This is a genomic window from Acidimicrobiales bacterium, assembly GCA_035533595.1.
GTDB lineage: Bacteria > Actinomycetota > Acidimicrobiia > Acidimicrobiales > Bog-793 > DATLTN01.
Map to the genome: position 1 here is coordinate 1 of DATLTN010000003.1, position 84850 is coordinate 84850.

Below are 84850 nucleotides of genomic sequence, written 5' to 3' on the forward strand. Positions count from 1 at the left end.
GGTCGAAGACGGCGACGGCGCGAAAGCCGTGCACCCGCTCGACCGGCTCCCCGTCGGGAGACTCGGCGCTGCGACGCCGGATCGGGGCGAGGATCCAGATCGCCTGCTCGCCCCGCCGCACGACGCGGTGCAGTCGGCGCCAGGTGGCGTAGCCGGCGACCTGCGTGGCCTCGGGGAACTGCGCCGCGATGAGCAGCGCGTTCGCGTAGCTGTAGCGGTGGAAGCGGCTCTGGAACTCGAGATAGCGCCGCCACTCGGCTGACGAGGTGAGCTGCTCTACGCCCGTGGCGAGGTCGTGGAGGAGCTCGGGGATGCGCGAGCTCGGATCGGTCGTGGAACGGGGCACCTGCCGGACCTCCCAAGGGGAAGCGGCGCAGGCCGAGAAGTGCGGGCCGCGCCGTCATCTGCACTGACGAGGCCCCGTGGGCGAGGCTCCGGGACGGCAGACCGACGGCGGAACAGCGAGGAAGGTAGTCCGGGGCTGCCTCAGCCCGGGTGGGCAGGCGTCAGCCGCGGGGAGCGCGGCACCAGAGAGAGGAAGAGGGAGGCGGTGAGAAGCGGGGTGCGGCGGCCGGGATCAGGCTGGCAGTTTCCACACCAGGAGCGCGGCGAGCGCCACTCCCGGGCCGCCCGATGTGCTCGATCCGAGCGTGGTGGCGTCGATGAAGAGCTTCGCGCCCGGAACCGGCGGGGTGCTCAGCACGGCCCTCCGGTGGCCGTTGCAGCCGGGCGCGCTCGGCGAGGTGCAGTCGAGGTTCCACGTTGCCGCCGCGGAGCCCTGCCAGCCGTCGTGGAAGACCCACGCCGAGACGATGGGGAGGGATGCAGTCGGGCCCGTCGCCGACGTCGGCAGCAGTCCCCACACGCTCTCCTCACCGACGACGCCGGCGGCGACCGGCGCGAAGGGCGGGTCGTTGTTGTCGCGGACGCCCTGCAGCACCTCGGCGCTGTAGGACTTCGTCAGCTGGCCGAGCGGCAGGCCGAACTTGTGACGAAGGGCGTTGATCCGAGCGACAACGAGCCTCGCGGAGAGCGCTGTCGTCGAAGAGGTCGAGATGGCGGATGCGGGAGCGCTGGCAATCCCCAGCGCGACCACCGCCGCAGCCGCCGCGAGGGCGGTCCGAAGTCGGCTTGGCACGCCAAAATTTTTGCCACTGGGGCGTGCCAAAGCAAGGACATCAGCCCTCAGGAGCCTCTATACCCGCCCCTCCAGTTCCTAAACTTCGAGAACCAACTTCTTTTTTTCCCAGGTCAGCGGGGGTTCCAGCCGCCGGCAGCGGGACCCGCCATCAGTTCTGTGACAATTCTGTGACGCGATCTGGAACCGCGCGAGATCACCGGGAAATCACCACGGGAGTGCCGAGCGGCAGTATCCGGGCGAGCTCGGTGATCATCGAATTGGAGAGGCGCAGACAGCCGTGGCTGAGCGAGCCGCCCACCGAGCTCGGCACGTCCGTGCCGTGCAGTCCGATCTCGCCGGGGCCTCCTCCGAAGCTCTGGAGCACGTCGGAGTAGGCGGAGAGGCCGAAGGCGTACGGGCCGTACTCGCCGTGAGGATCGGGCTGCTTCAAGAGCCCGACCAGGTAGTAGACGCCGGTCGGGGTCGGAAGCACGGAACGACCGACGCCGACCGGCGCGGAGACGATCGGCCGGCTCCCCGAGAAGACGTAGAGCCGGTGCCGGGTGAGGTTCGCCTCCACGAGGTAGTTGTCCGAGGCGAGCTGCACCGCGCTGCCATGGATCCACGCCTGGCTCCCGTTGGGGCGCAGCGGCAGGTAGACCCGGACCCACGACGGCGCCAGGGAGAGCTCCGACACCAGGAAGACGAGCGGCTGACCGCCCGCCGGGGCCGAGAGGACCCGGTACGGCGTGCGGGAGGTCGGGGAGGCGTAAAGCGAGACGATCGTCCCCCTGGCGCTGGCGACGGCCTGCGGAGAGGCGAGCGTGCGGACGGGGGCCTGGGCAACGGCGCCGCGCTCTGGAATCGCCGCGCCCGCTGCGAGTGGTGCACTGAGGGCCAGGACGCACGAGACCAGCAGCACCTGGCGGACCCTCCGGACGGGCGACCGGCAGGTGGTGGCGGGCCGGCCGCGCCGTCCGAAGGGCAGGAGGTTCCGCATCAGCCGGTGAAGCTCGCTGCCTTGAGCACGGGCTTCGCCGGCTTGGCCGGGGTGAGGGCCTTCGCCCGCAGCTGGGGCACCCGCACGTCGGCCCTGACCTCGCTCCTCACGGGGCCGGCGGTGAGACCCTGGGGGCTCGTGCCGGTCGCCGTGGCGAGGTTGCGGAACATCTTTCCGGTCGGCACCGAGAGCAGCACGTGCGAGCAGGTGAAGCTCGCCGACTGGCCGGCCGCGACAACCACCGGGTCCGAAGGCGAGAGGGTCCCGGCGTCACAGCGGCGGTCGCTCAGGGTCACGGTGAGCGAGGTGTTCCCCGTGTTCGTGACCACCATCTGGTACATGAGGTCGTCACCGACCCTCGCCCGCACCGGGCCGCGCACGAAGGCGCCCGAGTTGTTCACCCGCTCGGTCTTCACGAGCGTGAGGCCGACGGTAGGGGCCACCGTGGGCGGGGTGGGGCTCGGGGTCACTGCGGGGGCAGTGCTCGGAGCGGGCGTCGACGAGTTGCTCGACGGGGTGCTCGGGGTGCTCGGGGCGGGCGCCGAGCTCGGGGCGGGGGGCGTGCCCGACCCGGTCGGGCCGGTGGGCGCCACGCAGTTGCTCGGCAGCATCACCGAGCCGGAGACCGAGTTCGTGGTGCCGTCGCTCCATTTGCCGTTCACCGTAAGGGAATCGGTACCGCTGCTGCCGGCCGGGAGGGTCTGGTTCAGTGTGGCGGTCTCGTAGGGCACCTGCGCGGCTTGATTTGACCCATTTCCCTGCTGAGCGATGGTGAAAGAGGTCGGGCTGACACTCGACACACCCCCTGTTGCGGCGGTGACGGTGGCGTTTTCGCTCTCGCTCCAGTCATTTGACACGGTCCATGCGGTCTTGTACCCGGAGCCGAGAGGGCTGGCGCACGATACGACGCCCTGCACGTAGTTCCCGTGCGCGCTGGCGACGGTTTCGGCGACCGTCACCATGCCAACGGCACAGCTCAGAGCCACAAAACCTTGTACACATCTGCGGGCCATTTGGCCGCGCTGAACTAGAATTTTCACTTCGCGGTTCTCCCTCACGCCTTGACAGCGAGCGCCATCTACCCCCTTTTGCGGGCTTCTAACGAGTCCCATGTTTTTGCAAAGCGAGAGACCATCATCTCAGATGCAGTTCGTGCGCCGATCAAACAATCAGCAAGATGGGATTGCATGGCACGTAGCCAGCAATTTGTCGGCATTTCCCTCGCGAGGCGACCCCAGGCCGTCGTTCTGAGCGGAAATGCACAATGTGGGATGGCGTATCCGGCACCCGCGCCGGCTGTCGACATTCCGACGCCGAGGGCGGCGGTGCCGTAATTCCGGGCACATATCCGCAACGCCGGATGGCGCGTCCCGTAACCACGCCGTTTGTCGGAATTCCATCTCGGGTAGGCAGCGAGCCATCGGCCCACGGGCGTGCTGACGACGGGAGGCGGAAGGCGATGAGCGCATTGGACGTCGCTCCGAGGCACGGCGCCGACGAGGGCGGGGAGATCCGGACGCGCATCCCCGCTCGCCTCGACCGCCTCCCCTGGTCGAAGTGGCACTGGATGGTGGTGATCGGCCTCGGCACGGTCTGGATCCTCGACGGCCTCGAGGTGACGATCGTCGGCGCCGTCGGCAGCACGATCACCAGGGCGGGCAGCCACATCGCGATCACCACCGCGCAGGTCGGTGACGCGGCGGGCTTCTACGTCGGAGGGGCGTGCCTCGGGGCGCTGCTCTTCGGCCACCTCACCGACAAGCTCGGCCGCAAGCGCCTCTTCCTCGTCACCCTCGCCCTCTACCTCATCGCCACGCTGCTCACCGCGACCTCGGTGAACGCCTGGATGTTCTTCGCCTTCCGGTTCTTCACGGGAATGGGGATCGGCGGCGAATACGCCGCGATCAACTCGGCGATCGACGAGCTCATCCCGGCGCGCGTCCGCGGCACCGTCGACCTCGTCATCAACGGCTCGTACTGGGTCGGCACGGCGGCGGGGGCGGCAGCGACGCTCATCCTCCTCGACCCCAACTTCCTCGCCACCGACATCGGCTGGCGCACCTGCTTCGGCCTCGGAGCAGTGCTCGGGATCGCGATCCTGATCGTCCGCCGCCAGCTCCCGGAGAGCCCCCGCTGGCTCCTCACCCACGGCAAGCAGGACGAGGCCGAAAAGACCGTCAGCGACATCGAAGCCCAGGTCACCGCGTCGACCGGCGTCCGCCTCGACGAGCCGGACGAGGAGATGACGCTGAAGCCCCGTGAGGACGTCGGCGTGCTCGAAGTCGGCAAGACGCTCTTCCTGCGCTACCCCCGGCGCTCGGTCCTCGGCGTCTCGCTCTTCGTCGGACAGGCCTTCCTCTACAACGCCGTCTTCTTCACCTACGCGCTCGTCCTCACCACCTTCTTCAAGGTCTCGAACGACAGCGTCGGCTACTACCTGATCTCGTTCGCGGTGGGGAACTTCCTCGGCCCGCTGCTCCTCGGGCGCCTCTTCGACACCGTCGGCAGGCGAGCGATGATCGCCTCCACCTACATGCTCTCGGGGGCGATGCTCGGCGTGACCGCCTGGCTCTTCGCCGCCGGAGACCTCACCGCCCTCACCCAGACCATCGCCTGGGTCGTGATCTTCTTCTTCGCCTCGGCGGGGGCGAGCGCCGCCTACCTGACGGTGAGCGAGATCTTCCCGATGGAGACGCGGGCGCTCGCGATCGCCTTCTTCTACGCGGTCGGCACGGGGATCGGCGGCATCATCGGCCCGGTGCTGTTCGGGGCGCTCATCGCCTCGAACAAGGCCAGCGAGGTGGCGATCGGCTACGTGGTCGGCGGAGTCCTGATGTTCGCCGCCGGCCTCGTCGAGATCATCCTCGGCGTCGACGCCGAACAGAAGAGCCTCGAGGACATCGCCTCACCGCTCAGCGCGGTCGGCGCCGACGGCGGGGGGACCGGGGCCCCGTCGCGCGCACCGGCGACACGGGGGACCGTCTCGCCGACGGCGTGGGCACCGCGGCCGCAACGCTCGCTGTACCCGCGGGACAACCCCTACCGCCCGGCGGAGGTCGACAAGGTGCTCGCAGCGCTGCGCGACGCCGGCGGCGCGCTCTCCTTCAACGAGCTCGCGGCGGTGAGCGGCGGCCGCTACTGGGGGCCGGGGCGCCTGCGAGCGGCGCTGCGGGCGACGATCGCCGACGGTCGCGTGCGCGCCCTTGGACGCGACCGCTACGGCCTCACCGAAGCGGGGCGCTGAGAGCTGAGCACACTGAGGGGCCGCTAACGTCGGCGGGGTGAGCGCTGGCTGCAGCGAGAGCGGGTCGCCCTTCTGGACCGCCCCCGACGGCGAGCTCCCGAGCGACGTCGAGCTCGAGGCGCTCGCGCTCGGGCGCCCCCTCGACGAGCTCGAGTTCGCCCCCGCCGTCACCCTCTACGAGGGCCGCTCCTCCGGCGAGGGGCTCCTCCCCGGTTGGTACATGCCGCCACCGATCGCCCGCTACCGCGGCGGCTGGCGGAGGAGGGTCATCGCCGGCCTCGTCCTCGCGCTATTGCTCATCGAGGCCGCAGGCCTTTGCGTCACCTACGGCCCGATCGGCTGAGGGTCGCGGCCGCGGAGCGGCCCGCGACGTGCGCTGCCGCGAGGCCGACGGTGCAGGGCGTCGCCGGACGGGTGGGGCGCGTCGCCGCCGGCGCTGCCAGTCCCGAGGCGAAGGCGCCCCCGGCGAAGGCCAGCGGCAGGAACGCCGCCGCCCAGCGACCGAGCTGACGCGGGCGGTCGCGCCGGCCGGGCGCGGCCACGACGGGCTCCTCGAGGCCGTGCAACGGGCGCACCGCCGGAGCGACCAGGGCGTCGAGGACGTCGAGGCGGGCGACGAACGCTCGACACCCCTCGCAACGGACGAGGTGCTCCTCGGCCAGCTCAGCGGGGATCGGCGGTGCCTCCCGGTCACGCAGCGCCGACAGCGCCTCGCGCACAAGGGCACAGGCAGGCTCGCGGCGCGACGAACGGCTCATGGCGAGGGGGACGTCTCGAGCGGCACCCGCAGCCGCTGCACGACCTGCCAGGATCCGCCGGCGGACAGCCGTTCGATCGTGAGCTCACCGCCGCGGGCGACGAAGGCCTCGACGGCGCCCGACGGCTCCACGGCGAGCACCGAGGTCCCGGGGGGTGGCGTGAGCGGGCGCAGCGCGCGCGGGCCGTACACGAAAGCGCCACCTGCGCCCTGCACGACCGCGAACAGGCCCCCCGGGGAGAGGAGGCCGGTCGAGAGGAGGTGGGCACCGCTCGGGACCGCCACGGCCGCGGCGGGACGCCCCGCCGCGGCCCCGGTGCCGCTCTCAAAGAGCAGGCGGTGGGTAACGCTCGTGGCGAGGAGGAGGGCCGCGGCGGAGTTCCCGATGGTCGCGAGGCGCAGTACGCGCAGGCGGTCGCCGCGCACTCCCGCCGGGAGCTCGAGCGGGTAGGCCCGCCAGCCGCCGCCGGAGAAGCGGAAGAGGCCGACGCCGCCGGGCCGGCCGCACGCCGCGCCGACGAGTGCGGAGCCGTCCGGCAGGGCCGCGACCGCCGTCAGCGCCTCGGGCGCGCAACCCCTCGCGACCGGGCTCGCTGCGAGCCCGGGGAGGCTCGCCACCTGGTGCCAGCTGGCGAGCGCTCCCGAGGCGCTCACCAGCACCGCGGGCGAGCGCACGAGCGCGAACGCCGTCCCGCTCGCAGCGATGGTGAGGGCGTCGGGAAGCGGCGAGACGAGCCTCGGGAGGATCGTCCCCGACCAGCCGCTCGCCCCCCCGCTCGTGCGGGCGAGCGGGGTGAAGCGCAGCTGCTGGCTCGGCAAAAAGGCGCTCAACAGCCCGGTGCCGGCGGCGCTCGTGATCACGAGCCCACCGGTGCTCGCCACCCCCGGCGGCGTCGCCAGCTTCCACCCTCCGCTCCCGTCGTTGCGAAGGAGCTGCCAGAAGGCCTGCCCGGTCTCGCCCGCTCTCGCCGCGAGTGACACCCAGCTCCGCCCTCCGGCGGAGAGCGAGACGGCGAGCGGCACCGCGAGGGGCGCCGGCGGGTCGGCGGCCGCGCCCGCCCCCCAGGGCAGTGCCGTGGAGAGGCCGGCCGCCAGCGTGACGAGCGCCACGAGGCGCATCGCGCGGCCCCTCACGGGAGCACCTTCTCGAGGCTCGAGACGACGACTCCGGAGAACGAGGACTCCGACGCCGCGCTGCTTGGCCCGGGGTCGCTGTTCAGGATCTCCCGGACCCGGCCGTGCGGATCGATGAGATAGGCGATGTCGGCGTGCTGCACCATCGCCCCGCCCGGCGCCACCGCCACCGCCACCGCCACGTCGTAGTTCGCCCACAGCCGCTGCAGCACGGGCACGGGGCCGGTGAGGTAGAGCCAGTTGGGGAGCGAGGAGAGGCCCTCGGTGGCATCGAAGGCCCGAATCGCGGCGAGCGAGTGGTAGAGCGGGTTGGCGACCACGGCGACGATCTCGACGCGCCCGGCGAGCGCGCCGAGCATCGCGTCGGCACGTTTCAGTTCCTGGGCGATCACGGGGCAGTCGGTGGTGCAGACGGGGTCGAGGAAGGTGAGCAGGACCGCCTTGCGGCGCAGGCTCGCCGCCGTCACCGTCGTGCCGCGCTGGTCCTGTAGGGAGAACGACAGCAGCGGGAAGTCGGCAGGGCTCGGCGCCCCGTCGATCGCCTCGGTGAGGATCGGGTCGGCCACCGGGTTGAGTGAGGCGACCGCCATCGGTACGGCGCCGAGGGCGAGGAGCACGACCGCGCCGAGCGCGGCGAGGCTGCGCAGCAGGAAGGCCGGACGATCGAGGAGCCCTGCGAGGCGCGCCCGCCACGGAACGCCCGGCGGAGGAGCCGCCGGCGCCGGGGCGGCCGCCGCGACGGCCGCCCCACGGGACGCGAGCAGGCCCGCCGTGGCCAAGAGGATGAACGGGAGCATCGTGTTGGGGTCGGTGCCGACACCCCCGAGAAAGCCGAGGTCCTCGACGAGGACCCAGTCCGCGACGCACAGGACGGCGTTCGCGACCGTCGCCCACCGCAGCGCGCGGCGGCGGCCCGAGCAGAAGGCAAGGCCGACCGCCGCGAGGAGCACTACCGCGACGAGGTTCACGGCGAAGCCGTGCGCGCCGATGAGGTCGGAGAAGTCCCGGACGAGGCGCGCCAGCCACCCGGGCTGCGGGGTCGCAGCCATGTCGCGGATCATCCCGGTGAGCGTCCCCGGCGCGCCGCCGGGAAAGCTCCCCTGCCAGAAGCCGCGCCCCGGCCAGGCCTGCAGGAGCGCCATCGCGAGATAGAAGAGGCCCATCCCAAAGAGCAGCCGCCGGCCGAGTCGCGCCGTCCACGCCCCTTCCCGCAGGCAGACCAGCCCGCCCGCGACGGCGTAGACGAACGCCGCCCCCGGCGCCCCGAAGAGCCACGTCACCCCGCCGCCGAGGAGGCCGCCGAAGGACTCCCCGAAGGCCCACACCACGAGCCCCCAGGACATCGCCGCGAGGCCGGCGAAGCGCGACCACGCGCCGCGGGGCGCGACGAGGAGCAGCAGGCCGATCCCGACCTGGATCCACACCCCCGCCGCGGCGGCCGTCACGGGGTGGTCGTTCCAGGTCGTCACCGACACCCCGGCGAGATGGCGCACCCAGGACGGTGAGCTCGCGCCCGCGGGGGCGATCACGCCGGAGGCGAAGCCGAGGGGCATCGAGGCCTGACCCTGCAGGACCCCGTCGAAGAGCCACAGGCAGCCGAAGCCGATCCGCAGGAGCCGCCGCGCCGCGGGCTCGGGAGCGACCACCGCCTGCTGCCCGGCGACGTGCGGCGCGGCGGCGCGGCGGTAGGCCGCGGCGCGCAGCACGTTCCAGGCGATCGCGAGGAGCGCGAGGAACGCGATCGCGACGAGGCCCTGGCGCAGCAGGGCCGACTGGAAGGCGGCGACGATCGTCGGGTTGTGGGTGTTGAGGCTGGTGCCCATTCCGGGCATCGGCGACGCTCCTCTCGCGGCCCGCCGAAGGGCAGTCGCGGTGGGATAGAGACGGCGGCGGCGGCGAGAGTTCCCGCCCGTCTGGAAGGGCGCGCGCCCGCCCGTTACGGTCGGTGGCGATGGACGAGATGAGCGCGCTGCTCGGCGCGGCGCGCGCCGGGAAGGCGGGCGCCTTCGAGGAGCTCATCGCCGCCAGTCGGCCCGAGCTCGGCCGCTTCTGCCGCTTCCTCGTCGGCCCCGACGAGGCCGAGGACGTGCTGCAGGAGGCCTACCTCGCGCTCTGGCGGGCGCTCCCGAGCTTCCGCGGCGAGTGCAGCGCCCGCAGCTGGCTCTTCCTCATCGTCCGCCGCAGCGCGCAGCGCCTCTCCGAACGGCGCGGCCGCGCCGCGCCGCGCCGCGCCGCGGTGATGCAGCCGCCCCCCGCCCCCGGCGCGCGCCTCGAGCTCGTCGAGCTGCTCGCGACCCTCGACGCCGATCGGCGGAGCGCCTTCGCCCTCACCCAGCTCCTCGGCTTCTCCTACGCCGAGGCGGCCGCGATCGCCGAGTGCCCGGTGGGCACGATCCGCTCGCGTGTCGCGCGCGCCCGGGAGGAGCTCAGCGCGCGGCTGCTCGGCGAGGGCGTAGCGCCTGCGCTCGGCGCCTGAGGCGCCGGAGTCGCCCGCCACGGGGGCCAGTAACCTTGCCTCGGAGGTCGCGTTGGGAGGCGGGATGGCGCAGATGCAGGGGATGAGCCCGGTCCGCTTCACGCTCGGCAACACCTTCACCCACTGGGTGTGGAGCCCGTTCCCGCTCGCCGTCCTCGTCGTCCTCGTCCTCATCGGCACCTGGTACCTGCGCGCCGACTGGCTCCTCGCCACCCGCGGGCGGCGCTGGCCGGCGGGGCGGCGGGCGTCCTTCTTCGGAGGACTGCTGGCGATCGAGCTCGCGATCGGCTCCCCGGTCGCCGCCTACACGATGCGCTACTTCCAGGCGCACGTGATCCAGCACCTGCTCCTCATGGTGGTGGCGCCGCCCCTCCTCGCGCTCGGCGCCCCCTCGACGCTGCTGCTGCAGACCGCCTCCCGACGCACCAAGGAGCGCTGGCTCGGCGTCCTCCGCTCGTCGTGGTTCGCGCTACTGAGCCACCCGTTCACCAGCTGGTTCCTCTACTTCGGGGTGATGATCCTCTTCTTCTTGACCTCGCTCATCAACACGGCGATGAACCACATGGCCCTGATGGACGTGATCAACGTGGTCTTCCTCGTCGGCGCCACCTTGTACTGGTGGCCGATGGTCGGCGTCGACCCGATCATCCACTGGAAGATGGGCTACGGCGCCCGGATGCTGAACATCCTTCTCGGCTCGGCGATCGAGGCCTTCCTCGGGGTCGCGATCCTCGCGATGACCCACCCCATGGCTTCGATGTACAGCCTCTCGAGCACCCACTCGGGCGGGGCGCTGCTCTGGGTCTCGACCGAGGTGGTGACGCTCGCCGCCTTCATCCCGATCTACTTCCAGTGGATGCGCTCCGAGGACCGCGCCGCGGCGCGCGCCGACGCGCGCGCCGAGCGGGTGGCGGCCGAACCCGCTAATGCGGTCCCGGCGAACCCCTCCGCGCCGCGCTCGGCCTGGGAGGCTGCCTTCTTCGCGAAGGCGGGCGACCTCCCCGCCGTGACACGCGCCTCCGCGCCCGGCGAGGCCCCCACCGCCTGACCCGGCGGCGCCCGCGAGGTGCGGCCTAACCTCGGGACATGGACTACCGAACCTTTGGCCGGACCGGCCTACGCGTCAGCGTCGCCGGCATCGGAGCAGGGGGTGCGAGCCGCCTCGGGCTGTCGTACGGCGGCAGCGAGGAGCAGGCGATCGCCGTCATGCACCGCGCCATCGACCTCGGCATCAACTACTTCGACACCGCCGAGTCGTACCAGACCGAGGAGGTCGTCGGACGGGCGCTCGCCGGTCACCGTGACGAGGTGGTGATCTCCTCCAAGATCGCCCCCTTCCACCCCGACGGCGTGATGCTCACCCGTGCCGAGCTGCGCGAGGCGGTGGAGGCGGCGCTCACCAAGCTCCAGACCGAGGTCGTCGACGTCTACCACCTGCACCGGCCGTCCCTCGAGCACTACGACTACTGCCGGAACGAGCTCGTCCCCGAGCTCGAGGCGATGCGCGACGAGGGCAAGCTGCGCTTCCTCGCCCTCTCGGAGAGCACGAGCCTCGACAACCGTCACTCGATGCTGCACCGCGCCGTCGAGGACGACTGCTGGGACGTGATCATGACCGGCTTCAACCTCTTCAACCAGAGCGCGCGCGACGAGGTCTTCCCCGGCACGATCGAGAAGGGCGTCGCCGTCGAGATCATGGGAGCGGCACGCGGCCCGTTCAGCCGCCCGGAGGTCCTCGGCGGCGAGGTCGCCCGCCTCGTCAGCGCCGGAGAGCTCGACCCCTCCAAGGTCGACCCCGAGCAGCCCCTCTCGTTCCTCGACGCCGCGCCCGGCGTGGACTCGATGGCCGACGCCTCCTACCGCTTCGCGGCGCACGAGCCGGGCGTCAACGTGGTGCTCATCGGGACCGGCAAGATCGAGCACCTCGAGGAGAACGTCGCCGCCCTCTCCGGCGGCCCGCTGCCGGACGCGGTGCGCGAGGTGATGGTCGAGGGCTACGGCCACCTCGCCCTCGGGCGGGGCTGAGCGCGGCCCCCGAGGGCCCTACAGCTCGAGCGTCGGTGGGTAGAAGATCTCGTCGAGCTGCATCCGCCGCGCCGTGAGGCCCTGCTCGAAGGAGTAGTCGGCGAGGGTCTCGAGCGTCTGCCGGTTGGCGATCACCCCGTACGGGAAGAGGTCGGCCTCGAGCTCGGCGGCGGTCGCCGCGTCGATCGTCCCCGAGGCGAGCGCCGGCTCGAGCGAGGCCCGCCACTCGGCCGTGCCGAGGTCCTTCGCCGCGAGGAAGGCCGAGTAGAGGTTGAGCGCCACCCACGGGTGCGCTTCGAGGACGTCACGGCGCACCACCGCGCCGTGGTTGATCGGGTAGATCCCCGTCTTCTTGAAGTAGCGGATCCCCTCGGCCTCGGGGTCGGGGAAGAGCGGGCGCACCGTCGATCCGGGATTGAACTGCGTGGTGCTCCGGTCGACGAGGTTGGTGTTGCTCCCGAGGTAGTGCAGGGCTCCGTCGAGCTCGCCGGACTGCAGCATCTTCCCCATGTCGGTGTCGCGGGGGATGTACTCCAGGCGCACGCCCTCGGGGGGCTGGAAGCCGGTCATCCCACCGTGGCTCTTCTCCGGTGGGCGCTCCATGAACCAGTGCACGTCGCGGGGGTCGAGGCCGAACTCGTGCTGCAGGATCCCCCGCGCCCAGAGCGCGGCCGTCTGCTGGTACTCCGGGACGCCGATGCGCTTGCCGGCGAAGTCGGCCGGGGAGTTGATCCCCGCGTCCTCGCGGGCGAGCGCGCCGACGTGGAAGAAGCGCCGCGAGGTGAAGATCGGGAGGCCGACCCACGTGCGGTCGCCCTTGGAGAGCGCGATCAAAAGGCTCGACATCGAGAGCTCGGAGACCTGGAACTCCTTGAAGCCGAGCTGGCGCCAGGCGAGCTCGGACATGCCGACGGCGGTGGTCTGCAGCTCGAGGCCCTGCGGCTTGATCCGTCCGTCGAGGACCGGGCGCGAGCGGGGGTTGCTCGCGAAACCGAGGCTGAGGGTGAGGGGCACGGAATCTCTCCTGTCTCGCGGCCGCGCTTACGCGGGCTTCCAGTAGCCGAAGGCGTTCCCGACCGGCGAGGCGTAGATCGGGATGTAGTCGAGGACGACCGAGGGCTCGCCCTCGATCACGCCCGCCGCGGCGATCCAGCAGAGCGTCTCGCGGCTTCCTCCCTGCGGGCCGGTCGGCGAGGGGAGACCGGTGACGCCGCGGCGGACGACCGTGGTGTCCTGGCTCGGATCGTCGGAGGAGACGCGGTAGCCGTCGAAGAGCTCCACCCAGGACGCGACGTCCCCGGCCGTGAGGTACTCGAGGCCGAGCTGGTCGAACTCCTCGTTCAACCAGGAGCGCTCCTGGCGGGGCGTGTGCCACAGCCCCCCCGAGCCGATGACCACGACGCGCAGCTCCTCGGGGTACTCCTCGATGAGGCGCCGCACGGCGCGCCCCACCTCCGCACAGCGCTTCGCGCTGATCTGCGGCGCGTAGTAGGCGTTCAACAGCACCGGCACCGTCGGGATCTCGTAGTCGGTGAAGAAGCCGAGCGGGAGCATCACCGCGTGCGACATCCCCCGTTCGGGGCGCGGGTTGTCGAGCATGAACGCGGGGTCGAAGCCCGCGCCGAGCAGCCCGGTCAGCAGGTGGGTGGCGAAAGCGGGGTGGCCGGGGGCGTCGGGGTGCAGCTTGTCGGGGTGGACGTCGTGGTCGGCGGGGCGTGGCCCCGGGCGGGCGGCCATGCGCTCGCCGAGGTAGACGGCGAGGGCCGGATGATTGTCGAAGGCGAAGCACTCCTCCTGGTCGTCGCCCATGACGACGAGGAGGTCGGGGCGGAGCTCGGCGAGCTTGGCCCGCAGCGCCCGCTTGCCGGCGACGGTACGCGCCCACTTCGCGTCCATCTCCTCCTGGCTCTCGAAGGGGACGTCCTCGCGGAAGGTGCGGCCCTCGCGCAGCGCCGGCCAGCCGCTCGAGGGGATCGAGGTGCAACCCCCGTGCGACGTGAACAGCACCCCCACCAGTTCGGCCATCGGTCTCCCCTCCCCGCATCGCGAGACGCGAGCGAGCGTACTCAGCGCGCGCCGCGACCTCCCTGGCCGGTGGCTACTCGGCGAAGGTGATCACCGCGAGGACCGCGCCGACGGGATCCTGGATCACCGAGAAGCGCCCCGCCGGGCTGGCGAAGGGGGGGACGAGCACCTCGGCACCGAGCGCCTCGGCGCGCCGCACCGCGTCGTCGCAGTCCACGACCGAGAAGTAGACGAGCCAGAAGGCGGACGTCTCGGACGGCACCGAGGGGGGCATCGCCATCATCCCCGCGACCGACTGCCCCTCGCGGAGCCACTCGGTGTAGGCGATCCCCCCGAAGTCGCTCGTCCGCTCCTCCCAGCCGAACAGCGACTGGTAGAAGGGCTTGGCCACCTCGGTGGCGGTGGTCTGCAGCTCGTTCCAGCAGAAGGCGCCCGGCTCGTTGACGAGCTCGGCACCCTCCGCCACGCCCGCCTGCCAGACCGAGACCGGCGCCCCCGAGGGGTCGACGAGGCCGGCCATCCGCCCCCGCTCGCCGACGTCCATCGGCGGGAAGCGGACGCTGCCGCCGGCCGCGAGCGCAGCGGCCGCGGCCACCTCGACGTCGGCGACCGTGACGTAGGTGTTCCACAGGCTCGGCTCGTCGGCCGAGGGGGCCGGTGACGCTCCGGCGACGAGGCGCCCGTCCTTCAAGAAGAACGAGTAGCCATCGCCGCCCTCGACCTCCCGCACGTCCCAGTCGAACAGGTCGAGGTAGAAGGCGCGCGTCCGGGGAAGGTCCGTCGACACGACGTCCACCCAGGAGGGCGTGCCGACCGGGAACTGCTCCGCCATCTCGCTCCTTCGCGCTCTCTTCCGCCCGCTCAGTGACGCCGAGTGTACGAGGCGACCCGCGCGTGGCGCGGCGTCGGAGTCAGGCGAGTCGGCGGTAGAGGGTGACGAGGGCGTGGTAGCCGATCGCCACCGGTCCCTCGTCGGGGAGGAAGGCGCGCACCTCGGCGGTCACCTCCTCGCGCACCGCGGCGGTCGGGGCGATGTAGCTCATCGAGAGCGCGAGGGCGAGGACCTCCTCGGGCAAGAGCTGGTGGACGTGCGGCACGTCGGCCCGGCGGGCGAGCGTGAACAGGGCGGAGCGGGCAAAGAGATGGTCGGCCGAGGACTGGCGACTGAGGTCGACCGGCCGCCTCTTGGTGAGCACGTCCTCGAGGGCGGCGCCGAGCGGGTCGTCGGTGTCGCGGCGGTTGGAGACGAGGGCGAAGAGGCCGCCGGGCTTGAGGACGCGGGCGAACTCGGCGATCGCCTCGTCGTCGGCAAACCAGTGAAAGGCGGTGGCCGCCGAGATGAGGTCGACCGAGGAAGCGGTGAAGGGGAGGCCGTGCGCCTCGCCGTTGATCGCGTGCACCCTCGGGTGCGCGGCGGCCAGCTCGCGGATCATCGAGGCGACCGGCTCGACGGCGAGCACCTCCGCGCCGGTCTCGGCGAGGAGGGCGGAGAACTTGCCCGTCCCCGCCCCCACGTCGACGAGGCGGGAGCTCGGGCCGAGCGGCCGCTCCGCGGAGATCTCCGCGAGCAACGCCTCGGGATAGGTGGGACGCCCCTGCTGGTAGGCGGTGGCGGCCGCGGCGAAGCCGGTCGCTGCCTGGTCGGGGACCCGCACGCCGGCGATTCTTGCCGAAACGCCGCCCCTCTACCTCCTACCCTCGCGTCGTGCGCGTCATCGTGATCGCCGACACCCACCTCCGCGACGGGGTCGCCGGACGGCTCCCGCCCCCGCTGCTGCGGGCGCTCGAGGGCGCCGACCTCGCCCTCCACGCCGGTGACGTCGTCACCGCCACCGCCCTCGAGGAGCTCCGCGCGTTGGCGCCGACGCGGGCCGTCCTCGGCAACAACGACCACGAGCTGCACGGCCTTGTCCCCGAGCGGCTGCAGCTCGAGCTCTCCGGCCTGCCGGTGGCGATGATCCACGACTCCGGGCAGCGGGCCGGCCGCGAGGCGCGCCTGCACCGCCTCTTCCCCGCCGCCGCGCTGGTCGTCTTCGGCCACAGCCACGTGCCGCTCGACGCGGCCGGCCTCGGCGGCCAGCGGCTGTTCAACCCGGGCTCACCGACGCAGCGCAGGAGCCAGCCGCGCTGCAGCTACGGGTGGCTGGAGATCGCCGACGGGGCGCTGCGCGCGCACGGGATCGTCGAGGTCTGAGGCGGTCAGTCGTCCCGGCCGTAGTCGTCCTGGAGGCGGATGATGTCGTCCTCCCCGAAGTAGTCCCCGTGCTGCACCTCGATGAAGACGAGGTCGTCCTCGCCGGTGTTGCCGATGCGGTGCGCGACGCCGACCGGGACGTCGATCACCGACGCCGGGCCGATCGCGGTCGTCACCTCGTCGAGGATCACGAAGCCGCTCCCCGACACGACGAACCAGTGCTCCGAGCGACGCTCATGGCGCTGGTAGCTGAGCCGCTTCCCCGGCTCGACGGTGATGCTCTTCACCTTGTGGTCGGGCGCGTCGACGAGGACGGTGTAGCTGCCCCACGGGCGGGTGTCGATGAAGGAGTGCTCCACGGGACCATCATCGCAAATCGCACGGGCTGCCGGCCGCGTGCCGCCGCGACCCGGGCGGCCGGCTCGGTTTAGCGTCGCGCCGATGGAGGACTTCGACGCCGCCGCGGTCTTCAACGAGGACTTCAACTACTTCTACGCCGAGCGTGTCGGCGGGGCGCGCAGCGACGAGGAGTTCTCCCTGCTCGAGGGGGTCGCGGGGCCCTTCCCCGGCCGCCTCGTGCTCGACTGCTGCTGCGGCGAGGGGCGCATCGCGAGCCGCCTCCACGCGGCGGGCGCACGCGTCGTCGGCCTCGACCGCTCTCCGGCCTACCTCGCGGCCACCCGCGCCGCCGGCTGCGCCGCGGTCGTGGCCGGGGATGCCCGTGCGCTCCCCTTCCGCGGCGCCTTCGACCTCGTCGTCTGCTGGTACACCTCTTTCGGCTACTTCGACGACGAGACGAACCGCGCTGCGCTCTCGGAGATGCGGCGGGCGCTGCGCCCCGGCGGCCGGCTGGTGATCGACCTCGACGCGCGCGCGCACCTGCTGCGCAGCGGCCTGCCCACCCAGGTGCGCGAACGGGGGGACGACCTCATGGTCGAGCAGTTCCGCTACGACGCCCCGGCCTCACGGGTGCGGGCGATGCGCACCGTCGTGCGTAGCGGCGAGGTGCGTCGCAGCGACTACTTCGTCCGCCTCTTCGGCGAGGAGGAGCTCGCGGCGTGGCTCGCCGACGGCGGCTTCGAGGCGATCGAGCTCTGCGACGAGCGGGGCGGCGCATTCACCGAGGGCGCCCGGCGGATGGTCGTGTCGGCGCGCCGGCCGCTGCGCGCCCGTTGAGTCACTCGCCGGCGGCCGCCGCCCCGGCGGGGCGCCCCCGGTCGCGGCGGTAGAGGCCGCAGGCGACCACCACGGCCACGAGGTAGAGCGCCGCGAAGGCGAGGAAGCCGGCGTCGGTCGCGCGCGCGAGCGCCCGTGTCTGGCCGGCGCCGATGACCCGTTCGGTCCCGAGGTAGATGCGCAACGCGACCGCCCTCGGCAGGCTCGCCTCGGCGACGACGAGGGCGAGGGTGAACGACAGCGCCGTGCCGAGGCTGCGGAGGGTGAAGAACATCCCCGAGGCGACACCGGAACGCTCGGGGGAGACCGTCTGCAGCACCGCCTTCACGAGGCCGGGCCAGGCGAGGCCGTTCGCCGCCGACATCAGCAGCAGAGGCGCGATCACGTCGAGGGGGCTCCCCATCGAGGAGAGCCGGGAGCACCAGACAGCGGCGACGCCGAGCAGCACGAGGCCGGCGACCATCGGGCGGAGCGGGCCGAGGCGGTCGGCGAGGTGGCCGCCCGCGGGCGCGAGGAGGATCTGCGGCGCCGAGAGCGGGATCAGCAGCAGCCCGGCGTGCAGGGGCGTGAGGCCGAGTGAGCCCTGCAGGTAGAAGGTGAGCAGGAAGGTCGTGGCGAAGAACGCGGTCGCGTAGCAGACGACCACGACGAGGCCCCGGCGGTAGGTGCGCGAGGCGAGGAGCGCGAGATCGAACAGCGGCGCGCCCGCCCGCCGCTCGACGGCCGCGAAGGCGCCGAGCGCGCCCAGTGCGACGACGAGCAGCCCGACCACCCGCGGTGACCCCCAGCCCCACGCGAAGCCCTCGGTGAGCGCGAGCAGGAGCGCCGTGAGCGCCAGCGCGAAGGCCGCCATCCCGGTCCAGTCGAGGCGCGGCAGCGGGCGGCGGCGGTCGGGGCGGAGGACGACCACGCCGAGCACCGCGCCGGCGACGGCGAAGGGGGCGGTGGCGAAGAAGATCCAGCGCCACCCGAGGCTGTCGACGATCGCGCCGCCGGCGATCGGGCCGATGATCGAGCCCAGCACCCAGGCCATCGAGTAGAGGCCGATCGCCCTGCCGAGCTCGCGCCGCGGGAAGGTCTCGGCGAGGATCGGGGTCCCCGTCGCGACCCCGAGGGCACCGCCCGCTCCCTGCACGAAGCGGAGGACGACGAGCTCTCCCCCCGAGGTGGCGACGCCGCAGGCGACCGTGCCGGCCGCGAAGAGCACGAGGCCGGCGACGAAGGTGCCGCGCCGGCCGGCGCCGTCGGAGAAGCGCCCGGCGGGGAGGAGGAAGACGGTCGTCGAGAGCACGTAGGCGGTGACCGTCCACAGCCCCGTGGTCACGGTCGTGTGCAGCGACGCGACGAGGCGCGGCAGGGCGACCACGACGATCGTCGCGTCGAGGTTGGTGACGAACGCGACGAGCGTCACCACCGCGAGGACGAGGTAACGACGAGGGTCAGCCGCCTCTTCGTGCGGGGCGGGCATGGTCGGCGAGCGTACCGAGCGCGGGCGTGCCGACGGCGGTGCCGTTGATTAGCGTGCGCCCCGGAGTCGGACCGACGAGCACTGGGGAGCGACATGGCGGACATCGATCTGAGCTTCGCGATCGCGTCGAACCCCCGGTCGCGGCCGATCATCTCCGGGCGGGTGAAGCCGCAGGGGATCGACCTCCACTGCTCGACGATCCACGCCTCGGAGCTCTTCTGGCGGCAGCTCAGTTACCAGGAGTTCGAGCTCTCCGAGATGTCGATGTCGAGCCTGTTGATCGCCATCTCCCGCGGCATCGACACTTTCGTCGGCATCCCGATCTTCACGACGAGGAACTTCTTCCACACCGGCGTGCTCGTCCGCGAGGACCGCGGCATCGAACAGCCGAGCGACCTCGCCGGCAAGCGCGTCGGGGTCCCCGAGTACCAGCAGACGGCCGCCCTCTGGGCGCGCGGCATCCTCCAGCACGAGTACGGCGTCGATCCCCGTGACCTGCACTGGTTCATGGAACGACCGCCCGAGAAGAGTCACGGCGGCGCCACCGGCTTCCAGCCGCCGCCGGGGGTGACGCTCGAGTACATCCCGGGCGACACCGACATGGGCGAGATGCTCGCCACCGGCGAGCTCGACGCGGCGCTCCACTACCTCGCCGGGACGAACAACCTCGTCGATCGGAGCAGCCGGGTCTTCGGCCCCGGCTCGGGCGTCCGTCCGCTCTTCGACGCCCGCGCCGAGTCGGCCCGCTACTTCGCGAAGACCGGGGTCTACCCCGTCAACCACTGCGTCGCGATCCGCCGTGACGTGCTCGAAGCCCACCCGTGGATCCCACTCAACCTCTACTCGGCCTTCCTCGAGGCGAAGAAGGTCGCCGCCGCGGAGTCCTTCGGCGGCGGGGTGTCGAGCTCGGTCTCGGCGGCCGGCCTCGACCCCTTCCTCGACACCGGCACCGTCGGCCCGGAGGTGCAGCAGGCGCTCGCGGTCGACCTCTTCCCCTACGGGGTGCAGGACAACCGCGAGCTCCTCGAGACGATCCTCCTCTACTCCTACGAGCAGGGGCTGAGCCAGCGGAAGCTCGCGCTCGAGGACGTCTTCTACGCGCCCACGCTCGAGCTGTAGCACCTCGCGCCGGGCACCGCACCACCGACGGGCGCGGCGCGCGCGGTGAGCGTCCCGCGCCTCGAGCGCCTCCCCGCTGCTGCACGGTCGGCCGCCGTCCTCGCCGGCTACCTCCTCCTCGCCCTCCTCGTCTTCCTCCCCGTCGGACCGCTCGACGCGAGCCGACTGCCCGACGGCGGGCTCGGCGACCCTGCGCAGATGACGTGGTTCCTCGCCTACACCGCCCACGCGCTCAGCCACGGCCACGACCTCTTCCAGACGACGGCGCTCGGCTACCCCGGCGGGGTGAACCTCGCGAGCAACACCACGGTCCCCCTCCTCGGCGTGCTGTCGACGCCGGTCGTGCTCGCCCTCGGCCCCGTTGCCGCGTTCAACCTGCTCCTCCACCTCGCCCTCGCGCTCTCGGCCTTCTCCCTCTACGCCGTCCTCGGGCGCCTCGGCACCGCCCGTCCCGCCCGCGCCCTCGGCGGCCTGCTCTACGGCTTCGGCCCCTACCTCGTGGGCCAGGCGCGCGGCGACGCCCACCTCGACCTCGCCTTCGGGGTACTCCCCCCGGTGCTCTTCCTCCTCGCCTACGAGGTCGCCACCGGCCCACCCGCCGACGCCCGCCGACGCTGGTGGCCGGAGGTCGGCCTCGGCCTCGGCGTGACGGTCGCCGCACAGTTCCTCATCGACCCCGAGGTGCTCGCGCAGTGCCTCCTCCTCGCCGGTGGCGCGCTGCTCGTCGGCGCGCTGGCCCATCGCCGCGCCCTTCGCGAGCGGCTCGGCGGCTACCTCACCGCCGCAGGCACGGCGCTCTCGGTCACCGCGGCCCTCGTCGGCTACCCCCTCTACCAGCTGCTCGCCGGCGCAGGGCACCTGCGCGGCCCGGTGCAGCCCGTCGCCAAGCTGCAGTTCTTCTCCGAGGACCTCCTCGAACCCCTCCTCCCCACCCTCCGCCAGGCGGTCGACCCCGCAGCCGGGCTCGCGCACTTCGCGACCCGCGACCTCTCCGAGCTCGGCGGCTACCTCGGCCTCCCCCTCCTGCTGCTCGTGCTCGTGTGCCTGCTCCGCCGCTTCGGTGACCCCCTCGTCCGCTGCGGCGCGCTGCTCGGCGGCGCGGCCTTCGTGCTCGCCCTCGGGCCGCGCCTCGTCGTGCACGGCCACCGCAGCGCGCTCGCGCTCCCCGAGGTGCTCCTCTCCCACCTCCCGCTGCTCGACAACCTCGTCCCCGCGCGCTTCGGCGGGGAGGTCGCGCTCTTCTCCGCCGCGGTCGTCGCCCTCGGCCTCGGCCGCGGACCGCTCCCCGCCCGGCGCGGTGCCCGCCTCGGCCTCCTCGGCCTCGGGGCGCTCACCCTCGCCACCCTCGTGCCCGCCCTCCCGCTCGCCGAGAGCGCCCTCGCCTGGCCGGCGGGTCTCCCGGCGCCCCTCACCGCGGCGCTCGCAAGAGACGCCGTCGTCCTCGCCTACCCCTACCCGACCCCGCCCGACATCGAGGCGATGGGGTGGCAGGCCGAGGACGCCTTCTCCTTCCGCCTCCTCGGCGGCTACGCGACCGTGCGCGGGCCCGGCGGCAAAGGGCAGTACTGGCCGCTGCTTCTCGAGCCCGCGGGGGTCCAGCGCTTCCTCGCCGCCACCACCGCCGGCGCAGCGAGCCACTACCCGCGGGCCGCCCCGAGGCCCTCGACCGCGGCCTTCTGCCGCTACCTGCGCGGGGCGCGGGTCACCGACGTCCTCGACTGGCCGCACGGCGTGGACCCCGCACCGGTGCGCGCGCTGTTCCGCGCCGCGCTCGGCCCGCCTCGGCTCACCGCCGGTGGCGTCGCCCTCTACTCCGCCCGGCGCTGCCGCGCGCGCTGAGCGGGACGCTCAGCCGAAGAAGTCCTGCGGCAGCCCGACGTAGTTCTCCGCCAGCGCGCCCATCGCGGCACGCGAGCGAACCGTGTAGGCGAGCTGGGACTCCTGCAGGCGGTCCTCGAGCGCCACCCCCTCCCCGCCGGCCGCGGGCTCGGAGAAACGGTGCAGCATCGAGGTCATCCACCAGGAGAAGTGCTGCACCCGCCAGACGCGCTCGAGACAGGTCGAGGAATACCCGGCGAGCAGCTCCTCGCTGCCGTGCTGCTCCGCGGCGACGAGCGCCGCGGCGAGCACCCGCACGTCGAAGATCGCGAGGTTGAGCCCCTTGGCGCCGGTCGGCGGGACGATGTGCGCGGCGTCGCCAGCGAGATAGAGACGACCGAACTGCATCGGCTCGCAGACGAAACTGCGCATCGGCGTCACCGACTTCTCGATGATCGGCCCGTCGTGGAGGACGAAGCCGTCGTCGGTCTCGAAGCGCTGCGTCAGCTCCTCCCAGATCCGCTCGTCGGGCCACTCCTCGATCCGCTCCTCCGGCGCGCACTGCAGGTAGAGGCGGGAGAGCTCGGGAGAGCGGAGGCTGTGCAGCGCGAAGCCGCGGTCGTGGCGGGCGTAGATCAGCTCCTCGGTGGAGGGGGCGACCGTGGCGAGGATCCCGAGCCAGGCGAAGGGGTAGTGCCAGTCGTAGAAGGTGGTCGCACCGTCAGGGATCGACGGGCGCGAGACGCCGTGGAAGCCGTCGCAGCCGGCGATGTAGTCGCACTCCAGTCGCTCGGCGCGCCCCTCGTGGAGGAAGGTCACGCTCGGCCGCTCGCTCGTGAGGTCGTGCAGGGCGACCTCCTCCGCCTCGTACAGGAGCGTCCCGCCCGCGGCGCGCCGGGCGGCGGCGAGGTCCTTCACCACCTCCTGCTGGCCGTAGACGACGATCGTCCTGCCGCCGGTGAGCTCCGAGAGGGGGACGCGGTGGCGGGTGCGGTCGAAGCGGAGCTCGAGGCCGTGGTGGACGAGCCCCTCACGGGCGACCCGCTCCCCGACGCCGGTCGCCTTCATCAGCTCGACGGTGTCGTGCTCGAGCACCCCGGCGCGCACCCGCTGCTCCACGTAGCTCTGACTGCGGCTCTCGAGGACGACCGAGTCGACGCCGGCGAGCGCGAGCAGGTGGGAGAGCATCAGCCCGGCCGGCCCCGCTCCGATGATCCCGACCTGGGTCCTCATGCCTTGGCTCCTCGCTCGATCCGACGGGTCGCGTGACGGTATCCCGCGTCGGAGGGCCCTTTGCAAAGCCCCTCATTAGGCTCGGCCCGTGGAGGTGGGATGAGCGACGCGGCGACAGGGACGGTGCAGCAGCCCGGCGAGCCGCGGCCGATGGCGATGTTCCCCCTCGGGACCGTCCTCTACCCGCACGCCGCGATCCCGTTGCACGTCTTCGAGCCCCGTTACCGGCAGATGATCCAGGACTGCCTGGAGGGCGAGGGCGAGTTCGGCGTGGTGCTCATCTCCCGCGGCGGCGAGGTGGGAGGTGGCGACGAGCGCTGCGGCGTCGGCACCGTCGCCCACATCGAGGCGGCCTCCCCCTTCCCCGACGGACGCTTCGCGCTGCTCTGTGAGGGGCGTCGGCGGATCGCGATCGAGGAGTGGCTCCCCGAGCAGCCCTACCCGAACGCCCGAGTGCGCGAGCTCGCCGCCTCCACCGCGGCCGTGGACCCCGAGCTCGTCGCGGCGACCGAGCGGACGGTGCGACGGGCGCGGGCGCTGCTCTCCGAGCTCGGCGAGGCGCCGGCGCTCGCCGGTGACCTCGGCCTCGGAGACGATGCCGACGCCGCCTCCTGGCGCCTGTGCGCCGTCGCTCCGCTCAACCCCTACGACGCACAGCGCCTCCTCGAGACCGACGACACCGCGGCGCGCCTCGAGCGACTGCGGATGCTGTGCGTGGAGGTCGCCGACGACCTGGGCCGCCTGCTCGCGGAGGGGAGCTCCGAGAGCTGAGGCGACCCCGCTCGTCCCGGGCGGCGCCGTCGGGGGGTGGCGCGGGCCGCCCAGGACGAGAGACCAGGCTTCAGGGGGTGGGGTCTCCCCCCTCAACCGAGCCGGGACGGCCCCTCGCACTTCGCAGGTGCCGTCCCTCCCCCGAGTGTGCCCGGCCAACCTGTGGGTCGCCTGGACCGACCCGCAGCGCCCGCTGTGGTTACGCGGCGCGTAGGCGGCCGAGCTCGTCGTCGGTGAGCTCGAGGAAGAGCGCGCCGAAGTTCTCCTCGAGGTGCGCGACCGAGCCGGTGCCGGCGATCGGCAGCATCGCCGGTGAGCGCGCGAGGAGATAGGCGATCGCGACGTGGATCGGCGGGACGCCGTGCGCGGCGGCGACCTCGCGCGCGACCGGGTGCTCGTCGGCGCCGCGGATCGGCGCCCACGGGATGAAGGCGACGCCCTGCTCGGCGCAGGCGTCGATCAGTCCCTCGGACTCGCGGTCAGTGAGGTTGTAACGGTTCTGCACCGAGGCGACCTCGACGATGCCCTGCGCCTCGCGGAGCTGCTCGGCCGAGACGTTCGAGAGGCCGACGTGGCCGACCTTGCCCTCGGCCTTCAGCTCGGCGAAGGTGCCGACGGAGTCGGCGAAGGGGACCGCCGGGTCCGGGCGGTGGAGCTGGTAGAGGGGGATCTGCTCGAGGCCGAGGCGGCGGAGGCTGCCGTCGCACGCCTCTCGCAGGTGCTCGGGGTGGCCGTCGGGGAACCAGTTGTTCGGGCCGCCGCGCAACAGCCCGCCCTTGGTGGCGATCACGAGATCGGCGCGATAGGGCGCGAGCGCCTCCGCGATCAGGTCCTCGGAGACGTCGGGGCCGTAGGCGTCGGCGGTGTCGATGAAGTTGGCGCCGAGCTCGAGCGCTCGCCGAAGGACGGCGTGCGCCTCCTCGCGGTCGGCCGGCGGCCCCCAGATCCCCGGGCCGGTGATGCGCATCGCGCCGAAGGCGAAGCGGTTGACCTCGAGGTCACCGCCGATCGTGATCGTTCCTGGGGCCATCGCTCCTCCTCGAAGTTCGTCGGTCAGCGCCGCCGCAGCGCCTCGCGCTGGGCGACGCGGTGGACGAAGCGCAGCGAGGACCATCGCTCGCCGAGGGCCGCGACCTTGACGTCGACCAGCCCGCTGGCGAGGCCGAGGGACCGCACCACGTTGTCGGTGAGGTCGCTCACCCCGCCGCCCGCCCGCCGCGGCCACGCGAGCCACAGTGCGCCGTCCACGGTAATCGCGGCCCCGAGCGACGTGACCTCGGACTCGAGCTCCGCCGTCGTCGCGAAGAAGGCGATGACCACGTCGGCGGGGGCCGCGGGGGCCGAGCCGGCCACCTCGACCGTGGCGCGCTCGGGGAGGTCGGCGAGGGCGAAGCCGTCGCGGGGGTGCACGAGGACGACCCGGTGGCCCGTCTTGATCCCGAGCTTGCGGGAGATCGCGAGCGGCTCGTCGCTCACCGGGTCACCGTGAGCGGCTGCACGGGAAAAGGCGCGCGGTGGCGCCGCCCTCCCTCGCCCGAGCGAGGGCCGCGACCGCTCGCCGCGCCGCGGCGGCCGCCCCTTCGGTCATCGCCACCAGTCTCGCGGAAGGGGACGCGGGCCGATCGCTGTGGACAGCACTGTTGGTGTCCTGGGGACGAGAGGAGGATTTCCACATTTCGTTGTCGACAACTTCTGGATTTCGCGAAACGCCCTTGACCCCCCCTCGGCGGTGGCGCAAGCTGCTCTCACCAGGGAGAAAGCGACGGACCTTGGAGCGAACGGGCAGCCCTCCGGGGCAGTCAGATACTCCAAATAGGGAACTCGCCGGAACCCTGGTGACGGTGAGAGGTTGTGAGGACGGGGTGCTTCTCGGAGCTCGTACGGTCTCGCAGCGCCGCTGCAAAGCGGACGGCTTCTCCGGTGGCGCCGCAAGGCGACCCGGAGGGGACGTGCTCACTGGGCACTGGCCCCGGGAAGTCCGGGCGGTTTCGGCCGCACGGCTACCCGGGGCTTTGCCGCGTCCCGAGGGCGCGGGCGGCGGCGACATACTGGACGCGTGTTGCGGGAGCGGTCTGTCGGCGCGACCGCCGCTCCTGAGCGGGGCCCGGTGAGCAGCCGGTGAAGCCGATCCCCGTCGACTTCCACCTCGGACCGCTACAGGTCCACACCTACGGCATCGGCCTCGCCCTCACCTTCTGGTTCGGCTACGGCTACTTCAGCCGTCGGCTACGCGACGCCGGCTACCCCGACGGCTGGCTCGCGGGCACCTTCGTCCTCGTCGTCGTGGCCGCGGTGGTCGGGGCGCGCATCGTGCACGTCGTCGCGAACTTCGGCTACTACTCCTCCAACCCCATCGAGATCCTCGCCGTCTGGCACGGCGGCCTCTCCTCGTTCGGCGGCCTCGGCCTCGCCCTCCCCGTCGGCTTCCTGAGCGCGCACCGCCGCTGCCCGAGCCTCGCCGGGTCGGTGGCCGCCGACCTCCTCGCCCCCGTGCTCGTCGCGGCGTGGGCGCTCGGCCGCCTGCTCGGCCCGCAGCTGATGGTCGCCGGTGGCGGCAAGGCGACGACTGCCTGGTACGGGATGTACTACGCCGGCGAGGTCGGCCGTCGCATCCCCGTCCCCCTCTTCCAGGCGCTCGAGTGCGGTGCCGTCTTCGTGCTCGCGATCGTCCTCGAACGGCGCCTCGCGCACCTCGGGATCGCGCCGGGAGCAGGCGTCGTCTGGCCGCTCGTCGCCGGGCTGTGGGGACTCAGCCGCTTCTTCGACGAGTACCTCTGGCTCGGCCCCGACAACGGCACCGACGCCGTCGAGATCGCCGCGCTCTGCTTCTTCGCCGTCGGCGGGGCGCTCAGCCTCTTCGCGTTCCTGCGCCAGCGCCACCGCCACGCCGCCGAGCAGACCCTCACCGAGAGCATCCCGTGAGCGACGAGGTCGTCGGCCGCCCGCGCGGGTACCTCGCGACGGGACGGGCGATGAGCTTCGGCGAGCAGGCCGACCTCTACGAGCGGGTGCGTCCCGGCTACCCCGAGGCCCTCGCCGCGGCGCTCGGCGCACGGCCGGGGCTGCGGCTGCTCGACGTCGGCTGCGGCACGGGGAAGGCCTCGGCGGCCTTCCGCGCCGCCGGTTGCGACGTCCTCGGCATCGACCCCGACCCGCGCATGGCCGAGCTCGGTCGCGAGCGGGGCCTCGAGGTGGAGGTCGGGCGCTTCGAGGAGTGGGAGACCGCCGGACGGCGCTTCGATCTCGTGATCGCCGGCCAGGCGTGGCACTGGGTGGAGCCGCGGATCGGGCCGACGAAGGCCTCGCGGCTGCTCGAGCGGGGCGGCCGTCTCGCGCCCTTCTGGAACTACCGCCACCCTGCGGGGCCGCTGCAGTCGCGCCTCGAGCCGCTCTACGCCCGCCTCGCACCGGCCCTCCTCGAGCACTCGCCGCTCCTCGGCACCGTCGACGACATCGAGGAGCTCAACCGCTACGCCGAGGCGATCACCCTCTCCGGCGTCTTCGAGGTGGCCGAGATCCTCCGTTTCCCCTGGACGACCAGCTACACCACCGAGGAGTGGGCCGGCCTCTCGCGCACCCAGAGCGACCACCGCCTCCTCGCCCCCGAGGCCCTCGAGGAGCTCCTCGCCGCGGTCGGCGAGGAGCTCGCGCACGGGGGGCCCTGGGTGGTCGACTACGAGAGCGCCGTCGTGATCGCGACGCGCCGGTGATCCCCGCCGCGGTCTCCCTGACGGCGGCGCTCGCGCTGGCGCCCGCCGTCGCGCCGGCCGCGCTCCCTGCCTTCTCGTCGTCGATCGCCCCCGTCACCGCTGCCTCGCTCGCTCGTACCTGGCGCGCCGGCTGCCCCGTCGGGCCGGCCTCGCTGCGCCTCGTGCGGGTCGACTACGTCGGCTTCGACGGGCACGCCCATCCCGGCTCGATCGTCGTCAACGCCCAGGTGACCGCCGCGGTGGTCACCGTCTTCCGCACCCTCTACGCGGCGCGTTTCCCGATCCGCAGCATGATCCCCGAGGCGGCCTTCGGCGGGAAGGACCCGAGCTCGATGGCGGCGGACAACACCTCGGGCTTCAACTGCCGCTACGCCGTCGCCGACGGCCCGCCGAGCTGGTCGGTGCACTCCTACGGCGAGGCGATCGACGTGAACCCGGTCGAGAACCCCTACGTGCTGAACGGCGCCGCCGAGCCGGCCGCGGGTGCCCGCTACCTCGCCCGCGGCGACCCCCGCCCCGGCATGGCCGTCCCCGGCGGGACCCTCGTGCGGGCCTTCGCCGCGGTGCACTGGTTCTGGGGCGGGCGGTGGAGCGCCTCCCCCGACTACCAGCACTTCTCGCGCACCGGAGGATGAGGCGCCGGCGGTGGCGCGACGCGCTGCGCGCCCTGACGGCGCCCGCGCTCGTCCTCGGGGGCCTCTTCTCGCCCGCTCGCCCAGCGGCCGGCGTCGTCGCTGCCCTCACCGCGGCGCGCTGTGCGACGCCGCTCCCGCGCCTCGCGGCCCGGGCACCGGAGGTGCTCGTGACGGTCACCGCGCCGAGCTTCGCCGCGGTGCAGGGCGAGCTCTCGGCCTATCGACGCTCGGGTGCCGCCTGCTTCGTCCGCGTCGCGGGGCCCTACCCGGCATGGCTCGGGAGCGGCGGCCTCTCCGCGCACCACCTCGAGGGGGACGCGACGACGCCGGCCGGCCTGTTCGGGATCGGGAGGCTCCTCTACGGTGCGGACCCCGATCCCGGCCTGGCGTCGCCCTACCACCGCCTCTCGTGCGGCGACTGGTGGGACGAGGACCCCCGCTCGAGCTCCTACAACCGCTTCGTGCACCTCGCCTGCGGGGCGCGCCCGAGCTTCGGGGGTGGGTCGGAGGCGCTGTGGCGCATCCTCCCCGCCTATGACGCGCTGGCGGTGGTGGAGTACAACGCGGCGCCGGTCGTGCCGGGGCGGGGATCGGCGATCTTCCTGCACGTCGCGACGGGGTCCCCCACGGTGGGCTGCGTGAGCGTCGCGAAGGCGGCGCTGCTCAGCGTGCTGCGGGCGCTCCCGCCCGCAGGCGGCGCGCTGATCGCGATCGGCACCCCCGCCACCCTGGCGGCGCTGCGGCGACCGGAGAACCTCTGAATTCGCCCCGCCGTTTGCGCCGCGGGCGTCGCGCGCCTAGGAGTTCCCCCGTGCGAGCGCCGGCCGTCGACGGCACCCCCCGCGCCCGCGCGCTGACGACGGGCTGGCTGGTGGTCGCCCTCGTCACCCTCGCGGTGCTCGTCTTCGTGGCCCTCCTCGACTCGGCGGTGCACGCCGTGGTGGCGAACTCGGACTCCGCGACGGTCGCCCTCGAGGGGAGGGCGCTCGCGCACGGCAACCTCACCTTGAGCGGCTGGTCGCTCTCGCTCGACTCGTTCTGGACGATCGACGCCCTCTTTTACGCCGCCGGGGTCGCCGTGCTCGGTTTCGTGCCGGCGCTCAACCACGTCGTCCCCGCGGCAATCGCCCTCGGCGTCGTCCTCGTCGGCGCGGCGATCGCCGCCGGGGGCGCGGCGCGGCGCGGCGCGCTCGTCGCCGCGCTCTGCGTCACCGTCTTTCTCACGTTGCCGGCGCACGCCCTCGCCGCCTTCCTCCTGCAGGGCCCCTGGCACGTCGCGACGACGCTCTGGTGCCTCGTCGCCTTCCTCGCCCTCGGGCGCGGGCGGACGCGCTGGCGCTACCCGCTCGCCGCGCTCTTCCTCGCCGGCGGCCTGCTCGGCGACCTGCAGACGGTGGGGATCGGCGTCGCGCCCGTCGCCCTCTCGGGGCTGCTCGCCGCCGCGCGCACGCGACGCTGGCGCAGCGCGCTCGGCGCACTCGGGGTGGCGGGTTGCGCGGTCCTCGGGGCGGTCGCCGTCCGGGCGCTGACGAGCGCCCTCGGCGCCTTCAGCTTCCACGAGGCGCACCACACGGCGAGCCTCGGCCAGATGACGAGCGACCTCGGCCACCTCGCCTCGTGGGGGCTCGCGCTGCTCGGGGTGGTGCGCGGCCCCTACGACGGCCCCGCGCTCCCCTTCCCCATCGAGGCGGCGCACCTCGTCGTCGCCCTCGGGATCATCGTCGGCCTCTCCGCCAGCCTCCTCGGGAGCCTGCGCGGCGCGCTCGCGGGACACGCCGACCCCGAGGGGCGCTTCCGCCTCGACGACCTCCTCGTCCTCGGCTTCCTCGGTGACCTCGCGCTCTTCGAGGTGCTGACCCTCAGCAAGAACCCCGGCTACGCCCGCTACCTCACCCCGGCGGTGATCTTCGCGGTGCTGCTCGCGGCGCGTCGCGCCGCCGAGCTCGCCGACCGCCCCGCCCCGCCCCGACCGCGGCGCGCTGCGCTCGCGGTTGTGCTCGCCTGCACGATCGGCCTCGCCGCCGGCCTCGCGATCGACCTCCACCAACCGGTGCCCCGCCAACCCGTCGACCCCGTCGACGCCTTCCTCCTCGCCCACCACCTCACCGAGGGGATCGGCGACTACTGGGCCGCCTCGATCGTCACCCTGGAGAGCCGCGGCGCGGTGACGGTCCGTCCCGTGGTCGCCGACCCGGCGGGCACCATCGTCCGCGACGGCCGTCAGTCCGACGTCGGCTGGTACCGGGGGCGGGCCTTCCAGTTCCTCGTCTACCAGCGCGCCCCCTACGGCAGGGTGAGCATCGCGACCGTCGAGCACACCTTCGGCCGCCCGGCGCACCTCTACGCGCTCGGGAAGTACTACGTGGTCGTCTGGCCCCACCTCCTCGTGCTCCCGCCCGGCCAGTACCCGTAGCGCGCGGCGGGGAGGAGATTCCGAAGAGCTGTCCGACTACCAGGCGATCAACACGACGCCCGGCGTCACCCCCAGCCGCGGGCTGCAGGGCCCGGAGACCGCCACCACGGTGCGGGTCCAGGACGGCAAGACGATCACCACCGACGGCCCCTTCGTCGAGACGAAAAAGGCCCTGAACGGCTACCTCATCTACGAGGCCGAGGACCTCGACGCGGCGATCGAGCTCGCGGCGCGCATCCCGGCCGCCCGCCTCGGCGGAGGGATCGAGGTGCGCCCCGTCATGGAGTGGTGGCGAGCCTCGAGCAGACCTTCCGCGAGGAGTGGGGGCGCGTCGTCGCCATCCTCGTCGGCCTCCTCGGCGACTTCGACCTCGCCGAGGGGGGGCGAGGAGATAGAAGAGCAGCGGCCCGAGGTGGTGGAAGCCCTTCCTGCTGTAGGGACCGAGGAGCTGTTGGAAGCGCGCCGCGCGTTGCACGTCGAGCTCGATGAGCGCCTGGTCGCCGTAGAGGACGGGATGGCCCGCCTGCAGGACGATCCGCAGGGCCTCGGCGAGCGGGAAGGCGGCGACGGAGGCGACAGCGAGCCAACCGCGCGAGCGACTCCCCCCGGCGTGTCGGCGACGGGGACGCCGAAGGCGCCGGGGCCACTCCGGTCGGAGTGCTCGGTGCCGCGGCGCGGGTCGGCCGGGGTGGGACGAACACGCTCACGTCGTGCCGCGTCGCTCGCGCCGGCTCGCGGCCGCTGGAAGCTGCTCCCTCATCGGCTCCGGCAGCACCCCGCGGCCCTCCCCCGAGCGACAGACCCTCACCCTTACGGCTGTCCCGAGGAGGAGGATCACGGCCCTCGAGCGCGCGCCACCGTCGCACCGCTGCACAGGCGCCCCTCCTCATCTACCTTCGGTCGGGCGCCGCGGCACTCGCGGGGTGCAGCCGCTCCGAGGAGCGGGCGCGGCCGGGCACCGAGGACGGCGACGACGAAGGGACAGACGATGGCGCACGAGGTGGATCTCGACGGAGAGGGCGCGGTCGCGGAGATCGTGCTCCGCGGCCCGCAGGGCAACTCGCTCGACCGCGAGGGGATCGAGCAGCTGCGCGCGTCACTGCTCGAGTTGCGCGGGAGCGAGGCGCTGCGCGCCGTCATCGTCGCCGGGGCCGACGGCGGCTTCTGTGCCGGCCGCCTCCGCGACCGCTCCCTCACGACCAAGGACGAGATCGCCACGGACCTGGCGCCGATCCTCGCCCTCAATCGCGTCTTCGACAGCTATCCGGTCCCCGTCATCGCGGCGGTCGAGGGGCAGGCCTACGGCTTCGGTTTCGGCCTCGCGATGCTCTCCGACGTCGCCATCGCGGGGGAAGGGGCACGCTTCGCGCTCACCGAGCTCGCGCATGGGATCCCCCCGCTCATCGTGTTCTCGTACCTGTTCCGCCTGGTGCCCTACAAGGTCGCGTTCGACCTCTCGCTCACCGGGCGCGAGCTCGACACCGAGGAGGCGCGCCGCCTCGGCCTGCTCACCGAGATCGTCCCCGACGGCGGCGCTCTCGGGCGCGCACGGGAGCTGGCGGCCCTCGTCGTCCAGACCGATCCCACGGCGATCGCGCTGCTGAAGGAGTACTCGAGGAAGAACGCCGCGCTTGTCGACGAGGACGCCGCGGTGAGCGGAGCCGACCGCATCGCCGCGCTGCTCGCAGCGAGCACGCCGCACTGACGGCTGGCGCCGCCTCCTCGCCCGGGCGGTCGGCGACGCGAGCTCGTGCAGCCCTCTCCCCGCTCGGCCCGGGCAGCTCCCCTGCGGGCGAGCCCCCTCGAGCGGCCCGATGCCCGATCCGGATGCCGGGGGCAGGCCTAGCGAGCGAACCGGAAGGCCCCGTCGTCGATCTGCAGCGGGTACCCACCTCGGAGCACGCCGAGCGTCGAGGGGGGCGTGATCGCAGCGGCCGGCCCGTGTGTCGGACGACGCACGCCCTCGGCGTAGCCCTCCCGCGTCCAACGCACGAGGCGATCGCCGAGCACGAGATGGGGCTCGTCGTCGAGCCGCACGAACGCGCCATCGGGGAGATCGCGCCACGGCTCCGGGTGCGACCTTCGCTGCCGGGTCCTCGGGACGAGTCGTTCGCTGTGCAGCTGCTCGTTCATCTCGGCGGCGGACGGTGCGGCGCCGCCGAGCTCGGCGGCCCACGCGTCGCGGTACGCGTTGTATGCCGCCCGGCGGCACTCCGCGCACGGTCGGTGGCCGGCGGCGAAAGCGAGGGCCTCGTCGTGAAAGAAAAGGGAGGTGTAGCGATTCGCCAGCCACTGTTCTCGCCATCGCCCCCGGAACTCGAGCGCGCAGACGATCCAGAGCTTTGATGCGAACGGTCGGACGATCTCCTCACCGCGGTGGAGCACGCCGCGGTTTCCGGTCCAAGCGCCCCGAAGCGGGAACGCCTCGATGTCGCCCATCGGCGTGACGCGATTGCGAGCTGGGTGGTCCACTCCGCCAATTATCGGTCCTCGGTCGGGCCGAGTTTGAGCAGGTGTTGCACCGAGCTTGGCCGTATCGGTGGATCCTCGACGCGCCGGACCTGTCGAACGGGAGCCTGACGCCGGAGATTCGATCCGTGCAGGGAAACCTTCTGCAGCCGGATGCGCTAGCACTATGTGCTGCGGTCGAGCGATAGCATTTTATTATGGCTTCATCGAGAACGACCTTCACGCTGGACGAGGAGTTGGCTGATCGCGCCCGCCAGCTCGGAGTCAACGTCTCGGCGGCGGCACGTCAGGGAGTCGCTGATGCCGTGCGCGCCGCGTTGGCGCGCTCAGACCGAGAGGCCTATCTGAGGCACCCCGAACGTGCGGACCCCGACTGGAGCGAAGCTGACGCGTGGGGGGAGCCTTGAGACGCGGTGAGCTGTGGTTGGCCGAGGTGGGTCGCAAAACTCGACCCGTCTTGCTGCTCACCCGATCCGAGGTCCTCGACGTGCGCGACCTCGTCACCGTGGCCGAGATCACCACGTCGATCCGGGGTCTGGCCGCGGAGGTGGGCATCGACCACGTCGAGGCTGGCTTGGAACGACCCTCTGCCATCAACTGCGACGGTCTTCACACGATCACCCAGGCATCGCTCACCGGTCCGATCGGGCGAGTCGGCGACGAGATCATGCGCAAGGTCTGCTCGGCGATCAGCTACGCGCTTGGGGGCTGACCTGAGGAATGCAAGAGAGTCCTCGGCCGGCGCGGGGCAAGGCGATCGGATCGCGTCCGATGAGCCGGCACCGAGAACATTTACGACGCCAACACAGTCAGCACTCAACAACAGCCTGGCTACGTTCTCATAAGAAGCGGTCCACCCAACGGGGTCAACCGCACACGGTGGGGACGGAGGGATTCGAACCCTCACTGGAAGCGGTTTAAGCGCCCTGCCTCTGCCACTTGGGCTACGTCCCCTTCATCGCCTCGCGGTGGAGGCCTCCCGTTCGGACGCGTCGACGAGGTGTTCCGCCCAGAGGCGCCGCTCCGCCTCACCCACGGCGACGGAGATGCCGATCGAGGGGCCGAGCAGCATCGTGCGACGGTCTGGGAGGTACTCGGGCCAGCGGCCCGCCCGTCCTCCGGAGGGGTCCCCCAGCGCGGCGAAGCGGGCCCAGGCACCCTGCACGGCCTCTGCGAGGGCGACCGCCTCCGGGCCGCCACCGGAGAACATCGCCACCACCGGGTTGGCGAGGGTCCCGAAGACGAAGGGCAGCTCGATGCCGTGGCAGGCGCCGAGGTTGCCGTTCAGGAAGGGTGAGCGCCAGTCGAAGCGGTAGTTGAAGACCCGACCGTGCGGGGACTGCGCCTCGGCGAGGCGGAGCGCAGGTAGCCGGAAGACGCCGTCGGTCGCGATCGCGTCGAAGAGTGCGCGGCCTGCTTCGGCACCGCCGTGGCGGGCGGCCGCATACTGCTGGACGAAGGTCGGCGCGAGCCCCTCGAGCTCAGGGGCGGTCGCCGCGAAGAGCTGCTCGACGAGGGCGGTGAGGCGCGCCGCGCCGAGCCCCTCATCGACGAGCTCTGTCGAGAAGAGGGCGAACTCGTCGCGGGTCGTCCCGATCAGGAGCTCCTTCCCGGCCGCCACGCCCCGCCGGATCGCGGCGAGCGGGTGGATCGGGAGCACGCCGGGCTCGATCGTCGGACGGAAGGGCATGCTGAGCAGGCCGCCGCGCGAGGCGGAGAGCGTGGCCGAGGCCTCGAGCAGTTCCGTCGTCGCTACGCCGAGGAGGGCCCGCCGCTCGACCCCGGGCAACCCAAGGAGCGCGGCGAGCTCCTCGGCGGTGGCGGTGGCGCGCTCGGGGCGGTCGACGAGCACGGCGCCGCTCTCGAGCACCGCTCGGGCGAACAGCCCCTGCGCCTCGGGCGCGCCGAGGAGGTCGGCGACGAGCATCGCGCCAGAGGACTGGCCGACGAGGGTGACGTTGTGCGGGTCGCCCCCGAAGAGCTCGGCGTGCCCGCGCACGAAGCGCAGCGCGGCGAGGACGTCGGTGAGCGCCCAGTTCCCCTGCGCGCGGCCCTCGGTTGCGGCGAGTGCCGGATGCGAGAGGAAGCCGAGCGCGCCGAGCCGGTAGTTGACGGTGACGACGACGACGCCGGCGCGAGCAAGGGCCGCCCCGTCGTACATCACACCCGCACCGCTTCCGGTCGCGAAGGCGCCGCCGTGTACGAAGACGAGCACCGGGCGCCCCGCGCCCGGGCAGGTCGAGCTGAAGACGTTGAGTTGAAGGCAGTCCTCTCCCTGCAGGGTGGGGTCGCCGGGCACGTAGCTGCCCACTCCGGAGGGGGGTTGCGGGGCGATCAGCCCGGGCCTGCGGCCGTCCCGGACCCCCTCCCAGCGCTCGGGCGCGACGGCCTCCGCGAAGCGGAGCTCGCCGAGGGGCGGGCGGGCGTAGGGGACGTTGTAGAGCGAGAACACCTCACCCTCGACGCGGCCCTGGACTGCGCCGAAGCGCGTCGTCAGCGTGTCGCGCGACAACCACAGGCTCCTTCACGCCTCACCACGATCTGAGTGACGCTACCCACGTCCGGGCGCCGCGGCTCCAGATGCTTTGACAAAGACGGCTGCTGTGGCCAAAGTTAACGAGTGTTACGACTGAGGATTGGCACCGCCGCGGTCGCACTCACGGTCGCCGCGTCCGTCGCGCTCCCGCTGCACGCCGCCTCGGCCGCGCCCCCCGATCCCTCGAACGGCCAGGTCCAGGGCCTCCAGGCTAAGGCAGCCGGCCTCGCCCAGCAGATCGCCTCCGACACCGAGAGGGTGCAGGTCGCCGGGGAGCAGTTCGACCAGGCGAACGCCACCCTGCAGCTCGCCCAGCACGCCCTCGCCAAGCTGAAGCGGCAGCTCGCGGAGAACCACGTCGCGGTCACGGTCGCCGCCACCAAGGTCCGGAACGCGGCGGTCGCCGCCTACGTCCTCGGGGTCGGCGCGAGCGCGCAGTTCGGAGCGGTGCTCACCAAGAACATCGCCGACAGCGGGACCGTCAGCACCTACGCCGGCTTCGTCACCAACACGCTCCATCTCGACGTCGTCGGCCTGCAGGCGGCGCGCGCCAAGCTGCAGAGCTCCGAGCAGGCCGACGCCGTGCAGGTGCAACGGGCCGCCACCGCCGCGGCACAGGCCCAGCAGGCGAGCGCCGCGGCGACCGCCGCGCAGGGCGCCGCGAAGCAGGCGCTCTCCCAGGTGAAGGGGAACATCGCGCAGCTCATCGCCGAGCAGGAGGCCGCCGCCGCGGCGCGCGCCGCCGCGGCCGCGAGGGCTGCCGCGGCCCGCCAGGCGAAGGCCGCCGCAGAGGAGCGGGCGCAGCAGGCGGCGACCATCGCCCAGGAGGTCGCGGCGAGCGGCGGCGCGACCGCGGCGAGCGCGGCGAACGCGGCGTCGAGCTCCGCTGCGGCGTCGGTCGGGCTGCCGAGCCTCTCCTCGTCGGGCTCGAGCGGCGGGGGCAACGCCGCCGTCGCCGCGGCCGAGTCCTACCTCGGTGTCCCGTACGTCTGGGGGGGGGCGAGCTCGAGCGGGATGGACTGCTCGGGCCTCACGATGGTCGCCTGGGCGAGCGCGGGGGTCAGCCTGATCCACAGCGCGGAGTACCAGTACGACCAGTCGGCGCCGGTCAGCCTGAACGCCCTCGAGCCGGGGGACCTGCTCTTCTACTACTTCCCGAACGACGGCGCCGGCTCGGTGACGCACGTCGCGATGTACGTCGGCCAGGGCCCCTACGGGGCGAACACGATCATCCAGGCACCCCAGACCGGGCAGACGGTCTCCTACGCGCCGATGTACTACATCGGCTTCGTCGGGGCGGGGCGCCCCTCCTCCTCCGCTTCGAACGCGCAGTGAGCCGCGGCCCGGTCAGCGACCGGGCGCCGCGCCACTCTCCGCGAGCGGGGCGAGCCAGGTCGCGACGTAGCGGGCCTCGCGCTCTTTCCATTCCGGCGCGGTGATCGCGTAGCGGACGTGATCCTCCCAGGTGCCGTCGATCTCCAGGTAACCGACCGCGATCCCCTCGCCGCGCAGCCACAGCTTGCGGGCGACGGCGCGGCTCGCGGCGTTGCGCGGCACGATCGAGATCTGCACCCGGTGGAGGCCGAGCTGCTCGAAACAGAAGCGGAGGAGCACGACGCAGGCCTCGGGGACGTACCCCCTCCCCGCCTGCGCCTCGTCGATCCAGTAGCCGATGTAGCCGCTCTGGAAGGCACCGCGCTGCACCGAGGAGAGGTTGATCTCCCCGGCGAACTGTCCGTCGACGAAGATGCCGAAGCCGAAACCGGTGCCGAGCTGTCGCTCGCGGTCGCGCATCGCGCAGCGGGCCGAGAAGGTCGAGCGGTCCTCGACCGGATAGGGCGCACCCGCCGGGCGGGGCTCCCACTTCACGAGCCACTCGCGGCAGCGGGTCCGGACCTCCTGCCACTGTGGGTAGTCCTCGGCGCGCAGCGGCCGCAGCACGACCCGCCGCCCCACCAGCTCGCTCGAAGCCTCGAAGAAGGTCACCGGGCGCCCCTCCCCGCCGGGGGGCTGCCGGTGTCCGCTGTGCTGCTCCACGGTCCCATGGTGGCAGATCCGCCGCCTACACTCCGTGGGCGGCTTGCGTCGGGCACGGACGCTCGCGTGAGGCTCCGAGGACGATGACCGAACCCACCCGACCGCTCGCCGACGGCCAGCTTGCCGAGGCCGACCTGGCGGCCGGCCTCGAGTCGGTACCCGAGCCCGCCACCACCCTCTGGCTGGTGCACGGCGTCCCGCAACCCCCCGAGGCGGCCGTCCTCCCCCGGAGGCTGCTCGCCGAGGTCCGGCGCCTCACCGCCGAGCTCTCCCTCGACGGCCGGCCGCTCTCGACCGAGGCCCTTTCGTCGCTGCCGGCGGCACGGCGGGCGGTCCTCGAAGAGTGCTTCGCCGACGAGCTCGCCCGCGGTGCCAGCCTGTGCGTCGGGGACGACCTCGCCCTCACGCTGCTCGCCCTGTGGCGGGGCCTCGCCGGACCGGGGCTGCGGGTGCTCGTCGGTGTCTGCCCGCTCCCGACGCCCCCCCGGGCCCGCTCGGAGCGCCCCGAGGTCGCCCTCGCCCACGAAGAGCAGGCGTTGCGGGCGCTGCTCCTCGAGGGGGCAGGGAGCGACGTCGAGATCCTCGCCCTCGACCCTGCGCCAGGCGCAGCGGACTGGGAGGCCTTCCCTCCCGAGCTCCTCGCCCTGCACGCGCTCGTGCGCGGCCTCGCCGGACGCCACCGCGACTTCGCCCCGCCCACCCCTGGCCCCGAGAGCCACTCGGGAGCCGCCCTGCTCGCACTGAGCGCCGATCTCACGCAGGCGGCGACGGCGATCGACTACCTCGCCAGCCGTCTCGAGCCGGTGCTGCGCACCGAGGTCGAACGGACACCGCTGCGCGGCCCCGGGGTCGAGGGGGGGCGCGAGGAAGAGATCGTCGAACCGACCGAGGACAGCCGCTACCCCCTCGACGCGGGCCAGGACCGCGCCGCCTACCACCGCTGGCTCGCGGCCCGCCGCGAGCCCGCCGTGCTCGGCGGCGGCCCGCCCGGGCGCCACCGCGCCGCCACCCGCGCGCCGCGCGGCGCACCCCTCGTGAGCTTCCTCGTCCCGGTCTTCCGGACCGAGCCCCGCTGGGTCCTCGAGCGGTGCGTGGCCTCGGTGCTGGCACAGCGCCACGCCGGGTGGGAGCTGTGCCTCGTCGACGACGGTTCGGGCGATCCCGAGCTCACCGCCTACCTCGAGTCGCTGCCGAGGCTCGACCGTCGGGTGAAGGTCGGCGCCCTCGCCACCTCATCGGGGATCTCCGCGGCGACCAACGCGGCCCTCGCCCTCGCGAGCGGACGCTTCATCGGCTTCCTCGACCACGACGACGAGCTCTCGCCCGACGCGGTGGCGAGGGTCGCCGCTGCCCTCGAGACGGAGCCCGAGGCGGACCTCCTCTACTCCGACGAGGACAAGATCGACGAGCTCGGCGGGCGCTTCGACCCCTTCTTCAAGCCCGCCTGGTCGCCCGACCTCCTCCTCAGCTACGCCTACACCTGCCACCTGAGCGTGCTGCGACGCGGCCTGCTCGACGAGCTCGGCGGGCTGCGCTCGGCGTTCGACGGAAGTCAGGACTACGACCTCGCGCTGCGGACGAGCGAGCGGGCGCGCCGGATCGTCCACCTCCCGGAGATCCTCTACCACTGGCGGAGCCTGCCGAGCTCGGCGGCGAGCGGTGCCACCGCGAAGCCGTGGGCCTACGAGGCGGGGCGGCTCGCGATCGCCGACGCGATGGAGCGCCGCGGCGAGCCCTCCGAGGTCACCGAGCACCCCGACTTCCCCGGCCGCTACCACGTCCGCCGCCGCGTGCAGGGCCGCCCCCTCGTCTCGGCGATCATCCCCTTCCGCGACGAGCCGGGGTTGCTCGCGACCTGCGCCGAGTCGCTGCGCGAGGCGCCCGGCTACGACCGCCTCGAGCTCGTGCTGGTGGACAACGGGAGCGAGCTGCCCGAGACCGAGGCGCTGCTCGCCGAGCTCGGCCGCCAGCCCGACGTGCGGATCGTGCGCGACCCCGGACCCTTCAACTGGGCGGCGATCAACAACGCGGCAGCCCGCGAGGCGAGCGGCAACCTGCTCCTGTTCATGAACAACGACATGGAGGCGCGCGTGCCGGGGTGGCTCGACGCCCTCGTCGGTCATGCGCTGCGCCCCGAGATCGGAGCTGTCGGCGCCCGCCTCGTCTACCCCGACGGCGCGATCCAGCACGCGGGGGTGGTGATCGGCCTCGGCGGGATCGCCGGACACGTGCTGCGCGGCCTGCCGGGCGCCCTCCCCGGCTACGCCTCGATGGCGATCTCCACCCGCAACTGCTCGGTCGTGACCGGCGCCTGCATGATGGTGCGGCGGGAGGTCTTCGAGGCCGTGGGCGGCTTCGACGAGGAGCTCCCCGTCGCCTTCAACGACGTCGACTTCTGCCTGAAGCTGCGCGCCGCCGGGTACCTCGTCGTCTACACGCCCCTCGCCGAGCTCATCCACCACGAGTCCCGCAGCCGCGGCCACACCGACGACCTCGCCGAGAACCAGCGCATCCGCGAGCGCTGGGGGGAGGCGCTCGTCGCCGGGGACCCCTACCTGAATCCCCACCTCTCCCACTGGCGCTACTGGTGCCCCCTCTCGTCCGCACAGGAGGACTACCGATGGAAGGTCTACCTGGAGACCCCGCCGCAGCCGCTCGACTCGTTGACGAGCACGTGAGGGCGGTGGCCGAGGCGAACGGCAGCCACCCCAGCCGCTGGATGCCCGAGGCGAGCCTCGACGAGCTCGTCGCCGGCTACGACCGTCACCCGATCCACGTCCACCCCGCGATCCACCACCTCCACCACCGCTGGGACATGGGCCACGCGCTGCGCCTCGAGGGGAGCGGCAAGAGCCCGAAGGCGCTGCTGCGGCGGCTGCTGGCGCGCCTCATCAGCGCCGCGCTCGACCGCTACTTCACCGAGGAGCAGGAGTACCGGGCGGCCGTCGCCCAGTCCGTCGACGCCGTCGCCTACCGCGTCGACGAGATCGCCGCCTCCGACGAGCGGGCGATCGTCGAGATCGTCCGCCGCGACCTTCTCGACCTCGCGCGCTACGTGGACGAACGCATCGACGAGCGACTCGCCGACCGCTGAGGATGGCCACGCCGAGGGTCGCCCTCGTCACCGAGCACTGGGGGGCCGCCCCTTCGGAGGCGGTGACCGTCACGCGGCTCCTGGCCGGGGCGCTCGCGCGCTCGGCGAGCGTCGAGGTCGTGCACCTCACCCACGCGCCCCGTCGGCCGGCGGGGGGTCGCGACAGCGTCTTCGGCCTCCACGAGCTCCCCGTCACCTCCGAGCGGCACCTCCACGAGGCGCTCGTGCGCACCGCGCTGGCGCGCGCCGGGCGGCCGCTCTCGCCGGCCCTCGAGGCGGTCGCCGCCCCCTTCGCTACGGTCGAGGGCCTCGCCGGCACGCTCGCCGCGATCGCGCCGGACGCGATCGTCCTCACCGGCCACGAAGCCCCGCTCGACCCGGCCGACCTCGAGGCCACCGGAGTGCCGCTCACTTTCGTGCCGATCCTCGGCGATCTCGGCCGGATCGGCGAGCAGCGGATCGCCCGCCTCGTCGACGGCGCCAGCAGGGTGCTGTCGGTCAACCCCGCCGAGGAGGAGGCGCTGCGCGCCCGCTACCCGGCGCGCTCGGGGGCGATCGTGCCCCTCGAGCTCGCGCTGCCGCTCAACCGCGCCGCCACCGGCCACATGCTCTTCGGGGTCCACTGGTTCGGCCGCTACGTGCTGCTCATCCGCTCCTTCCCCCCCGGTGGCCACCGCTACGCCCGCTCGGTCACCCGCGAGCTGCTCTCCTCGCTCCTCGGGGTCTCGGTCGCGGAGGTCGACGGCGAGCGCTTCACGATCTCGGACCGCGACAACGCCGTCGATCTCCCCGTCAACCCGACGCGCGTCAACCTCTGGCGGCTGATGGCGCACGCCGCGGTGACGATCGACGCCCGCCCGGCCGGCCCCTTCGGCCAGGAGGCGATCGAGTCCCTCCTCCTCGGCACCCCCGTCGTCGTCCCCGCCGGCTCGGCGGCGCACGCCGTCGCCCGCGCCTCGGGGGGCGGCCTCTCCTACGTCGAGCCGGGCGACCTCGTCGACGCGGCGCGCTCGCTGCTGCGGCCGGGAGCCGGCGAGGAGGCCGGTGCCGCCGGCCGTTCCTGGGCGGAGACGACGCACGGCGACGCCGAGCGCTTCGTCACCCACCTCGCCGGGGTCGTCCTCGGCGGGGGGCGTCAGGCGGTCGCGGCGAGCAGCCCGGCGGCGATGCCGTCGAGGATGTCGGACTCGGAGTAACGGGCCTCGTCGTGGCCGAGGACGGCCATGACCTCCCCGAAGATCAGCGCCCCCGCGGCGATCACGTCCGCCCGCCCCGCCTCGATCCCCGGGCGGGCGCGCCGCGCCGCGACCGGCTCTGCGAGGAGTGCGGTTGCGAGCTCCTCCACCTCGCGGCGGCTGATCAGTCGGTGGTGCAGCGCCGCCCGGTCGTACTCGGCGAGGCCGATCGCCAGCTGCACGAGGGTGGAGACCGTCCCCGCCACCCCGATGCAGCGGCGCGCCGTGCCGAGGGCGGGCGCTGCGACGAGGGCGGCGCCCGCCTCGTCCGCCACGAAGTGGCGGGCAGCGGCGACCTCCTCCCGGCCGGGAGGGTCGCTCGTGAAGAAGCGCTCCGTGACCCGCACGCAGCCGAGGTCGAGCGAGACGGCGACGGGGTGCTCGGGATCCTCCCCGGCGGCGACGAGCTCGGTCGAGCCGCCGCCGAGGTCGACCACGACGAAGGGGCCCTCCGCGGGGTCGAGCCCGGCGGTCGCCCCGGCGTAGGAGAGGCGCCCCTCCTCCTCGCCGGCGAGCAGCTCGGGGGCGCGGCCGAGGACCTCCGCGGCGGCGGCGAAGAACTCCTCGGCGTTCGCCGCGTCGCGCGCCGCCGAGGTCGCGGCGGCGCGCTGCGCGACGACGCCGTGGTGGTCCATCAGCGCCCGGTAGGCACGCAGCGCCGCGAGCGTGCGCGCGATCGCCTCCTCGGAGAGGCGGCCCGTGCGGTCGACGCCCTCGCCGAGACGGGTGATCGTCATCTCGCGCTCGAGCGTCGTCCCGTCGGGGGCGACGATGAGCAGCCGCGTCGAGTTCGTCCCGCAGTCGATCGCCGCCACCGGCCCGGTGAGCTCGCCGCGAAGCTCGTCCGCGACCCAGCGGCCGACGGGGTCCGCGCCCCCCGCCAGGTACCAGGCGAGGTGGGCGTGCAGGCACTTCACCCCGACGCGGGTGCCGCCGACGCCGCCGCTCGGACGCGGCCCGCGGTGCGCGGCGGGGATCGTCGCGTCGCGCGCCGCCGCGTGGCGGGCGTGCGCCGCCTCGACGAGCGCCGCGGGGACCGCCGCTGTCGCGCGCCGCACTCCCCCCGCCGCCTCGAGGCGCCCCACCGCCTCGGCCTCCCGCCGGCCGACGAGCCAGTAGCTGGTGGGCATCGGCGTGCCGTCGTCGAGGAAGGGGGCGTTCTCGATGACGATCGGTCGGCCGTCGGCGCCGCGCACCGCGACGCGGTAGGCGCCGGCAGGCTCGCGACCGAGGAGGGAGGCGATCAGCGCTCGCTCCTCGCCTCCCTCGGCGGTGGGCGTCGGCGGCGCCTCCTCGGCGGTGGGCGTCGGCGGCGCCTCCTCGACGGCGGCCAGCTCCTCGACGAGCTCCGGGCGGGCGCCGAGGAGCAGCGCCGGGTCGCCTTCGAGCGGCGCGAGCGCCCAGATCTCCGCTGCCAGGCGGACGAGCCCGGAGCGGCCGGCGGCGCTCGTCGCGACGACGACGGGGTGCGCCCGCTCCGACAGCAGCGCGCGCCAGGCCGACGCCTCGGTCTCCGGCGCGGCGGCGCGCCCCGGCGGGACGGGGAGCGCGACCGTGAGCGCGTCATGGCCCTCGCGCTGTGCCCAGTCGATCGCGACGCGCAGCGCCGCCGCGGCGCCGCCGTGCGAGTGGTCGACGAGGACGGTCGCTGACTCCGGCAGGCCCACCGCCTCGCTCTCCTCCGCGACGAGCACGATCAGCTCGTCGTAGCCGGCAGCCGCGGCGCTCGCCGCGACCGCCGCGACGCTCGCCGATCCGGGTCGCCCACCACCGCCGCGCGACCGCTCGGGGCTCCGCCCGGGACCAAGGACGACCGCTGCCACGCTCATCGGCGCAGCGTATCGGGCGCCCCCGCGGCCGCCGTGCCCTTTGCCACGCCCCGACCGGGCTGGTTAGCGTTTCGCCCCGTGACCGCCTCCGGGGCCGGTCGACTCGTTCGACCCATCGCTGTCGCGGCCGCGTTCGCCGCTCTCAGCCCGCTCGTCGCCGGGCCAGCCGGCCGCGCCACCACCGTCACCTCGCTCTCGGCGCGCGCCGACGCGATCGCCGCCAGCGTCGAAGCCGACCAGGGCCGCCTCGCCGTCGTCGGCGAGCGCTACGTCGTCGAGTCGGCCGCCCTCACAGCGGCGCGCGGGCGCGAGGCGACGGCGCGTGCCGGGGTCGCGGCCGACTCCGCGCACATCGCCGCGGACCGCGCCTCGCTCAGGGCCTCGGCGATCACCGCCTACGTCGAGGCCGGCTCCGCCTCCACCCTCGCCCTCTACCTGAGCGCGGGGACCGAGGTGGCCTCGACGGGCAGCGCCTATCTCAACGCCGCGAGCGGCGAGCTGCAGGGGCGCATCGCCTCCCTCGACGGCGACGAGCACCGTCTCGACGTCCTCGACGCGACCGCGCGCGCGGAGGCGGCGAACATCAGCGCGGCCCTCAGCCAGCTCGGGAGCGACCGACAGTCGGCGCTCACCGAACTCGGCGCCGAGCGCCAGGCCCTCTCCTCGGCCCGCGGCCAGCTGGCGGCGCTCGTCGCGGCGCGGGCCGCGGTGGCAGCCCGGCGCGAAGAGGCGCGGGCGGCGGCGGCGGCTCAGGCTGCGGCGGCCGCGAATGCTGCGGCGGCGACGAACGCTGCGGCAGCTGCGGCGAGCGCCGGGCCCCCCTCGCTCGCGGCGGTGACCGCCGCCGCGCCCTCGACGCCCGCCCCCGGCTCGGTCGCCTCTGCCTTCGCCGGGATCCGCAACTGCGAGTCGAGCGGCGACTACGGACTGAACACCGGGAACGGCTACTACGGCGCCTACCAGTTCAGCGCCAGCACCTGGGCGGGCCTCGGAGGCTCGGGGCTGCCGTCGAGCGCCGCGCCGAGCGCCCAGGACGCCGCCGCCTACCGCCTCTACCAGCAGGACGGCTTCGCGGCCTGGCCGGAGTGCGCGGCCATCCTCGGCCTCTAGCGCTACGCGCCGAGCAGCCGTTCGAGGGCGAGGCGCGCCCGCTCGTTCTCGGTCGCGAACTTGCTGAGGGCGCTCGCGAAGGCAGCGCTCCACTCGTCCAGGCTGACCTCGCGGTGGCTGATCGCCACGCCGCGCACGCTCTTGGTGAGCGAGGCGACGAGGCGCCCACTGCGCCGTTCGAGCTCGAGGCGATCGTCGCCGAAGGCGACGCGGATCGCCCGCACCTCACCGGAGCGGCCGGCGACGCGGTCGCCCATCGAGCGCTGGCGGTCGATGGTGAGCACCCCCTCGGGGAGGGTCTCGCCGAGGGAGGTGACGAGCACCCGCTCGTAGGTGGCGAGGTCGGCGAGGTCGGCGCGCAGCGCGGCGGCGAGCATCTGCACCTGCTCGGCGCGCCCCTCCTCGGCGAGGTCGGCGGGCTCGAGCTCGCCGCCCGGTCCCTCGCTGCTCACGAGTCGGTGAGCGGGAGCACGAGCTGCGGCGTCGGGATGTGGTGGTCGGCGCGCAGCGGCCGGATGGCGGTGCCGATCGCGAAGAACTCCGTCGTGTGCCCGCCCCAGCGGTGCGGCAGCGAGAGCAGCTGCACGCCGACGATCCCCTCGGCGTGCAGCGCCTCGGCCTCGGCCTGCATGCGGCTCATGGCGAGCTCGCGGGCGTCGTAGAGGGCCTCGGTGAAGGAGGTGATCTCGACGTTGCGGCCGACGTTCGCGAGCGCCGACATCGAGCGCTGGTGGGCCATGTGGTACACGCAGCTGCCCATCACCATCCCGAGGGGGGCGTAGCCCGACTGGATGAGGGTCCAGAAGTCCTGCCCGGAGAGGTCCGAGGTGAAGGGCTTGTTCTCGTCGTTGCGCCAGGTGCCCTCCTGCTCGTCGGCGATCACCGCCGTGCCGACGGCGATGAACTCCGCGAGGTCGTTGCCGAACTCCTTGAACTCGATGTCGAGGCGCACACCGACGATCCCATCGGCGCCGAGGGCGTCGGCCTCGGCCTCCATGCGTCCCATCGCGAGCTCGCGTGCGTGGTACATCGCCTCGGAGAGCTTCTCGAGCTCCTGGTTCTGCCCCCAGCGCCGCGCCTGCAGGCCGACGTGGTAAATGCTCGAGCCGAGGACGAGGCCGACCGGCCGGAAGCCCGCCTCGCGCACGAGGAGGAACTCGTTCACCGTGAGGTCGGAGGTGAACAGCGCCCCCGGCGAGCCGGGTTTCATTTCCGCGAGGCGCTTCATCGCGTCCTCGGGGACGCCGAGGGCGGTCATTTCATCGGACACGGGGACTCCTCATGTGGGCCGGCCTTTCAGCGGAGGGGGAGCATCGACAGCGGCGCGTGCTCGGGGTAGGGGTTGGTGGCGACGAGCGCCGTGGCGACGAGGGTCGCCTCCGCGATGTGGTCGCGGTGGCCCTCTCCGGGCTCCATCTCGCCGATCTCGAGACGCATCGGTGTGGGGAGGATCGCGCCGGTGGCGCCGAGCTCGCCGAGGCGGCGGCGGAGGTCGCCGCGCACGTCGCGCCGCACCGTCTCGACGAGGTCGGTGTAGCCCGGGACCTCCATGTTCGGCGCCGAGAGGTAGGTCGACTGGCGGGTCATCCAGTCGTCGTGGCGGACGCCGACCGAGATGCCGACGATCACCGCCGCGGGGAAGTAGCCGCCCTGCATCAGCTTCAGCAGGTCCTGCCCGGCGAGCGTGGTGGCGAAGGGCTTGTCGAGGTGCAGGCTCCCGGCCGCGCGGACCGCGGTGCCGAGCGCCATCATCTCCCGGCTGCCGTCCTCGAGGCGCCGCTCCTCGAGGCGGACGCCGACCACGCCGTCGCCGCCCAGGGTGCGGCACTCGAGGAGCATGCGGCCGAGGGCGCTCGCCCAGGCGCCGCGCTTCGCGTCCACGTAGGGGGCGAAGCCGAACGCGCCGCGCGCGTTCGAGGAGGTCACGGTGTACTGCGGCGGCGCCATGCCGTAGTACCAGCCGCAGCCGCCGTAGCCCGACCAGCCGAGGTGGACGACGATGCAGCCCATCACCTCACCAACGGGCGAGAAGCCGGCGACGGCGACGCCGAGGTGGCTCGGCACGCTGAGCAGGCTCGTTGCCACTCCCGAGCGGTTCGCCCGCTCGAGGCGGGCCGCTGCGGCCGGCGGAAGTCCCCGCCCGTCCCACTCCCTCACTGCCACCTCCGGGTCGGCCGCACGCTACCGCGCCCCGGCACCCGGCGGCGCCGCCGGGATCAGTTCCAGAACTCGAGGCGCGAGACGAAGCGCCGCCACAGCCCCGGGCCGTGCACCGTCGAGGGCTGCGGGGAGGCGGTCGGGGGCGCGGTGCTCGCGACGAGGTCGCGCGGCGGGATCGAGCTCCCCTCGAGGGAGGTGGCGGCGGCGCTGCCGGCGGCAGGGAGGATCACGAAGGAGAGCTGGCCGGGTCCGACGAGGCCGTAGTCCTCGTGCGCGATCTCGGCGATCGTCGCCTTGCTCGACAGGGCGCGGATGTCGCCCTGCAGGCCGGCGTTGCGGGCGTTCAGGTCGGCGAGCTCGCCCGAGGTGCGCGCGAGTGCGCTGCGCTGGTGGATGAGGAGGGAGAAGGGGAACTCGACCGCGACGAGCGCCACCGCCGAGAGCGCCGCGGCGAGGAGCGCGAGGCGCGCCCGGTAGAGGTGGTGGTGGATCATGCGCCGCCGCGGGGAGCGCCGCGCGCGAAGGCGGCCGCGCCCCGGTACTCGGCCGAATCGCCGAGCTCCGCCTCGATGCGGAGCAGCTGGTTGTACTTCGCGACGCGGTCCGCACGCGCCGGCGCGCCCGCCTTGATCTGTCCGCAGTTGGTGGCCACGGCGAGGTCGGCGATGGTCGCGTCCTCGGTCTCGCCCGAGCGGTGCGACATCACCGAGCGGTAGCCGCTCATCGTCGCCGTGCTCATCGTGAGGAGGGTCTCGGTGAGCGTCCCGATCTGGTTCACCTTCACGAGCACGGCGTTGGCCACGCCGAGCGAGATCCCCTTCTCGAGGCGCTCGACGTTCGTGACGAACAGGTCGTCGCCGACGAGCTGCACGTGGTCGCCGATCCCCTTGGTGAGCGCGCCCCAGCCCTCCCAGTCCTCCTCGGCCATCCCGTCCTCGATCGAGATGATCGGATAACGGCCGGCGAGCTCGGACCAGTAGCCGGCGAGCTCGGCCGCGCTGAGGACGCGCCCCTCGCCGGCGAGGTCGTAGGCGCCGTCCTTGAAGAGCTCGGTCGTCGCCGGGTCGAGCGCGATGGCGACCTCCTCGCCGGGCACCCTTCCGGCGCGCTCGATGGCTTCGACGAGGAGCCGCAGTGCCTCCTCGTTCTCCGCGAGGTCGGGGGCGAAGCCGCCCTCGTCGCCGACCGCGGTCGACAGCCCCCGCTCGTGGAGGATGCCGCGCAGCGCGTGGTACGTCTCGGCGCCCCAACGCAGCGCCTCGCCGTAGGAGGCGGCACCGTGCGGGACGATCATGAACTCCTGGAAGTCGACGTTGTTGTCGGCGTGCGCGCCGCCGTTCAGCACGTTCATCAGCGGCACCGGGAGGACGTGCGCGTCGACGCCACCGACGTAGCGGTAGAGGCTGACGTCGAGCTCCTCGGCGGCCGCCTTCGCGACCGCGAGCGAGACGCCGAGGATCGCGTTCGCCCCGAGGCGCGACTTCGCGGGGCTGCCGTCGAGGTCGATCATCGCCTGGTCGATCCCCCGCTGGTCGAGGGCGTCCCAGCCGAGGAGGAGCGCGGTGATCTCGCCTTCGACGTGGGCGACGGCGCGCAGCACGCCCTTGCCCCCGAAGCGCTCCTCGTTGTCGCGCAGCTCGGTGGCCTCGAAGGAGCCCGTCGAGGCGCCGGAGGGGACGATCGCCTGACCGCTCGCGCCGCTGTCGAGGGTGCAGACCACCTCGACGGTCGGGTTGCCCCGCGAGTCGAGGACCTCCCGGCCGACCAGCGCAACGATGTCACTCATCAGGGCTCCTGTTCGTCCTGTGGCGGGTGGGGGAGGAGTGCAAGAACGCTAGCAAAGTGACCACGCAGGCCGCTGATCAGGCACGGCGCGCCGCGAGGAAGCGCTCCCGGCGCGCCGCAGCGGGGAGAGACGAGAACTCCTCCCCCTCGGCGGCGGCGGCGCGCTCGGCGCGCGCCACCTGCCCACGGAGCTGCCCCGCCGCCCGGCGCAGCGCCGCCTCGCCGTCGAGGCCGGCGGCGGCGCAGCGGGCGGTGATGCCGAGGAGGAGCGCGCCGAGCGCCTCCTCGTCGGCGCTCCCCGCGGCCAGCCGGCCGGCGAGCGCGACGAGGTCGACCTCGCCCTGGCGCTCGGCGGGGGTGAGGCCGACCGTCGCCGCCTTCTTCTCCACCTTCTCGGCGAGGAGGAGGGCGGGGAGGGCGGCGGGGATCCCCTCCATCACCGAGGAGCGCCCCTTCTCGACGAGCTTGGAGCGCTCCCAGCTCGAGAGCACGACGTCCGCGTCGGGCGCCGCGGCGTCGCCGAAGACGTGCGGGTGGCGGCCGACGAGCTTGTCGGCGAGGGTGCGGGCGACGTCGGCGAGGGTGAACAGGCCCTCCTCGGCGGCGAGGCGGGAGTGGAAGAGGACCTGGCAGAGGACGTCGCCGAGCTCCTCCTCGAGAGCGGTCGCGCCCTCCGCGGCGCCGCTCGCGAGCTGGTCGATCGCCTCGATCGCCTCGTAGGACTCCTCGAGCAGGTGGCGCACCAGGCTCTCGTGGGTCTGGGCCGCGTCCCACGGGCAGCGCTCACGCAGCACGCGCACGACCTCCTCGGCACGGGCGAGCTCGCCCGCCACCGGTGCGGCGAGCGCGGGGATGTAGAGGCAGGTGAGGTGGTCGGGGGTGAGGGAGCGGTCGAGCGCCGCCCACTCGACCTCGAGGAGCTGCTCGTCGGGGTGGCCGAGGTGGTGCAACAGGGTGACGGGCTCGTCCGGCTCCTCCTCGACGCTCACCTTCAGCTCGGAGAGGAGGGCGGGCGACCAGAGCTGGGCGACGAGGAGCGGGCCGCGCTCGCCCGCGGCGCGGGTGGCGAACTCCTCCCCGTCGACGAGGCGCACCGAGGCGCGCACCGGGTCGATGCCGAGGCGGGCCCAGGCGAGGTCGAGGAAGGAGGCCGCCGGCAGGACCTCGAGGTCGACCCGCCCGTCCGAGCGCAGCAGCTCGACGGTGCGCTCGAGCACGAGCGGGGAGCCGGGGACGCCGTAGGCGACGCGCCCGTGGCGGGCGGCCGCCGCGACGAGCACCCCGACGATCGCCCGGTAGGCCTCCTCGAAGGAATCGGCCTCCTCGTAGCAGGCGTCGAGCGCCGTCGCGCCCGCCGCGAGGAAGGGCGCGGCGGCGAGGTGGCGGGCGGTGCGCAGGTAGGCCGGCGCCGCGCCGAGGGCGCTGCGCACCGCCTCGCTCAGGAACTCGGGCCCCGCGGGGCCGAGGCCGCAGGCGACGACGAGCGGCCGGGTCGGCTCCCCGCCGCCGCCCGGCACCTAGCCCGCGCTGGTCGGCGAGACGGCGGTCGGGTTGTAGAGCAGGGCGTCGGCGGGGCCGACGGGCGGGTTCACCAGCGCGCCGCTACTGCCGATCGAGGGGGCGCCGTAGGCGGGGTTGACCGCGACGCCGACTGCCTTGGCGTAGGCGGCGACCGCCTTCAGCGCCTGGGCGTTCGCGGCGTCGAAGAGGGCCCGCTCGACGTCACTCAGCTGCGCGACGCCCTCGCGGGAGGTGACCTCGAAGAGCACCCAGCTGCCGTTGGCGTGCACCGGCGACGAGACCGTCCCCGTCGGGAGGGCGGCGACGATGCCGCCGATCGGGGGGATCAGGTCCTCGGGTGGCTGACAGCCGATCGCCCCGCCCGCCGCTCCGGACTGCGCGTCGGTCGAGTTCGCTCTCGCGACGCTCGCGAAGTCGGCTCCCCGGTCGATCGCCACCTGCAACGCCTTGGCCTTCTGCTCGGTGGCGACGAGGATCACCGACAGACAGGCCGTGGTGAGGGCGGCGGTGTGCGCCTGCTCGTAGCTGTGGAGGCCGCCCTCGGTGAGCGGCAGGCCGACGACGTGCGCGTCGAGCACGACCTGGTCGGTCTCGGTCTCCTCGAGGAGCGAGCGATAGGCGGGAGGGAGGGCGGCGAGGAACTTGGCCGCCGCCCGCTGCTCGGCGTCGGGCGAGGTGTCCCCCGTCGGGATCGGGATGCAGCTCGCGTAGTTGGCGGGGCTGAAGGCCGAGTCGAGCTGGGTGAGGGCGGCGGCGCGGGCGAAGGCGGTGCGGGTGAGGCCGAGCTTCGCGATCAGCCCGTCCTCGAGGTGCAGCTGCAGGAGGTCGGTGAGCTGCTGGGCGGTGAACGAGGAGCTGAAGTTGCCGTTGCCCGCGCCGCTGTAGGTGTCGCTCTGGGCCGTGAAGACACAGCGCAGCGCCCCGTCGTCGCGCACCGCCGCGAGGAGGGCGTTGACGCTGCTCTCGGGGATCTGGTCGCCGCCGACGCGCGCCGCGTTCGGCATCGCCGAGACGTCACAGGCCGAGAGGGTGAGCGCGAGCGCGCTGAGGAGGGCGGCGAGGAGGAGTGGTCTGCGCACGGCTCCCCGATGCTAGGGAACCGCGGCGCCCTCGGCCAGCTCGATCAGCTGGCGGCCTCGAGCGCCGGGGGGAGGAGCTCGGAGAGGAAGGCGGCGAGGCCGTCGGCGAAGGAGGCGCCGCCAGCGAGCGGCACGATCACCTGGCCGAGCTCCTCCTTGTACAGGGCGCGCGGCGCGAGGCGCTGCAGGCGGACCCGCGCCGAGGCGGGGAGCGCGACCGGCGAGAAGCGGACGACGACCTCGCCGACGCGCGCCGTGCCGCCGCTGCCGGGGCGGGCGGGCACGCCTGTGAGCTCACGGATGCCGAGGCGGACGCACTCGGCGCGCACCCGGCCGACGGCGAGGAGTGCGGCGGCGGGGCGCGGCAGGGGGCCGAAGCGGTCGAGCCACTCGGCACCGATGTCCGCGACCTGCCCCTCGTCGCTGGCCTGGGAGAGACGGCGGTAGGCCTCGAGGCGGAGGTCCTCGCGCTCGACGTAGCTCGCGGGGAGGTGGGCCTCGACGGGGAGGTCGAGCTTGATCTCCGCGGGCTCGCGCACCGGCTCGCCCTTCAGCTCGGCGACCGCCTCGGCGACCATCTGCACGTAGAGGTCGTAACCGACCGCCGCGATGTGCCCTGACTGGTCCGAGCCGAGGAGGTTGCCGGCGCCGCGGATCTCGAGGTCGCGCATCGCGATCTTGAAGCCCGAGCCGAGCTCGGTGTGCTCGCCGATGGTCCGCAGCCGCTCGTAGGCCTGTTCGGAGAGGACCCGCTCGCGGGGGTGGAAGAGATAGGCGTAGGCGCGCTGCCCGGCGCGGCCGACCCGCCCCCGCAGCTGGTGGAGCTGGCCGAGCCCGAGCAGGTCGGCGCGGTCGACGACGAGGGTGTTCACCGTCGGCATGTCGATCCCGGACTCGATGATCGTCGTGCAGACGAGGACGTCGTAGCTGCCCTCGGCGAAGTCGAGGACGACCTGCTCGAGCGTGCCCTCGTCCATCTGGCCGTGCGCGATCGCGAGGCGTGCCTCGGGGACGAGCGTCTGCAGGCGGCGCGCCGTCTGCTCGATGTCGTGCACCCGGTTGTGCACGAAGAAGACCTGCCCCTCGCGCAGCAGCTCGCGGCGGATCGCCTCCCCCTCGGCCCGCTCGTCCTCCTCGCCGACGTAGGTGAGGATCGGCTGGCGCGCCGCGGGGGGCGTGTCGATGATCGACAGGTCGCGGATCCCGGTGAGCCCCATCTCGAGGGTACGCGGGATCGGGCTCGCGGTGAGGGTCAGCACGTCGACGCCGACGGTGAGCTTCTTCACCGCCTCCTTGTGCGAGACGCCGAACCGCTGCTCCTCGTCGACGACGAGGAGGCCGAGGTCCGAGAAGCGGACGTCCTCACCGAGGAGGCGGTGCGTGCCGATCACGATGTCGACCGCGCCGCTCGCGATGCCGGCGACGACGGCCTTGGCCTCCGCGGGGGTGAGGAAGCGGGAGAGCACCTCGACCCGCACCGGGTAGGGGGCGCAGCGCTCGGCGAAGGTCTGGAAGTGCTGCTGGGCGAGCAGCGTCGTCGGGACGAGCACCGCGACCTGCTTGTTGTCCTGCACCGCCTTGAAGGCGGCGCGCAGCGCCACCTCGGTCTTGCCGAAGCCGACGTCGCCGCAGACGAGGCGGTCCATCGGCGAGGCGCGCTCCATGTCCGCCTTCACCTCGTCGATCGCCCGCAGCTGGTCGGCGGTCTCGATGAAGGGGAAGGCCTGCTCGAACTCGCGCTGCCAGGGGGTGTCGGGGGAGAAGGCGTGGCCCTCGGCGGCGAGGCGGCGCTGGTAGAGGACGACGAGCTCCTGCGCCACCTCGCGCGCCGCGGCGCGCACCCGGCTGCGCTGACGCTGCCACTCGTTGCCGTTCAGGCGGTGCAGCGCCGGCTGCTCGCCGCCCGAGTAGGGGGTGAGCACGTCGATCTGGTCGGAGGGGATGTAGAGCTTGTCGCCGCTGCGGTACTCGAGGAGCAGGTAGTCGCGGGCCGCGCCCCCGAGCTCGCGGGTCACCATCCCCCCGTAGCGGCCGACCCCGTGCACCCGGTGGACGACGTAGCTGCCGGGCGCGAGGTCGTCGAAGAAGCCCTCGACGGGGCGGGCCCTCGCCTTCGGTGCGCGGTGCGCCCGTCGCCGGCCGGTGAGGTCGCCCTCGGTGAGCACGGCGAGGTGCGAGCTCTCGAGGACGAAGCCGCGCTCGAGGGGGCAGACGACGACGTGCACCCCCCGCTCGCGCAGCTGCTCGCCGTGGTGCTCACGGGCGAGCACCACGCCCTCGTCCTCGAGCACGCCGGCGATCCGCTCGGCGCTCCCCGCCCCTTCGGCGGTCACGACGACGCTCACCCCGCGCCCGGCGAGCTCCCCGACGCGGCGCGCGAGGGCGCCCGGGTCGCCGGTCGCGGCGGGCCATCCGGTGGCGCGCAGCGCCTCCAGGTCGGGGCTGTCGGCGACCGCCGGCGCCACCGCGGCGCGCGCCGGCGAGCGCTCGAGGAGACGTTCGTAGGGGGCGTGCAGGCGCGGGAAGTCCTCGGCGGCGAGGTCCGCGCCGGCCCCCCAGGTGCTCGCCAGCGCGTGCGCGAGCGCCGACTCCTCGTCCTCGAGCTCGCTCGCCCGGTCGCGCATCCGGCGGGCATCGAAGAGCACCACCCGGTCGTCGCCGCCGAGGAGGTCGGTGAGCAGGGTGACCTCGGGGACGAGCCAGGGGAGGAAGGACTCGACGCCGTCGAAGAGCTCGCCGTGGGCGATCCGGTCGAACTCCTCCTTGGCGAAGGCCACTTCGTCGACGAGCTCGGCGGCGCGCGCCCGGATCTCCTCGGTGAGGAGGAGCTCGCGGCAGGCGTAGAGCTCGGCGGAGGGGACCTCGCCGACCGAGCGCTGGTCCGAGAGGTCGAACTCCATCAGGCGGTCGACCTCGTCGCCGAAGCAGTCGATGCGCACCGGCGTCTCGCCGGTCGAGGGGAAGACGTCGATGATCCCGCCGCGCACCGCGACCTCGCCGCGGTGCTCCACCTGGTACTCGCGGCGGTAGCCACCGGCGACGAGGTGGTTGAGCAGCCCCTCGATGTCGAGGTGCTGGCCGGAGGTGATGCGGGTCGGCGCGGCCTGCTCGGGCAGCACGCCGAGGCGCTGCAGGAGCGCCTTCACCGGTGCGACGACCACCGGGCCCGGCGCCGCGGGGTCGGCGTGCGCGGCGCGCAGGCGGTCGAGGGCGCGAAGGCGCGCCCCCATCGCCTCGGTGCTCGGCGAGATGCGCTCGAAGGGGAGCGTCTCCCAGGCGGGGACGAGGAGCACCTGCTCGGGGCCGAGGAAGCAGCTGAGGTCGTGGGCCAGGCGCTCGGCCTCGGCGGAGGTGGGCGTCGCGGCGACGAGGACGGGGGCGCTCGAGAGCTGACGGAGGGCGGCGAGCAGGAGCGGGCGTGCCGCCTCGGGGACGGCGACGACGGCGCCCTCGGCACCGAGGATCTCGGCGATCCCGGCCTCGCCGGCGAGCATCCCCGCGAGCGGGGCGAGGGGGCCGCTCAACGGGTGTTGACCTCGTTCATCGCCGCCTCGACGCCCCGCTCGAGCACGAGCTCGACGGCGTCGGCGGCGAGCTCGACCGCGACGACGAGCGCCTCGCGCTCGGCGCGGCCGGGGCGCGAGAGGACGTGGTCCGCGCCCTCGGTGCGGCCGCGGGGCTTGCCGATCCCGACGCGCACCCGCGCGAAGTCGAGGCTGTGCAGGTGGGACTGCGCCGAGCGGAGGCCGTTGTGGCCGGCGGTGCCGCCTCCGAACTTCACCCGCACCACCCCGGGTGGGAGGTCGAGCTCGTCGTGGACGACGAGCAGGCGGTCGAGCGCTCCCCGCGTGTAGCGGCGGACGAGCGGGGCGAGCGCCTGGCCGGAGTCGTTCATGTAGGTCTCCGGGACCGCCAGCGCGAGGCGGCGTTCCCCGACGCGCGCCTCGGCGGCGCGCGCCGACAGCTGCCGCTCGCGGCGCAGCCGGGCCCCGTGGCGACGGGCGAGGACCTCGATGGTGTCGGCACCGACGTTGTGCCGGGTGCCGGCGAACTCCTCGCCGGGATTGCCGAGCCCGACGGCGAGCAGGTCAACGACGGTGCCGCCGGACTCCCTCGCGCCCTTGCGGCCAGGGAGGAAGGGGCTCAGCTCTCCTCCGCGTCCCCGTCGGCGGCGGCGCCAGCCGTCTCGCCGGCGACCGCAGACTCGCCCTCCACGGCCTCGCCCTCCGCCTCTTCGCGGGCGCGCGGCGGCTGGGCGACCGCGACGGGGGCCTCGGGGTCGATCTCGATCGTGACCCCGCTCGGAATCGGCAGGTCGGCGACGCGGATCGTCATCCCGATCTCGAGGTCGGAGATGTCGACCTCGATCGACTCGGGGATGTCCGCCGGCTTCGCGCGCACGTGCAGGCTGAGCAGCGCGTGGTCGACGTTGCCCCCGGCGCGGGTGACGTTGAGTGCCTCGCCGACGAGCACGATCGCGACCTCGGCGGGGACGACCTCGTCGCGGCTCACGACCTGGAAGTCCACGTGGGCGACGGTCTGACGGACCGGGTGGCGCTGGATCTCGCGGGTGATCGCGAGGTGGCGCTCGTCACCGATCTCGACGTCGAAGAGGGGGGCGCCGCGCACCGCCATGAGCGCGCTGCGGAGCACGCGGGCGTCCACGGAGACCGCGATCGGCTCGTCGCCGTGGCCGTAGAGGACGCCGGGGACGCGACCGGCGGCGCGTAGGCGGCGCGCCGAGGCGCTGCCGCGCTCGGCGCGTGGCTCGAGCAGGAGGGCGATGTCAGGCATGGGTGCTCCAGTCGGGAGAGAGGCGGCGGCGCGGACGGGGCGCTGCGCGGCTGGTCATTCTAGGCGCGGCGCGGCGGGGCTGAACCCGCCCGGACCAGGGGGGCCTTCAGCTGAGGTTCTGGCCGCGGAAGATCTCCGAGACCGAGCGGTCCGAGAAGACCGCGGCGATCGCCTCGGCGATGATCGGCGCCACCGAGAGGACCTCGATCTTGTCGATGCGGTGGTCCTCGGGGAGCGGGAGGGTGTTGGTCACGATCACCCGCGAGATCACCGAGGCCTTCAGCCGGTCGAGCGCGGGGTCCGAGAGGACGGGGTGGGTGGCCATCGCCCAGACGTCGGTCGCCCCCGCCTCGACGAGGCGGTCGGCCGCCGCGCAGACGGTGCCGGCGGTGTCGATCATGTCGTCGATGAGGACGCAGAGGCGCTCGGAGACCGCACCGATCACCTCGCGCGCCTCGACGGTGTTCGACTGGCCCGGGGGGCGCGTCTTGTGCACCACGGCGAGGGCGCAGCCGAGCTGCTGGCTGAAGCGCTCCGCGACCTTCAGTCGCCCGGAGTCCGGCGAGACGATCACCAGCCGGGAGGGATCCTCGCCGTGCAGGTAGTCGAGGAGGACCGGTGAGGCGGTGAGGTGGTCGACGGGCATGTCGTAAAAGCCCTGGATCTGTCCGGAGTGCAGGTCCACCGAGACCATCCGGTCGGCGCCTGCGGCGGTCATCAGGTCGGCGACGAGGCGGGCGGTGATCGGCTCGCGCCCGGCCGCCTTGCGGTCCTGGCGGGCGTAGCCGTGGTAGGGGCAGACGACGGTGATCGAGCGCGCCGAGGCGCGCTTCGCGGCGTCCACCATGATCAGCTGCTCCATGATCGACTGGTTCACCGGCGGGCAGTGGGTCTGGATGATGAAGACGTCCGAGCCGCGGATCGAGGAGTCGTACCGGCAGTGGATCTCGCCGTTCGCGAACTCCCGCAGGTTCGCCTCGCCGAGCGTGACGCCGAGGCAGTCGGCGATCTCGCGGGCGAGCTCGGGGTCGGCCCGCCCCGTGAACAGCTCGAGGTGCCGCGGCGCCACCATCTCCATCACGGTCTCCCTTCGAGCGTGGCGACATCGGTCGTGCTGCTTCGGAAGAATGGACCAGTGACGACGCCGGACGCCAGACGGCAGCCGTCGTCGAGCACGGCGTAGGGGCCGACGACCGCGTCGCGGCCGATGACGGCATGGCTCGCGCGTGTCTGCTGCACCTGCGCGCCCTCCCCCACCTCGCAGTCGCTCAGGTGGGTGCCCGGCCCGAGGTGGACGCCGGAGGCGATCCGCGTCTGGCCCTCGAGGACCACGCCGGGGAGGATCGTGACGTCCTCGCCGATCTCGACGCTGACGTCGATGTAGGTCGCACCGGGGTCGGTCATCGTCACCCCGCGGCGCATGAAGCGCTCGTTGATCCGCTCGCGCAGCACCGCCTCCGCGGCGGCGAGCTGCGCCCGGTCGTTCACCCCGGCCGCCTCGACGGGATCCCCCGCGGGCATCGTCACGACCCGGTATCCGGCGTCGTCGAGCACCGCGATCGCGTCGGTGAGGTAGACCTCGCCCTTCGCGTTGGTGGGCGTGAGGCGCCTGAGCGCCGGCGCGAGGACACCGTGGCGGAAGCAGTAGATGGAGGTCGCGACCTCGTCGATGGCGAGCTCCTCCGGGCTCGCGTCGAGGTGCTCGACGATCTTCTTCACGCCGCCGTCCTTGGCCCGCACCACCCGTCCGTAGCCGCTGGGGTCCTCGACGCGGGCGGTGAGGAGGGTCGCCGCGGCGTCCTCCTGGCGGTGGGTGCGCACGAGGGCGGCGAGGGTCGCGGGGCGCAGGAGCGGCGTGTCCCCCGGCAGCACGACGAGGTCACCCTCCTCGAGGTCGGCACCGACGGGGAAGCCGGTGAGGCCGACCGCGGTGGCGTCGCCGGTCCCGAGCGCCGCGGACTGCTCGACGAACTCGAGACGCAGCTCGGAGGGTGCCTCGGACTCGAGGACCTTGGTCACCTCCGAGCTGCGGTAGCCGACCACCACGACGACGCGCTCGATCGGCAGCTCGGCGAGCGCGTCGAGGACGTGCAGCAGCATCGGCCGGCCGCAGAGGCGGTGGAGGGGCTTGGGGAGCGGGGAGCGCATCCGCGTGCCGCCCCCCGCGGCGAGCACGATCGCGGAGAGCGGGCGGGGCGGCATCGCCCCATTGTGGACGACGCGCCCGCGCCCCGCTGCCACACGGGCTACAACAGGCCCGTGACGCCCGACTGGCTCCTCCATCTCGACGACATCGCTCCCGTGACCGCTCCCGAGGCCGAGGACCCAGCGGTGCGCGCCTCGTTCCAGGAGCTGACGCGTCGGCTCGCCTCCGCCCCGCTCAGCTGGGACGAGGCCGACGCACAGGACGTGCGCGGCCGCTTCGACGCGCGCGCCGCGGACTGGGCGACGCGCGACAACCCCGAGTACCGCTTCCCCCTCGTCGACGCCCTCGCCCGCGGCGGGCTGTCGCGCGGAGGGCGCTGCATCGAGGTCGGGAGCGGCACCGGGATCCAGACGCCGACGCTCAGCGGCTTCTTCGACGGCGTCCTCGCCCTCGACCTCTCCCTCGAGATGCTGAGCCGTACCCCACCGGGACGGGGCGCCCGTGTGCGCGCCGACGCCTCGCGCCTCCCCGTCGGCGACGGGAGGGTGCGCGCCGTCGTCTGCGTGAACGCTTTCCTCTTCGCCCCCGAGTACCTCCGCGCCCTCGAGCCCGAGGGGGCCGTGGTCTTCGTCTCCACCCGCGCTGATCGGACCCCGATCTACCTGCCGCCCGAGGAGGTCGTCGCCGCGCTGCGCGCCGTCGACCCCGCCTTCTCCGGCGTCACCGCCCGTGCCGGGCAGGGGTGCTGGACGGTCGCCCGGCGGGGCTCGTGAAGGCGGTCGCCGAGAGCGTCACCGCGCTCTTTTGCGACGAGGCGCTCCCGACGCTGCGCGAGTACACCGCGATCGAGTGCCTCTCGCCCGCCTTCGACGCCGACTGGGAGACCCACGGCGCCCTCGACCGCGCCGCCGCGCTGCTCGCCGAGTGGTGCGCGGCGCGCGCCGTCGAGGGCTCGGTCGAGGTCGTCCGCCTCGCGGGGCGGACGCCGGTGATCCTCGCCGAGCTCCCCGGCGAGGCCGAGCGCGGTACGACCCTCGTCTACGGCCACCTCGACAAGCAGCCGGCGCTCGGCCCCTGGCGGGAGGGCCTCGCCGCCTTCCGCGCGGTGCAGGAGGGGGACCGCCTCTACGGGCGGGGGACCGCCGACGACGGCTACGCGACCTTCGCCGCCTTCTCGGCGCTCGAGGCCCTCGCCCGCCACGAGGTCAGCCGCGGGCGGGTCGTCGTGCTCATCGAGGGGAGCGAGGAGAGCGGCAGCCCCGACCTCGACGCCTACCTCGACCACCTCGCCCCCCGCATCGGCGAGGTCGCCCTCGTGATCTGCCTCGACTCGGGCTGCGCGACCTACGACCGCCTGTGGGTGACGACGTCGCTGCGCGGCGTGCTCGTCGGCACGCTCACGGTCTCGGTGCTCACCGAGGGGGTGCACTCCGGCCACGCCGGGGGGATCGTCCCCTCCTCGTTCCGCCTCGCCCGTTCGCTCCTCTCGCGGGTGGAGGACGAGCGCGACGGCTCGATCCTGCTCCCCGAGCTGCTCGGGCCGGGGATCCCCGCCCACCGGCGCGCGCAGATCGCCGAGGTCGCCGCGCAGTTCGGCGAGGCGGCGGCGGGCCAGTTCCCGCTCGTCGGCGGGCTGCAGCTCTCCGGCGAGGACGCGGCGAGCCGCCTCGAGGCGGGGACCTGGGGCTCGGCCCTCGAGGTCACCGGCGCCTCCGGCCTCCCCGAGCCGGCCGCCGGCGGCAACGTGCTGCGGCCGAGCACCACCCTCAAGCTCTCGGTCCGCCTGCCGCCGAACGCCGACGCCGTGGCAGCGGCCGCGGCCCTCACCGCGACGCTCACCGCGGCGCCCCCCGCCGGCGCCGCGGTCACCGTGGCGATGGAGCAGCCGGGGCAGGGCTGGGACGCGCCGGACAGCGCGCCGTGGCTCGAGGAGGCGCTGCGCGGTGCCTCCCTCGAGCACTTCGGGGAACCGCCGGCGGCGCTCGGCCTCGGGGGCTCGATCCCGTTCATGGCCGCGCTCGGCCTCCGCTACCCGGGCTGTCAGTTCGTCGCCACGGGCGTCCTCGGCCCGGAGTCGAACGCGCACGGGCCGAACGAGTTCCTCCACCTGCCGACGGCCTGCCGGGTCGGGGCGGTGGTCGCGGAGGTCCTCGCGGCGGCGCCGTGACCCTGGCTCGCAGGCGCTTTGTTAGCCTCACGCCGATGACAGAACCGGCACGAGCGACCGCCGAGAGCGCCGCGCCGGACGGCTCGGAGACCGTCGCCGGCCTGGCGAGCATGCTGCGCATCGCCACGATGCGCCTCGCCCGCCGGCTGCGCGCCGAGCGCAGCGACGAGACCCTCGGCCTCTCCCAGCTCTCGGCGCTCGCCACCCTCGAGCGCTTCGGCCCGCTCTCGCCGACCGCGCTCGCCGAGCACGAGCGGATCCAACCGCCCTCGATGACGCGCGTCATCGCGGCGCTCGAGAGCCGTGAGCTCATCGCCCGCGACGCGCACCCGAGCGACCGCCGCCAGTCGGTGATCGCGATCACCGACGCCGGCCGCCACATCGTCGTCGAGGACCGGCGTCGCCGTCAGGCCTGGCTGGCCCTCATGATCGAGGGCCTCGAGGAGGACGAGCGCGCGCAGCTGCGAAGCGCCCTCCCGCTCCTGCAGCGCTTCAGCGCCTCCTGAGCGTCGCCGCGCCCTCGAGGGCGGGGCGGGCGGGCCGGGGGTTATGGCAGGATCGCCGCCATGACGAGGATCGTGGTGCTCGACGACTACCAGTTCCTGGCAGACGAGCTCGGTGACTGGGACCGCCTCGGCGAAGAGTTCGAGGTCGACTACCTCCACCGCCACCTGGAGGGCGAGCCGCTGCTCGCCGCGATCGGCGACGCCGAGGTCGTGGTCGCGATGCGCGAGCGCACCGCCTTCCCCCGCGAGCTGCTGGAGCGCCTGAGCGGTCTCCGGCTGCTCGTCACGACGGGGATGGCGAACGCGGCGATCGACCTCGAGGCGGCGACCGCCCTCGGGATCACGGTCTGCGGGACGGCGAGCGGCTCGGACGGCACGGTCGAGCTCACCTGGGCGCTGATCCTCGCCGCCGTGAAGCAGCTCCGACGCGAGGACGCGGCGATGCGCCGCGGCGCCTGGCAGGAGCACCTCTCCGGCGACCTGAAGGGGGCGACCCTCGGCCTCATCGGCCTCGGCCGCCTAGGGGGCGCGATGGTGCCGATCGCCAAGGCCTTCGGCATGGAGGTCGTCGCCTGGAGCCAGAACCTGACCGCCGAGCGCGCCGCCGAGGCCGGGGCGCGCCTCGTCACCAAGGAGGAGCTGCTCGGCGCAGCGGACGTGGTCTCGATCCACCTGAAGCTCGGTGACCGCTCGCGCGGGCTGATCGGCGCCGCCGAGCTCGCGCAGATGCGCCGCAGCGCCTACCTCGTGAACACCTCGCGGGGGCCGATCGTCGACGAGCAGGCGCTCGTCGAGGCGCTGCGGGGGAACGCGATCGCCGGGGCCGCGCTCGACGTCTACGACGTCGAACCGCTCCCCGCGGACCACCCGCTGCTCGCCCTCGACAACGTCGTGCTCACCCCCCACCTCGGCTATGCGAGCGAGGCGAACTTCGCCCACTACTTCGCCGACATCGTGGACGACATCGTCGCCTTCGCCACCGGCTCGCCGGTGCGCGTGCTCGCCGCGCCGTAGGGGCGCGGCCGCTCAGCGGCGGTTGCCGACCCCGAGGATCTGCCAGCCGAGGTCCGGGAAGCCGGCCGCCTCGGCGACCGCCGCGGAGGCGGCGTTGTCCGGGGCGTGCAGGTAGGTGGCGACGGCGCCTTGCTCGTAGATCGCCCGTGATGCCTGCGCGACGAGGGCACGGGCGAGACCCCGGCCGCGGTGCTCGGGCTCGGTGCCGACGGCGATCTCCCGCCCGAGGCGGTGATGGTCTTTCAGGCCGACCCCCGCCGCGTAGCGGCCGTCGGCGTCGAAGGCGACGAGGACCTCGCCGGAAAAGGCGGTGAGCCACTCCGGGAGGCGGGGGTCGACCGGCGCGAGCCACTCCCCCGGCTCGCCGAGGCCGACGAGGCGCTTCGCGGCGCGGAAGACGCCGCGGTGCAGCGTGGCGCCGCGCTCGCCGAGGAGCGCCCCGATGCCCGCCGCGAAGGCCTGCTCGCCCTGTGCGGCGAGACGGCGAGCGGCGTCGAGGAGCTCGTCGGCGACTGAGACCACGGTGCCCGCGGGCGAGGCGACCCCGACGAACGGCCGCAGCCGGTCGTCCCAGCCCGGCAGGGCGCGAAAGCGCGAGCTCGTCACCTCGAAGGGCGCCCGCGGCGGCCAGCTGCCGAGGAACTCGGTGAGGAAGGCCGAGAGGCGCTCCTCGAGCTCGCTCTCGGTGGTCTCGGGCACGGCGGGCACCCTACCGGCGCCTCCCCCGCCCGCCGGCGAGCTCAGTCCGGGGTGGCGCGCTTCTCGATCACCGCGGTGCGCAGCTCGATGGCCGCGCTGTATGTGGGGTCGAGGGCGATCGCCTCGTCGAGGGCCACGAGGGCGAGCTCGGGGGAGCCGAGGTACAGGTGGCAGAGGGCGATGTTGAATTCCCCGACGGGGCGGGGGCCGTGGCGCTCGCGGGAGCGCTCGAAGAACCACAGCGCCTCGTCGTAGCGGTGGGCGGGCGCGAGCAGGGCGGCGATGCCGTAGGCGAGGTCGGTCTCCTCGTCGAGGGGAAACTCCATCTCATAGACGCGGTGCAGCACCCGCACCGTCTCGTCGATCCCCTCCTCGAGGGCGTCGACGAGCTCCCGCTCGAGGCCCCGGTAGATGCGGCGGAGCAGGTAGGGGTCGTAGCCACCGACGCGCAGCACCGCGAGCAGCATCGCGAGGTTGATCCCCTCGCCGGGGTCCTCGAGGGCGGCGCGGATCGTGAGGTAGAGGTCCTCGGGGCCGAGCTCGGCGATCGCGTTGGCAAACGCCCGCCGCGTCTCGCGCGCGCCGCCGCCGTCGCTGAGGAGCGCCCCCACGATCAGCCCCGCCGGCAGCGCCTCGGGGAGCAGCAGCGAGCCGCCGCGGTCGAGGAAGGGGCGAGAGAGGACGTCGAGGTCGACGGGGAGGGAGAACGAGGGGCCGTGGATGCCCATCGCCAGCAGCGCGCCGGGCCGGGGGCACTCCACCCCGTCGACGTTGATCGCCACCGGGCCGGCCGGGATCTCCGGGATCGTCCCCGCAACCTTCTCGACGATGGCGGCCGCCACCGCCTGCTCGGGGACCTCGCCGGGGCGCTCGCCGATGAGCAGCAGGAGCCGGTCGCGCGACAGCTCGAGCAGACGCTCGATCACGAGCAGCGGCGCGCTCGGGAAGAGCAGCCGCCCCTCCTGCTCCTTCGCGAGGCGGGCGAGCAGGGCGTCACGGTGGTCGCCGCCGAAGCGGTCGGCGCCGATCGGTCGGCGCACGGTGTGCATGAAGAGGCGGTTGAGGAAGTCCGGGGTGTCGAGCTCGAGGGCCGGCTCTTCGGAGCAGAGGACGACCTCCTCCTCGTAGGCGACGCCGCCCTCGAGGGCGAACAGGTCCTGGGGGAGGACGTCGAAGAGGTAGTTCGCGCAGGCAACGAGGGGATTGGTGAGCGAACCCGGGGAGAGCTCGACGCCGGAGACCTCGAGGCGCAGCGTGGCCGTCGCCGAGGCGTCGAAGCGGGCGAAGTCGAGCCGCCCCGCCTCGGCGAGGGGGGTGAGGCGGGGATGGGTCCGCCAGAAGTCGACGTTCTTCTCGGCGAGGTCCGAGAGCACGTAGATGACGCGGAAGGGCGCGGTCGCCTGCGGGTCGAGGGCGTTCAGGAAGTAGAAGCCGAGGCGGCCGGGGCCCGAGCCGAGCTCGATCACGTAGATCGGCTCGTCGGGGTCGACCGGGCCGAGGCGGCCGGCGGCGGCGTCCTTCGCGAAGCCCTCGATGAGGTGGGCGTAGCTGCGGGCGAGCATCGGGCCGCTCGTGAGCAGGTGCGGGACCTCGCCCGAGGCCCAGGCGTTCACCCCGGAGTCCTCGTAGTAGTTGGCGTTCACCTTCCACAAGAGCGAACTCGACAGCGGCGAGGGGCCGGAGACGACGACCCCCGACGGCCGATCGGACACCGCGCGCTGCTCGCTCACGCGACGAGGCTACCGGTCAGGCGGTGGCCGCTCCGTGGGACGTGCCGCCCACCGAAGAGGTGACCCCGGCGCGCTCGTGCGCGCCGAAGTCGCTGCGCCGCAGGCGCTCGCGCTGGCGCTCCGAGCAGCCGCCGAAGACGCCGTGGCTGAGCCCCTCGGCGAGCGCGTAGGAGAGGCACTCGCGCCGCACCGGGCAGGGGTGACAGATCCGGCGGGCCACCTCGACGCCGAGGCTGTCCCACGGGAAGAAGGTCGCGGGTACTCACCCCGGCAGTGGGCGTGCACCATCCATTCCGCGTCCATCGGCCACCTCGCGAGTCGTCGCCGAGTGGTACATGTCCGGCCGGGGCGCGGCGTTTCGGAGTCAGACCACGAGGCCGTGGCGCATCGTGTTCTCGGTGAGCACCTTCGGGTCGACGAAGTGCTGCAGGTAGTCGGGGCCGCCGGCCTTCGTGCCGTTGCCCGAGAGGCGGTTCCCCCCGAAGGGCTGGCGGCCGACCATCGCGCCGGTCGTCGGGTGGTTCACGTAGAGGTTGCCGGCGGGCACCGCCTGCGCGACCTTCGCGACGACGGCCGGGTCGCGGGTGAACAGCCCGGCGGTGAGGGCGTAGGGGAGCTCGTCGACGCGGGCGAGCGCCTCGTCGAGCTCGCCGTAGGCCTCGAGCGCGAGGAGGGGGCCGAAGATCTCCTCGTGGAGGAGGCGCGAGCCGCCGGGGAGGCCGGTGACGAGCATCGGCGGGGCGAAAAAGCCCTCGGCGGGGAGGGACGCGACCTCGGCGAGGACCTCGCCCTCGGCGCGCGCCGTCGCCGCGTAGGAGGCGATGCGGGCGCGGGCGGCCTCCTCGATCACCGGTGGCACCTCGGTGCCGAGCGCCTCGGCCTGACCGACCTCGAGGACCGCCACCGCGCCGGCGAGGCGTTCTGCGAGGCGCTCGGCGAGGCGCTCCGCGACGAGGACGCGTGAGGCCGCCGAGCACTTCTGCCCAGCGTAGGAGAAGGCGGAGGTGACGATCGCGGGGACCGCCTCGTCGAGGTCGGCGTCGCGCTCGACGATGACGCAGTTCTTCCCACCGAACTCGGCGACGACCCGCTTCAGCTGGAGCTGGCCGGGGAGGACGAGCGCCGCGGCGCGCACCACCTCGAGCCCGACCGCGAGCGAGCCGGTGAAGGCAACCGTCGAGACCTCGCGGTGCGCGACGAGCGCGGCGCCGACCTCCCCCTCGCCGGGGAGGAGGGCGACGACATCGTCGGGGACACCTCCGGCGCGCAGCGCCTCGACGACGACCGCCCCGCAGGCCGGGGACTGCTCGGCCGGCTTCAGGAGCGCGGCGTTGCCGGAAGCGAGCGCGGCGCTCGTCATCCCCATTGGGATCGCCACCGGGAAGTTCCAGGGGGAGATCACCGCCGCGACCCCCCGCCCGACGTAGGAGAGGGTGTTCGCCTCACCGGGCACGACCCCGACGGCGCCGCCCTCGGCGAGGCGGAGCGCGCCGCGCGCGTAGTACTCGAGGAAGTCGATCGCCTCGCAGACGTCCGCGTCGGCCTCCGGCCAGGGCTTCGCGCACTCGCGCACCTCGAGGGCCGCCACCTCGAGGCGACGGCTCCGCAACCAGGAGGCGGCGCCGAGGAGGGCCTCGGCGCGCTCCTCGGGCGGCCGCGCCGCCCAGCGCCGCGCCGCCACCACCCCGAGGGCGACCGCCTCGTCGACCTCGTCGGCGGTCGCCGCCGCGGCGGTCGCGACGACGCGGTCGGGGCGGCCGGGGTCGACCGAGACGAGGGCCGCATCGTGGCGCTCGCCACCCCCGACGCGCACCGGGACCCGTCGCGGCCCCTCCCGGTCGAGCGCCTCGAGCGCGCCGGCGAGGCGGTCACGGACGGCCTTGCGGCGGAGCTCGAGCGTCGGCTCGTTGGAAAAGGGCGGGAGCGTCACGGCGCGACGAGGAGCTCGTCGATCGGCACCCCGCGCGCCTGCGCGCGCAGGAAGGACTCGTTGCTCGTGTTCTCAAGGAGGCGACGCACGAGGTAGGCCATGCCGGCGACGAGGTCGCCGACGGGCGAGTAGACGCGGACGCGCAGCCCGAGCGAGGAGAGGCCGCGCGCCAGTTCGTCGCCGAGGCCGCGCAGCACCTGCAGCTCGAGCTCGGAGTCGGGGGCGCCGAGCTCGCGGCTCTTCGCGACCGCGTGCGCGACCGAGCGCAGGTTGTGCGAGGCGATCGCCACCCGCACCGCCGGTCGGGCGGCGAGCAGGCGACGGGTGAGCAGCTCGAAGTTCTCGTCCGAGCGCGCCTTGTCGACAAAGACGGGGGTCTCCCATCCGTGCTGGCGGGCCTCGGTCACCTCGTGGTCCCAGTAGGCGCCCTTCACGAGGCGGACGACGAGGGGGGTGGCGCGGCGCACCCGCCCGGCGAAGGCGAGGATCTCGTCGAGCTCGGCCGCCGAGTCGCGGAGGTAGGCCTGCAGCACGAGGCCCGCCGAGGGGCCGTCGGCGAACTCCTCCTCGGCGAGGACCCCGAGGACGAGGGTGAGGATCGCGTCGCGGGTGTCGAGGGACTCCATGTCGATGTGCAGGTGCGCCCCGAGGGCGCGCGCCAGGCGCAAGAGCGAGCGGAGACGGACGAGGGCGTCGGCGATCCCCGCCTCGGGCGCCTCGGGGCGCAGGCGGGCGGTGAGCGCGGAGATCTTCACCGAGAGGTTCACCCGCGCCAGCACCCCGGAGGCGTCGCCTTCGAGGCGGGGCTGCGGCGGGAAGGCGGCCGCCCGGCGGGCGAGGACCTCGAGGGTCGCCGCGCAGCGCGCCGCGTAGGCGTCGGCCTCCTCCTCGGTCACCGTCGCCTCCCCGAGCAGGTCGACCGAGGAGGCGATGCCGGAGCGCCACAGCGCTTCGAGCGTCGCCGCGGCGTCACCCGGGCGCTCGCCGGCGATGAAGCGGCGGGCGAGGTGGCGGACCGAGAGGCCGGCGCCGGCGGCGACGAGGGGGCGCGCCGGCGGGAGGGCCCCGAGGCGGTTCGCGAGCCGCAGCGCGAGCGGGAGCGAAGGCACCCCTCGCAGGTAGGCGAGGAGGTGCCCCACGACCTCGGCGGCGGTCCTGCAGGCGGGCATCACGTCGACGAAGCGGAAGAGCGCGGCGCGCAGCTCGGCGTCGTCGGCGACCACCGCGTTCACCTTCGCGTCGAGGATCTGGAGCGGCCGGCGGGAGGGCGGCGGCAGGGCGGCGGCGATCTCGCGGCCGATCGCCACGATCGCGGCCTCCTGCGGCGCGGCGAGCGCCGCCTCTGACCCGCTCGGACCGCTTCCCGCCACCGCCGTCGATCCTACGGTCGGCGCCCGGAGCGGTCCGCTCCCGCCGCCCTCAGAACTGGTAGCGGCGGAGGCCGCCGTCGACGGGGATCACGGTCCCGGTGAGGTAGCGGGCCGCCGGCGAACAGAGGAAGCAGACGAGGTTCGCGACGTCGCTCGGCGCGCCGTACTCGCCGACGGGGATCTCGTGCTCGGACTGCCAGAGACGGTACTCGGGCGAGTAGTTGCGCTCGATCTGCTCGCTCATGATCCGCCCCGGCGGGATCGAGTTCACGGTGATGCCGTGACGCCCGACCTCGCGCGAGAGGCCCTTGGAGAAGGCGTGCATCGCCGCCTTCGCGCAGAAGGCGCCGTTCAGCCCCTCGGGCTCGGACTTGCCGGTGATGTTCACGATCCGCCCCCAGCCGGAGGCGATCATCTGGTCGAGGAGAGCCATCGTGAGCTGCCGCTGGCGGGTGAAGTTGAGGGTCAGTGCCTCCTCCCAGTCCTCCTCGGTGGCCGCCAGCGAGAAGGGTCGGCTGCCGCCGGCGTTGTTCACGAGGATCTCCACCGAGCCGAGGCCGGCGAGCGCGGCGGCCGCGATCTCCGCGGGGGCGCCCCGCTCGAGGAGGTCGGCGACGACGACCACCGGCTCGGGGCCGCCCGCCTCGACGATCTCGCCGGCGAGCTTCTCGAGGCGCTCGCGGCGGCGCGCCGTCACCGAGACGCGCACCCCCTCGCGACCGAGGGCGAAGGCCGTCCCGTAGCCGATGCCGCTCGAGGCCCCGGTGACGAGGGCGGTGTGGCCGGCGAGTTCGAGCTCCATTGGACTTCCTCCCGCGCCCGCGGGCGCTGTCGGGTGCGGCGGCCGCGTGGCCGGGTGATCAGCTGAAGGCGCTCTCGCCGGTGAGCGCGCGCCCGACCGAGAGGAGGTGGACCTCCTCGGTGCCCTCGTAGGTGAGGACGGTCTCGAGGTTCGAGACGTGGCGCATCACGCCGTAGTCGAGGGTGATGCCATTTCCGCCGAGGATGGTGCGGGCCTGGCGGGCGATGTCGAGCGCGGCGCGCACGTTGTTCAGCTTGCCGAGGCTGATCTGGTCGGGGCGGATCGTCCCCGCCTGTTTCAGCCTGCCGAGGTGGCCGGCGAGGAGCGTCGCCGTCGAGAGGTGGGTGGCCATCGCCGCCAGCTTGGCCTGGGTGAGCTGGAACGAGGAGAGGGGCCGGCCGAAGACCTGCCGCTCCGCGGCGTAGGAGAGCGCTGTCTCGAGGCAGCTGCGCGCCGCCCCGAGAACACCGAAGATGATCCCGAAGCGGGCCTCGTTGAGGCACGAGAGGGGGCCGCGGAGGCCACTCGCCCCCCCGAGGAGCGCGCTCGCCGGCAGCCGGCACTGGTCAAAGGAGAGCGCGCTCGTGATGCTCGCCCGCATCGAGAGCTTGTGGTGGATGTCGCTGGCGGTGAAGCCGGGGGTCCCCTTCGGCACGAGAAAGCCGCGGATCCCCTCGTCGGTCTGCGCCCAGACGACCGCGACGTCGGCGATCGAGCCGTTGGTGATCCACAGCTTCGCACCGTCAAGGACGTAGTCCCCGTCGACGCGCCGCGCCCTCGTGCGCATCGCGCCGGGGTCGCTCCCGGCATCGGGCTCGGTGAGGCCGAAGCAGCCGAGGAGCGCTCCGCTGCGCAGTCCGGGAAGCCACTCCGCTCGCTGGTCGGCCGAGCCGAAGGTCGCGATCGCGTGCATCGCGAGCGAGCCCTGCACCGAGACGAATGAGCGGAGGCCCGAGTCGCCGGCCTCGAGCTCGAGGCAGGCGAGGCCGTAGGCGGTCGGCGTCGCGGCGACGCCCTCCTCGTCGGGGATGAGCATCCCGAACAGGCCGAGCGCGCCGATCTCGCGCACGAGCTCGGTCGGGAAGCGGCCGGCTTCGTAGCACTCCTCGATCACCGGCATCACGCGGTCGCCGACGAACCGCCGCACCGTCTGCGCGACGAGCTGCTCCTCGGGGGAGTAGAGGTTGGCGAGATCGAGCAGGTCGGCGGGGTCGGGCATCGGGGGCATCAGGGTCTCCTTCGGCGGCCGCCAAGGATAGGACGGCGGCGCGGCGTCCCAGCGGTTGCAGGGCGGGAAGGGCGCGGCCGCGGTCGATAGGGTGCGGCCGTGCCCGAGGACCCCACCGCCCTGTTCCGCCTGGACGGCAAGGTCGCGCTGCTCACCGGTGCCTCCTCCGGCCTCGGCCGCCGCTTCGCCGAGGTCCTCTCGGCCGCGGGGGCGACGGTCGTCGTCGCCGCCCGGCGTGCCGCGGCGCTCGAGGAGCTCGCCGCGACGCTGCCCGGCGTGGTCGCGGTGCCGACCGACGTCACGGTCGAGTCCGAGCTCGCCCACCTCGTCGAGGAGACCGTCGGGCGCTTCGGACGGGTGGACGTGCTGGTGAACAACGCAGGGGCCGTCGCGGTGGTGCCAGCGCTCGAGGAGGAGCCGGCGAGCTTCCGACGGATCCTCGAGGTCAACGTCACCGCCCCCTTCGTGCTCTCCCAGCTCGTCGCCCGCCACATGGTGAGCGACGGTGGCGGCACGATCGTGAACGTCGCCTCGGTCCTCGGGCTCATCGCCTCGGGGCGGATCCCGCAGGCGAGCTACTCGGCGAGCAAGGGGGCGCTCGTCAACCTCACCCGCGAGCTCGCCGCGCAGTGGGCCGACAAGGGCGTCCGGGTGAACGCGCTTGCGCCCGGCTGGTTCGCCTCGGAGATGACCGCCGAGATGTTCGCGAGCGAGCGGGGGCGGCGCTTCATCGAGCGCAACACGCCGATGGGCCGCGCCGGCGAGGAAGGCGAGCTCGACGGCGCGCTGCTCTTCCTCGCCTCCCCGGCCAGCAGCTTCGTGACCGGTCAGGTGCTCTGCGTGGACGGTGGCTGGACGATCGTCTGAGCCGCCGCGAGCTCGGCGCGCAGCACGTGCTTCTGCACCTTGCCGGTGGCGGTCTTCGGCAGCGCGGAGAAGCGCACCGCGCGCGGCGCCTTGAAGTGCGCGAGGCGCTCCCGGCAGAACGAGATGAGCTCCTCGCCGCTCACCTCGGCGCCCGCCTTCAGCGTGACGAAGGCGTAGGGGACCTCGCCCCACGTCGCGTCGGGCGCGGCGACGACCGCCGACTCGAGGACCGCGGGATGGGCCGCGAGGGCGCGCTCCACCTCCACCGAGGCGACGTTCTCGCCGCCGGTGATGATGATGTCCTTGGCGCGATCCCGCAGCTCCACGTAGCCGTCGGGGTGACAGACGCCGAGGTCGCCGGTGAACAGCCAGCCGTCGCGCACCGCCGCGGCCGTGGCCTCGGGGTCGGCGTAGTAACCGGCCATCACGTTGTTGCCGCGCAGGGCGATCTCACCGATCGTCTCGCCGTCGGCGGGGACCTCGCTGCCGTCCTGGGCGAGGACCCGCAGCCCGCCGCTCACCACGTTGCCGATCCCCTGGCGGGCGTTCAGCGCGGCCTGCGCCGCGGGGCTCTCGGCGGACCACGCCGGCTGCCAGACGTTGGTCACCGCCGGGCCGTAGCTCTCGGTGAGGCCGTAGAGGTGGGTGACGGTGAGCTCGAGGGCGGCGAGGCGCTCGAGGAGGGCCGGCGAGGGCGGCGCACCGCCGGTCGTCGCCGCGACGGCGCGCCGCGGCGGGGCGGCAGCGGGCTGGGAGGCCGCCTCGGCGATCATCGTGAGCACCGTCGGCGCCGCCGAGAGGTGGGTGATCCCCCCGGCGGCGAGCTCCGCCCAGGCGGCGGCGGGGTCGAAGAGGCGCAGGCAGCGGTGCTCGCCGCCCGCCGCGGTGACCGCCCAGGTGATGCACCAGCCGTCGCAGTGGAACATCGGCAGCGTCCACAGGTAGCGGGACTCGGTGCCGAGGCGGAGGTGGAAGGCCATCGCCAGCGCCTGCAGGTAGGCGCCGCGATGGTTGTACATCACACCCTTCGGCTGGCCGGTGCTGCCGCTCGTGTAGTTGATCGCCAGCAGGCTGTGCTCCTCGGGAGCGGCGCGCGACGTCGCCGCGGCGCCGGCGAGGAAGGCCTCGTAGCCACCGTCGCCCTCGACGAGCAGACGGATGCCGCTGCGCTCGGCGACCTCGGCGGCGAGGGGGGCGAGCTCGGCGGTGGCGACGAGGAGCGCCGCGCCGCAGTGACCCACCATGTAGGCGAGGTCGTCGGCGGTGAGGCGGAAGTTCAACGGCACGAGGACGGCGCCGGCGAGCGGCACGCCGTGGTGCAGCTCGAGCATCACGTGGCTGTTCGTGCACAGCGCCGCGACGCGCCCACCGGGGGCGAGGCCGCTATCGACGAGGGCGCTCGCGAGGCGGCGGCAGCGCTCGGCGAACTCGCCGTAGCTGAGCGAGCGGCCACCGTCGACGATCGCCGTCCGCTCCGCGAAGACGGCCGCGGCGCGCTCCAGGAAGAGGGTGGGGCTGAGCGGCGTCTCGGCGGCTCCCGCCACGAGCTCCAAGGCCATCGCTGCGGTGGGCGCCGCAGCGCCCCCCTCCCCCCTTCCCGCACCCTGCGGTCATGCGCGCGACCGCGCGCGGCACCGTAGGGGAAGGTCCCGGTGGCGGCAACCGGCCGATTGCCGCGCCGGGAGCGCTCCAGTACCGTCGCCGCGATGGCGATGCGGACGGCAGACCAGTACCGCGAGGGGCTCCGGGACGGGCGCGTCGTCTACTACCGGGGAGAGCGGGTCGCCGACGTCACCGCGCACGAGGAGCTGCGGGTCGCCGTCGACCATGCGGCGCTCGACTTCGTCCTCACCGAGGAGCACCGCGAGCTCGCCGTCGCCGACGACGGGGAGGGGCCCTACAGCGCCTACTACCGCGTCCCCCGCTCCGCCGAGGACCTCCTCCGCCGCTCGGCGCTCATCGAGGCGAGCACCGCGGCGGGCGGGACCCTCGTCACCCTCGTCCGCGAGATCGGCACCGACGCGCTCTTCGCGCTGCTGCGCGTCCTCGACGGCGAGGCGCGCGCACGCGCCGAGCGCTACCACCGCTTCTGCCGCGACGGTGACCTCACCCTCGCCGTCGCGCAGACCGACGTGAAAGGTGACCGCGCCCTCGCGCCGAGCGCGCAGGGCGACCCCGACCTCTACGTGCGCGTCGTCGAGGAGCGCGCGGACGGGATCGTCGTGCGCGGAGCGAAGGTGCACACCTCGGTGAGCGCCAACGTCGACGAGCTGATCGTGCTGCCGACGCGGGCGATGGGCCCCGACGACGCCGACTACGCCGTCGCCTTCGCCGTCCCGGTGGCGACCGAGGGGCTCAGCCTCTACGTCTCCTCGTACGCGGCCGGGGCCCGCGACCCCTTCGAGTTCCCGCTCTCGAGCCGCCACAAGATGCTCGAGAGCCTGACGGTCTTCGACGACGTCTTCGTCCCGAGCGAGCGCGTCTTCTGCTGCCGGCGCACCGAGCTCGCCGGCCCGCTCGCCCTCACCTTCGTCGAGTACCACCGCTTCACCGCCGTGAGCTACAAGCTCCCCCTCCTCGACGCGCTCGTCGGCGCCGCGGCGGTGATCGCCGAGATGAACGGGATCGCCCGCGCCGGCCACGTGCGCGACAAGCTCGCCCGCCTCGTCGGCTACGCGGAGACGGTGCGCGGCCTCACCGAGCTCGCCGCGCGGCGCGCGCAGCTCGCGCCCGACGGGATCGCCTACCCCGACCCGATGACGACGAACATCGCCAAGTACACCTTCGCCACCGGCTACCACGAGGCGCTCGAGATCGTGCAGGACCTCGCCGGCGGGCTGCTCGTGACGGGACCGGGCGCCGAGGACTGGGCGTCGGAGGAGGTGCGCCCCGTCCTCGAGAAGTACTTCGCCGCCGCCGTCCCCGCCGCCGAGCGGCTGCCGATGATGCACCTCATCTCCGATCTCACCTCGCGGGACTTCGGCGGCTACCAGGCGGTGCTCGCGGTGCACGCCGAGGGGTCGATCGAGGCCGAGAAGCTGCAGCTCCTGCGGGCCTACGACGCGCGGGGCGCGGTGGCCTACGCCCGCTCGCTGGCGGGGCTCGACTGATGGCCGACCCGATGGTCGTCGTCAGCCGCGAGGGGGCGGTGGTGACGCTGCGCCTCGACCGCCCGAAGGTGAACGCGCTCTCGATCGCGCTCACCGGCGAGCTCGAGCAGGCGCTCGTCGCGCTGCACGCCGACCCGCCGGGCGCCCTCGTCGTCACCGGGGGGCCGCGCATCTTCGCCGCCGGCGCCGAGATCGCCGAGCTCGCCGAGCCGGCGCGGGGGGCAGAGCTCGTGGCGCTGCTCGGAACGGCGCTCGACCTCCTCGCCTCGCTGCCCTGCGCGACGATCGCCGCGGTGAACGGCGTCGCCTACGGCGGGGGCCTCGAGCTCGCCCTCGCCTGCGACCTGCGGGTGATCGCGGACGATGCCCGCCTCGGCCTGCCGGAGATCCTCCTCGGCCTCTTCCCCGGTGGCGGGGGGACCCAGCGCCTCCCCCGCCTCGTCGGGCCGGCCGTCGCGAAGTCGATGATCCTCTCGGGCAGGGAGGTGCGCGCCGAGGAGGCGCTCGCCGTCGGCCTCGCAGAGGCAGCCCACCCCGCCGACGAGGTCCTCGGGCGTGCGCTGGAGCTCGCCGGGCGTTTCGCGAGCGGGCCGCGTGGCGCGCTCGCGGTCGTGAAGGCGCTGATCGACGGTGGCCTCGAGGGCCCCCTCGCCGACGGCCTCGCCGCAGAGCGGGCCCGCTTCGTCGAGACCCTCTCCACCGAGGACGCGCGCATCGGGATGGCCTCCTTCTTCGCCTCGGGACCCGGCCACGCCGAGTTCACGGGTCGCTGAGGTACCGATGGCGACCGAACGGGTCGGGGTGGTCGGCTTCGGCCAGATGGGTGCGGGCATCGCCGAGGTCTGCGCCCGCGCCGGTCTCGACGTCGTCGTCACCGACTCCGACGCCGCGGCGCTCGCCCGCGGCCAGGCGCGTCTCGAGTCCTCGCTGGCGCGCGCCGTCGGCGCCGGGAAGCTCGACGAACAGGGCCGCGACGCGGCGCTGCGACGCGTCCGTGCAGTCACCGGCCTCGAGGAGCTCGCCGACCGCGACCTCGTGATCGAGGCCGCGGTCGAGGACGAGGCGGTGAAGTGCGCCCTGTTCGCCCGCCTCGACGAGATCGTGGAGGACCCGCAGGCGGTCCTCGCCTCGAACACCTCGACGATCCCGATCGTGAAGATGGCGATGGCGACCCGCCGTCCCGAGTCGGTGCTCGGAGTGCACTTCTTCAACCCGGTGCCGGTGATGCCGCTCGTCGAGCTGATCTCCTCGGTGCGCACAGCGCCGGCGACGGCCGAGCGGGCGGAGGCCTTCGTCACCGGCCCGCTCGAGAAGTCCGTCATCCACGCCGCTGACCGCGCCGGCTTCATCGTGAACGGCCTGCTCATCCCCTACCTGCTGTCCGCGGTGCGGATGCTCGAGGGGCGCTTCGCGAGCGCCGAGGACATCGACGCCGGGATGGTGCTCGGCTGCAACCATCCCCTCGGCCCCCTCGCGCTGTGCGACTTCATCGGCCTCGACACCGTCGCCCTGTGCGCCGAGTCGCTCTACGCGGAGTTCCGCGACCCGGCGTTCGCCACGCCGCCGCTGCTCGCGCGCATGGTCGCCGGTGGCCTTCTCGGTCGCAAGAGCGGGCACGGCTTCTTCGCCTATGGCTGAGGGGCCGCTGCGCCGGATCGGCATCATCGGCGGTGGGACGATGGGAGCGGGGATCGCCTACGCCGCGGCGCGCGCCGGCGTCGCGGTGCGCCTCGCCGAGGCGGACGCGGCCGCCGCGGGCGCGCTCGCCAGCAGGGTCGCCTCGGACCTCGACCGGGACCTCGCGCGCGGCCTGATCGACGAGACGGGACGCGCCGCGACGCTCGCGCTGATCGAGGTGGTGGCCTCGGTCGCCGAGCTCGGGGGGGCGCTCGACCTCGTCGTCGAGGCGGTGCCCGAGCGGCTCGAGCTGAAACACCTCGTCCTCGCCGAGGCGGAGGCGCTCGCCCCGCGGCTCCTCGCGAGCAACACGAGCTCGATCTCGATCGACGCCCTCGCCGAGGCGCTTGCACGCCCCGAGCGCCTCGTCGGCATGCACTTCTTCAACCCCGTCCGCCAGATGGCCCTCGTCGAGGTGGTCGTCGGCACGGCGAGCGACCCGGGCGTCGTGGGGGCGGCGAGCGCGGCCGCGACCCAGCTCGGCAAGGAGGCGCTCGTCGTGCACGACGCCCCGGGCTTCCTCACGAGCCGCCTCGGGGTCCTCCTCGGCCTCGAGGCGATCCGCATGCTCGAGTCGGGCCTCGCCGCCGCCGAGGACATCGACCGGGCGATGGTCCTCGGCTACGGCCACCCGATGGGGCCGCTCCGCCTCACCGACCTCGTCGGCCTCGACGTCCGACTCGGGATCGCGCGCGTCCTCGAGGAGGCCTACGGCCCCCGCTTCAGCCCGCCGCCGCTCCTCGAGCGCCTCGTCGCCGAGGGGCGCCTCGGTCGCAAGGCCGGCCGCGGCTTCTACGACTGGCCGGAGCCGCCCGCCGGCTGAGGCCCGTCGGCCGGGGCCCGCTCAGAGTGCCCCGGCGCCGTCTGGGAGGTGGCGCTCGGCGGCCCCGACGTAGCGGCTGAGCGGGCGGATGAGCGAGTTCGCCTGCAGCTGCTCGATGACGTGCGCCGTCCAGCCGGTGATCCTGCTGACCACGAAGATCGGCGTGAACATCTCGGTGTCGAAGCCCATCAGGTGGTAGGCGGGGCCGGAGGGAAAGTCGAGGTTCGGGTGGATGCCCTTCTCGGCGATCATCGCCTCTTCAAGGTTGCGGTACATCGCCATCAGGGACTCCCCGCCGCGCAGCGTGGCCATCTCCTCGAGGGCCGCGCGCATCGTCGGGACCCGCGAGTCGCCGCTCTTGTAGACGCGGTGGCCGAAGCCCATCACCAGCTTCTTCTTCTCGAAGGCCTCGTGCAGCCAGTCGACGGCGCGGTCGGGGTCGCCGATCTCCTCCATCATGTGCATCACGGCCTCGTTCGCCCCGCCGTGCAGCGGCCCCTTCAGGGCGCCCACGCCGGCCACGACCGCGCTGTAGATGTCCGAGAGGGTCGAGGTGACGACGCGCGCCGTGAAGGTCGAAGCGTTGAAGCTGTGCTCGGCGTAGAGGACGAGCGAGATCTCGAAGCAGCGGACCACCGCCGGCTCGGGGACCTCCCCGAAGCACATCTGGAAGAAGTTCTCGGCGAAGCCGAGCGAGGGGTCGGGGGGGATCGGCGGCTGGCCGCGGCGGCGGCGCTGCTCGAGGGCGACGATGGTCGGGATCTTCGCCATCATGTCGAGGGACTTCGCGAGGTTCGCCTCCTCGCTGGCGTCGTCCTCGCGGGGGTCGACGGTACCGAGCCAGCTGAGCGCGGTGCGGAGGGTGTCCATCGGATGGCCGCCCCGGGGCGTCGCGACGAGCAGCTCGACGAGCTGCTCGGGGAGGGCGCGCAGCGAGCGCTCGCTCGCGGTGAAGGTCGCGAGCTCGTCGACGCTCGGCAGCTCGCCGTGCCAGATGAGGTAGGCGACCTGCTCGAAGCTGCAGAAGGCGGCGAGCTCCTGCACGGGGTAGCCGCGGTAGGTGAGGGAGTTGGAGGCCGGGTTCACCATCGACACCGCGGTGGTGTCGACGACGACGCCGTCGAGGCCCTTGTGGATTTCGTCGCTCTCGCTCACTTGCACCCTTTCAGACCGCCTGGCGCGGTCAGCTGTTGTCCTCGAGAGTGAAGTTGAAGATCTCGCCGTCAAAGGCGGTGTAGCCCTCGTAGTCGAGGACCTCGTAGAGACGGGCCCGCGTCTGCATCTTGTCGACGAGGCTGCGCTGGTCCCCCTCGCGGGCGAGCACCTCGAGGCCCGCCTCGGCGGCGCCCATCGCGAGGCGGAAGAAGGTCACCGGGTAGATCGCGACGTTCACCCCGAGCGCCTCGAGGGTTGCGCGCGAAAGGAGCGGGCTCTTGCCGAACTCGGTCATGTTCGCGAGCAGCGGTGCCGGCACGGCCTTTTTGAACTGCTCGAACTCGTGCTCGTTCTCGAGCGCCTCGGCGAAGATGAGGTCGGCGCCGGCGTCGACGTAGGCCTTGGCGCGCTCGATCGCCCCGTCGAGGCCCTCCACCGCGCGCGCGTCGGTGCGGGCGCAGACGACGAAGTCGCCGTCGCGGCGCGCACCGACCGCGGCCGCGAGGCGGCGGCACATCTCGTCGCGCCCGACGACGGCCTTGCCGTCGAGGTGGCCGCAGCGCTTCGGGTTCACTTGGTCCTCGATGTGGCAGCCGGCGAGGCCCATCTCCTCCAGCTGCTGGACGGTGCGCGCCGCGTTCATCGGCTCCCCGAAGCCGGTGTCGGCGTCGACGAGGGCCGGCAGGTTGGTGACCCGCGCGATGGCGTGCGCGCGCCCCGCGACCTCGGTGAGGGTGGTGAGGCCGATGTCGGGGAGGCCGAGCTCGGCCGAGAGGACCGCGCCCGAGACGTAGACGCCCTCGAAGCCGTGCTCCTCGATGAGCAGCGCCGAGTTCGGGTTGAAGGCACCGGGGAAGCGCAGCAGCCGCCCCGAGGCGAGCCCCTCGCGAAAGGCGCGCCGCCGCTCGGCGACCGAGGTCGTGGCGCCGAGCATCAGCGGAGCCCCGCGGGAGCCGTCGCGTCGCGCCCGGCGAGGTCCTCGACGGCGACGTTGAGGCCGAGGAGCTCCTCGCCCCGCAGCTCGCGCAACGACTCCGCGGCGGCGAGGAAGCGCCGCTGCTCGGCGGGGCTGACGACCCCTTCGGCGAGGGTGGTGAACTTCGCCACGTAGTCGGCGCGAGCGAAGGGTCGGGCGCCGAGGGGGTGGGCGTCGGCGACGGCGAGCTCGTCCTCGACGCGCGTGCCGTCGGCGAGCTCGATCACCACGCGGCCGCCAAAGGCCTTCTCCTTCGGGTCGAGGGCGTGGTAGCGGCGGCTCCACTCCGGGTCCTCGACGGTCGAGATGCTCCGCCAGAGCTTGATCGTCGAGGGGCGGTGCGCCCGCTCACTCGCGTAAGAGCGCTCGTGGTGCCAGCCGCCGTCCTCGAGGGCGACCGCGAAGATGTAGGGGGCGGAGTGGTCGAGGGTCTCCCGCGAGGCGTCGGGGTCGAACTTCTGCGGGTCATTGGCGCCCGTGCCGATCACCGCGTGGGTGTGGTGGCTGGTGTGGATGGTCACCGCCACCACCGCGCCGAGGTCGCCGATGCGCCCCCGCATCCGCAGCGCGAGGTCGATCAGGGCCTGCGCCTGGTACTCCGCCGAGTACTCCTTGGTGTAGCTCTCGAGGATCGCCCGCTTCTCCTCGCCCGCCGCGGGGAGGGGGACGACGTAGGCGCTGTCCGGGCCGTCGAGCATCCACGCGAGGACGCCGTCCTCGCCCTCGTAGATCGGTGACGGGGCGCCCTCGCCGCGCAGGCAGCGGTCGACGGCCTCGATCGCCACCTTGCCGGCGAAGGCGGGGGCGTAGGCCTTCCAGGACGAGATCTCGCCCTTTCGGGACTGTCGGGTCGTGGTCGTCGTGTGCAGGGCCTGGCCGACCGCCTGGTAGGTGACCTCGGTGGGCAACCCGAGGAGGGTGCCGAGGCCGGCGGCGACCGAGGGGCCGAGGTGGGCGATGTGGTCGATGCGGTGCTCGTGGAGGCAGATCCCGGTGGCGAGGTCGATCTGGATCTCGTAGCCGGTCGCGATCGCCCGGCAGAGCTCCTCGCCGCTCGCCCCCACGTGCTGCGCGGTGGCGAGCAGCGGGGGGATGTTGTCGCCGGGGTGGGCGTACTCGGCGGCGAGGAAGGTGTCGTGGAAGTCGAGCTCGCGGACCGCGACGCCGTTCGCCCACGCCGCCCACTCGGGGGCGACGCGCAGCGCCTGCTCGCGCCCGAGGACCGCGGCGCCCCGCGTCGAGGGAGCCGCCAGCGCCTGCAAGCGGGCGGTCCGCACCGGGTGGCGGTCCACCGAGGCGACGGCGACCGCGGCGTTGTCGATGATGCGGTTGACGACCATCTCCGCGACGTCCTCGGCGAGGGGGACGGGGTCGGCGGCGACCTCGGCGATCTTCCACGCGAGCTGCCCGGCTCGCGGCAACGACTCGGCGCTCTTGTAGACCCGGACGGCGTGCTCGATCATCTCGCTCCCGAAAGTGGCGGCGCGAAAGCGTTGCACGCGCCGTCGGCGCCGTCGAGACGGGCGGGCGCGCCGGTGGCCTATCGTCCGAAGATGGAGATCACCCGTACCGATCCCCCGGCCGTGGCCGATGAGCGCGAGATGCTGCTCAGCTGGCTCGACTTCCACCGCGCGACCCTCGAGCGCAAGTGCGAGGGCCTCGACGCCGCGGCGCTCTCCCGCCGGTCGGTGCCCCCCTCCTCGATGTCGCTCATCGGCCTCGTCCGCCACATGTCCGAGGTCGAGCGCCGCTGGCTGCAGGGGCGCTTCGCCGGCCTCGAGGTCGAGCCCCTCTACCAGCGGGAGGAGGCGCCGAACGCGGCCTTCGACGAGGCCGAGGCGGCCGACCCCGCCGCCGCGCTGTCGACCTTTCGCAGCGAGTGCGACCGCTCGCGCGAGATCGTCGACTCCGCCTCGCTCGACGACATCGCCCCCCGCCCGAGCGGTCGGCGCGCCCTCCAGCCGAGCCTGCGCTACGTGCTCGTCCACCTGATCGAGGAGTACGCCCGCCACAACGGCCACGCCGACCTCTTGCGCGAGGTGATCGACGGGACCGTCGGCGTCTAGGCCGACGTCATCGCCTTGACCGGAGCTGTCACGACACTGCCACTGCACCTCGTCGGGGAGGGCCTCGAGGTCCCCTGCCTCGACGGCGCCACCCGCCCCTACCTGAGCCTCGACCAGGCCGCCTCGACGGGCGCCTCGCTCGGTGTGGCCGCCCGCGTCAACGCCTTCCTCCCCTACTACTCGAGCGTGCACCGCGGCGCCGGCTACGCCTCGCGCTTCTCGACCGCCGCCTACGAGGAGGCCCGCGCCGCCGTGCTCAGCTTCGCCGGCCGCTCCGCCGACGACGTCGCCATCCTCTGCCGCAACACCACCGAGGCGATCAACCACCTCGCCTTCCGCCTCGCGCTCGCCCCCGGCGACATCGTGCTCACGACGGTCCTCGAGCACCACGCCAACCTCCTCCCGTGGGGGCGCTACGCCACCTGCCGCTTCGTCGAGTGCACGGCCGACGGCCGCCTCGAGCTCGCGGCGCTGCTCGCCGGCCTCGAGGCCTCGCCCCGCCCGAAGCTCCTCGCGATCACCGGCGCCTCGAACGTCACCGGCTACCTCCCGCCGCTCGAGGAGGCGATCACCGCCGCACACGAGCGCGGCGTCCCGGTCCTCGTCGACGCCGCGCAGCTCGCCCCCCACCGGGCGCTCCCCGCCGCCGCGGACTACGTCGTCTTCTCCGGCCACAAGCTCTACGCCCCCTTCGGCGCGGGGGCGCTCATCGGACCGCGCGCCACGTTCGCGGTGGGGGACCCCTTCCTCGCGGGCGGCGGCGCCGTCGAGCTGGTCGACCTCGACGAGGTCGTCTGGTCGGCGCCGCCCGAGCGCGAGGAGGCCGGCTCGCCGAACGTCCTCGGTGCCGTCGCCCTCGGCGCCGCCCTCGACGAGCTCGCCGCGATCGGCTTCCCCGCGATCACCGCCCACGACGAGGCGCTGCGCAGCTGCCTGTACCGCGGGCTGGCGGCGATCGAGGGCGTCCGGCTGCTCGGCCCCCCGGCCGAAGTGGCGGGCCTCCCCGTCGCCGCCTTCGTGGTCGAAGGGCTGCCGCACGCCCTCATCGCCGCCCGCCTCTCCGCCGAGTTCGGGATCGGCGTCCGCCACGGCTGCTTCTGCGCCCACCCCTACCTCGTCCGCCTGCTCGGCCTCGGCGAGGGCGAGCTCGCCCGCTTCCGGGAGCGCGCGCGGCGCGGCGACCACCGCGAGATGCCGGGCGCAGTGCGCGCCTCTGCGGGGGCCTCGACGACCACCGCCGACGTCGAGCGCTTCCTCGAGGCGCTGCGCACCATCGTCTCCTCGCCGCACCCCACCGCCTACCTGCTCGACGAGGTCACCGGCGACTACTGGCCCGAGGGGTTCGGCCGCCCCGATGCCGACCTCGCCTCGGTCGCGGGCTGCGGCAGGGTGTGAGCGTGCCCCCGGGCGGGGGCGCCCCGGACGGCGGTGTCTCGGTGGCCGTCTTCAACGGCCACGGCGGGGTCGACGGATGGGGGCGCCCCTACGACTTCTGGGGCGCCTTCCACCGCCTCGACGCCGACGTCGTCGTGCTCCCCGAGCTCTTCTTCGCCGACGGCGAGAGCGCCGCCACCGAGCGCGCCGCCGCCCCGTACCGTCTCGTGACCACCGAGCTCGCACGGGCGCGCCTCGTCCGCCACGAGCCGGCGGCGCGCGCCGCCGGCCGCTGGGGCCCCTCCGTCGTGCGCCGGGCGCCGCGGGCGCTCCGCCTCGAGGGCCCGCCGCGCAGCCGGCGGGCGGCGCTGCGCCCGGCCGAGCGCGGCATGCCGGGGGTGCGCGGGAGCTGGCGCCTCGGCGTCGCGACCCGCCTCCCGCTCCTCGACGCCGAGGTGCTCGACCTCCCCCAGCTGCGCCGCGACCCCGCCCGCCGCCGGGCGGTCGTCGTGCGCGTCGGTCTTCCCGGCGACGAGCTCGTCGTCGCCGGCACCCACCTCGGCCACATCAGCCACGGTGCGTGGCGCCAGGTGCGGGCCCTCGGCGCGGCGCTCGCGGGGCGCCCCGTCGCGGTCATCGGCGGCGACATGAACTGCTGGGGAGCACCCCTCCTCGCGCTCCTCCCGGGCTGGCGGCGCGCCGTGCGCGCCAGGAGCTGGCCCGCCTGGCGGCCGCACAGTCAGATCGACCACCTGCTCTTCCGCGGCCCGCTGCGCGTCGGGGAGGCGGGCGTGCTCGCCGACGCCGGCTCGGACCACCGGCCGGTGCGGGCCCGCCTCGTCCCGGTCGAGCGCGACGCGGCGACCACGCCGCCGGGGCGCGTGCACCGGGCGCGACCGTGAGGCGCCGCGGCGCACGGCTCCTCCGGCTGCCGGCGGCCGCGGTCCTCGTCGGCCTCGTCGCGCCCGCCGCGGTGGCCGCCGCGATCTCGCCGCTGCGCTCGAGCTTCCAGGCGGCCGACGCCGCGCTCGTGCTCGTCGCGGTGGTCGTCGCCGTCGCGGCGACCGGCCAACGCCTCGGCGGCTTCCTCGCCGCCGCTTCGGCGAGCGTCTGGTTCGACTTCTTCTTCACCCGCCCCTACGACCACTTCTCGATCGTGCAGCGCTTCGACATCGAGACGACGCTGCTCTTGCTCGCGGTCGGTGTCGCGGTGAGCGAGCTCGCGGCGCGCGGCCGCCGCCAGCGGCGGATCGCGCTCGAGGGGGCCAACCACCTCGCGATGCTGCACGACTTCGCGGAGATGATCGCCCTCGGCGAGCCTCCCGAGTTCGTCGTCATCCGCGCCGCCGCGGAGCTCTCCGACCTGCTCTACCTACGCGACTGCCGCTTCGAGCGGCTCCCCTCGGACCCCCGCCTCGCCCGCCTTGAGGCGGGAGGGGAGGTGATCCTCTCCGGCCGTTCGTGGGACGCCGGGGACCTCGGCCTGCCGGGGAGGGAGCTCGAGCTCACCGTCGAGGGGCGGGGGGTGCACCAGGGGCGCTTCCTCCTCGTCCCGACCCCCGGCCGGCCGGTGAGCCTCGAGCGGCGCGTCGTCGCCGCGGCGATCGCCAGCCAGGTCGGCACGGCGCTCGCCGGCGGCGGGGCGGCGAGCTCCTAGCGGTGCTCCTCGCTCGTCGAGAGGATCTCGTAGCGGGGGTTCACCACGGCGAGCTGGCCGCGGTGGGTGCCGATGCGCCCCTCCACGCTGACGACGGTTCCTGTCCGCAGTCCGGGGACGTCGCGGCGGCCGAGGAAGACGACGAGCAGGGTTCGCCGGGAGTTGTCGACGATCGAGCACTCAAGGGTCGGCACCCCCGACCACGGTTGGATGCGGATCGCCCGCACCCTGCCCGCGACCACGGCGCGGTCGCGCCACTTGAGCTCGGAGATCGGCGTCGCCCCGGCGATCTCCGGTGTCGGGTTCGAGGCCTCGTCCCGCTCGCGCTGCGAGCGACGCTCGGTCTCGGGCTCCTCGAGGCCGGCGGCGAGGTCGAGGTCGATCGCGCCGGCGACGTTGAAGGGGACGATCGTCGCGTTGACGTGCGCCAGCTGGCTCACCGTCTCGACGATGCGGTCGGCGGTGTGGTCGTGGAGGAAGCGCCCCCAGCCTCCCCGGTAGGAGCGGCGGGGCAGCAGCATGCTCACCTCGGTCTCGCCGTCCGCGGACTCGGCCGCGAGCTCGAGGGCGGCACGACCGAGACGGCGGTCGGGGCACTCGATGACGTCGAGGGGCAGGCGGGTCAGCCCGAGCTGGCGCCAGCGGGAGACTAGGCGCTCGCTGCGGCTCTCGTCGACGTTGAAGTGCACGGCGCGCAGCTCGTCGGGTGAGAGGGTGCGCGCGTACTGCAGCGCCCGCGCGGTGGCGAGGTCGATGCGGTCGATGAGCACGACCACGACGTGGCGGCGCAGCACCGGCGCCTCGCAGGCGACCACGGCGGCCCCCTCCTCGAGGACCCGCGACTCCTGGCGGTAGCGGCGGTTGGTGCGCACGAGGCCGAACACGAGGAGCGGCATCACGACGACCACCACCCAGGCGCCGCGGGTGAACTCGGTGATCGCGAAGATCACGACGACGAGCGTGCAGACGACCGCCGCCACCGCGCCGATCGCGACGCCGCGCCGCCAGCCCGCTTCGCGGTGGGTGACGTGGTGCTTGGCCATCCCCGCGCCGGCCATCGTGAAGCCGGTGAAGACGCCGATCGCGTACATCGGGATGAGGGACGCGACCCGCGCCTTTGTCGCGAGTAGGAGCGCGAGCGACGCGACGGTGAGGACGATGATGCCGTTCGAGAAGACGAGGCGGTGGCCTCGGACGGTTAGCTGTCGAGGAAGGAAGGAGTCCTCGGCGACGAAACTGACGAGGAACGGGAAGCCGGTGTAGCTCGTGTTCGCCGCGAGGATCAAGATGAGCGCGGTCGAGGTCTGCAGCGCGGCGTAGGCGACGTCGCCGGCGCCTGAGCTTCCGTAGACGAGCTTGCCGATCTCCGAGACGACCGTCGGCGTTCCGGAGCTAAAGGGAATGGTGTGCGTGAGCGCCGACAACACCGAGACGCCGAGGAACATCGAACCGAGGATCATGCTCATGAGGAGCAGGGTCTGGCGGGCGTTCTCGGGTTGAGGATCGCGGAAGATGCTCACCCCGTTCGAGATCGCCTCGGTACCGGTCATGGCCGAACCGCCGTTCGCGAACGCGCGCAGGATGTA

At 73.7% G+C, this 84850-nt stretch carries 79 protein-coding genes, 1 tRNA gene and 1 pseudogene; 36 read left to right on the forward strand and 45 right to left on the reverse strand.

Annotation, left to right across the window (positions count from 1 at the left end; genetic code table 11):
* From VNF07_00225 to VNF07_00240, 4 genes are all read right to left on the reverse strand, one after another.
* Positions 1-346, reverse strand: a 346-nt coding sequence (locus VNF07_00225) for an ArdC-like ssDNA-binding domain-containing protein (protein HVB04665.1), incomplete at its 3' end; no start/stop codon positions are given.
* A gap of 231 nt (positions 347-577) precedes the next feature.
* Positions 578-1138 carry a hypothetical protein gene (locus VNF07_00230; GenBank protein ID HVB04666.1) on the reverse strand — a complete coding sequence of 187 codons (561 nt, stop codon included), beginning with the start codon at positions 1136-1138 and terminating at the stop codon, positions 578-580.
* 196 nt (positions 1139-1334) lie between these two features.
* Positions 1335-2120 carry a L,D-transpeptidase gene (locus VNF07_00235; GenBank protein ID HVB04667.1) on the reverse strand — a complete coding sequence of 262 codons (786 nt, stop codon included), beginning with the start codon at positions 2118-2120 and terminating at the stop codon, positions 1335-1337.
* The gene (locus tag VNF07_00240; protein ID HVB04668.1) at positions 2120-2563 is read right to left on the reverse strand and encodes a hypothetical protein; all 444 of its coding nucleotides are present in this window, start codon (positions 2561-2563) and stop codon (positions 2120-2122) included. Before VNF07_00240 ends, VNF07_00235 begins: the two co-directional genes overlap by 1 nt.
* A gap of 1 nt (position 2564) precedes the next feature.
* On the opposite strand from VNF07_00240, the gene VNF07_00245 reads away from it, so the two are divergent.
* From VNF07_00245 to VNF07_00255, 3 genes are all read left to right on the forward strand, one after another.
* Positions 2565-2846: a hypothetical protein gene (locus VNF07_00245; GenBank protein ID HVB04669.1), complete on the forward strand. Its 282-nt coding sequence runs from the start codon at positions 2565-2567 to the stop codon at positions 2844-2846.
* Positions 2847-3579: 733 nt separating this feature from the next.
* Positions 3580-5364, forward strand: a complete 1785-nt coding sequence (locus VNF07_00250) for an MFS transporter (GenBank protein ID HVB04670.1) — start codon at positions 3580-3582, stop codon at positions 5362-5364.
* Between the two features lie 37 nt (positions 5365-5401).
* Positions 5402-5707, forward strand: a complete 306-nt coding sequence (locus VNF07_00255; GenBank protein ID HVB04671.1) for a hypothetical protein — start codon at positions 5402-5404, stop codon at positions 5705-5707.
* Here VNF07_00255 and VNF07_00260 read toward each other — a convergent pair.
* The 3 genes from VNF07_00260 to VNF07_00270 are packed head-to-tail and all read right to left on the reverse strand — an operon-like array spanning position 5685 to position 9087.
* The gene (locus VNF07_00260; protein ID HVB04672.1) at positions 5685-6083 is read right to left on the reverse strand and encodes a hypothetical protein; all 399 of its coding nucleotides are present in this window, start codon (positions 6081-6083) and stop codon (positions 5685-5687) included. The genes VNF07_00255 and VNF07_00260 overlap by 23 nt on opposite strands.
* Before the next feature lie 35 nt (positions 6084-6118).
* Positions 6119-7255: a hypothetical protein gene (locus VNF07_00265; protein ID HVB04673.1), complete on the reverse strand. Its 1137-nt coding sequence runs from the start codon at positions 7253-7255 to the stop codon at positions 6119-6121.
* Positions 7252-9087: an SCO family protein gene (locus VNF07_00270; GenBank protein ID HVB04674.1), complete on the reverse strand. Its 1836-nt coding sequence runs from the start codon at positions 9085-9087 to the stop codon at positions 7252-7254. The genes VNF07_00265 and VNF07_00270 overlap by 4 nt, the downstream gene beginning before the upstream one ends.
* Positions 9088-9206: 119 nt before the next feature.
* Between VNF07_00270 and VNF07_00275 the strand changes: the two genes are divergently transcribed.
* The 3 genes from VNF07_00275 to VNF07_00285 all read left to right on the forward strand — a co-directional run bounded on the left by VNF07_00275 (position 9207) and on the right by VNF07_00285 (position 11756).
* Complete coding sequence (locus VNF07_00275) at positions 9207-9731, forward strand: RNA polymerase sigma factor (protein ID HVB04675.1); 525 nt, start codon at positions 9207-9209, stop codon at positions 9729-9731.
* Positions 9732-9795: 64 nt separating this feature from the next.
* Positions 9796-10779 (forward strand): cytochrome c oxidase assembly protein, encoded by a 984-nt coding sequence (locus VNF07_00280; protein ID HVB04676.1) that lies wholly within the window; start codon positions 9796-9798, stop codon positions 10777-10779.
* Positions 10780-10817: 38 nt separating this feature from the next.
* The gene (locus VNF07_00285; protein HVB04677.1) at positions 10818-11756 is read left to right on the forward strand and encodes an aldo/keto reductase; all 939 of its coding nucleotides are present in this window, start codon (positions 10818-10820) and stop codon (positions 11754-11756) included.
* Between the two features lie 18 nt (positions 11757-11774).
* Here VNF07_00285 and VNF07_00290 read toward each other — a convergent pair whose 3' ends face one another.
* The 4 genes from VNF07_00290 to VNF07_00305 all read right to left on the reverse strand — a co-directional run bounded on the left by VNF07_00290 (position 11775) and on the right by VNF07_00305 (position 15436).
* Positions 11775-12770, reverse strand: coding sequence for a hypothetical protein (locus tag VNF07_00290; protein HVB04678.1), 996 nt, complete (start codon positions 12768-12770; stop codon positions 11775-11777).
* 27 nt (positions 12771-12797) lie between these two features.
* Complete coding sequence (locus VNF07_00295) at positions 12798-13781, reverse strand: hypothetical protein (GenBank protein HVB04679.1); 984 nt, start codon at positions 13779-13781, stop codon at positions 12798-12800.
* A 73-nt stretch (positions 13782-13854) separates the two neighbouring features.
* Positions 13855-14613, reverse strand: a complete 759-nt coding sequence (locus VNF07_00300; protein HVB04680.1) for a VOC family protein — start codon at positions 14611-14613, stop codon at positions 13855-13857.
* A gap of 79 nt (positions 14614-14692) precedes the next feature.
* Positions 14693-15436, reverse strand: a complete 744-nt coding sequence (locus VNF07_00305) for a class I SAM-dependent methyltransferase (protein HVB04681.1) — start codon at positions 15434-15436, stop codon at positions 14693-14695.
* Between the two features lie 50 nt (positions 15437-15486).
* On the opposite strand from VNF07_00305, the gene VNF07_00310 reads away from it, so the two are divergent.
* Entirely contained in the window at positions 15487-15975 is a 489-nt protein-coding gene (locus tag VNF07_00310; protein HVB04682.1) for a metallophosphoesterase family protein, read from the forward strand.
* A 5-nt stretch (positions 15976-15980) separates the two neighbouring features.
* Here the strand turns inward: VNF07_00310 and VNF07_00315 are convergent, their stop codons facing one another.
* The gene (locus VNF07_00315; GenBank protein HVB04683.1) at positions 15981-16334 is read right to left on the reverse strand and encodes a phosphomannose isomerase type II C-terminal cupin domain; all 354 of its coding nucleotides are present in this window, start codon (positions 16332-16334) and stop codon (positions 15981-15983) included.
* Between the two features lie 82 nt (positions 16335-16416).
* On the opposite strand from VNF07_00315, the gene VNF07_00320 reads away from it, so the two are divergent.
* Entirely contained in the window at positions 16417-17151 is a 735-nt protein-coding gene (locus VNF07_00320) for a class I SAM-dependent methyltransferase (protein ID HVB04684.1), read from the forward strand.
* Between the two features lies 1 nt (position 17152).
* On the opposite strand, the gene VNF07_00325 is transcribed toward VNF07_00320, so the two are convergent.
* Positions 17153-18619 carry an MFS transporter gene (locus VNF07_00325; protein HVB04685.1) on the reverse strand — a complete coding sequence of 489 codons (1467 nt, stop codon included), beginning with the start codon at positions 18617-18619 and terminating at the stop codon, positions 17153-17155.
* 93 nt (positions 18620-18712) lie between these two features.
* Between VNF07_00325 and VNF07_00330 the strand changes: the two genes are divergently transcribed.
* A complete protein-coding gene (locus VNF07_00330; GenBank protein ID HVB04686.1) occupies positions 18713-19738 on the forward strand; it encodes an ABC transporter substrate-binding protein in 1026 nt (341 codons plus the stop codon).
* A gap of 45 nt (positions 19739-19783) precedes the next feature.
* A complete protein-coding gene (locus VNF07_00335; GenBank protein HVB04687.1) occupies positions 19784-21577 on the forward strand; it encodes a hypothetical protein in 1794 nt (597 codons plus the stop codon).
* A 9-nt stretch (positions 21578-21586) separates the two neighbouring features.
* Here the strand turns inward: VNF07_00335 and pobA are convergent, their stop codons facing one another.
* Positions 21587-22789, reverse strand: a complete 1203-nt coding sequence (gene pobA, locus VNF07_00340) for a 4-hydroxybenzoate 3-monooxygenase (protein ID HVB04688.1) — start codon at positions 22787-22789, stop codon at positions 21587-21589.
* Positions 22790-22888: 99 nt separating this feature from the next.
* Between pobA and VNF07_00345 the strand changes: the two genes are divergently transcribed.
* Entirely contained in the window at positions 22889-23560 is a 672-nt protein-coding gene (locus VNF07_00345; protein ID HVB04689.1) for an LON peptidase substrate-binding domain-containing protein, read from the forward strand.
* A 199-nt stretch (positions 23561-23759) separates the two neighbouring features.
* On the opposite strand, the gene VNF07_00350 is transcribed toward VNF07_00345, so the two are convergent.
* Positions 23760-24590 (reverse strand): aldo/keto reductase, encoded by an 831-nt coding sequence (locus tag VNF07_00350; GenBank protein HVB04690.1) that lies wholly within the window; start codon positions 24588-24590, stop codon positions 23760-23762.
* Positions 24591-24613: 23 nt separating this feature from the next.
* Positions 24614-25036, reverse strand: coding sequence for a DUF3052 domain-containing protein (locus VNF07_00355; protein HVB04691.1), 423 nt, complete (start codon positions 25034-25036; stop codon positions 24614-24616).
* A gap of 642 nt (positions 25037-25678) precedes the next feature.
* Between VNF07_00355 and VNF07_00360 the strand changes: the two genes are divergently transcribed.
* From VNF07_00360 to VNF07_00385, 6 genes are all read left to right on the forward strand, one after another.
* Positions 25679-26482, forward strand: a complete 804-nt coding sequence (locus tag VNF07_00360) for a prolipoprotein diacylglyceryl transferase family protein (protein ID HVB04692.1) — start codon at positions 25679-25681, stop codon at positions 26480-26482.
* Complete coding sequence (locus VNF07_00365) at positions 26479-27270, forward strand: class I SAM-dependent methyltransferase (GenBank protein ID HVB04693.1); 792 nt, start codon at positions 26479-26481, stop codon at positions 27268-27270. Before VNF07_00360 ends, VNF07_00365 begins: the two co-directional genes overlap by 4 nt.
* Complete coding sequence (locus tag VNF07_00370; protein HVB04694.1) at positions 27267-27905, forward strand: M15 family metallopeptidase; 639 nt, start codon at positions 27267-27269, stop codon at positions 27903-27905. Before VNF07_00365 ends, VNF07_00370 begins: the two co-directional genes overlap by 4 nt.
* On the forward strand, positions 27902-28666 hold the full coding sequence (locus tag VNF07_00375; GenBank protein ID HVB04695.1) for a hypothetical protein: 765 nt from the start codon (positions 27902-27904) through the stop codon (positions 28664-28666). The genes VNF07_00370 and VNF07_00375 overlap by 4 nt, the downstream gene beginning before the upstream one ends.
* A gap of 50 nt (positions 28667-28716) precedes the next feature.
* Positions 28717-30318, forward strand: coding sequence for a hypothetical protein (locus VNF07_00380; protein ID HVB04696.1), 1602 nt, complete (start codon positions 28717-28719; stop codon positions 30316-30318).
* A 109-nt stretch (positions 30319-30427) separates the two neighbouring features.
* The gene (locus VNF07_00385; GenBank protein HVB04697.1) at positions 30428-32023 is read left to right on the forward strand and encodes an enoyl-CoA hydratase-related protein; all 1596 of its coding nucleotides are present in this window, start codon (positions 30428-30430) and stop codon (positions 32021-32023) included.
* A 137-nt stretch (positions 32024-32160) separates the two neighbouring features.
* On the opposite strand, the gene VNF07_00390 is transcribed toward VNF07_00385, so the two are convergent.
* Complete coding sequence (locus VNF07_00390; protein ID HVB04698.1) at positions 32161-32757, reverse strand: hypothetical protein; 597 nt, start codon at positions 32755-32757, stop codon at positions 32161-32163.
* A 421-nt stretch (positions 32758-33178) separates the two neighbouring features.
* Here VNF07_00390 and VNF07_00395 point away from each other — a divergent pair, with 421 nt between their 5' ends.
* Positions 33179-33499 carry a type II toxin-antitoxin system PemK/MazF family toxin gene (locus VNF07_00395; protein HVB04699.1) on the forward strand — a complete coding sequence of 107 codons (321 nt, stop codon included), beginning with the start codon at positions 33179-33181 and terminating at the stop codon, positions 33497-33499.
* A gap of 168 nt (positions 33500-33667) precedes the next feature.
* Here VNF07_00395 and VNF07_00400 read toward each other — a convergent pair.
* Positions 33668-33741: transfer RNA gene (locus tag VNF07_00400), tRNA-Leu, on the reverse strand.
* Between the two features lies 1 nt (position 33742).
* Positions 33743-35299 (reverse strand): carboxylesterase family protein, encoded by a 1557-nt coding sequence (locus VNF07_00405; protein ID HVB04700.1) that lies wholly within the window; start codon positions 35297-35299, stop codon positions 33743-33745.
* A gap of 108 nt (positions 35300-35407) precedes the next feature.
* Here VNF07_00405 and VNF07_00410 point away from each other — a divergent pair, with 108 nt between their 5' ends.
* The gene (locus VNF07_00410) at positions 35408-36658 is read left to right on the forward strand and encodes a C40 family peptidase (GenBank protein HVB04701.1); all 1251 of its coding nucleotides are present in this window, start codon (positions 35408-35410) and stop codon (positions 36656-36658) included.
* A gap of 12 nt (positions 36659-36670) precedes the next feature.
* Here VNF07_00410 and VNF07_00415 read toward each other — a convergent pair whose 3' ends face one another.
* Positions 36671-37360 (reverse strand): GNAT family protein, encoded by a 690-nt coding sequence (locus VNF07_00415; GenBank protein ID HVB04702.1) that lies wholly within the window; start codon positions 37358-37360, stop codon positions 36671-36673.
* An 83-nt stretch (positions 37361-37443) separates the two neighbouring features.
* Here VNF07_00415 and VNF07_00420 point away from each other — a divergent pair, with 83 nt between their 5' ends.
* From VNF07_00420 to VNF07_00430, 3 genes are read left to right on the forward strand one after another with little or no spacing between them, the layout of a single operon-like run.
* The gene (locus VNF07_00420; GenBank protein HVB04703.1) at positions 37444-40038 is read left to right on the forward strand and encodes a glycosyltransferase; all 2595 of its coding nucleotides are present in this window, start codon (positions 37444-37446) and stop codon (positions 40036-40038) included.
* A 5-nt stretch (positions 40039-40043) separates the two neighbouring features.
* Positions 40044-40454 (forward strand): hypothetical protein, encoded by a 411-nt coding sequence (locus tag VNF07_00425; GenBank protein ID HVB04704.1) that lies wholly within the window; start codon positions 40044-40046, stop codon positions 40452-40454.
* A 2-nt stretch (positions 40455-40456) separates the two neighbouring features.
* Positions 40457-41650 (forward strand): hypothetical protein, encoded by a 1194-nt coding sequence (locus VNF07_00430; GenBank protein ID HVB04705.1) that lies wholly within the window; start codon positions 40457-40459, stop codon positions 41648-41650.
* Here VNF07_00430 and VNF07_00435 read toward each other — a convergent pair.
* The gene (locus VNF07_00435) at positions 41590-43518 is read right to left on the reverse strand and encodes a DUF501 domain-containing protein (protein ID HVB04706.1); all 1929 of its coding nucleotides are present in this window, start codon (positions 43516-43518) and stop codon (positions 41590-41592) included. The genes VNF07_00430 and VNF07_00435 overlap by 61 nt on opposite strands.
* 78 nt (positions 43519-43596) lie before the next feature.
* Between VNF07_00435 and VNF07_00440 the strand changes: the two genes are divergently transcribed.
* The gene (locus tag VNF07_00440) at positions 43597-44628 is read left to right on the forward strand and encodes a transglycosylase family protein (GenBank protein ID HVB04707.1); all 1032 of its coding nucleotides are present in this window, start codon (positions 43597-43599) and stop codon (positions 44626-44628) included.
* A 2-nt stretch (positions 44629-44630) separates the two neighbouring features.
* Here VNF07_00440 and VNF07_00445 read toward each other — a convergent pair whose 3' ends face one another.
* The 12 genes from VNF07_00445 to VNF07_00500 all read right to left on the reverse strand — a co-directional run bounded on the left by VNF07_00445 (position 44631) and on the right by VNF07_00500 (position 58169).
* Positions 44631-45080, reverse strand: a complete 450-nt coding sequence (locus VNF07_00445) for a hypothetical protein (GenBank protein ID HVB04708.1) — start codon at positions 45078-45080, stop codon at positions 44631-44633.
* The gene (locus VNF07_00450; GenBank protein ID HVB04709.1) at positions 45077-45898 is read right to left on the reverse strand and encodes a heavy metal-binding domain-containing protein; all 822 of its coding nucleotides are present in this window, start codon (positions 45896-45898) and stop codon (positions 45077-45079) included. Before VNF07_00450 ends, VNF07_00445 begins: the two co-directional genes overlap by 4 nt.
* Before the next feature lie 26 nt (positions 45899-45924).
* The gene (locus VNF07_00455) at positions 45925-46785 is read right to left on the reverse strand and encodes a heavy metal-binding domain-containing protein (GenBank protein HVB04710.1); all 861 of its coding nucleotides are present in this window, start codon (positions 46783-46785) and stop codon (positions 45925-45927) included.
* 59 nt (positions 46786-46844) lie between these two features.
* A complete protein-coding gene (locus VNF07_00460) occupies positions 46845-47282 on the reverse strand; it encodes a septum formation initiator family protein (GenBank protein ID HVB04711.1) in 438 nt (145 codons plus the stop codon).
* Positions 47279-48574: a phosphopyruvate hydratase gene (eno, locus tag VNF07_00465; GenBank protein ID HVB04712.1), complete on the reverse strand. Its 1296-nt coding sequence runs from the start codon at positions 48572-48574 to the stop codon at positions 47279-47281. Before eno ends, VNF07_00460 begins: the two co-directional genes overlap by 4 nt.
* A gap of 76 nt (positions 48575-48650) precedes the next feature.
* Complete coding sequence (locus tag VNF07_00470; protein ID HVB04713.1) at positions 48651-50090, reverse strand: MazG family protein; 1440 nt, start codon at positions 50088-50090, stop codon at positions 48651-48653.
* Complete coding sequence (locus tag VNF07_00475; GenBank protein ID HVB04714.1) at positions 50091-51173, reverse strand: peptidylprolyl isomerase; 1083 nt, start codon at positions 51171-51173, stop codon at positions 50091-50093.
* A 44-nt stretch (positions 51174-51217) separates the two neighbouring features.
* A complete protein-coding gene (gene mfd / locus VNF07_00480; protein HVB04715.1) occupies positions 51218-54697 on the reverse strand; it encodes a transcription-repair coupling factor in 3480 nt (1159 codons plus the stop codon).
* Positions 54694-55320 carry an aminoacyl-tRNA hydrolase gene (gene pth, locus VNF07_00485; protein HVB04716.1) on the reverse strand — a complete coding sequence of 209 codons (627 nt, stop codon included), beginning with the start codon at positions 55318-55320 and terminating at the stop codon, positions 54694-54696. The genes mfd and pth overlap by 4 nt, the downstream gene beginning before the upstream one ends.
* Positions 55317-55967: a 50S ribosomal protein L25 gene (locus tag VNF07_00490; protein HVB04717.1), complete on the reverse strand. Its 651-nt coding sequence runs from the start codon at positions 55965-55967 to the stop codon at positions 55317-55319. The genes pth and VNF07_00490 overlap by 4 nt, the downstream gene beginning before the upstream one ends.
* Positions 55968-56073: 106 nt before the next feature.
* Positions 56074-57045 carry a ribose-phosphate diphosphokinase gene (locus VNF07_00495; GenBank protein HVB04718.1) on the reverse strand — a complete coding sequence of 324 codons (972 nt, stop codon included), beginning with the start codon at positions 57043-57045 and terminating at the stop codon, positions 56074-56076.
* Positions 57045-58169 carry an NTP transferase domain-containing protein gene (locus VNF07_00500; protein ID HVB04719.1) on the reverse strand — a complete coding sequence of 375 codons (1125 nt, stop codon included), beginning with the start codon at positions 58167-58169 and terminating at the stop codon, positions 57045-57047. Before VNF07_00500 ends, VNF07_00495 begins: the two co-directional genes overlap by 1 nt.
* Positions 58170-58226: 57 nt before the next feature.
* Between VNF07_00500 and VNF07_00505 the strand changes: the two genes are divergently transcribed.
* Genes VNF07_00505 through VNF07_00520 form a run of 4 tightly spaced genes read left to right on the forward strand, consistent with a single transcriptional unit; the run spans position 58227 to position 61800 of the window.
* Positions 58227-58886, forward strand: a complete 660-nt coding sequence (locus tag VNF07_00505; GenBank protein HVB04720.1) for a methyltransferase domain-containing protein — start codon at positions 58227-58229, stop codon at positions 58884-58886.
* Positions 58856-60280 (forward strand): M20/M25/M40 family metallo-hydrolase, encoded by a 1425-nt coding sequence (locus VNF07_00510; protein ID HVB04721.1) that lies wholly within the window; start codon positions 58856-58858, stop codon positions 60278-60280. Before VNF07_00505 ends, VNF07_00510 begins: the two co-directional genes overlap by 31 nt.
* Before the next feature lie 35 nt (positions 60281-60315).
* Positions 60316-60786 (forward strand): MarR family transcriptional regulator, encoded by a 471-nt coding sequence (locus VNF07_00515; protein HVB04722.1) that lies wholly within the window; start codon positions 60316-60318, stop codon positions 60784-60786.
* A gap of 60 nt (positions 60787-60846) precedes the next feature.
* Entirely contained in the window at positions 60847-61800 is a 954-nt protein-coding gene (locus VNF07_00520; GenBank protein ID HVB04723.1) for a D-2-hydroxyacid dehydrogenase family protein, read from the forward strand.
* A 12-nt stretch (positions 61801-61812) separates the two neighbouring features.
* Here VNF07_00520 and VNF07_00525 read toward each other — a convergent pair whose 3' ends face one another.
* The 7 genes and pseudogenes from VNF07_00525 to VNF07_00555 form a co-directional block, all read right to left on the reverse strand.
* Positions 61813-62499: a GNAT family N-acetyltransferase gene (locus tag VNF07_00525; GenBank protein ID HVB04724.1), complete on the reverse strand. Its 687-nt coding sequence runs from the start codon at positions 62497-62499 to the stop codon at positions 61813-61815.
* Between the two features lie 41 nt (positions 62500-62540).
* Entirely contained in the window at positions 62541-64229 is a 1689-nt protein-coding gene (locus VNF07_00530; GenBank protein ID HVB04725.1) for a tetratricopeptide repeat protein, read from the reverse strand.
* 16 nt (positions 64230-64245) lie between these two features.
* Positions 64246-64476, reverse strand: a pseudogene (locus tag VNF07_00535) (WhiB family transcriptional regulator).
* 117 nt (positions 64477-64593) lie between these two features.
* Positions 64594-66159: an aldehyde dehydrogenase family protein gene (locus VNF07_00540; GenBank protein ID HVB04726.1), complete on the reverse strand. Its 1566-nt coding sequence runs from the start codon at positions 66157-66159 to the stop codon at positions 64594-64596.
* On the reverse strand, positions 66156-67529 hold the full coding sequence (locus VNF07_00545) for a proline dehydrogenase family protein (GenBank protein ID HVB04727.1): 1374 nt from the start codon (positions 67527-67529) through the stop codon (positions 66156-66158). Before VNF07_00545 ends, VNF07_00540 begins: the two co-directional genes overlap by 4 nt.
* Before the next feature lie 49 nt (positions 67530-67578).
* A complete protein-coding gene (locus VNF07_00550) occupies positions 67579-68331 on the reverse strand; it encodes an SDR family oxidoreductase (protein HVB04728.1) in 753 nt (250 codons plus the stop codon).
* Between the two features lie 58 nt (positions 68332-68389).
* Positions 68390-69559, reverse strand: a complete 1170-nt coding sequence (locus VNF07_00555; protein HVB04729.1) for an acyl-CoA dehydrogenase family protein — start codon at positions 69557-69559, stop codon at positions 68390-68392.
* A gap of 99 nt (positions 69560-69658) precedes the next feature.
* On the opposite strand from VNF07_00555, the gene VNF07_00560 reads away from it, so the two are divergent.
* The gene (locus VNF07_00560) at positions 69659-70426 is read left to right on the forward strand and encodes a glucose 1-dehydrogenase (GenBank protein HVB04730.1); all 768 of its coding nucleotides are present in this window, start codon (positions 69659-69661) and stop codon (positions 70424-70426) included.
* On the opposite strand, the gene VNF07_00565 is transcribed toward VNF07_00560, so the two are convergent.
* Positions 70387-71985: an AMP-binding protein gene (locus VNF07_00565; protein ID HVB04731.1), complete on the reverse strand. Its 1599-nt coding sequence runs from the start codon at positions 71983-71985 to the stop codon at positions 70387-70389. The genes VNF07_00560 and VNF07_00565 overlap by 40 nt on opposite strands.
* A 147-nt stretch (positions 71986-72132) precedes the next feature.
* Between VNF07_00565 and VNF07_00570 the strand changes: the two genes are divergently transcribed.
* Genes VNF07_00570 through VNF07_00585 form a run of 4 tightly spaced genes read left to right on the forward strand, consistent with a single transcriptional unit; the run spans position 72133 to position 76036 of the window.
* Positions 72133-73536 carry a 4-hydroxyphenylacetate 3-hydroxylase N-terminal domain-containing protein gene (locus VNF07_00570; protein HVB04732.1) on the forward strand — a complete coding sequence of 468 codons (1404 nt, stop codon included), beginning with the start codon at positions 72133-72135 and terminating at the stop codon, positions 73534-73536.
* A complete protein-coding gene (locus VNF07_00575; protein ID HVB04733.1) occupies positions 73536-74309 on the forward strand; it encodes an enoyl-CoA hydratase-related protein in 774 nt (257 codons plus the stop codon). Before VNF07_00570 ends, VNF07_00575 begins: the two co-directional genes overlap by 1 nt.
* A gap of 7 nt (positions 74310-74316) precedes the next feature.
* Complete coding sequence (locus tag VNF07_00580; GenBank protein HVB04734.1) at positions 74317-75174, forward strand: 3-hydroxybutyryl-CoA dehydrogenase; 858 nt, start codon at positions 74317-74319, stop codon at positions 75172-75174.
* Positions 75167-76036, forward strand: coding sequence for a 3-hydroxyacyl-CoA dehydrogenase family protein (locus VNF07_00585; protein ID HVB04735.1), 870 nt, complete (start codon positions 75167-75169; stop codon positions 76034-76036). The genes VNF07_00580 and VNF07_00585 overlap by 8 nt, the downstream gene beginning before the upstream one ends.
* A gap of 21 nt (positions 76037-76057) precedes the next feature.
* Here the strand turns inward: VNF07_00585 and VNF07_00590 are convergent, their stop codons facing one another.
* From VNF07_00590 to VNF07_00600, 3 genes are read right to left on the reverse strand one after another with little or no spacing between them, the layout of a single operon-like run.
* On the reverse strand, positions 76058-77191 hold the full coding sequence (locus VNF07_00590) for a bifunctional 2-methylcitrate synthase/citrate synthase (protein HVB04736.1): 1134 nt from the start codon (positions 77189-77191) through the stop codon (positions 76058-76060).
* A 28-nt stretch (positions 77192-77219) separates the two neighbouring features.
* On the reverse strand, positions 77220-78125 hold the full coding sequence (prpB, locus tag VNF07_00595) for a methylisocitrate lyase (GenBank protein ID HVB04737.1): 906 nt from the start codon (positions 78123-78125) through the stop codon (positions 77220-77222).
* A complete protein-coding gene (locus VNF07_00600; protein ID HVB04738.1) occupies positions 78125-79630 on the reverse strand; it encodes an MmgE/PrpD family protein in 1506 nt (501 codons plus the stop codon). Before VNF07_00600 ends, prpB begins: the two co-directional genes overlap by 1 nt.
* Positions 79631-79720: 90 nt before the next feature.
* On the opposite strand from VNF07_00600, the gene VNF07_00605 reads away from it, so the two are divergent.
* From VNF07_00605 to VNF07_00620, 4 genes are read left to right on the forward strand one after another with little or no spacing between them, the layout of a single operon-like run.
* Entirely contained in the window at positions 79721-80233 is a 513-nt protein-coding gene (locus tag VNF07_00605) for a DinB family protein (protein HVB04739.1), read from the forward strand.
* Between the two features lie 15 nt (positions 80234-80248).
* Positions 80249-81628 carry an aminotransferase class V-fold PLP-dependent enzyme gene (locus VNF07_00610; protein ID HVB04740.1) on the forward strand — a complete coding sequence of 460 codons (1380 nt, stop codon included), beginning with the start codon at positions 80249-80251 and terminating at the stop codon, positions 81626-81628.
* Between the two features lie 2 nt (positions 81629-81630).
* Entirely contained in the window at positions 81631-82509 is an 879-nt protein-coding gene (locus tag VNF07_00615) for an endonuclease/exonuclease/phosphatase family protein (GenBank protein ID HVB04741.1), read from the forward strand.
* Entirely contained in the window at positions 82506-83264 is a 759-nt protein-coding gene (locus tag VNF07_00620) for a DUF4118 domain-containing protein (GenBank protein ID HVB04742.1), read from the forward strand. Before VNF07_00615 ends, VNF07_00620 begins: the two co-directional genes overlap by 4 nt.
* Here the strand turns inward: VNF07_00620 and VNF07_00625 are convergent.
* Positions 83261-84850, reverse strand: a 1590-nt coding sequence (locus VNF07_00625; protein ID HVB04743.1) for an amino acid permease, incomplete at its 5' end; no start/stop codon positions are given. The two genes, VNF07_00620 and VNF07_00625, sit on opposite strands and share 4 nt — an antisense overlap.

Coding starts and splice junctions, on each gene's coding strand:
- VNF07_00235 (HVB04667.1), bottom strand. CDS start 2,120: ATGCGGAACCTCCTGCCCTTCGGACGGCGCGGCCGGCCCGCCACCACC.
- VNF07_00250 (HVB04670.1), top strand. CDS start 3,580: ATGAGCGCATTGGACGTCGCTCCGAGGCACGGCGCCGACGAGGGCGGG.
- VNF07_00270 (HVB04674.1), bottom strand. CDS start 9,087: ATGCCCGGAATGGGCACCAGCCTCAACACCCACAACCCGACGATCGTC.
- VNF07_00275 (HVB04675.1), top strand. CDS start 9,207: ATGGACGAGATGAGCGCGCTGCTCGGCGCGGCGCGCGCCGGGAAGGCG.
- VNF07_00280 (HVB04676.1), top strand. CDS start 9,796: ATGGCGCAGATGCAGGGGATGAGCCCGGTCCGCTTCACGCTCGGCAAC.
- VNF07_00285 (HVB04677.1), top strand. CDS start 10,818: ATGGACTACCGAACCTTTGGCCGGACCGGCCTACGCGTCAGCGTCGCC.
- VNF07_00295 (HVB04679.1), bottom strand. CDS start 13,781: ATGGCCGAACTGGTGGGGGTGCTGTTCACGTCGCACGGGGGTTGCACC.
- VNF07_00300 (HVB04680.1), bottom strand. CDS start 14,613: ATGGCGGAGCAGTTCCCGGTCGGCACGCCCTCCTGGGTGGACGTCGTG.
- VNF07_00320 (HVB04684.1), top strand. CDS start 16,417: ATGGAGGACTTCGACGCCGCCGCGGTCTTCAACGAGGACTTCAACTAC.
- VNF07_00325 (HVB04685.1), bottom strand. CDS start 18,619: ATGCCCGCCCCGCACGAAGAGGCGGCTGACCCTCGTCGTTACCTCGTC.
- VNF07_00330 (HVB04686.1), top strand. CDS start 18,713: ATGGCGGACATCGATCTGAGCTTCGCGATCGCGTCGAACCCCCGGTCG.
- pobA (HVB04688.1), bottom strand. CDS start 22,789: ATGAGGACCCAGGTCGGGATCATCGGAGCGGGGCCGGCCGGGCTGATG.
- VNF07_00345 (HVB04689.1), top strand. CDS start 22,889: ATGAGCGACGCGGCGACAGGGACGGTGCAGCAGCCCGGCGAGCCGCGG.
- VNF07_00350 (HVB04690.1), bottom strand. CDS start 24,590: ATGGCCCCAGGAACGATCACGATCGGCGGTGACCTCGAGGTCAACCGC.
- VNF07_00375 (HVB04695.1), top strand. CDS start 27,902: ATGAGGCGCCGGCGGTGGCGCGACGCGCTGCGCGCCCTGACGGCGCCC.
- VNF07_00390 (HVB04698.1), bottom strand. CDS start 32,757: ATGGGCGACATCGAGGCGTTCCCGCTTCGGGGCGCTTGGACCGGAAAC.
- VNF07_00420 (HVB04703.1), top strand. CDS start 37,444: ATGACCGAACCCACCCGACCGCTCGCCGACGGCCAGCTTGCCGAGGCC.
- VNF07_00430 (HVB04705.1), top strand. CDS start 40,457: ATGGCCACGCCGAGGGTCGCCCTCGTCACCGAGCACTGGGGGGCCGCC.
- VNF07_00435 (HVB04706.1), bottom strand. CDS start 43,518: ATGAGCGTGGCAGCGGTCGTCCTTGGTCCCGGGCGGAGCCCCGAGCGG.
- VNF07_00460 (HVB04711.1), bottom strand. CDS start 47,282: ATGATCCACCACCACCTCTACCGGGCGCGCCTCGCGCTCCTCGCCGCG.
- eno (HVB04712.1), bottom strand. CDS start 48,574: ATGAGTGACATCGTTGCGCTGGTCGGCCGGGAGGTCCTCGACTCGCGG.
- VNF07_00490 (HVB04717.1), bottom strand. CDS start 55,967: ATGCCTGACATCGCCCTCCTGCTCGAGCCACGCGCCGAGCGCGGCAGC.
- VNF07_00495 (HVB04718.1), bottom strand. CDS start 57,045: ATGGAGATGGTGGCGCCGCGGCACCTCGAGCTGTTCACGGGGCGGGCC.
- VNF07_00500 (HVB04719.1), bottom strand. CDS start 58,169: ATGCCGCCCCGCCCGCTCTCCGCGATCGTGCTCGCCGCGGGGGGCGGC.
- VNF07_00515 (HVB04722.1), top strand. CDS start 60,316: ATGACAGAACCGGCACGAGCGACCGCCGAGAGCGCCGCGCCGGACGGC.
- VNF07_00520 (HVB04723.1), top strand. CDS start 60,847: ATGACGAGGATCGTGGTGCTCGACGACTACCAGTTCCTGGCAGACGAG.
- VNF07_00550 (HVB04728.1), bottom strand. CDS start 68,331: ATGGAGCTCGAACTCGCCGGCCACACCGCCCTCGTCACCGGGGCCTCG.
- VNF07_00555 (HVB04729.1), bottom strand. CDS start 69,559: ATGCCCCCGATGCCCGACCCCGCCGACCTGCTCGATCTCGCCAACCTC.
- VNF07_00565 (HVB04731.1), bottom strand. CDS start 71,985: ATGGCCTTGGAGCTCGTGGCGGGAGCCGCCGAGACGCCGCTCAGCCCC.
- VNF07_00570 (HVB04732.1), top strand. CDS start 72,133: ATGGCGATGCGGACGGCAGACCAGTACCGCGAGGGGCTCCGGGACGGG.
- VNF07_00575 (HVB04733.1), top strand. CDS start 73,536: ATGGCCGACCCGATGGTCGTCGTCAGCCGCGAGGGGGCGGTGGTGACG.
- VNF07_00580 (HVB04734.1), top strand. CDS start 74,317: ATGGCGACCGAACGGGTCGGGGTGGTCGGCTTCGGCCAGATGGGTGCG.
- VNF07_00585 (HVB04735.1), top strand. CDS start 75,167: ATGGCTGAGGGGCCGCTGCGCCGGATCGGCATCATCGGCGGTGGGACG.
- prpB (HVB04737.1), bottom strand. CDS start 78,125: ATGCTCGGCGCCACGACCTCGGTCGCCGAGCGGCGGCGCGCCTTTCGC.
- VNF07_00600 (HVB04738.1), bottom strand. CDS start 79,630: ATGATCGAGCACGCCGTCCGGGTCTACAAGAGCGCCGAGTCGTTGCCG.
- VNF07_00605 (HVB04739.1), top strand. CDS start 79,721: ATGGAGATCACCCGTACCGATCCCCCGGCCGTGGCCGATGAGCGCGAG.